The organism is Pseudomonas sp. MEJ108, from assembly GCF_030208985.1.
In the GTDB taxonomy this organism is placed as follows: domain Bacteria; phylum Pseudomonadota; class Gammaproteobacteria; order Pseudomonadales; family Pseudomonadaceae; genus Aquipseudomonas; species Aquipseudomonas fragariae.
This window is the reverse complement of sequence record NZ_JARVSW010000006.1, coordinates 113,317-212,609: the sequence shown is the minus strand read 5'-3', so window position 1 is coordinate 212,609 and position 99,293 is coordinate 113,317. Positions and strand designations below refer to the sequence as shown.

Here is a 99,293-nt window from a genome sequence, read left to right as displayed (position 1 = left end):
ACCATCGTACCCATGCTCCGCGTGGGTATGCCGTTCTGGACGCTCTGCGTCCTCTACTGATTATGTTACGTAGAGCGTCACACGACGCTGGAGCGTGAGGAACGATAGTGCTCTCAAGAACACCATCGCGCCTGGGCTCCGCGTAGGTATGTTTTGGTTTCTAGCGTGCTTCGATCCGCGCCAGTTCAGGCAGATCCCCCGACAAACCCAGTGCCTCGCGGACGAACAGCGCCTTGGCTTCGGGCATGCGGTTGACCATTTTCAGGCCGGTGTTGCGCAACCAGCGCAAGGGCAGCGGGTCGGCCTGGAACAGGCGTTCGAAGCCTTCCATCGCCGCCATCAGTGCAAGGTTGTGCGGCATGCGGCGGCGCTCGTAGCGGCCCAGCACACGCAGGTCAGACCAGCGCTCGCCGCGCCTTGCGGCATGGGTCAGGACTTCCGCCAGCACTGCGGCGTCGAGAAAACCGAGGTTCACGCCCTGCCCGGCCAGCGGGTGAATGGTGTGGGCCGCATCACCAATCAGTGCCAATCCTCCGGCAACGTAACGCTTGGCGTGACGCTGACGCAGCGGCACACACAGGCGGCTATCGGCAGACAGCACCTGGCCCAGTCGTCCTTCGAATGCCTGCTCCAGTTCGCGGCAGAACAGGTCATCTTCCAGCACCATCAGGCGCTCGGCTTCGGCAGGTGTGACTGACCAGACGATGGAACACCAGTGCTCGCCCTCACGCTCCAGTGGCAGAAAGGCCAGCGGCCCGTCATCGGTGAAACGCTGCCAGGCGGTTTTCCTGTGGGGATCGGCGGTGCGCACGCTGGTGACGATCGCGTGATGCAGGTAATCCCATTCACGCGTCGGCGTTTCAGTCAGGCGGCGCACGGCGGAATTGGCACCGTCGGCAGCCACCACCAGCGGTGCGCGCAGCTGACGGCCATCAGCCAGGGTCAGCAGCCAGTCATCGCCGGAGTGACGCATCTGTTCAAGCCGCGCATTGGCCAGCAGGCCGATGTCGCTGGCATGCAGACGGTCGAGCAACGCGTCCTGCACCACACGATTCTCGATGATGTGACCGAGCACGTCGGCATGCACGCTGGAGGCCGAGAAGTGAATCTGCCCGGTGCCGCTGCCGTCCCAGACCTGCATATGCGCATACGGGCTGATGCGCCGGGCTGCGATGCCTTCCCACACGCCCAGCCGCTGGAGGATTCGCTGGCTGGCCGCCGACAAGGCGCTGACCCGCGGCTCGAAGCTCGACTGCTGATCAAACGGTTCGACGCTCAGCGGTCCACCGTCGACCACCAGCACATCAAGGCCGCTGTCCTGCAATGCCAAGGCAAGGGCACTGCCGACCATTCCGGCTCCGACAATCAGCACATCTGCGCGCGTTTCCATGGTCAAACCGTTCTCGCTTGCGGCCGAAGCCCTGTGTTTAAAGTGGGTGATTCACACATCGGATCGAGTCCCCAACCCCATGGCCTGGCGGGCAAACCAGCGCTTGGCGGCAGGCAGCAGGTCCAGGCCGAGCAACCCGACGTTACGCCCGGTGGCAACCGCCGACCGGGAGCTGCCGAACAGGCGCGTCACCTTGTCGGAAAAGCCCACGGTCAATTGCTGATCCTGGCGCTGGCGCTCACGGTAGAGCTGCAGCGTCGGCAGCGCACCGGGCGGCGCGTCGCTGTCCAGCAGCGTCTCGGCCAGTGCATCGGCGTCGCGCAAGGACAGATTGAACCCCTGCCCGGCGACCGGATGCAGACTGTGCGCCGCGTTGCCCAGGATCACCAGATGCGAGCGCACCTGCTCTTCGGCTTCGATCAGTGCCAAGGGGTAGACATGCCGGGCACCTACCTGACGCAGCGTGCCCAGGCGATAGCCAAACACGCCCTGCAGCTCTTCCAGAAAACTGCGGTCGTCCAGCTCGGCCAGACGCTGGGTATCGTTGCCCGGACGTGTCCAGACCAACGCACAGCGGTTATCCGGCAATGGCAGCAGCGCCATCGGCCCGTCTTCGGTAAAACGTTCAAACGCCTGCCCGCAGTGAGCTTCGCTCGGCGTGATATTGGCAATCAGCGCATGCTGGTCGTAAGGCCGTTGCCGCACCCCGATACCCAACTGTTCGCGCAGACTGGAACGGCCACCGTCGGCCAGCACGGCCAGGTCGCAGTCCAGTTCGCTGTCGTCACTGAGGCTCAGGCGATAACCATCGGCCAATGGCTGCATGTGTTTGACCTCGGCCGGCACACGCCAACTGACCACATCACGGTCCAGCCCGGCCCACAGAGCCTGACCGAGCCAGGCGTTTTCGACTACATAGCCAAGCGCCGGAACGCCCTCTTCGATCGCAGACAGGCGAGTGGCGCCGAAGCGACCCCGGTCCGACACCTGGATTTGCAGGATCGGCTCGGCGCGTCGGGAAATCTGCTGCCAGAGGCCAAGCCGTTCATAGATGCGTCGCGAGCCGAACGACAGTGCCGAAGAACGCGCATCGTAGCTGGGCTGCCAGGCCTCACCCGGCGCGAAGGGCTCGATGAGCACGATTTTCCAGCCGCGCGCCTTGGCACCGGCCTGCAGCGACAGTGCAAGGCTTGCACCGACCAATCCGCCGCCGACGATGGCGATATTGAAGCGGCTCATACCACCTGTTCCTGTGCAGCCGCCATCAGCGCCTCGATCTCGGCGACGGTCTTGGGCACGCCGCCGGACAGAATTTCACACCCCTGCCTGGTCACAACCACGTCATCCTCGATTCGCACACCAATACCTCGCCATTTCTTCGCGACGTCCAGGTTGTCGGGGGATATGTAAATCCCGGGTTCAACGGTCAGCGTCATGCCAGCCTCCAGTACGCGCCACTCGCCGCCGACCTTGTATTCGCCGACGTCATGCACATCCATGCCCAGCCAGTGCCCGGCACGGTGCATGTAAAACATCTTGTAGGCCTCGCTTTCGATCAGCTCGCGGACATCGCCGCGTAGCAGGCCCAGCTCGACCAGCCCGGCGGTAATCACCTTGACCGTCGCCTCGTGTGCCTGGTTCCAGTGTTTGTCAGGCCCGATGGCCGCGAAGGCCGCCTGCTGGGACTTGAGCACCAGCTCGTAGATGGCTTTCTGTTCGGGGGAAAACCTGCCGTTCACCGGGAAGGTACGGGTGATGTCGCTGGCATAGCAGTCGATTTCGCAGCCCGCGTCGATCAACACCAGATCACCGTCCCTGAGCACCGCGTCGTTCTGCTGGTAATGCAGGATGCAACCGTTGCGACCCGAGGCGACGATCGAGCCATAGGCAGGCATCTTCGAACCGCCCTTGCGGAACTCGTAGTCCAGTTCGGCTTCCAGACTGAACTCATGCAACCCCGCGCGGCAGGCCTGCATCGCCCGCACATGGGCCCGCGCGGAAATATCCGCCGCGCAACGCATGACTTTGATTTCCGCGGCGGACTTGTACAGGCGCATGTCGTGCAACAGATGGTCCAGCGCCACGAACTCCTTGGGCGGCTGGGCACCGAGGTGCGCCTTGGAGCGAATCACGTTGATCCAGTCCATCAGGTGTCGGTCGAATTCAGGATTGCTGCCCATCGCCGAATACACCCGATCCCGGCCTTCGATCAGGCCGGGCAGGATTTCATCGATGTCATTGATGGGGAACGCGTCGTCCGCACCGTACTCGCGGATCGCGCCTTCCTGCCCCGCGCGAAGGCCTTCCCACAGCTCGCGCTCGGGGTTGCGCTCGCGGCAGAACAATACGTACTCACCGTATTCACGACCGGGGATCAGCACCACCACCGCTTCGGGCTCGGGAAAGCCGCTCAGGTACTGAAAGTCGCTGTCCTGCCGATAGACGTGCTCGACATCACGATTGCGAATGGCAACCGCAGCGGCGGGCAGGATGGCAATGCTGTCCGGCTCCATCTGAGCCATCAGAGCCTTGCGGCGGCGGGCGTACTCGGACTTCGGGATCTGAATCATGGGCAGCGGGCGTCCTGATGGAGTCCACCGGCTCGCGCTGTGGCAAGCGCTGGCCGGTGTCGCAGTGATCGGCTATCAGTGCAGGGAAGGCTTGGGTTGCGGCGCGGACGGCTCGTTGAATTCAGTGAACAGCAGCAGCGGCGCTACACGCATGTACTCCATGACTTCCATGTAGTCGGTTTCGCCGTCTTCGGACTCTTCCAGCGCGTCCTGAACCTGGGCAATCGCCGCCAGATCCTCCAGAACAGCCTTGGCCTCGGTGCCCAGCGGCTTGTCACCAATGTTCAGACCGAAGCCCATCAAAAATCCCTGACACCATTGGCCCAGCGCAGCAGCACGCTCGGTCAGCGGTTCATCGTCGCCCGGCAGCAACAGCACGACGGTCATGTCGTCGCCGGTGAGCTCGCCCTTGACCATCTCTTGCAGGCCGATGAGGGCCTGACGGATATTGTCTTGCGGCTCGGTTTCCAGCAGTTGCGACGCGTCGGCGAACCAGCCTTCGTTGTCGAAACCGGCAGCTGCGCAACTGCGCCCCAGCAACAGGCCATGCAGCTCGGCAGGAGATACCTGGTGACCGCCACTGTTGAGCAGAGTGGCGAACGCTTTGTACGGAGAATTCTGAATGGGCATGGGTAGCTAGTCGCCAAACGGCGCAATGTCTAGAATGAAGGCCTTGTATCCTAGACTATCCGCGCGACAAGATCACCCGGACGGCGGTTCGAGCTTGAGCACAAGCATCGCTCCCCCTGCCATTCATCAGAAAGTATTCAGTGGAAAACAATGGAAGACACCGACCTGCAAGCGCTGATGAAACGTGTGGAGCTGCTCCTGAAGTATGCCGAGCAACTTAAAGGCCAAAACGCACTCTTATTAGCTCAGGAAAAGACCTGGCGCGAGGAACGTGCCCAACTGATTGAAAAAAACGAAATCGCCCGGCAGAAGGTCGAGTCAATGATTTCGCGCCTTAAAGCCCTGGAGCAAGACTCATGAGCAATGGCAACAGCGTTACCGTTCAGATCCTGGACAAGGAATATTCGATCATCTGCCCTCAGGAAGAGCGCACCAACCTGGTCAGCGCCGCCCGCTATCTGGATGGCAAGATGCGTGAGATCCGCAGCAGCGGCAAAGTCATCGGTGCGGATCGCATCGCCGTGATGGCTGCCCTGAACATCACTCACGACCTGCTGCACAAGGAACATCTGCCTGACGTACAGACCAGCGGTTCGACCCGCGAACAGGTCCGCGATCTGCTCGACAAGGTCGATCTGGTGCTGGCGACAGACACGCCCGGCGCACCGGATTCAACTCGGGGCTGATTATTGCGGGGCATTTCTGTATACTCGCGCTGCTCCCTGGAGTGCTTGCCAGTCGGTCATGTCCCTGAGCCGATACGCACAACCACGGGGGTTGCACGTTGGGGTTGGTGTGCATGTCCGCTCGACGGAAAGCCTTAAAACCTCCTGCAATCTCCACCTTGAACTTTCGGGTTCAAGGGCTAAACCGACAGCGGTTCGTCGGGGAGTCCATATTCAGTTCGTTGCCAGCCCTGTTGTCTGGCAACGACGACCCCGCTCCGGCTTCAACCTCCTTTCCGGATCAGCCTGCATGACCTCCTGCTCATGATCAGCGCCCAATCACTCACACGTCCACAATTGCGCCGCCAGCTACGCAAGGCACGCAAAGCCTTGAGTCAAAGCCAGCAACGCGCAGCCGCACGGGATATTTACCGTCAACTGGCGCAGCACCCGCTGTTTCGGCGTGCCCGACATGTTTCGCTGTACCTGCCGATGGATGGCGAGATCGACCCGCGGCTGTTGCTGCGCGAAGCACAGCGCCGCGGCAAGGCAACCTATCTGCCGGTGCTCAATGCCTGGCCGCGCACCCGCATGGTTTTTCAGCGTGTGCGTCCCGGCGAGACATTCATCCCCAACCGTTTCCGCATCCCCGAGCCGCACATCGACCGGGCAAGGCAACGCCCTGTCTGGGCGCTCGATCTGATCCTGATGCCGTTGGTAGGTTTCGATGACGAAGGCGGTCGCCTGGGCATGGGCGGAGGTTTCTACGACCGCAGCCTGGCGTACCTGGCGCGCAGAAAGACCTGGCGCAAACCGCTGTTACTCGGGCTGGCTCATGAATGTCAGAAAGTGGATCGACTGGCGCAGGCCAGTTGGGATGTACCGCTGCACGGCACGCTATCGGATAAAGGCTGGTATGTGACGCAGACTCTCTGATCGTTCAGCCAACAAGGCCATCAACGATCAGAGTACAGGCAGGGCTCAATGCCTGCCGGGGACTTTTTGCTGCTGCTGTGTGATCTCGACGGGAGCGTCGTCCTTGGTGGACCACAAGCTCTGTGCATAACCGGTTGTCACGACACCCAAGCCAAACAGAATAACCAGAATCCAGAGTAAATCAGGCTTGCGTTTCATTGACTGCCCTCCTTAGGCAAATCAATACGATGTCAGCATCGGTTTTGTGTAGGCCGTGCAACAGCGTGGAACTTTGAAGGGCGGCATTTTGCGGTAACGTGAACCAGTACGCAAATAGTGGCGCGAACCGATTGTCGGTTTGTCATCAAACTGTTCGAAACACCGTAAACCTTTTGTCTGTGGAGTGAGCACAATGGCCTATTGGCTGATGAAGTCCGAGCCTGATGAATTCTCGATCAGCGACCTGCAACGACTGGGCAAAGCGCGCTGGGACGGAGTGCGCAACTATCAGGCGCGCAATTTTCTGAGAACCATGGCAGAGGGCGACAAGTTCTTTTTCTATCACTCCAGTTGCCCCGAACCGGGCATCGCCGGTATCGGCAAAGTCGCCAGGTCAGCTTATCCGGACCCCACCGCGCTGGACCCCCAGAGCCACTATCACGACGCCAAGGCCACGGAGGAAAAGAATCCGTGGAGTGCCATCGACGTCGAGTTCGTGGATATCTTCAAACACGTGCTGGGGCTGGGTTATCTCAAGCAACAAAGCCAGCTGGAGCAACTGCCTCTGGTACAAAAAGGCAGCCGGCTCTCGGTCATGCCGGTGACCGCCGAACAATGGGCGGCGATCCTGGCATTGCGCTGACGGCCGTTATTGAACGATGAAGTTATTGAACAGCAAGTCTTCGACAATCGGCTTGCCTTCTTCATCGTTCATGACGCGCTGAACCTGCTTGAGGGCTTCCTGACGAATGTTTTCCTTCGCTTCGGCGCTGCTCATGGAATCGACGGTCTGCTGAGTGAACAGCGACACCAGTTGATTGCGGATCAGTGCGTCATTGCGCTTCACGGCGGCCTCGGCGTCGGCACCGGTTACACGCAAGGCAATGTCAGCCTTGTAGACACGCAGCTTGGGGCCGCCATCGAGTGCGTAGTTACCCACGAACGGAGGCGTCAGCGAGACATACGCCGCTTTTGGCGGGCCGCCTTCTTCCTTGGCTTCCTCTTGCGCCATGACAGGCAATGACAAGGCCAGCAACATCAGAATCCACGCTTTCACAGTCCACTCCTTAATACGGTTTGCCACGTAGCTTACAGCTTATGTGTGCTTATCAGGCAGGGCCATGCTTGTTGACCCGGGAACCCGCTTAACTGACTTTATCGGCCATTACCGGAAAAGGAATAGCCCGATGAAAGCCCTGTTATGCAAAGCCTTCGGTCCTGCCAGCACACTGGTACTCGAAGACGTGCCCGGCCCCGCGATCAAAAAGAACGAAATTCTGCTCGACGTTCACGCCGCCGGGGTCAACTTTCCCGACACCTTGATCATCGAGGGTAAATACCAGTTCAAACCACCCTTCCCGTTCTCACCGGGTGGCGAGGCCGCAGGCGTGATAGCCGCCGTCGGGGAAAACGTCAGCCACCTGAAACCTGGCGACCGCGTCATGGCGCTCACCGGCTGGGGCAGCTTTGCCGAGCAGGTCGCCGTTCCCCACTACAACGTGCTGCCGATTCCACTGGGCATGGACTTCACCACGGCGGCCGCATTCAGCATGACCTACGGCACCTCCATGCACGCCCTCACACAACGCGCCCGCCTGCAACCCGGCGAAACCCTGCTGGTACTCGGTGCATCCGGCGGCGTCGGCCTGGCCGCCGTGGAAATCGGCAAAGCCCTCGGCGCCCGCGTCATCGCCGCCGCCAGCAGCGCAGAAAAACTCGAAGTCGCCAGAAACGCAGGCGCCGACGAACTGATCAACTACAGCGAAACCAGCCTCAAGGACGAAGTCAAACGCCTCACCCATGGCAACGGCGCCGACGTGATCTACGACCCGGTCGGCGGCGACCTCTTCGACCTGGCCATCCGCAGCATCGCCTGGAACGGCCGCCTGCTGGTCGTCGGCTTCGCCAGCGGCCGCATCCCCGACCTGCCCGTCAACCTGACCCTGCTCAAGGGCGCTTCGGTGGTCGGCGTGTTCTGGGGCTCGTTTGCGCAGCGACAACCGCAAGACAACGCGGCGAACTTCAAGCAGTTGTTTGCGTGGTTTGAAGAAGGGAAATTGACGCCGCTGGTGTCGACGGTTTATCCGCTGGAAAGGGCTGGGGAGGCGATTGATTTGTTGGGGGGACGCAGGGCTGTGGGGAAGGTGGTGGTGTTGGTTGCGAAGAGTGCCTGATCCTACTCGTCAGCAGGGGAACGGGAACAGACCCTAGTAGATATGAGAGTAGGCAACTGCCTCTATTGGAGAGATTATGCAAGCGCACCATTTTCGGTGCTAAGAGAGGTGTGAAATGTCCCAGAGCTTATATATAGATATAATTAAAACAGCTATCTATGCTCCAATTGCAAACACACCTGGTCTAGATCCTAAAACCGCCTCCAGAATTATGACCGAAATAAGAACTGAAATAAGCAGTGAAACTAAATTCTCTGATCTAACCCGAAAGTACAAGAACATAAGTAAAATAGGCCTAGCCTACGCATCATTTGAAATCATGAGGCAGGACGACATTAAAATCCCTGAAAAACTTAAAGAGAACTATACTAAAGAATGGAACGACAACGACTATACTTACGCCTCCTTAAACCACATCAAACTTAATAGCACACTAGAAGACGAAATCGAAAAAACCAGCACCATTGGTGAGCTTGCCAAATTTCTAGAGTAACATGGAAAAATCAACGCAGTGGGTAAGATACATCTAAAGCCATCTTACTCACTTATATTTACTAACCTCAAAAATATCAGGACCTTTATATAGACATTAAACCCTTAATAGCTTCTACTGAAACTTCAATCAGAAATACCTAAGCTTTACCGACCAACTTACCGCGCATTGACGGATAGCCGGACTTTTCCCGAAATGAGCTAATTTTTTGAAAAACCCATGGGGAATTTATTTTTTTTCGCATCATCTTCCCTATCAAACGCGCGCAATTCACCAATGCCCATCAGTGTTTCCGTGCCGTCCACAGATTCGACAACGCGAACAGCGCGGTCAACTGAGCCATGTCTTTCATCACCCCACGGAAGCGCACTTTAAAACAACCTGATACAGAGCACCTGGCGCAAACGGCCGCCCCGAAATAAAAAACACTAAAACCATCGGCGAACTTGCCGACCTTCTAAAGTAAATTTTATAAACCAATGCAGCGAGTGATGATGAACATATTAGTTCATCTTCGCCCGCGTCATCGCCGCCGCTAGTGTGCTGTTCGCGAAATAATTTTCTGTGCATTTCGTCTACACTTCAAACGTTATCCCTGCCTTGGAGAGCTTGCCATGAGCGCTCTGGACATCACACTTAGCCCTGAAGAAAAGACCGAGCTGAAACGACGGGTGCGCTCTGCCACCATTCCTCAGCGAGAAGGCCGGCGAGCACGGATTATTCTACTGGCTGCCGAAGGCGAAACCCGAGACAGCATTGCGCGATTGACCGGTTTTTCCTGCCCGACGATCACCGACTGGTGCCAGCGTTTCCAAGCACATCAGCTTGATGGACTGATCGACAAACCGGGACGCGGACGCAAGTCGCCTTTGCCTGCCGAGACAGTTCGCCGTGTCCTGGAACAGATCACCCGTCCTCGCATCGGAGAACCACGCTGGAGCTGTCGGAGCATGGCAAAGGCGGCGGGTATTTCCTCGACTACCGTCCATAAACTGTGGGCTGCCAATGATTTAAAGCCCCACCTGACGCGCACATTCAAGTTGTCCAACGATCCGCAGTTTGAGGAGAAATTCTGGGATGTGATCGGGCTTTATCTGGCCCCACCGGACAAGGCTTTGGTGTTGTGCTGCAATGAGAAAAGTCAGGTTCAGGCATTGGAGCGAACACAGCCGGGTTTACCTTTGGGCATCGGTCATATCCAGACTAGATCGCACGATTACACCCGCCATGGCACGGTCACGTTATTCGCCGCACTGGATTACCTCCAAGGAAAATTGATCAGCAGCATCGAGCGTCAGCACCGGCATCAAGAGTGGTTGGATTTTCTCAAGAAGATCAATAAAGAAACGCCCAAACACCTCCAGCTTCACCTGATCGTCGATAACTATGCGACCCACAAGCATGCTGCTGTGAAAGCGTGGCTGGCGAAACATCCTCGCTTTCATATTCATTTCACGCCAACCTCCAGCTCTTGGATGAACATGGTTGAACGCTTCTTTCGAGACACCACGGTGTATCTTCGCGAAGGCAGTTTTGCCTCGGTTCGCGAGCTGGAGAGCTCCATTACAGCGTTCATGGCGTTACGTAATGCTCAGCCGACCCGATACGTTTGGAACGCAAAGGGAGAGGAGATTTTGAACAAAATTCAACGGGCGCGTGAAGCACTTGAAACCGCAGGTAAAAAGCAAATTATTTCGAAAACAGCACACTAGGCTAGTAAAACTTGGTCGCCAACACGCAGAGCGCCTTGCCCAGGAAGCCGCACAACGCCAAGCCGAAGAAGCAGCGCGCGTAAGAGCCGACTCGCGGAAGAACAGGCTGCGCAGCAGCGAGCCATAGAGGCAGCGTTCCAGCTTGCACAGCGTCAGGTCGAAGAAGCCGAGCACGCATTGGCCCTACGCAACGCCGAGGAAGCTCGCGCTAAAGAGGCCGAATCCAACCGAGCGATAGAGATGACGTTCGGGCCTGAGGCGTCGCGAGAAATCGATAATGCGATCAAGGTGCTGATAGGCACTATCGAAATCGCGATCACCGACTTCTCGAATACGATCAGCGCTCACGGAGCGCTTGACATGAGTCAGCTTGAAGCGATTCAAAATATGAGCGCTGTTCACTGATCATTTCGCTGGAGGTGCCGGGTCAAGTCAGCACTGCTTTGACACCGGCACCACACGATAGATCTGACATTCTCCGGCAAATAATCCACCTGCCTGAAGGTCGGATCATTTGGTAACTGACGACGATATCCGGTTCAGACCTCCAGACTGAAACTCACTCAAAAGCAGGAGGATTACCTGAACTGTGGGAGCGAGCTTGCTCGCGAAGGCGTATTCACAAGGCAACAAACATTTTCGTTGCCATGCCCGCTCATGCTTTTCTGGAGACTTTACGTCCAATCTTGAATGTGGCTCATGGAGCGAATGGTGACGCGGAGCCTTAAGAAAGGCGCTCCCGCTGACGCGTGCGAAACGAGAGATATCCGTCGGCTGTACCGGCCCCTTCGTGAGCAAGCTCACTCCCACAAGTACGCGGCGCTCACGATGTCCGTAATCAATACCGCTCAACCCTTACAACGCCTTCCTCACATTCTCCGGCAAATAATCAACATACCTGCGCATCGGATTTTTTTGGCATTGAGCGACGATGCCCGGCGTCGCTTCCAGCAGCTCAAGAACCAGGGCCTGACGCTCGTCCGGTGTGAGAAACTGCTCTATGACCGGACTGCTCGACAGGTACAGTTCTGTCCGCATCAGCGCATCCGGCTTGACGTCCTTGCGCCATTTGCGTCCCTCGAACATTTCCGTATTCAGCTGCCAGCACAACACCTGCTTCAGCTCGACATTGGCTGCCAGCGGCGGGTTGGTATGTGGCCGCCCCGTGAAATTGAACGTGACCGTAACTGCTTCGCCCTCGGGATGAGAAGCAGACGGCTGCCAGGGTTCGAAGACCCACTGTTCGACAGCACTTCGGGTCAGGCTGATGAGCCTAGGATCGGGCGCGCCCAGCACTTCGAGGAAGCGCACGCCTCCATCGGCCTGAATGAAAACCCTGATACTGACACTGCGTTTTACGGAGGAACCAAGCATCGATGTCGGATAGCCCGGCTCAGGCATGTGCAAGGGCACAGGATAAGACGGCAACGCCTGTGCTCCCCCCGCCGAAAGCAACCCCGTAAGCATCATACAACCCAGCACGCAGCTCATTCGCTGCCCTCCGCTTGCTCGGCCAGCCCGACGATCAACGCCTTGATCGGCGCTGGCAGATAATCGCCGTACAGACGATCGGGATTGCTTCGGCAATTGCTGACCATCATCGGTATCGCGGCGCCCAGTTGCTCAAGCAGGACCTGGCGTTGGGGCTCGCTGCGCAGGTGGGCTACATGGCTGCCGAACAGCGCCTGCCCGGTGTACCAGAACACGTCGACCTTACTCAGTGGTTCCTTGGGATAGTCCTGGCGGGCGGATTTCACTTCGTGGTTCAGGTAGCCGCAGCGGATGTTTCCCAGGCCCACGGTCACTTCGGTGTTGAAGCGCCGATAGCCGTAGGAACCAAAAATGACGGGCACGGTGATCGTGGTCATGGGCGGCGCGCCGACTGTTCCGACCCAGGGTTTATAGCGCCATTGGCGGAGTGCTACCTCCACTGCTGCGGCGAGCTGCGGATGCCCGCTCTCGACGGCCCGGACTTCACGAACCTGCCCATCGGACTTGATCCACAACTGGGCGCGGACTTTGCCCGCATAGCGGGTCTTGACCAGCTCAGGTGGAAAAACCGGTGTCGGCGTGTATATCGGCACCAGAAATGGCTCTGCAGCGCCGACGTGAGGGGCCAGTGCTGCGGTAATCATGAACGCGGTCATTCTCATTGTTGTAGGGGCTCATCGTCGTGGTGCACCTCCAGGGCGCAGTGATGACGATGGTATGAACCTGCCGACACATCAGTCAGCACACGACTTCCGATACACCTGTAGGACCCATCCCAAATACTTGAAACACCTGTAAACATTTACGCAATGTTCGTAAAACAACAGCTGATTGCCTGCAATTCCTACAAAGAATCAGCCCGAAGGCACTGCTTTTTTCTGTAATGAAAATGTAATATTCGCATTCGCAAAAACAACAATAATCAGGAGCTTTTCCATGTTTGGGTTTTTCCGCCCTGCCAGGCATCAGGCACCCCTTCCCGAAGAAAAGGTCGACAGCACCTATCGCCGTCTGCGCTGGCAGATCTTCGCAGGCATCTTTATCGGCTATGCGGGTTACTACCTGCTGCGCAAGAATTTCTCGCTGGCGATGCCGTATCTGATCGACGAAGGCTATACGCGTGGCCAGCTGGGCGTGGCGATGTCTGCCATTGCCATTGCCTACGGCTTGTCGAAATTCCTCATGGGCATCGTTTCGGATCGCTCCAACCCGCGTTACTTCCTGCCGTTCGGCCTGCTGGTCTCTGCCGGGATCATGTTCATCTTCGGCTTCGCGCCGTGGGCGACGTCCAGTGTCACGATCATGTTCGTGCTGCTGTTCATCAATGGCTGGGCACAGGGCATGGGCTGGCCGCCGAGCGGGCGGACAATGGTTCACTGGTGGTCGCAGAAAGAGCGCGGCGGTGTGGTGTCGGTGTGGAACGTGGCGCACAACGTCGGCGGCGGCCTGATCGGCCCGCTGTTCCTGCTCGGCATGGGCTGGACCAACGACTGGCATGCGGCGTTCTACGTGCCGGCGGCGGTTGCGTTGCTGGTCGCGGTGTTCGCCTTCGCGACCATGCGTGACACCCCGCAATCGGTCGGCCTGCCGCCTATCGAGCACTACAAGAACGATTACCCGGAAGGCTACGATGCCAGCCACGAGGAAGAATTCAGCGCCCGGGAGATCTTCGTCAAGTACGTGCTGCGCAACAAGTTCCTGTGGTACATCGCCATGGCCAACGTGTTCGTTTACCTGCTGCGCTACGGCGTGCTGGACTGGGCACCGACCTATCTGAAAGAAGCCAAACACTTCACGGTCGACAAGACTTCCTGGGCGTATTTCCTCTACGAGTGGGCGGGCATTCCGGGCACGCTGCTGTGCGGCTGGATGTCGGACAAGATCTTCAAGGGCAATCGCGGCCTGACCGGCATGGTGTTCATGTTTCTGGTGACCATCGCCACGCTGGTGTACTGGCTGAACCCTGAAGGCAATCCGACCGTCGACATGATCGCGCTGGTGTCCATCGGTTTCCTGATCTACGGACCGGTGATGCTGATCGGCCTGCAGGCTCTGGAACTGGCACCGAAGAAGGCAGCAGGCACGGCCGCCGGCTTTACCGGGCTGTTCGGCTATCTGGGCGGGTCGGTCGCGGCCAGCGCAGCGATGGGCTACACGGTTGACCACTTCGGCTGGGATGGCGGCTTCGTGCTGTTGATCGGCGCGTGCATTCTGGCGATGGTGTTCCTTGCGCCGACGCTGCGGCACAAACAGGTCGCCAGCACATCTCGCGACACCAAAGGCTGATCAGGCAGTCTCTGACTTGCAGCGCTTGAGCCGCGCCTCCAGATTCAGGTCTGGCATGGCGTGGCTACGCAGGGCCTTGGCGGTCTGCTCGACGTACTCGCGGGTGGTTCCATAGCGCCCTCTGGCGCTGGCGAGCACCTGGCTCAGCACGCTGTCCGGCAAGTTGCCTGCGTAGCTGGGCAGATGCCGCTCCAGCACAAAGCCCAGGGCCTGTACCTTCCGGCCATCTTCAAGGCGGCAATTGAGCCAGTGCGGGCGATACGAGGGGTACGGCATCTCGCGCTCCCACAAGGCCAGCAGTGATTTTTCCAGGCATTCATCCGGCAGACGATACGCGAAGCCGGTGCATGAACCGCCACGGTCCAGACCGAATACCAGCCCCGGCACTTCCGGCGTGCCACGGTGTTCGTGCGACCAGAGGTAAAGTCCGCGGTGATAACCGTGCACTCGGGCGCGCTGGCTCTCCACGGCGGTGCACTCGGGACGCCAGATCAGTGAACCATAGGCGAACAACCAGACCGGGCCGCCCTTGTGACGACGCATGGTGGCGTTCATGGATGCGAGCAGTTGCTCGCGGGTAAGCTGTGGGCCCATATCGATAACGGGCGGATACGTCAGGCCAAGACCGTCGTGCACTGCAGCGGCCAACTCGTTGATTGGATTCTCCATTTGCCTCCCTGACAGTCTGACTGCCAGTTTTTACCGAGCCCCGCCGACTCGCTCGTGGTTGAGCGGCATCAGGGTGTCGTGGTTCGGTTGTTGCCACAGGCCAAGGGCCTGCCTCTACTAAAAGTTGCCTGGCGACGAACAGGCATCGCCATCGGTTGTAATCAGTTAAAGCAATTTACACTCCACTCCTGCAGCCGTCAGTCCGGCATTACGGACGCGGTGCGTAGGCGAATACGTCTGCGCGCATCTGATGTGCATCCATTCCGGCGTCAACCAGGGCGTCCAGGGTTCCGTAGATCATCGCAGGCGAGCCGCTGGCGTAGACGTGAACGGCCGACAGGTCCTTGATATCCTCGCAAACCGCCTCGTGCAGCAGACCGCAACGCCCCTCCCAACCGCACAGGTCGCTGACGACCTTGTGCAGGAACAGGTTCGGCAGTTTCGCCCACTCATCCCAATGGCTGACCTGGTAGAAATCCTCGGGACGCCGCACGCCCCAATACAGGTGCACAGGATGACTGAAGCCTGTGGAGCGACAGTGTTCCAACAAACTGTTCATTTGCGCCATGCCCGTACCGGCCGCGATCAGCACCAGCGGCCCGTCTGGCAGCTCGGCAAGGTGGGTGTCGCCAAAGGGCAGCTCGACCCGTGCCATGCGATTGCGTTGCATCTGCTCGATCAGGCTGCGCGCACTGTCTTCACGAGCCAGCACGTGCAGCTCCAGGTCGCGACCGCTGTGCGGCGCCGATGCGATGGAAAACGCCGACTTCTCGCCGTTCTCGCGCTCGATCATCAGGTACTGCCCGGCATGATAACGCGGCGGCTTGCCGGCCGGGGCGCGCAGGCCGACCCGCCAGACATCGCCACCCACCTCGACGCATTCGCTCAATTGGCAGGCAAAACTGCGCACCGGCAGTTCACCCTTGGCCAACACGCCATCCCACAGCACCAAGCACTCTGTCAGCGGCTCGGCCACACAGGTATGAATTTCGCCGTGATCAAGCGTCTGCCCTGACTGCATTACCCGGCCTTCGACCAGCAGGGCTGAGCAGACATGGCAGTTGCCATTACGACAGCTCTGCGGGCACTCGTAGCCCAGACGCTGTGCCGCATCGAGTATCCGCTCGCCCGGCAGGGTTTCCAGCACCGCACCTGATGGCTGCAAGGTTACGCGCATCAGTCTATTCCCAACTGAGTCCAGATTTCGTCCACCCGGCGTGTGGTGGCTTCGTCCTTGACGATCGCCCTGCCCCACTCGCGGCTGGTCTCACCTGGCCATTTGTTCGTGGCATCCAACCCCATTTTCGAACCCAGGCCGGACACCGGCGAGGCGAAATCGAGGTAATCGATGGGCGTGTTGTCGATCATGACCGTGTCGCGCTTGGGGTCCATGCGCGTGGTGATGGCCCAGATCACGTCGTTCCAGTCCCGCGCATTGATATCGTCGTCGGTGACGATCACGAACTTGGTGTACATGAACTGGCGCAAGAACGACCAGACACCCAGCATCACGCGCTTGGCATGGCCGGGATACTGTTTCTTGATGGTCACCACCGCCATGCGGTACGAGCAACCCTCGGGCGGCAGGTAGAAATCGACGATCTCCGGAAACTGCTTTTGCAGAATCGGCACGAACACTTCGTTCAGCGCGACGCCCAGAATCGCCGGCTCATCAGGTGGACGACCGGTGTAGGTGCTGTGGTAGATCGGCTTGATACGGTGGGTGATACGCTCGACGGTCAGCACCGGAAAGCTGTCGACTTCGTTGTAATAGCCGGTGTGGTCCCCGTAAGGCCCCTCGTCGGCCATCTCGCCCGGATGAATCACACCCTCAAGCACGATCTCGGCGCTGGCCGGAACTTGCAGATTGCTGCCACGGCATTTGATCAGTTCGGTGCGCGAGCCACGCAGCAGCCCGGCAAAGGCATATTCGGACAGACTGTCCGGTACCGGCGTCACGGCACCGAGGATGGTCGCCGGGTCCGCGCCCAGTGCGACGGCCACCGGATAAGGCTCGCCGGGATGCTTGACGCACCAGTCGCGGAAGTCCAGCGCGCCACCGCGATGGCTGAGCCAGCGCATGATGATCTTGTTGCGACCAATGACCTGCTGGCGATAGATGCCGAGGTTCTGACGCTCCTTGTTCGGGCCTTTGGTGACCGTCAGGCCCCAGGTGATCAGCGGCGCGACATCGCCCGGCCAGCAGGTCTGTACAGGCAGCATGCCGAGGTCGACGTCATCGCCTTCGATGACGACCTCCTGGCATGGCGCATCCTTGACGACCTTCGGCGCCATGGCGATGACCTTGCGGAAGATCGGCAGCTTGGACCACGCGTCCTTCAAGCCCTTGGGTGGCTCAGGCTCTTTGAGGAACGCCAGCAGCTTGCCGATTTCACGTAGCTCACTGACCGCTTCGGCACCCATGCCCATGGCGACGCGCTCTGGCGTGCCGAACAGGTTGCCCAGCACCGGGATATCAAAGCCGACCGGTTTTTCGAATAACAGCGCCGGGCCCTTGGCACGCAAGGTACGGTCACAGATTTCAGTCATTTCCAGCACAGGCGAGATCGGCATCTGAATGCGTTTCAACTCTCCGCGCTGCTCAAGCTGCTGCACGAAATCCCTAAGATCTTTGAATTTCATTAACCCGGCCATTTATCCAATAGACGCACATCGTACCTGCTCCAGCCCGTCAAGGCAGCTAATCGGCGGCATGCAGGCAAAAAAAATGGTGCCCCGAAGGACACCATTTTTTGTTTCAGCCTGCCAGTTACTTGCGTTTCATGGACAGGAAGAACTCGTCGTTGGTCTTGGTCTGCTTAAGCTTGTCGATGAGGAACTCGATAGCCGCGACTTCGTCCATCGGGTGCAGCAGCTTGCGCAGGATCCACATGCGCTGCAGCTCGTCATCAGCGGTCAACAGCTCTTCACGGCGTGTGCCGGAGCGGTTGATGTTGATGGCCGGGAACACGCGCTTCTCTGCGATCTTGCGATCCAGAGGCAGTTCCATGTTGCCGGTACCCTTGAACTCTTCGTAGATCACTTCATCCATCTTCGAACCGGTTTCAACCAGTGCGGTGGCGATGATGGTCAACGAGCCGCCTTCTTCGATGTTACGCGCAGCACCGAAGAAACGCTTTGGCTTCTCGAGTGCGTGAGCGTCGACACCACCGGTCAATACCTTGCCGGAGCTCGGGATGACGGTGTTGTAGGCACGGGCCAGACGGGTGATGGAGTCGAGCAGGATAACGACGTCTTTCTTGTGCTCGACCAGGCGCTTGGCCTTCTCGATCACCATTTCGGCAACCTGTACGTGACGGGTTGGCGGCTCGTCGAACGTCGAGGCGACCACTTCGCCGCGAACGGTGCGCTGCATCTCGGTCACTTCTTCCGGGCGCTCGTCGATCAGCAGAACGATCAGATGCACTTCCGGGTTGTTACGCGTGATGTTCGACGCGATGTTCTGCAGCATGATGGTCTTGCCCGCCTTCGGCGGAGCAACGATCAGACCACGCTGGCCCTTACCGATCGGTGCGCACAGATCGATCACACGACCGGTCAGGTCTTCGGTGGAACCGTTACCGGCTTCCATCTTCATGCGAATCGTCGGGAACAACGGCGTCAGGTTTTCGAACAGAATCTTGTTCTTGGCGTTTTCCGGACGGTCGTAGTTGATCGTGTCGACCTTGAGCAGAGCGAAATAACGCTCGCCTTCCTTGGGTGGACGGATCTTGCCAACGATGGTATCGCCGGTACGCAGGTTGAAGCGGCGGATCTGGCTGGGGGAGACATAGATGTCATCCGGGCCGGCCAGGTAGGAAGCATCTGCAGAGCGCAGGAAACCGAAGCCGTCCTGGAGAATCTCCAGCACGCCATCACCGGATATTTCCTCGCCACTTTTGGCGTGCCGTTTGAGCAGGGAGAAAATGACGTCCTGCTTGCGCGAACGGGCCATATTCTCGATGCCAGCCTGTTCGGCCATTTCGAGCAATTCGGTAATCGGCTTTTGCTTGAGTTCAGTCAGGTTCATATGGGGAATGACGTAATCATGTATGGAGGGGGAAATTAAGCTTTTGGCTTAATGAGGCCGCGCCGCAGAAAAGGCGACAGGATCGCGTACTAAATCGAAAGGAGAGCGTCGGCGACGGCTAGCAGGGGGCAACGGAGAAGCCGTTGCGGGGCCGAATGTACCACCTGATTTTCCAGGCGTCTAGTACGACACCCGAAAAAAACCCCGCATTTTGCGGGGCTTTGAAACGTCTCAAACAGGTTTAGGAAGGTCGATACCGTTTCCTTCGAGAAACGCAGTCAGCTGCGACTTCGACAGCGCACCAACTTTGGTCGCTTCCACATTGCCGCCCTTGAACAGCATCAGCGTAGGAATACCACGAACACCATGCTTGGCAGGAGTGTCCGGGTTTTGATCGATGTTCAACTTCGCAACCGTCAGCCTGCCTTTGTAGGTGCTGGCGATTTCGTCCAGAACCGGGGCAATCATTTTGCAAGGGCCACACCATTCAGCCCAATAGTCAACAAGCACAGGACCCTGAGCCTCGAGTACTTCGGCGTCAAAGGTGCCGTCGGTGACGTGTTTGATAAGGTCGCTACTCATGGAAGTCTCCGAGGTCATAGGCTAAAAACGACGCTCATCATAGCGGTCCTTATGCTATTCAGGAAGCGAAGCTTCATTGAGTCTTGCTATCGTAGAACATGACTGAGGTTATGGCAGTAGCTCAGTTCGCGGGCGAAACGAAGACGATGCCGGTGCGCAGTGCCGCGCCACGAATATGGTCCTGCATGGCCTTTTGCGCAGGCCCTGACGCATGTCGGGCCAGCGCGCGAAGGATCTTGCGGTGCTCCTGCCAGGTCTCCATGACCCTGGCCGCCCGGATGAACGGCATCTTCTGGCTTTCCAGGAAGATGTCGGCCCCGGCAGTCACGATCCCGAGCATCGCCTGATTGCCGCTGGCGGCCAGAATGTGCCGATGAAACTCGAAGTCCAGCCGCGCCGCAGCCTCGAAGTCACCGGCCCGCAATTCCAGGCGCATGGCTTCGACGTTGTCCTCCAGTACATCGCGCTCGTCGGCGGTCAGGGTCACGGCGGCCATGCCTGCAGCGAAACCTTCCAGTGCATAGCGCAACTGAAAAGTGTCGGCCGGGGAAACCTGAGCTTCATAAGGCCAGGAAAAACCACCCGTGCGCTGTTCTGGTTCAGAAATCGACTGCACGAAGACGCCTTTGCCGGGCTGGACACTGACCACTCCGAGTGCGCTGAGCGACGACAAGGCTTCACGCAAGGACGCACGACTGACCCCCAGCAATACCGCCAGATCGCGTTGCGACGGCAGGCTTTCGCCGGGCTTGTACCCTTGCTCGGCGATCAATTTGCGAATGGCCCGGAGGGCTGATTCGGGTACTGCGAGTGAAGTGTGCGGCATCACTGTTCAGGCCAGTCAGTCCAGTAAAAATCCCTTTTATCCCCATCTCGAACATTCGGCAAGCGACGCCCAGCCCTGGGGCGGCAAGGCTTTAAAGCGCGCCAAAGCAGGGCGCGGCGCCGCTCAACTGGTCAGACCAGTAAGACCATAAACACGCTGCAAACCCTTATTCATGGCAGCTCAAGAGCGAATGGCATGCGCTGTGCACTGGAGACAGGCCAACACCTTTCGTTTCGCCCGGAGACTTCATATGACCAAGCGTTACAGCGCCCTGCTTACTGCATTGTTTGCCAGTCTGATGCTGAGCCAGACACCCGCCCACGCCAACGGCCTGGACGACGTTGTAGCGCGCGGCACCCTCAAGGTAGCCGTTCCGCAGGACTTCCCGCCATTCGGCTCGGTCGGCCCGGACATGAAGCCGCGCGGCCTGGACATCGATACTGCACAGCTGCTGGCTGACAAGCTGAAGGTCAAGCTGGAGCTGACCCCGGTCAACAGCACCAACCGCATTCCGTTCCTGACCACCGGCAAGGTCGACCTGGTGATCTCCAGCCTGGGCAAGAACCCGGATCGCGAGAAAGTCATCGACTTCTCGCGCGCCTACGCACCTTTCTATCTGGCGGTATTCGGCCCACCTGATTCGCCGGTCAAGGACATCGCTGACCTGAAAGGCAAGACTATCAGCGTGACCCGTGGCGCGATCGAGGATATCGAGCTGTCGAACGTTGCTCCCGAGGGCGCGACCATCAAGCGCTTTGAAGACAACAACTCGACCATCGCGGCCTATCTCGCTGGCCAGACTGACCTGATCGCCAGCGGCAACGTGGTGATGGTCGCCATCAGTGAGCGCAATCCCAAGCGCATTCCGGCGATGAAAGTGAAACTCAAGGACTCGCCGGTGTACGTTGGCGTGAACAAAGGTCAGCCGGAACTGCTGGGCAAGGTCAACGAGATTCTGAACGCTGCCAAGGCTGACGGTACGCTGGAAAAAGCGTCACAGAAATGGCTGAAGGACCCGCTACCCGCCGATCTCTGATCACTGCTTTTTTCGGTCACAGGATTCACCCATGGCTTATCACTTCGACTTCACACCGGTCCTGCAGAACCTCGACGTGCTGTTGCGTGGGGCTCTGTTCACGCTGGAACTGACCGCTATAGGCACCTTGCTCGGTGTCAGCCTTGGCATTGTCGGTGCCGTCGTGAGGGCCTGGAAGATCCAGCCCTTTGCGACGATCTTCGCCATCTATGTCGAGCTGATCCGCAATACACCGTTTCTGGTCCAGCTGTTCTTCATTTTCTTCGGTCTGCCGTCGCTGGGCGTGCAGATCACGGAATGGCAGGCAGCGGTGCTGGCGATGGTTATCAACCTGGGTGCCTACTCGACCGAAATCGTGCGGGCGGGTATCCAGGCAATTCCCAAGGGCCAGCTTGAAGCATCGGCTGCGCTGGCGATGAGTCGCTACGAAGCCTTTCGCCACGTGGTGCTGGTTCCGGCGCTGGGCAAGGTCTGGCCGGCACTGAGCAGCCAGATCATCATCGTCATGCTCGGCTCGGCAGTCTGCTCGCAGATTGCCACTGAAGAGTTGAGCTTCTTTGCCAACTTCATTCAGTCACGCAACTTCCGCTCGTTCGAAACCTACATCGTGACCACGCTGATCTACCTGGCCATGGCGCTGTTGATCCGGCAACTGCTGGCCTGGATCGGACGTCGCTACATCTCGAGGAACCGCTGATGGATTTCACCCTCTGGGACATCGTGCGCAATCTGCTGATCGGCCTGCAATGGACCGTGGCCTTGTCGCTGGTGGCCTTCATCGGCGGCGGGCTGATCGGCTTGCTGATCATGGGCATGCGCACCTCGGAAAAATCCGGCCCGCGCGTGACCGCGAAACTCTATATAGAACTGTTTCAGGGCACGCCGCTGTTGATGCAGCTGTTTCTGGTGTTCTTCGGTGTCGCCCTGATGGGCCTGAACATTTCGCCCTGGGCGGCGGCGGCACTGGCCTTGACGCTGTTTACCAGCGCTTACCTTGCGGAGATCTGGCGTGGCTGCGTCGAATCAATCTCCAAGGGCCAGTGGGAAGCATCCGCGAGCCTGGCGCTGACCCCGTTCGAGCAGATGCGCTATGTGATTCTGCCGCAGGCGCTGCGCATCGCGGTCGCGCCGACGGTCGGCTTTTCCGTGCAAGTGGTCAAAGGCACAGCGGTGACGTCGATCATCGGCTTCACCGAACTGACCAAGACCGGCAGCATGCTGGCCAACGCTACGTTCGAACCTTTCATGGTCTATGGCTTCGTTGCTCTGGGCTACTTCATCCTGTGTTACCCCTTGTCGCTGTGCGCGCGCCATCTGGAAAGGAGACTGCATGCCTCTGCTTAGAATTTCCGCCCTGCATAAATACTATGGCGATCATCACGTGCTCAAAGGCATCGATCTATCGGTCGAAGAAGGCCAGGTCGTGGCGATCATCGGTCGCAGCGGCTCGGGCAAAAGCACCCTGTTGCGCACGCTCAACGGTCTGGAGTCGATCAATGACGGCGTGATCGAGGTCGATGGCGAATACCTGGACGCCGCACGCGCCGACCTGCGCACGCTGCGCCAGAAGGTCGGCATGGTGTTCCAGCAGTTCAACCTGTTCCCGCACCTGAGCGTGGGCGAGAACGTCATGCTGGCGCCGCAGGTCGTGCAGAAAGTACCGAAGGCCGAGGCCGCCAAACTGGCGAGGAAGATGCTCGAACGCGTCGGCCTGGGCGAGAAGTTCGACGCCTTCCCGGATCGCCTGTCCGGTGGTCAGCAGCAACGCGTGGCGATTGCCCGCGCGCTGGCGATGTCGCCCAAGGTACTGCTGTGCGACGAAATCACCTCGGCGCTGGACCCGGAACTGGTCAACGAAGTGCTCAGCGTGGTCCGCCAGCTGGCAGCCGATGGCATGACCCTGATCATGGTCACCCACGAAATGCGTTTCGCGCGTGAAGTGGGCGACAAGCTGGTGTTCATGCACCAGGGCAAGGTGCACGAAGTGGGCGACCCGAAAGAACTCTTTGCCAACCCGAAAACCCCGGAACTGGCGAACTTCATCGGCACAGTGGAGCACGCCTGACGCTGAACGCAGAGCGTCCGGAACAGCATGTCCACGCGAAGCGATCAGCGTTATACACAAACCCCGAAGAGCCTGGAAAAGGGCTGAAGCGGCAGTGTCTGGCTGGACAGAAATCTTTGTGGGAGTGAGCTTGCTCACGAAGGCGTTGGTCCAAACACCATATCTCTGGGGGCTGCACCGGCCTCTTCGCGAGCAAGCTCGCTCCCACGAAGACTGTGTATTACGCTGAGCGCGGAGCATGTTGCGGGCACTTATCGTTCCTCACGCTCCGCGTGGAAATGCATTTCGTGACGCTCCGCGTCACAGCTACATGCTGTATCGGGCTGGACAGAAATCCTGGTGGGAGTGAGCTTGCTCACGAAGACTTTGGTCCAAACGCCATATTTCCGGGGGCTGCACCGGCCTCTTCGCGAGCAAGCTCGCTCCCACGAAGACTGTGTATTACGCTGAGCGCGGAGCATGTTGCGGGCACTTATCGTTCCTCACGCTCCGCGTGGAAATGCATTTCGTGACGCTCCGCGTCACAGCTACATGCTGTATCGGGCTGGACAGAAATCCTGGTGGGAGTGAGCTTGCTCACGAAGGCGTTGCTCCAAACACCATATCTCCGGGGGCTGCACCGGCCTCTTCGCGAGCAAGCTCGCTCCCACGAAGACTGTGTATTACGCTGAGCGCGGCGCATAGACAAGATGGCGTTCTTAGGGATACCTCTCGTTCCGCACGCTTTAGCGTGGCAATGCATTTTGGTAACGCTCTGCGTCACATGGCATTGATAGCCATACGCCACGCGCGCGAGTAATACCGGGTATTTCCGGTGCCTGAACAGCTTCGCGTTGGCGGCAGGCATGGATCGTGGCACGATGGTCCGGTTATCGAACCGGATTTCCTGACCATGCCGCACTCAACACCCAAGAATTTTTCACTGATCGCCGCTATCGACCTGGGCTCCAACAGCTTTCATATGGTTGTGGCAAAAGCCAATCAGGGCGAGATTCGCATTCTTGAGCGCCTGGGCGAGAAGGTGCAGTTGGCCGCTGGCATCGACGAAGAGCGCCAGCTGACCGAAGAATCCATGCAGCGCGGTCTCGACTGCCTGAAACGTTTCGCCCAGTTGATCAACGGGCTGCCGCCCGGTGCGGTGCGCATCGTGGGCACCAATGCCCTGCGCGAGGCGCGTAACCGCAACGACTTCATTCACCGCGCCGAAGAAATTCTCGGCCACCCGGTGGAAGTGATTTCCGGTCGCGAGGAAGCGCGCCTCATTTACCTGGGCGTCTCCCACACGCTGGCCGACACCCCGGGCAAACGTCTGGTCGCCGACATCGGCGGCGGCAGTACCGAATTCATCATCGGCCAGCGCTTCGAGCCGCTGCTGCGTGAAAGCCTGCAGATGGGCTGCGTGAGTTTTACCCAGCGCTACTTCCGCGACGGCAAGGTGACACCGGCCCGTTACGCTCAGGCGTACACCGCTGCGCGCCTGGAAATCATGAGCATTGAACACGCGCTGCATCGCCTCAAGTGGGATGAAGCGATCGGCTCGTCAGGCACCATTCGTGCTATCGGTCTGGCGCTCAAGGCCAATGGTTACGGCGCTGGCGAGGTCAACGCCGAAGGGCTGGCCTGGCTCAAGCGCAAGCTGTTCAAGCTGGGTGACGTGGACAAGATCGACTTCGATGGCATCAAGCCCGACCGTCGCGCCATTTTTCCCGCAGGCCTGGCGATTCTGGAAGCCATCTTCGACGCCCTCGAACTCAAGCGCATGGATCACTGCGAAGGTGCCCTGCGTGAAGGCGTGCTGTACGACCTGATGGGCCGCCATCATCATGAAGACGTACGTGAACGCACACTCAGCTCGTTGATGGAGCGTTATCACGTCGATCTGGAACAGGCTGCACGCGTCGAAGCCAAGGCGCTGCATGCGCTGGAGCAGGTTGCCGAGAGCTGGGAATTGCAGCACGAGAGTTATGCCGAACTGCTGAGCTGGGCGGCCAAGGTGCACGAGATCGGCCTGGACATCGCCCACTATCACTACCACAAGCACGGCGCGTACCTGATCGAGCACTCGGACCTTGCCGGCTTCTCACGCGAAGACCAGCAAATGCTCGCACTGCTGGTGCGCGGTCATCGCCGTAATATTCCCAAGGACAAGTTCGCCGATTTCGGCGCTGAAGGCATCAAGCTGATTCGCCTGTGCGTGCTGTTGCGCTTTGCGATTCTGTTTCACCACATTCGCGGCACCCAGGAGATGCCGCGTGTGACGTTGCGTGCCGACGGCCCGAATCTGGACGCCGAATTCCCGAAAGGCTGGCTGGAAAACAATCAGCTGACTCAGGCCGACTTCGCCCTGGAAGCGGAGTGGCTGACCCGAGTCGGCATCGTCTTCAGCGTACGCTGAGGACCGGGTTGCTCAGGCGCTCCAGAAGGGTCGCCTGGGCGCTTCGCGGGTTCTGATTACCGGTCGGCGTGCTGCGCACGTAACGCCCGTCCGACTGCAACAGCCAGCTGTGGGTGTTGTCGGTCAGGTAGCTTTCCAGCTCCTTCTTCACACGCAGAATCAACTTCTTGCCTTCCACCGGGAAGCAGGTCTCGACGCGCTTGTCGAGGTTGCGCTCCATCCAGTCGGCACTCGACAGGAACATCTGCTCGTCGCCGCCATTGAGGAAGTAGAACACCCGCGTGTGCTCCAGGAAGCGGCCGATGATCGAGCGCACATGGATATTGTGCGAAACCCCGGCGATGCCCGGACGCAGGCAGCACATGCCGCGCACCACCAGATCGATGCGCACACCGGACTGGCTGGCCTTGTACAACGCCCGGATGATCTTCGGATCGGTCAGCGAGTTGAACTTGGCGATGATGTGCGCAGGTTTGCCATCGAGCGCAAATTGCGTCTCGCGGGCGATCATGTCGAGCATGCCTTTCTTGAGCGTGAACGGCGCGTGCAGCAGCTTCTTCATGCGCAGCGTCTTACCCATGCCGATCAACTGGCTGAACAGTTTGCCGACGTCTTCGCACAAGGCGTCATCGGAGGTCAGCAAGCTGTAGTCGGTATACAGACGTGCGTTACCGGCGTGGTAGTTGCCGGTCCCGAGATGCGCATAACGTACGATCTCGCCGGCTTCGCGACGCAGGATCAGCATCATCTTGGCGTGGGTCTTGAAGCCGACCACGCCGTAGATCACCACCGCACCGGCGGCCTGCAGGCGGCTGGCCAGTTGCAGGTTGGACTCTTCGTCGAAACGCGCACGCAACTCGATCACCGCAGTGACTTCCTTGCCGTTACGCGCGGCATCGACCAGTGCATCGACGATTTCCGAGTTCGCGCCGCTGCGATACAGCGTCTGGCGTACCGCCAGCACGTGCGGATCTTTTGCCGCCTGGCGCAGCAGGTCGACCACCGGCGTGAACGACTCGAAAGGGTGCAGCAACAGGATGTCCTGCTTGCTGACCACGCTGAAAACGTTTTCGCTGTTCTGCAGCAGCTTGGGGATGGCTGGCGTGAACGGCGGGTATTGCAATTCGGGGTGGCTGTCCAGGCCGGTGATGCTGAACAGACGCGTCAGGTTGACCGGGCCATTCACCTGATACAGCTCGGACTCGTGCAGGTTGAACTGCTTGAGCAGGTAGTCCGACAGGTGTTTCGGGCAGGTGTCCGCCACTTCCAGACGTACCGCATCACCATAGCGACGCGAGAACAGCTCGCCACGCAGTGCGCGCGCCAGGTCTTCCACATCTTCGGAGTCCAGCGCCAGGTCGGCGTTGCGGGTCAGGCGGAACTGGTAGCAGCCCTTGACCTTCATGCCCTGAAACAGATCGTCAGCGTGGGCGTGGATCATCGACGACAGGAACACGAAGTTATCGCCAGGCCCGCAGACCTCTTCCGGCACCTTGATCACACGCGGCAGCAGACGCGGCGCGGGAATGATCGCAAGACCGGAGTCGCGCCCGAAGGCATCGATACCTTCAAGCTCGACGATGAAGTTCAGGCTCTTGTTGACCAGCAACGGGAACGGGTGCGTCGGGTCGAGACCGATCGGGGTGATGATCGGCGCGATCTCGTCGCGGAAGTAGCGTCGTACCCAGGCCTTGAGCTTGGCCGTCCAGTGACGGCGACGAATGAAGCGGACCTGATGTTTCTCCAGCTCCGGCAGCAGAATGTCGTTGAGGATCGCGTACTGACGATCCACATGACCGTGGACCAGCTCGCTGATCCTGGCCAGCGCCTGATGCGGCTGCAGACCGTCGGCGCCCGCCTGTTCACGGGCAAAGGTGATCTGCTTCTTCAGGCCTGCAACACGAATCTCGAAGAACTCATCGAGGTTGCTGGAGAAGATCAGCAGAAACTTCAGCCGCTCCAGCAACGGGTAGGACTCATCGAGCGCCTGTTCCAGAACCCGGATATTGAACTGCAGTTGCGACAGTTCACGGTGGATATACAGGCTGCTGTCGTCCAGGTTGGGCGCGACGATAGCGGGCACCAGAGCGGCGGGTGCCTCGATGGCCGGGATTACTTCGATGTCAGGTTCGACCACGGGCGTTGCCTCCGGGACATCGACTTGAACAGCGGCTTCGATGAGTGCTTCGGTATTCATGAATGTTCCTGTGAGGCTATTGCCCCTTCAACAGTTGAGCGGCGCGAACAGCAAAGTAGGTAAGGATGCCGTCGGCGCCGGCGCGTTTGAAGGCAGTGAGGGATTCGAGAATCACCCCTTCACTCAGCCAACCGTTCTGGATTGCGGCCATGTGCATCGCGTATTCACCGCTGACCTGATAAACAAAGGTCGGCACTTTGAACTCATCCTTGACCCTGTACAGAATGTCCAGATAAGGCATGCCTGGCTTGACCATGACCATGTCGGCGCCTTCGGCAAGGTCGGCCGCCACTTCGTGCAGGGCCTCGTTGCTGTTGGCCGGGTCCATCTGATAGGAGGCCTTGTTGGCCTTGCCCAGATTCAGGGAGGAACCCACCGCATCACGGAACGGGCCGTAGTAGGCACTGGCGTACTTGGCCGAATAGGCCATGATCCTGACATTGACATGCCCGGCCAGCTCCAGAGACTCGCGGATGGCCTGAATACGACCGTCCATCATGTCCGACGGAGCGATCACCTGAGCACCGGCATCGGCGTGCGACAGCGCCTGCTTCACCAGCGCGTCGACAGTGATGTCGTTCTGAACATAGCCCTCTTCGTCGAGGATGCCGTCCTGACCATGCGTGGTGAACGGGTCCAGCGCCACATCAGTGATGACGCCCAGCTCCGGGAAACGGTCACGCAGGGCGCGGGTCGCGCGCTGGGCGATGCCGTCCGGGTTCCAGGCTTCGGCGCCGTCGAGGGATTTCTTTTCCGGCGGTGTCACCGGGAACAGCGCCAGCGCAGGGATACCCAGCGCGACCCAGTGCTCGGCTTCCTTGAGCAACAGATCCACGCTCAAGCGCTCGACGCCAGGCATCGAGGCGATGGACTCACGACGGTTTTCACCATCGAGTACAAATACCGGAAGAATCAGATCGTCGACAGTGACAACGTTTTCACGCACCAGCCGACGGGAAAAGTCGTCGCGGCGATTACGGCGCAGACGAGTGAGAGGAAACAGGCGGTTAGCGGGGGTAAAGCTCACGGCGAGACTCCTGAGCCCGCTTACGCGGGCAAGCGCGACAGTTATAAGCCGCCATTATGACCAATGTGTGACAGTCATGGTTCGACCTGCGACTGCACGTCGCGGTCACGGCCTTTGAAGGGATAGGACCATTGTGGTTGCAAGAATCTTTAACGTCGAGACACATATGGACACTTTCATGATTGCCTTGGGCGCGTTAGGCTGCGCGTTCATTTCGCCAGCATCCAGACAATGCTCCAGAATTTCTTGAACGAATTCGGCTACTTCGCCCTGTTCCTCGGCACCTTTTTTGAAGGCGAGACCATTCTGGTTCTTGCCGGATTTCTGGCGTTTCGCGGATACATGGACCTCAACATCGTCATCCTCGTAGCCTTTTTTGGCAGTTATGCGGGTGACCAGTTGTGGTATTTCATGGGGCGCAAGCATGGCCGCAAGCTCCTGGCGCGCAAACCTCGCTGGCAACTCATGGGCGACAAGGCGCTGCGGCTGGTCCGCAAGCACCCGGACATCTGGGTGTTGGGCTTCCGCTTCGTGTACGGCCTGCGAACGGTCATGCCTGTGGCCATCGGCCTGTCGGGCTATCCCCCCGGGCGTTATCTCCTGCTGAACGGTATCGGCGCGGCTGTCTGGGCCGCAGCGCTGGGTTCAGCTGCCTACCATTTCGGCGCGGTGCTCGAAGGCTTGCTGGGCAACGTCAAGAAATATGAACTCTGGGTGCTGGGCGCACTGATACTGCTGGGGCTGGCCCTGTGGATACGCCGACGCATCAAGAACGCCCGTATCGCCCGTGAAGAGCGTGAAGAAAGGAGCCGCTTCTGCGCATCGGCAGCGGCCTCCGACCTGGAGGAGCCGATCACCGTGCCCGTCGACCTGACGAAAAAATCCGACGAATAAACGCTCAGTCCCCCTCCCGAGCGCAGGCTGACAGGCCTCGCTCGGCGACAGCGCGACCACCGCCCTCCCCATGCACCTTTGCACAACCAGCAATGCCTGAACTGAACACTCGGCCCGTTAAGCGATCAACTGAACAGACAAATTAAAACAAGCCTCAGGTTGATCGAGCAAAAGGAGCCGAAATCGATGCAGAAAAAAGTGGCTGTAATCCTCTCCGGCTGTGGCGTCTACGACGGTGCCGAGATTCACGAAAGCGTCCTCACCCTGCTGCGTCTGGATCAGCGCGGTGCGCAGGTTCAGTGCTTTGCGCCCGACATCACTCAGCATCATGTGGTCAATCACCTGACCGGTGAGGAAATGCCCGAGTCGCGCAATGTGCTGGTCGAGTCTGCGCGCATTGCACGCGGCGAAGTGAAGGACATCCGCGAAGCAAATGCCGAAGACTTTGACGCCCTGATCATCCCGGGCGGTTTTGGCTCGGCAAAGAATCTTTCCGACCTTGCCCTGCAAGGCCCGGCCTGCCAGGTCGAAGCCGGACTGCTGGAGCTCGCCGAGGCGTTTGCCGAAGCCGGCAAACCGGTCGGGCTGATCTGCATCACCCCGGCACTCGCGGCCAAGATCTATGGCCCCGGCGTTACCTGCACCATCGGCAACGACCCTGAAACCGCTGCGGCCATCACCAAAATGGGCGGCAGCCATGCGGAATGCGCCGTCGATGATATCGTCGAGGACGAAGCCCGAAAACTGGTCAGCACACCTGCCTACATGGTCGCCAAGAGCATCAGCGAGGCGGCCTCGGGCATCAACAAGCTGGTTGACCGCGTGCTGGAACTGACCCACGAGGGCGATGCCTGATCGTCTTCCTGCCTGCCCAAGGCACCGCCCGTCAGGCGGGCGGTGTTTTGCAGGCCGGCCATGGTGATTCATCCAGGCTTTATACTGTACTGTATGCATGAACAGTATAAGAGTAATGCCCGATGTCCAGCCCCTATCCGGTTCGTGGCCGAGGTACTGCCAGCAATCCGCATAACCGCTTCGCACCCAGTCAGTCGGTGGCCGAAGATGATGGCTGGTATCAGGAAGTGCCGCTTACGCAAGGCACCCAGGTCACCAGCGAAACAGCCAAAAGCATCATTACCCGCAACAGCTCGCCGGATATCCCCTTTGACAGGTCGATCAACCCTTACCGGGGCTGCGAGCACGGCTGCATCTATTGTTTCGCCAGACCCAGCCACGCCTACTGGGACATGTCGCCCGGCCTGGACTTCGAGACCAGGCTGATCGCCAAGACCAACGCGGCGGCGCTGCTCGAGCAGCAGCTGTCCAAGCCCGGCTACCGCTGCGCGCCCATTACCCTCGGGGCCAACACCGACCCCTACCAGCCAATCGAGCGTGAGTACCGCATCACCCGGGCGACGCTTGAGGTGTTACTGCGCTATCGGCATCCGGTCAGCATCATTACCAAAGGCTCGCTGATCCTGCGCGATCTGGATCTGCTGGCAGAGATGGCCAGGCTACGGCTGGTGTCGGTGTTCATCAGCCTGACCACACTGGATGACGAACTCAAATGCATCCTCGAACCCAGGGCTGCGGCGCCCAAGGCCCGCCTGCGGGCCATTCGGGTATTGCGCCAGGCGGGTGTCCCGGTCGGTGTGCTGTGTGCGCCGATGATCCCGATGATTAATGACAGCGAGCTGGAGGCACTGCTGAGCGAAGCGAAGGCTGCAGGCGCCCTTAGCGCCAGCTACGTGATGCTGCGCCTGCCGCTGGAAGTCGCGCCACTGTTCGACGAGTGGCTGAAGACGCATTACCCGCAACGCGCCGAGCATGTCATGAGTCTGATTCGTCAAAGTCGCGGCGGAGCCGTGTACGACAGCACGTTTGGTTCTCGAATGCGTGGCGAAGGACCGTTTGCCGACCTGCTGGCTCAACGCTATGCCCTGGCGATCAAACGGCTCGGATTGAACAAACGGGGTGGATTTGCACTCGATTGCGATGCGTTTTGTCCGCCGGGAGGGCAAATGTCGCTGCTGTGACGAACTTGGTACTATCGTGCAAACCCGCGTCCCAGAGCCATCGCATTCAGTTTCGTTTAAGCTTCGGCGATTAGTCTGTTACTCGGAGTGTCATCAGCGATAGCGCTCAAGGGATTTGTTCGTGATGCCCTTCAGAGAGGGATCACATCCGGCTCTGGTCAAACAGGCATGAAGAATCCACATCAATTCGTCAGAGAGGATGAAGACATGACAGACATCGGTAAACAGCATTCGGCTACGTCGTCCAGCACATCAAGCCATTCAGACAGCGCCGACGTAGCGTTGAAACATATCGTCGATGGCTTTGTGCATTTCCGTAAAGAGGTCTTCCCCCAGCAGGAAGAGCTGTTCAAGAAGCTGGCGACCGCTCAGTCGCCACGGGCCATGTTCATCACCTGCGCCGACTCGCGCATCGTGCCCGAATTGATTACCCAAAGCTCCCCGGGCGACCTGTTCGTGACGCGTAACGTCGGCAACGTCGTACCGCCGTATGGCCAGATGAACGGCGGCGTGTCCACCGCTCTGGAATACGCAGTGGTTGCACTGGGCGTGCAGCACATCATCGTTTGCGGACACTCTGACTGCGGCGCCATGCGCGCAGTGCTCAACCCTGACAGCCTGGACAAGATGCCTACGGTAAAAGCCTGGTTGCGCCATGCCGAGGTTGCCCGCACGGTGGTCGAGCAGAACTGCAGCTGCAGCGGCGAACTGGAAACCATGCAGGTCCTGACTCAGGAAAACGTGATTTCCCAGTTGCAACACCTGCGCACCCACCCTTCGGTCGCAGCGAAAATGGCCAGCGGCCAATTGTTCATTCACGGCTGGGTCTACAGCATCGAAACCAGCGAGATCCTGGCTTATGACGCCGAGCTCGATCGTTTCATACCGCTCGACGGTACGGGACCGACGCCGATGGCTTCACCGAAAGCACGCTTTTCAGCCGACTGATCACCAGTCCGACTGACGGCAAGCCCTTCTTTATCAGCTGATGGCGGCTGCGCAGGATGCGCGTCGCCCGTCTTGCCTCGTCTGAAGAATCCCGGAGAAGCGTCATGGGTATTACAGCATTGAAAACCGCTTTACCACGGGAGCTGCTCGCTTCCGTGGTCGTGTTCCTGGTCGCCCTGCCGCTGTGCATGGGGATCGCCATTGCATCCGGCATGCCTCCGGCCAAGGGTCTGATCACCGGCATCGTGGGCGGGCTGATAGTCGGCTGGATAGCCGGTTCGCCGTTGCAGGTCAGCGGTCCCGCAGCCGGTCTGGCAGTACTGGTTTTTGAAGTGGTACGCGAGCACGGCATGGCCATGCTGGGTCCTATCCTGGTACTCGCCGGATTGCTTCAGCTGCTGGCAGGTCGATTCAAGCTTGGTTGCTGGTTCCGGGTCACGGCACCTGCGGTGGTCTATGGCATGCTCGCCGGTATCGGCGTGTTGATCGTACTGTCACAGGCACACGTGATGTTCGACAGCGGTCCCAAACCCTCCGGGCTGGACAATCTGATCGCCTTCCCGTCCACACTGATCCAGGCCTTCGGGCCAGGCACCGGCATGCAGGCCGGTATGCTCGGTCTGGGCACCATGCTGATCATGTGGGGCTGGGAAAAACTCCGTCCGCAGTCTTTGCGCTTCGTACCCGGCGCACTGCTGGGCGTGGGTATCGCAACCGGTATCAGTCTGTTCATGGCCTTGCAGGTCAAGCGTGTCGAAGTGCCTGACAACCTGGCCGACGCCATCGACTGGCTTCGCCCGGCTGACCTGATGAACCTGGCCGATCCGGCCATTCTGGTTGCCGCTATCGTCGTAGCGTTCATCGCCAGTGCCGAGACGCTGCTTTCTGCGTCGGCAGTCGACCGCATGCACAGTGGCCAGCGTTCGGACTTCGACAAGGAGCTCAGCGCTCAAGGTGTGGGCAATATGCTCTGCGGCGTGCTCGGTGCATTGCCGATGACCGGCGTTATCGTGCGCAGTTCGGCCAACGTCCAGGCCGGTGCTACCACGCGCTTCTCGACGATCTTCCACGGCCTGTGGCTGCTGGCGTTCGTATTGCTGCTGTCGAGCGTGCTGCAAAGCATTCCGGTCGCGAGTCTGGCTGGCGTGCTGGTCTACACCGGTCTGAAGCTGGTCGATCTGAAGGCATTTCGTGGTCTGGGCCGCTATGGCCGGATGCCGATGTTCACGTATGCGGCGACTGCCGTGGCGATCATCTTCACCGACCTGCTGACCGGTGTACTGGTCGGTTTCGGCCTGACCCTGGTGAAGCTGGCGTTCAAGGCTTCGCGTCTGAAGATCAATGTGGTCGAACTGGCGGGCGAGAAGGAATTCGAGCTGCGTCTGGTCGGTGCCGCAACCTTCCTCAAGGTACCGGCGCTGACTCAGGCACTGGGCACTATCCCACAGGGCAGCACGGTGCATGTGCCGTTGGGCAATCTGTCCTACATCGACCACTCGTGTCTGGAACTGCTGGAAGAATGGGGTCGTTCCAATGCCGCTCATGGCACCCGGTTGCTTATCGAACCGCGGGGCTTGAAGCGTCGTCTTGAAGGGCGGATCTACACCACAACGGGGATCGGCTCGGGCGCAGCCTGATAGTCGCCACCCTGTTATCACAGCTCTGGAAACATGGGAGCCGGATGGGTCTTCGCGTAGCAGCGGAGCGATATCCGGCTCCTTCCATTGCCGGCGAAGACAGTGATTCGGGCCTCTGAATCAGACCGCGGAGCGCTCCAGCTCCAGGCCGACGCCCAATTGCCGTGACAGGCTTGGCCAGCGCTGCCAGGCCGCTCCTGTTTCAGGGCTGATCAGCTTCTCGCGGTAGGCCTCGACCGAGTCCAGCGCGAAACTCTCTTCATCAAGCAACTCGTCGACGGCATGGTGAACCGCTTCGTCCAGCTGGTTGGCAAATTGCTCGCCGATCAACTGGTGGGCAATCACGCTGGCAACCGTGGTATTTGACGGTATCAGCGGCTGACCGAAATGCTTGATGTACAGGTCATTCACTTCCTCGACCAACCGGTGGGCCAGATAAGCCTCGTCCAGCAGGCTTTCCAGGCCTTCATGCCCATCCATGATGGAAGGTGGGGCCGCGAAAAAATGCTCGGCGATTTTCAGCACCGGCTTTATCTGACCTTCGATCCCGGCTTCCAGCGCGACCTCATGAGCTGCGTCCAGCAGATCGGGTACCAGATCGATGTAGGCCGTGACGAAGCGCGCCAGAACATCTTTCGCATCGACTTCCGGCAGGTGGATGGCAGGATGGAGATGTGGGAGCTTTTGTGCCAACTGTTGCAGCAAGTGGCCGGTCCGGGCCTCATGTTGATGGGCTAGTTGTATCTGCTCGCGCAATGCGGCGGTATTCATGGCTGCTGGGACTCCTGGAGGCGTCAGGCCCCGTGGTTGGTTGATGGAAAGTCATACGTTAGCTTGCTTAACTAAATGCCTAAGACGGTTTTGCTATATGTGACTCACATTTAGATACATTGGCTATATACGGCTGCCGTGCCCGGCCATGAGGGCGCGCTGCAGCTCGCGTTTTGAATAAGCAGGCTACTCTGAAGTCGCCCGCAGCTCTTTCGACACGCTGTCCGACATAAAAAAGTGAGCCACGCATGAGCCAGCCTCTTTTGTCCAAACGGCTCGTCCTGCGTTTGACGTGCTTAATAGTGATCATGCTGATAGGTGGATTGGCATTGCCGTCGCTCTATGGCGTGCTGACCGGACATGACAATGCCCTACCGGGTGAGGACGCTTCGCGCCAGGTCAAGGTGCAGTTCACCGCCAGCAACGTTGCCGGAATGACCTGGGCCTTTTATCCACAAGCCAGCCAGATGCAGGTCCATCCCGGCACGGTCAACGAGATGATCTTCATCGCGCAGAACCCGACCGACAGACCGATGAAAGCCCAGGCCGTCCCGGGTATTTCGCCCGGAAAAGCGGCAGCGTGGTTTCACAAGACCGAATGTTTCTGCTTCACGCAACAGACATTGCAGCCGGGCGAGCGCATCGAGATGCCGGTGCGCTTCATCATCGACCGGGACATGCCCGACGATGTAAAACACCTGACGCTGGCCTATACGCTGTTCGATGTCACCACGCCCTAGACCTAGGCTCGGCGCGCAATATAGGCCATCATCCCCGGCCGCACGCCGATCACTACTCGCACTGACACCATGACCCGTACTCAGAAAAGCGTTTTCATTGCTGCCGCCATCGTCGCCCTGATTCTGGGTGTGATTCTCAGTCAGGTGCTGCCTGGCCGCAGCTCACAGGATCAGGCGGCGCTCAACGACGCCGGTATTGTCCTGCTCCCCAAAAGCCGCCAATTGCCGGCCTTGAGCATGACCGACCAGAACGGCGCGGCCGTGCCCCTTGATGGCTTGAAAGACCAATGGACGCTGATGTTCTTCGGCTACACCTTCTGCCCGGACATCTGCCCCACGACCCTGGCGCAGATCAAGCAGATCAGGTCCGAGCTGCCCGAAGAGACAGTCAAGCGCATGCGGGTAGTGCTGGTCAGCGTCGACCCGAACCGCGACACACCGCAGCAGCTCAAGCAATACCTGGGCTACTTCGACCCGCAGTACATCGGCCTGACGGCACCTGTCGCTGATATCCAGACACTGGCCAATGCCGTGAGCATCCCGTTCATTCCGGCCGATACCGGTAAACCGAACTACTTCGTCGACCACAGCGGTAACCTGGCCCTGATCGGCCCGGACGGCACGCAGCGCGGCTTTATCCGCGCACCGCTGAACAACAGGAAGCTGGTGAAGCAATTGCCGGGGTTGCTGGGAAGGGATTAGACCAGCTCAACCGCCGTGAGGCTTCCAGAGAATGGCATAAGGCAGCTCATTATCGATACTCGTAGGCGACCGAAAATAATAAACAGCCGATGAGCTTTCCAAACTCTTATGAACAAAGGCACCATCAGACATTACACGATAAGATGCGTATTCCATAAATTTCTGAGAGCCTTTGAAGTCTAAAGCTTCTCTTATCTGGCTGTAAGTACTGCCCGCACCAACCGGAAGCAATTCAGGCGGAGGCATACCTTCAGCGTTATCATCACCTTCAACATCTTTATAATAAGCTCTTCGAAATGCACGCTCACTGGCAGCCCAGTAAAAAGACAGCAAACAAAGTTTGCCATCTGTATCATCACTTGAGGCATCAACCAATAAATATTGCTCCTCTGAAACTTTATATGCATCGTCCTCCATCGGTAGAACGGATGCCTCCCGCACGTCGATAATTTCTCCGGCTTTCATCCTGCACAACGATACCCAATTTTGCATTCTCTTATGCCTCACACTTATTGCGGCCATTTTAATAGACGACCTTCAACCCTGCCAGCCTTAAGCGCTTTTTCTGCAGCTACTTTAGCTTGGCCCTCGGGCATGTTTCTGACAGAACTTATGATTTCTGCCTGCCACGCCTGTAACTTTGAAGGTGGTAAAGAAGCTGGATAGCTTCCGCCTGGAGCACGGTATTTTGCATCCCAAACAATCACTGAACGTGATGCTGGATCGTAGGTAATGTAATCTGCGCCTGGTAACGATGCTTTGCCTGGTGCTGATATAGGTATTTGTCCTGACTCAATCACTTGAGCCCAACCACGTGCCTCTCCGATTGCACCGTTCAATTCAGAATACGGACTGCGGCCGCTATTAACTTTTGCAAGGACTTCCGGTTCAGCTTGATTCATCGCATTGGCATTTGCTCCAGGGCGATCAGCTACCTGCTGCAGAGAGGATTCCGGTATATCAAACGGGCCTCGGCGCGGCTCCGGCTTTTGCAAATCATGACGTTTCTTGAGCGCGTCCTCGTGCTCCAGCATCCACTGGGCCAGTCGTTCTCCTTTGGGGCTGGCTCGCATTTCCTGTGCGAGGAGACCTGCGTTGCCTCGGCCACGTGTCAGGTATTCAACCACCGCCCCCAGCAACAGCATCACTACTTCCACGTGGCCTTTTGCAATGTCTTGAGTTGCGCTGTTCTGGGCGTACGGATCGTCACTCATGAACGGGTTATGTCCTCGCTCGCGAGGTCCTCGCCATGCTGTTTTAATGCCGCTCAAGTAATAGCCGATGATGCGCGGGAAGCCATCGACGACGTATTCGGCGATGGACTTAAGACCCAGCACTCCCAAAATGAACGTACTGGCCTGTAATCCCAGCGCAGTACCAAGAGCACCACCGGGATAAGCACCTATCCCGAAGAAAGCCGAGCCAACGCCTGCGCCGATCAAGCCTCCCGTAAACGCACTGCCCACTACAATCATGGCCATTTGCGCAACGACGTCGATCAAGTCCTTGATAATGATGGAGATGTCGAGGTCAGAGAAACGCCTTACCAATACGCGACCAGCCTCCCACTCGGCAAGGACAAACGCCCTTCTGACGCAGTCAAAACGACGAATGATCAGTGATCGCGAAGGTGCAGGTTCGTTAAGATGATTCCGAAAATGGCCGCCGGGCTGATACCCCATGTCGTGGTCCAGCCTCTGTCGCAATTCACTCCACGAAGGCAGCATACGGAAAAAGAACATTCAGCGTCTCCCTGACAACTCTTGATACAGCTAATGCGCAAGCAACCTAACAGAAGAAGTGCAAAAAAATCCGAGGGCCACGTGAAATCCGCAAAACTCGGAAAATTCTTACATTAGCTTGGGTTAATCAAAGGCCTACCTGTGCCCGGGCCTACGCAAGGCGTGCGGTGCAGGGATGAAGGGCACCTTAATCACCGTCCCCGCCTTACGTGCTCATTGTCATACTTGGATCAGAAAAGGCACGAAAAACGGCTTATGCCTGGGGGCGTGGGAGATTCAGGAGATAACGACAGCTGCAACGGGCTGCGAAGCGACTATAAGACCTGCTTCGGATTTGCCTGTCTTCCATCTTGCGAGGTCACGGCATGCAACTCCGCCTGCTCGTGCGGCCCGAGGCAGGCGTAATGGCTGCAATGTGACGCGGAGCGTCCCGAAGGGCGCTACCACGCAGAGCGTAGGAGCGATAGAGCGCTCCAGAATGCACCCGACGCTCTGCGTCGCAAGGGACGCAGAGCACTGGCGCGAGAACCGCAAGGTGCGATCAGATCAGAACGCCGGCAACACCGCGCCTTTGTACTTCTCGGCCAGGAAGGTTTTCACTTCCGGGCTCTGCAAGGCGGCTACCAGCTTCTTCATCGCGTCAGAATCCTTGTTGTCCGGGCGGGCGACGAGAATGTTCGCGTAGGGCGAATCGGCACCTTCGAGGATCAGCGCGTCCTTGGTCGGGTCAAGCTTGGCGCTCAGGGCGTAGTTGGTGTTGATCAGCGCCAGATCGACCTGAGTCAGCACGCGGGGCAGCGTGGCCGCTTCCAGTTCACGGAATTTCAGGTTTTTCGGGTTATTCACCACATCCGAAGGCTTGGACAGGATGTTGCCCGGTTCCTTCAGAGTGATCAGGCCTGCCTTGGCCAGCAGCAGCAAGGCGCGGCCTTCGTTGGTGGCATCGTTGGGCAGGGCGACATTGGCATCATTGGGCAGCTCTGCCAGCGTCTTGAACTTCTCCGAGTAAGCGCCGAAAGGCTCGATGTGAACCTTGGCCACAGCCACCAGATCAGTGCCTTTGCCCTTGTTGAACTCATCCAGGTACGGCTGGTGCTGGAAGAAGTTCGCGTCCATACGGTTCTGCGACACCTGCACGTTAGGCTGGATGTAGTCATTGAACACCTTGATGTTCAGGTCCACGCCTTCTTTGGCCAGGGTCGGTTTGACGAACTCGAGGATCTCGGCGTGCGGCACGGCAGAGGCCGCGACGGTCAGGGTTTCGTTGGCCTGCGCGGACAAGGCGGTGACAGCGGCGAATATGGCCAATAGTTTTTTCATGCAACAACTCCTTTGGGCCCGCACAGGCGGGCCAATACCAACGGATTCGATCAACGATGTGTGAAATGCGCGACCAGTCTGTCGCCGATGGTCTGCAGAATCTGCACCAGCACCAGCAACAATACGACCGTCACGAACATCACATCGTTCTGGAATCGTTGATAACCATAACGGATCGCCAGGTCGCCCAGCCCGCCAGCGCCCACGGCACCGGCCATGGCCGTGAACGACACCAGCGCAATGGCGGTCACCGTGATCGCCGCCAGAATGCCGGGGCGCGCCTCGGGCAACAGCGCCTTGACGATGATCTGCCGAGTCGTCGCGCCCATGGCCTGCGTGGCTTCGATGATGCCGCGATCCACTTCGCGCAGTGCGGTCTCTACCAGACGCGCAAAGAACGGCGTGGCGCCGGCGATCAGCGGCGGCAAGGTGCCGAGGATACCCAGTGACGTACCGGTAATGATCTCGGTCAACGGCATCATCACGATCAGCAGGATGATGAACGGCAGCGCGCGCAGCATGTTGACGATCACCCCGACCGTCGCATACAGCTGCTTGTGCTCCAGCAACTGACGCGGCGAGGTGAGAAACATCAGCACGCCCAGCGGCAGGCCGAGCAGGATGGTGAAACCGAGCGATACACCGAGCATGATCAGCGTGTCGCCAGTGGCCACCCAGATCTCGTACCAGTCGACATTGGAAAACAGGTTCAGAAAAGCGTCCATCAGCGCAGCACCTCCATATGAACATCAGCGGCGGTGAAGCGCGCGAAGGCAGCGTCCATGTCGCCGCCGGTGACGGCCAGCGTCAACTGCCCGTAAGGGGTGTCCTTGATGCGGTCGATACGACCGGCAAGGATGCTGTAATCGACGCCGGTTTCCCGCGCTACCGTGCCGAGCAACGGCGCGTAGGTGGCCTCGCCCTGAAACGTCAGACGCACGATACGGCCTTGAACGTGAGCGAAGTCGTCACGCTGCTCGTTTTCGTCGATCTGCTCGTCTTCCTGCACAAAGCGCCTGGTCGTGGCGTGCTGCGGATGCAGAAACACATCAGCGACCTTGCCATGCTCGACAATCACCCCGGCGTCCATGACGGCCACCTGATCGCAGACGCGACGAATCACGTCCATTTCATGGGTAATGAGCACGATGGTCAGCTTCAGCTCGCGATTGATCTCGGCCAGCAGTTGCAGAACCGACGCAGTGGTCTGCGGGTCCAGCGCGCTGGTGGCTTCATCGCAGAGCAGGATTTTGGGCTTGGTAGCCAGTGCGCGGGCGATGCCGACGCGCTGCTTCTGGCCGCCCGACAGTTGTGCCGGGTACTTCTTGGCGTGATCGGACAACCCGACCCGTTCCAGCAATTCGGCCACGCGCTGGTCGATCTGCTTGCGCGGCATATCGCCTGCCAGGGTCAGCGGCATGGCGACGTTGTCGGCCACGGTTCTGGACGCCAGCAGATTGAAGTGCTGGAAGATCATCCCGACCTGTTGGCGGAAGCGGCGCAGGCCGTTGGCATCGAGCGCAGTGACGTCTTCGCCATCGACCACGATCTGTCCGCCACTGGGGGTTTCCAGGCGGTTGATCAGGCGCAGCAGGGTACTTTTGCCCGCGCCGGAGTGGCCGATGATGCCGAACACCTGGCCGCTGTCGACGCGCAGGCTGGTGGGGTGCAGGGCCGGTATTTCCTTGCCTGCCACCCGATAGGTTTTGTGGACGTTATGAAACTCGATCACGGAGCGAACCTTGTGGGGCGCGTTAAAAAATCAGCGCAGTGGCTAGAGCACCACCTGCTTCGTTACCTCGGCCGGATAAAGCCGGGCGCGCATTTTAGCCTGTCCGGCCCGCTGTGCTTAGCATTTATTTACCAGCTGTCCTGCGCAACGGGCATAACACGACCGTTGGTGATCGTATGCTGAAAATAAAAGGAACGGCTGTTTTTTGCTCCGGTCACTTCATGGATACCGTGATTTCCCGCTTACGCCAGGGAAGTCGTATTCAGCGAACCCAACTCAATGATTGGGGCGAGATAAGGAGTCTCTGATGGCTAGCAAGAACGCACCACCTGTAACCGAAACGCCCAAGAGCGAAATGGCAGGTACCGACACCCTGGACCGTGGCAACACCAACGAAAAGCTGGAAAGTCTCGAGCAGTTTCGCTCGGACGCGACCCAGCAGGCCCTGCGCACCAACCACGGCGTCAAGATTTCCGATAACCAGAACACCCTGAAAGTCGGCAGCCGCGGCCCATCGCTGCTCGAAGACTTCATCATGCGTGAAAAGATCACGCACTTTGACCATGAGCGTATTCCGGAGCGTATCGTCCACGCCCGCGGTACTGCAGCACATGGTTATTTCCAGACTTACGAAGACCATGGCGCCCTGAGTAAAGCGGGCTTCCTGCGTGATCCGGGCAAGAAGACCCCGGTGTTCGTGCGTTTCTCCACCGTTCAGGGCCCACGTGGCTCGGGCGACACCGTGCGTGACGTGCGTGGCTTTGCCGTCAAGCTCTACACCGACGAAGGCAACTTCGACCTGGTGGGCAACAACATGCCGGTGTTCTTCATTCAGGACGCGATCAAGTTTCCTGACTTCGTGCACGCGGTGAAACCCGAGCCGCACAACGAAATCCCGACTGGCGGCTCGGCTCACGACACCTTCTGGGACTTCGTGTCGCTGGTGCCGGAATCCGCGCACATGGTGCTGTGGACCATGTCCGACCGTGCGATCCCGAAAAGCCTGCGCACCATGCAGGGCTTTGGCATCCACACCTTCCGCTTTATCAACACCGAAGGTAAGTCGAGCTTCGTGAAGTTCCACTGGAAGCCCAAGTTCGGCGTGTGCTCGCTGGTCTGGGACGAAGCGCAGAAGCTGGCCGGCAAGGACACCGATTTCCACCGCCGCGACCTGTGGGAGTCCATCGAGATGGGCGACTACCCGGAATGGGAACTGGGTGTACAGATCGTTGCCGAGGAAGACGAGCACAAGTTCGACTTCGACCTGCTCGATCCGACCAAGATCATCCCGGAAGAACTGGTACCGGTTACCCCACTGGGCAAGATGGTCCTGAACCGTAACCCGGACAACTATTTTGCCGAGACCGAGCAGGTTGCCTTCTGCCCGGGCCACATCGTGCCGGGTATCGATTTCTCCAACGATCCGCTGCTGCAAGGTCGCCTGTTCTCCTACACCGACACGCAGATCAGCCGTCTGGGTGGGCCGAACTTCCACGAAATCCCGATCAACCGTCCGATTGCGCCGAACCACAACGGTCAGCGTGACGCACAGCATCGCACCACTATCGACAAGGGCCGCGCGTCCTACGAGCCGAACTCGATCGATGGCGGCTGGCCGAAGGAAACCCCTGCCGGCCCGGTAGATGGCGGCTTCGAGACCTACCCTGAGCGTGTTGAAGCGCACAAGGTGCGTGAGCGCAGCGAGTCGTTCGGCGATCATTTCTCGCAGGCCACCCTGTTCTTCCAGAGCATGAGCCACCACGAGAAAGAGCACATCATCGCGGCCTACAGCTTCGAGTTGGGCAAGGTCGAGCGCGAATACATTCGTGCCCGTCAGGTCAACGAGATTCTGGCTAACATCGATATGGATCTGGCCAAGCGTGTAGCCGCCAACCTCGGCTTGCCAGCACCGGCTGCCGGTACCGTACCTGCGCGTCAGACTTCGGTAAAAGAGTCGCCGGCGCTGAGCCAGGTCAACCTGCTGTCTGGCGATATCGTTTCGCGCAAGGTTGCCATTCTCGTGGCTGACGGCGTTGACGGCAAAGCGGTCGAAGCCATGAAAGCCGCGCTGACTGCCGAGGGCGCACACGCCAAGGTATTGGGCCCGACCTCCGCACCGGTCAAGACGGCTGACGGCAAGAGCCTGCCAGTGGACGCATCGGCTGAAGGCCTGCCTTCGGTCGCGTTCGACGCAGTCTTCGTGCCGGGTGGCAAGGCTTCGATCGAAGCGCTGAAAGGCGACGGCGTGGCATTGCACTTCATCCTCGAAGCCTACAAGCACCTCAAGGCCATCTCCTTTGCCGGAGAAGCCAAAGAGCTGCTGAGTCTGCTACGCCTGGAAGAAGATGCGGGCCTGCTGGAGGTATCCGATAGCACATCGTTCAAGCCGTTCTTCCACGCGATTGCTCAGCACCGTGTGTGGGATCGTGAAGCGAAAGCCAAGGCTGTTCCGGCTTGATCTGACGCTGCTACATCGCTCCCACGCTCCGGCGTGGGAGCGCCTTTCCGGACGCTCTCTCCGCCCGCTTATACTCCCGAACACTTGTCGTTCCTCACGCTCCGCGTGGGAATGCAGTTCTGGACGCTCTGCGTCCGCCTTCAAGGATCGACTCAGGACTTCGCTGGCGTGAGGATGATTTGAGCTTTTTCATTGCGCTCGATCTGTCGACGCAATTGCAGTTCGAAATCCGGATTGGCCTTGACCACCCGCTTGGTCAGCAACGTAGCCAGCCACGGATAGTCTTCGGTACGCGGCACCACCATCAGCACTTCACAGCTGAACGCTACGGTATCGGCTGCGATATCGTCGAGTTGACGACGCAATGCAGGCATATCGCCGATCTTGAGCTCAACCGTCGTGCTTTCTGCTGATGGATCAATCAGCTTGGCAACCCTTCTGGCCTCGGCCGCCTTCAAATCCGCTTCGGCTTTTTCCAGCTCGGCCTTGCGCGCATGGGCGATGGCGCCGTTGACGCCACTGGTCAGCGCCGGTGCCTTGGGCATCAGGGCGCGTGCACGGCTCAGCGCAGAGGCCGCCGCGTTCATGTCGCCCTTCTGCAGGCTTATCTGACTGCGGCTCAGATAGGCTTCGGCCAGACGACGCTGAAAAGGCTCCAGACGGATGTCGGCAGGATTGGCAGCCTGCAACGCCGCCAATTGGTCCTCGGCCGTTGCCAACTCATTGCCGGCGATGTTCTGCTCAAGCTGAGCGAATGCATCAGGCTGGGCCTCGGAGGCAGGCGTCTCGACAGTGGGCGCACTCTGGCAGGCACCCAGCAGGATGGAAAATGCGACAAGCAGCAGATAGCGTGGGGCGAACGGCTTCATTCCTGCGATTCTCTAGTTTGCGCAAAAAACGAGCAAGTCTACACCGCTCGCCTGGGTAGAACAAAGCTGAGCAAGAACAACGCCGCAGCCGATACCACTATAGACGGTCCGGCAGGGGTGTCCTTGAACCAGGACAATGATAGCCCGGCACACACGGCTATCACGCCCAACAGGCTCGCGCCCAGCGCCATTTGCTCCGGCGAACGGGCGTGACGCTGTGCCGCAGCTGCCGGGATGATCAACAGCGACGTAATCAGCAAAACACCGACGATTTTCATCGCAACCGCGATCACCACGGCGATCAGCAGCATCAAGGTCATGCGCAGTGTAGCAACAGGCAGGCCTTCGACCCGCGCCAGCTCTTCATGCACGGTCATTGCCAGCAGTGGGCGCCACAGCGCGACGATCAGCACCAGCACCAACGTGCTGCCGCCCAGAATCCAGCCCAGATCAGCCGGGCTGATGGCCAGCAGATCGCCGAACAGGTAGGCCATCAGGTCGATGCGCACTTCGTGCATGAAACTGAGCACCACCAGCCCCAGCGACAAAGTGCTTGGCGCGAGAATCCCCAGCAGCGTGTCCGACGCCAGCGGTTGGCGCTGTTGCAACGTGACCAGCAACACCGCCAGCAGCAGGCAGCCGACTGTCACCGCGATGGTCGGGCTGATATCCAGCAGGAAGCCCAGCGCGACGCCGAGCAGCGCGGCGTGGGAAAGTGTGTCGCCGAAATACGCCATACGCCGCCAGACCACGAATGATCCCAGCGGGCCAGCGACCACGGCCAGAGCAACGCCTGCGAGCAAGGCATACAGTAGAAAATCAGCCATGCTTGCAGCTGTCTCCGTGAACGTGAGTGTGAGAGGTCGCAGCGTCATTCACCACCGCGCCATGCAGATCGTGGGCGTGATCGTGATGGTGGTGATAAATCGCCAGGCTCTGTGCGTTCTTGCCGAACAGTTCGACGAACGCCGGGTCATGGCTGACCTGCTCGGGATGCCCGGAACAGCAGACATGGCGGTTCAGGCACACCACCTGATCGGTGGTGCTCATGACCAGATGCAGATCGTGGGAAACCATCAGCACGCCGCACCGGTGGCGGTCGCGCAGCCGGGTAATCAGGCTGTACAGCTCGGCCTGTCCCGCTACATCGACCCCCTGCACCGGTTCGTCGAGGACCAGCAACTCAGGCTTGCGCAACAACGCACGCGCCAGCAGAACACGCTGCATCTCGCCACCGGAAATGCCCTGAATCGGGCTGTCGATGACTTTCCCGGCGCCGACTTCTTCCAGCGCCGACGCTGCGGCCGTGCGATCCACACCGGGAACCAGACGCAGGAAACGCAGCACCGACAGCGGCAGCGTCTGGTCCACATGCAGCTTTTGCGGCATGTAGCCGACACGCAGTTTCGGCTTGCGCCAGACGGTCCCGGAGTCAGGCTTGAGCAGCCCCAGCACCGCACGCACCAGCGTGGTCTTGCCGGCACCGTTGGGGCCGATCAGGGTGACGATCTCGCCGGGTTTGACGCTCAACTGGATATCATCCAGGACGTTTTGTCCGGAAAGCGTAACGGCAACCTTGTCCAGACGTATCAATGCATCCGACATCAGGCGGCCTTGCAACCAGCGCATACGCCGACGATCTCGACCGTCTGGCCTTCGACCGCGAAGCCGACGCCTGCGGCGGCATCGACCACGGCATTGCTGATGGCCGGGTGCTGCAGCTCGATCGCCGCATGACACAGGCGGCAGATCAGGAACTGGCCCTGATGCGCATGAGTGGGGTGGTTGCAGCCCGTGAAGGCGTTGAGCGAGGCAATCCGGTGCACCAGACCGTTTTCCAGGAGGAAATCCAGCGCACGGTAAACCGTTGGCGGGGCCGCACGGCGACCGTCTTCATCACTCAGCACCGCAAGGATGTCGTAGGCACCCAGCGGCTTGTGGCTTTGCCAGACCAGTTCCAGCACACGACGGCGCAAGGTGGTCAGGCGCAGACCCTGTTTGGCGCACAGCGCATCGGCTTCGGCGAGGGCCGAATGCACGCAGTGAGAGTGGTCATGGGGGCGACTGGCCAGGGGAGTATTGGGCATGAGCAGCGACGATATTGGCTAGAGACGTTATTATGTTACCCGTTCCTGGCTGATATGAGTGATTCGAGTGCGCCGTCTTTTAAATCTTGCTGCTGTTTTCTGGGTCAGCCTGCTGATCATCTCCCCTGCTCAGGCCGAGGTCCGAGTGCTGACCAGCATCAAGCCTCTGCAGCTGATTGCGGCGGCTGTACAGGATGGCGTCGGTACACCGGAAGTGCTTCTGCCACCGGGCGCCTCACCGCATAACTACGCGCTGCGCCCGTCCGACGTACGGCGTGTACAGGAAGTCGAGTTGCTCTACTGGATCGGCCCGGACATGGAAACCTTCCTGCCGCGCGTCATTCAGGGCCGCAAACTGCCTGCGGTTGCCGTACAGACACTGCCGGGCATGCACTTGCGGCACTTTGGCGAAGACAACGCCTCGCATGATGACCACGAGCATGATCACGACAACGACGCAGACGAACATGACCACGACCACCGCCCCGGCAGTCTCGATTCGCACCTGTGGCTGTCGACCGTCAACGCGCGGGTGATCGCCGCAAAAATGGCCACTGACCTGAGCGCTGCCGACCCCGCCAACGCAGCCCGCTACGCCAGCAACGCCGAGGCGTTCAGCAAACGCCTCGATGCACTGGACGCCCGTATCAAGCAGCGTGTCAGCACAGTGGCAGGCAAGCCTTACTTCGTATTCCACGAAGCCTTCGATTATTTCGAAGAGGCCTATGGGCTCAAGCACGCCGGGGTATTCGCCATCGCCGCCGAGATCCAGCCCGGCGCCCAGCACGTCGCCGCCATGCGCGAACGCCTGAAAGCTGCAGGCAAGACCTGCGTATTCAGCGAACCACCCCTGCGCCCGCGCCTGGCCGAAACCCTGAGCGCCGGCCTGCCGGTCAAACTGGCCGAACTGGATGCACTGGGCGGCTACACCCCGGCCACCGCGCAGGGTTACGAGCAAGTACTGCAAAAGCTGGCTGATGATTTGGCAGGTTGCCTGAGCAGTCTCTGACTGCCACCGCCCACATAGCAGCACTGCTGTGTGACGCGGAGCGTCACGAACTGCATTCCCACGCTGGAGCGTGAGGAACGATAGTCGTCAGGGATAACACTATCGTGCCCATGCTCCGCGTGGGCATGCCGGTCTGGACGCTCCGCGTCCTCTTGCGACGCGGAGCGTCACGAACTGCATTCCCACGCGGAGCATGGGAAAGAGAGTCAACCGGCCGACTAGTTCAGACTCGCGAAGACAGGTCTGGTCTCAGAGCGCAAACGGCAACGCAATATGCGCTTCCTGGCGCTCGGCCAGGCGGCGCTCGAACTCCGCAGGATCATGAATCAGCACATCCTGCCCGGCGAAGGTTTCGGCGGCGATCAAACGTGACAGCCAGAAACGCACACAAGCGATACGCAACATGGTCGCCCAGAGCTTCGACTCCGCAGCCGTGAACGGTCGCAAGCCCGCATAGGCCCCCAGCAAGGCGCGCGCGCGGACAGCATCGAGCTGACCGTTTTCGCGGGAACACCAGTCGTTGAGGGTAATCGCCAGGTCGTACAACATCGGACCCGAGCAGGCATTGTAGAAATCGATCAACCCGGTCAGGTGCGTCCCTTCGAACAGTACGTTGTCGCGGAACAGATCGGCATGCAGATTAGCGCGCGGCAGCGCCATGATCTGCGGTTTGCACGCCTCGATCTCCTGAAGGCTCTTTTCAAGCAGCGCTCGCTGCGTCTCGCCCAGGTGCGACAGAAAATTGCGCCCCTCGCTCAGCATCCAGTCCAGACCGCGATCAGTCTTGCGCTCGACGATCTGCCCGCGGGTCGCCAGATGCAGGTTGGCCAGCAACTCGCCAATCTGCACGCAGTGCTGGGTGTTCGGCTCACTGATGTGCTTGCCCGGCAGACGCGGCTGCAAAAGCGCCGGCTTGTCTGCCAGCTCGCGCAGCGCCTGACCGTCGGTGGTGCGCAGCGCATAAGGCACCGGCAGATCGGCTTCATGCAGCACGTCGAGCAGCTCGATGAAGAACGGCATCTCCTGAACCGGGCCGCGCTCGACCAAAGTCAGCACGAACTCGCCCTGCTCCAGACTGATGAAGTAATTGGTGTTTTCACTACCGGCAGCGATGCCCTGATAGTCAAGCAGACGGCCGAGCCCGTAAGGGGCGAGAAATGTTTCCAGCTCGGGCCGAGCCAGTGGGGTAAAAACGGACATATCAGGACTGCCAACGATTGAAGTGAATGTAGGGTGCTACCAGCTGAATATTTCCCACTGCGGGATCAGCATGTCCGGTTGGTCCGAACGAATGAAATTGGGGCTTGTACCATCGGCGCGCACCAGAAAATAGGGTTTGCCGTGTTTCGGGGTGATTTTAACCGCATACAAAAAGCCATTCTGGCGGTATTCCTGAATGGTTCTGTCACCGTCAGTGCGAATAGTAACGTCCGGCGCCGCTGAAGGTGGATCTTCTGCTGCAACAGCGAGCAAAGGGCAAAATGCCAACAGGCCGGTCAATATCAGTCGATTTACCTTGCACATGATAACCTTGTCCCTTTGTCGTCAATGGTCCGCGCATTCTAGCGCCGACCCCGCCGAAAAGGTTGATTCTGCTCATGACCCAAGCGCCACTCGTCCTGGTAGACGGTTCCTCCTACCTCTACCGCGCCTTCCACGCACTGCCACCACTGGCCACCTCCAAAGGATTGCCGACCGGTGCCGTCAAGGGCGTGCTCAACATGCTCAAAAGCCTGCGGCGCCAGTACCCGGACAGCCCGCTCGCCGTGGTGTTCGACGCCAAGGGCGGGACGTTCCGTGATGCGCTGTACAACGATTACAAAGCCAACCGGCCGAGCATGCCGGACGATCTGCGCGTGCAGGTCGACCTGCTGCATGCCTGCGTCAAAGGCATGGGCTACCCGTTTCTGTGCGTCGAAGGCGTCGAAGCCGATGATGTGATCGGCACGCTGGCACGCAGCAGCGCGGCGGCCGATCGTCCAGTGGTGATCTCCACCGGCGACAAGGACATGGCGCAACTGGTCGACGGCCACATTACTCTGGTCAACACCATGACTGGCAGCGTGCTGGATGTGGCGGGCGTGAAAGAGAAATTCGGCGTCGGTCCGGAGCACATCATCGATTACCTGGCGCTGATGGGCGACAAGGTCGACAACATTCCCGGCGTGCCCGGCGTTGGCGAGAAAACCGCGGTCGGTCTGCTGGTCGGCATCGGCGGTGGCATCAAGGAGCTTTACGAGAACCTCGACAAGGTCGCTTCCCTGCCGATCCGTGGCGCCAAGACCCTGGCCGCCAAACTCGAAGAACATCGTGAGATGGCCTTTTTGTCTTACGAACTGGCGACCATCAAGATCGACGTCCCGCTGGACATCGAGCTGGATCAATTGCATTGCGGCGAGCCTGACCGTGACACATTGATGGAGCTGTACGCCGAGCTGGAATTCAAGAGCTGGATCGAAGACCTGCAACGCGACGCCAAGCGCGCCGGCCAGGAGCTGACCATCGAAGAGCCGACCGCCGAAGCCAGGGAAGCCGCCTATGAAGTCATTCTTGAACAGGGCCAGTTCGATGCCTGGCTGAAGAAGCTGCAGGCCGCGCCGCTGTTTGCCTTCGTCACCCAGAGCAACGGCACTGATGCCCAGCGTGCGCAACTGGTCGGCCTGTCCTTCGCCATTCAGACCCACGAAGCCGCTTACATTCCGCTGACCCACTCCTACATGGGCGTGCCGCAGCAACTGGACCGCGACACGGTGCTCAAAGCGCTCAAGCCGCTGCTGGAAGACCCGGACAAAATCAAGGTCGGCCAGCACGCCAAGTTCGCCATCAACCTGCTTGCCAATTGCGCGATCGACGGCGATCAGGCTCAAGGCATCGACCTGCAGGGCGTCCGCTTCGACACCATTCTGGAATCCTACGTACTGGACTCCACCGCCACCCGCCACGACCGCGACAGCCTGGTGGCCAAGTACCTGACGCACACGCCGATCAATTTCCAGGAGATTGCCGGCAAAGGCGCCAAACAGCTGAGCTTTGACCAGATTGCCCTGGAACAGGCGGGTAATTACGCCGCCGAAGAAGCGGACCTGACCCTGCGCCTGCATGAAGTCTTCGACGCACGGCTGGCCGCGATTCCGACCCTGCAGCCGGTATTGAACGATATCGAGATGCCGCTGGTGCCTGTGCTGGCGCGTATCGAGCGCCAGGGCGCGCTGGTCGATGCCAACCTGCTGGGCATCCAGAGCGTCGAACTGGGCGACAAGATGACCGCGCTGGAGCGCGAAGCCTTCGCCATTGCCGGCGAAGAGTTCAACCTCGGTTCGCCCAAGCAGCTGGGCGTGATTCTCTACGAAAAACTCGGCATGCCGATTCTCAGCAAGACCGCCACCGGCCAGGCATCGACTGCCGAAGCGGTGCTTGCCGAACTCGCGGAGCAGGATTTCCCGCTGCCCAAGGTGCTGATGCAATACCGCTCGATGAGCAAGCTCAAGAGCACCTACACCGACCGCCTGCCGGAGCAGATCAACCCGCGCACCGGACGTATTCACACCTCCTATCATCAGGCGGTGGCCGTTACCGGGCGCTTGTCCTCCAGCGATCCGAACCTGCAGAACATCCCGATTCGTACCGCTGAAGGGCGGCGCATCCGTCAGGCATTCGTGGCGCCGAAGGGCTACAAGCTGCTGGCCGCCGACTATTCGCAGATCGAACTGCGCATCATGGCGCATCTGGCCCAGGACGAAGGCTTGCTGCATGCATTCCGCAATGACCTGGACGTTCACCGCGCCACGGCGGCGGAAGTCTTCGGCGTCGAGCTGGAAAACGTCACCACTGACATGCGTCGCAGCGCCAAGGCGATCAACTTCGGCCTGATCTACGGCATGAGCGCGTTCGGCCTGGCCAAGCAGATTGGCGTGGACCGCAAGCAGTCACAGGCGTACGTCGACCGCTACTTCGCCCGCTACCCCGGCGTGCTGAACTACATGGAACGCACCCGCGCCCAGGCTGCCGAGCAAGGTTTCGTCGAGACCATCTTCGGTCGTCGCCTGTACCTGCCGGACATCAACGCCAAGAACCAGTCACTGCGCAAAGGCGCGGAACGCATGGCGATCAACGCGCCGATGCAGGGCACCGCTGCGGATATCATCAAGAAAGCCATGGTGGCGGTGAACGGCTGGCTGGACGAGTCCGGCCTGGATGCACGGGTAATCCTGCAGGTACACGATGAACTGGTGCTTGAAGTGCGCGAGGACCTGGTCGATCAGATCAGTGAACAGATCCGTCCGCACATGAGCGGCGCAGCAGAATTGGCCGTGCCGTTGCTGGTAGAAGTGGGGGTTGGCAACAATTGGGACGAGGCTCACTGAGCCTGAAATGGCGAACCTGTACGCAGGTTCGTCAAATATTGTAGGAAATGTGAACTTTTCTTCACTGCTGGAACTTAACCGTTTGGACAGGAGTCAGACGTGTCGATTGGTTGAAAAATCGATCGTGCTCCTAGTTGTGTTAAGTGTTGGCAGTTATCCAGATCCCACCCTAAGGTCTGGACCTTAAGCCCCGGAACTTCCCCCTCCCCATGCGAAGTCCGGGGTCTTTTTTGCCTGCGATTTACTCCGCAGGTGCCTTGTCTTCCAGTTCCATCCAGTCGGCCAGCACGGTGTAGGCCTCTTCCAGCCCCATGCGCTTGGGGGCCGAGAACAACTGGATGCTCACTGCATCGCCCCAGCCTTTGCGAATCTCGGCCTGAACCTTGAGCAGCGTGTTCTTGGCCGCGCCGTAGGTCAGCTTGTCGGCCTTGGTCAACAGAATGTGCATCGGCATGTTGCTGGCGATGGCCCAGTCCAGCATCAACACGTCGAAGTCGGTCATTGGATGACGGATATCCATCATCAGGATCAGCCCCTTCAGGCTTTCGCGGCTGCCCAGATAGGCTTCCAGGTGACGCTGCCAGTGCAGTTTGAGCGGGATGGGCACCTTGGCGTAGCCATAACCGGGCAGGTCGACCAGACGCCGATCTTCGTCCAGACCGAAAAAGTTCAGCAACTGGGTACGCCCCGGGGTCTTCGATGTACGCGCCAGGCTGGCGTGGGTCAGGGTGTTCAGCGCGCTCGATTTGCCCGCGTTGGAGCGACCGGCAAATGCGACCTCAAAACCTTCGTCGTCGGGGCATTGGTCGACCTTGGCGGCGCTGAGCATGAACGTGGCCTGTTGGCACAGACCGAGGATGGGGTTTTTGAGTTGCATGTGATTTCCGGTGAAGACCTGCCTGCAAGGGGTGCGGCAGGAGGTGTCGGTTTCGTTTGGATGCGTGCGCATATAATGACACACCTGTCCCCCGGCCCACACTCACACCGTATCAGCCCGCCCTGACGGACGTGCTGGAACATTCAGACATGACCTGCTTCACTGCTTATGCAAAAAGGCCGTCCTCGGTCGCCCATTTTTACAACCTCAGCGTTACACTAACGAACTCAGGCTTTCGCGTCCGGTCGAAACACCGTCGCTTGAAGGCGATTCAATCTGCTCAGGAGTAAAGCATGCGTAATCTGATCATCAGCGCCGCTCTGGTTGCCGCCAGTCTGTTCGGTATGTCCGCCCAGGCCGCCACGCCCATCGAGGCCGGCAAGCAATACGTCGAGCTGGCAAGCGCTGTGCCTGTTGCCGAGCCAGGCAAGATCGAAGTCGTCGAGCTGTTCTGGTATGGCTGCCCGCATTGCTACGCATTCGAGCCAACCATCAATCCGTGGGTTGAAAAACTGCCGTCCGACGTGAAGTTCGTACGCATCCCTGCCATGTTCGGCGGCCCTTGGGACGCTCACGGCCAGCTGTTCATCACCCTGGACACCATGGGCGTCGAACACAAGGTTCACGCAGCCGTATTCGAAGCCATCCAGAAAGGCGGCAAGCGTCTGACCGACAAGAATGACATGGCTGATTTCGTCGCCACACAGGGCGTGAACAAGGAAGACTTCCTGAAGACGTTCGACTCTTTCGCAGTCAAGGGCAAGATCGCCCAGTACAAGGAACTGGCCAAGAAGTACGAAGTGACCGGCGTTCCGACCATGATCGTCAATGGCAAGTACCGCTTTGACCTGGGTTCTGCCGGTGGTCCGGAAAAGACCCTGGAAGTTGCCGACCAGTTGATTGCCAAAGAGCGAGCGGCTGCCGCAGCCGCCAAGTAAGCGCACATCATGCGCCGCTGGGGCAAAGGCAGTACCCGTATCGTTGGCCTGCATGATCCGCAGGTCAACGAACATCATCTGCTGCAAAACGGCCTGCCGCAAGACGGCAGGCTGCGTTTGCTCAGTTTCAATATCCAGGTGGGTATCAGTACCCAGCGCTACCATCATTACCTGACGCGCAGCTGGCAGCACTTGCTGCCGCATGGCGGCAGGGCTGGCAACCTGCAGAAGATCGGCGACCTGATCAACGATTTCGATCTGGTGGCACTTCAGGAAGTCGACGGTGGCAGCATGCGCTCCGGCTTCGTCAATCAGGTCGAGCATCTCGCCCAGTTGGGTGGCTTTCCGTACTGGTATCAACAACTCAATCGCAATCTCGGGCGCCTGGCGCAGCACAGCAACGGTGTATTGAGCCGTCTGCGCCCGACCAAGATCGAGGATCACCCGCTGCCAGGCCCGGCCGGGCGCGGGGCGATTCTCGTGCGTTTCGGTGAAGGCGAGGATGCCCTGGTCGTGGTCATGATGCACCTGGCGCTGGGGACCCGAACCCGAACCCGGCAGCTGGCGTACATTCGCGAACTGATCGGCGGTTATCGCCATCAGGTGCTGATGGGCGACATGAACACCCACGCCAATGACCTGCTGGAACACTCGCCGCTAAGGGATCTGGGCCTTTTGGCGCCGCAGATAGAAGCGACCTTTCCGAGCTGGCGGCCACAACGCTGCCTCGATCACATTTTGCTCAGCCCGACCCTGACGCTCGAGCGCGTGCAGGTACTGGCGCAACCCATTTCCGATCACCTGCCTGTCGCTGTCGAGATTCGCCTGCCAGACTCATTGCGTGGGGACTCACTGCCTGTGCCCTCTGGTGGAAGCCTTGCATGAGCGACGACGCGGAGCGTTGGAAAGAGAAATACCTCAAAGGGATCGAGCAACAGGACACGCTCGAAAAGCGCTGGGATGCGCGGCTCGATTTGTTGCGACGCGGTCTGGTGCGCAGCAGTCTGGCGGCAGAAGGCTCTGACCGCGCCGTCGATGAATGCATGAAGGAAATGCGCGAAATCGTCCGCAAGGACGATATGGACGCGGGCCTGGCAGCCCTGATCCCGCGCCTCGAAAAAGCCGTACTGGACTCTGAACAACGCCGTGAAGTCAGGGCCGCGCAAATCAGCTCGGCGCTGACCGCACTGGTTGCACAGCTGCAGTCACTGCCGCTGCCACGCGACGTACGCAAGCCGCTCAAGCGCTTTGCCAAGGAGCTTGAAGAGCGCGCCTCCCAGGCCCGTGAGCTGCCCCTGCTGCTTGGCGAGTTGAGCAATTTGCAGGGCCAGGCCCTGACCCAGATTGAAAAACCTGAAGAAGGTCCCCGTCAGGGGCTGCTGCAACGCCTGTTCGGTTCGCGCGAGGGTCACGGCCACGAGCCTCATCCTGAGGCGGCTCATCCCGAAGACGCCGCCTCCTCGGCGCCGGAATCGCATGAACCCGACGTCGCGCCGCAAGCAGCGAATACTTACGCCCCGCCAGACGCGTCTCCTGTCGAAGCCGAGGCCGTTGATTCCACTGCCGCAGCCGCCGTTGCCGCAGACAGCACGCCGCCAACGCCGGCCCCGGAAACCGATGCGCCTGCCGCAGTGATACCCGCCGTTGCGACGCCTGAAGAACCTGCGCCATCGACCACCGCTGCGGACATTGCTCCAGCACCAACAGAGGCCGTCGCCGAACCTGCACCGATCACTGTCGAACCCATCGATTTCGCGGATCTCCTGGCGCCTGTCCCATCAGTGCCCTACCAACAGCGGCCCGCGCCAATCGACGTGCCAGTTGACGAACCCGACGCAGAGGCCGAGCAGCAGCGCGAGTCGGCAGAAGGCGAAGAAGGTTACGCGCTACCCTCCTCACCAGAGCCCAGCTATAGCTCGGTGGCGGCACACATTGAACAGACCCTGCTGGGCCTGCTGGACGACCTGACGCTCTCCGAGCACTTTCGCCCGCAGGTCGAGGACATGCAGTTACGCTTGAAACATGGGCTTAACTGGTACGAATTGCTGCCGATCCTCGACGATCTGGCGGTGCTGATGCTGGCGATCAACAACGGCGGCCAACAGGAGTTCGGCACTTACCTCAAGCAGCTCAATGAACGGCTCGAATCATTTCAGAGCCACCTGCAGGCCGCCAGTGAAGATCACGCCGAGGACCAGTCCACCGCGCGCGACCTGAACGACCAGTTGCGCGAACAGGTGGGCGGCCTGCAAAGCAGTGTTCAGGACGCCTCCGATCTGCCCAGCCTCAAGCGGGTGCTCGACAATCGGCTTGAGGCCCTGCTCGGCACCATGGATCACTACCAGCTCAAGCGCGATGCCCGCGAGCGCGAAGTGGCCTCGCGCCTGCAAGGTCTGGCGGCCCGCGTCGCGAGCATGGAGCAGGAGGCCCTGGGTTTCAGGACTCACCTGGAGGAACAGCGTCAAAAGGCCCTGATCGACCCGCTTACCGGACTGCCCAATCGTGCCGCCTGGGGCGAGCGCCTCGAACGGGAGATGGCCCGCTGGCACGAAGAAAAAAACAGCCTGCTGGTGTGCATTCTGGACCTGGACCATTTCAAACGCATCAACGATGGTTACGGGCACCTTGCGGGCGACAAGGTATTGAAGATCGTCGCCAATGTCCTCAGCAAACGCCTGCGCGCCGATGACTTCGTGGCACGGTTTGGCGGCGAAGAATTTGTCATGCTGCTGCCTGCGACACCTCCTGCCACCGGGCTGAAACTGCTCGATGAACTGCGCGCCGCCGTCGAGTCATGCCCTTTCCACTTCAAGGGCGAACGAGTCACCATCACTGTATCCATCGGCATGACGGCCTTTCGTCCGTCAGAGCGGAGCGACACCGCCATCAAACGTGCCGACCAGGCGCTTTACAAGGCCAAGGAGAACGGTCGCAACCGCATCGAACAGGGCTGACTGAAACATTTTGACCTGAACAAATGGCTGGTGCCCCATGCTATTTGTATACATTTTGTTATGATGTTTCATTTCCTGCCGACGCTGCCGACCTCATGAAGCTGTATTTATCCGCCTTTCTCATGCTCCTCCTCACTGCCTGTGCCAGCGGCCCAAGGCTGGACACCAGCCATCCTTCGGTAAATTTCGATGGCCGTGCTCAGTACGTGGTGATGCATTACACCTCGACGTCGCTGGAACACTCGCTGCAATTACTGACGCATGGCGAGGTCAGCGCCCACTACCTGATCGGTGACGACAGCAAAGCCACCATCTACAAGCTGGTCGATGAAAACGCGCGTGCCTGGCATGCCGGCGAAAGCGAGTGGGAAGGCCGCACCTGGCTCAACTCCAGCTCGATCGGCATCGAGATCGTCAATTCGGGTTTCAAGGAAACGCCGACAGGGCGCCTGTGGTATCCGTATACCGAAGCGCAGACCCAGTCGATCATTGTCCTGCTCAAGGACATCGTCAAACGCAACAGGATCGACCCCAAACACATCATCGGTCATAGCGACATCGCCCCATTGCGCAAGCAGGACCCGGGGCCATTGTTCCCGTGGAAACGCCTCGCTGCCGAAGGTCTGGGGAACTGGCCGGATGAACGCCAGGTTGCCCAGCGTCAGGCACTGCTGGCAAATAACCTGCCGAGCATCACCTGGTTCCAGCAGCAGTTGGCGCGCCTGGGCTACAGCACCCCGCAGACCGGTGAGCTGGATGTCGCGACACGTCAGGTACTGGCCGCCTTCCAGATGCACTATCGCCCGGCACGCTTCGACGGCGAGCCGGACGCACAGAGCGCGGCCATCCTGCAGGTGCTCAATCACTCGAATTGAAACGTATGAAGGCTGATACTCAGTCAACCGATGAGGGCCTGGTGCTCAAGCCCTCAGAGCGGTAACGCCATATAGAACTGCGTGCCCTGCCCCGGCCGTGAATAAACGCCCATGCGTCCGCCGTGCAGCTGGACAATCTCCTTGCACAGCGCCAGCCCGAGCCCGGCGCCGCCTTTCTTGCGGCCGACCTGGACGAAGGGCTCGAAGATCCGCCCCTGCTGCCCATAGGCAATGCCCTCGCCGTTGTCTTCGACACTGATGATCGCCCGCTCGCCGTGGCGCCTGGCCTGCAAGCGAATCAGGCCGTTCGGCGGCGTGTGCCGCAACGCGTTGTCCAGCAGATTGTCCAGTACCCGCTCCAGCTGAGACTGATCGGCATGCAGGCGCGGCATCGGCTCCTGCATATCCAGCATCAGCACAATATCCTGCTCCTGGGCCTGATCCTCGAAGCGCGCCTTGGCTTCCTGCAGCAACGTTTCGATGGAGCACGGCGCGAGTTTGAGCTTCTGCAGACCGTTCTGGTAACGCGAGAAATTCAGCAGGTCATTGATGAGCTGCATCAGGCGCTGCATTTCTTCGGTGACCGTATTGAGCAGGTCGGCCTCGCGGGACTCGGGAGCGAAATGCAAACGCTCCTGAAGAAGGCCAAACGCCATGTGCATGCCCGTGACCGGGGTGCGCAACTCATGCGACGCGCGCAGGACGAACTCGCTGCGTACCCGCTCGAAAGCACGCTGCTCGGTCACGTCGTGCAGCACCATCACCGCACCCAGGATGTGGCCCTTGGTGTGGCTGACCGGTGTCATGCTGTAGGTCAGCAGTCGCGACTCGCCGTCGATCTCGATGGCCAGGTCTTCCGGCGCGCGCTCCAGCGTTCCGCCCCGCAGCACCAGATGCAATTGCTCATCCAGCTCGGGACGGCCCAACGCCTCACCGAGACTGTGCCCGAGGCGACTCTCGTCCCATCCGAGCTGGCGCTGCGCAACAGGGTTGAGGTGCTCCAGGTGGCCCTGGCGATCAATCATCAACAGGCCATCGTCGATACTGTCGAGGACCGCTTGCAGACGCTGCTGGCCTGCCAGAAGCTCATCAACGTTGGTCGCCTGATGCTGACGCAGGGCTTCGGCCATGATGCCGAAGCGCCGGGTCAGCAGGTTCATTTCGGCGGCCGAGGAAATGGGCAGCGTGACCTCGTAATCACCCTCACCGATGCGATCGGCAGCCTTGGCCAGCGCCTCGATCGGCGCACCGAAACGGCGGGCGATGCCGTGCGCGGTGACAAAGCCGATGCACAGCACCGCCAGCCCGACCAGGCCCAGCAAGCCGGCGATCCACAATGCTCGATCCCTGGAATTGATCTCGGCGTTGCTGATGTTCTCCAACGCCTTGCGATGCACATCCATCAGACCGTTACGCAGCGTGTCGAAACTTTCGCTCAATTGCGAGTTGCCGCGTATGCCTCGCGGATCATTGCCGTATTGCTGCCAGGTGGCGATGAATCGCTGATAATCGCCTCGGGTCTTTTCAAAACCGTTGCGCACATTTTGCTGGGTGTCCTGCGCCGATCCTTCCTCCAGCAGCTCTTCAAACTGCTTCTGCATTCTTTGCAGCTCAGGCTCATTGCGACTGGAACCGGTCATCAACACCAACTGATCGCCCATGTTCTGGCGCAGCTTCAAGCCCAGATCGAGGATGGCGAAGTTATGCTGAATCAACGACTCCTGAGTACGAGCCATCTGCATGACACTGACGAGCCCCAGCAGCAATCCAAGCAAAGCGACCGTGATAAGCGCCGAAATGCTCAGAAAGAGGCGGGTGCGCAACTTCATGGCCAGCTTCATTTGAGGTATTTCATAGGTTGTACTGTTTTCGTTTGCGGTAAAGCGTCGAAGCATCGATACCCAGCGTCTTGGCGGCCTGATCAAGGGTTTCACTGGTTGCCAGTACGGCCCCGATGTGTGCCTTTTCAAGCTCGTCCAGACTCAAGGCTGCCCCCACCCGCGGTGCGTTGTTGGTCGGTTGCTCAGCCATGCCCAGATGACTGACCTCTACGCGTTCCTGTGGACAGATGATGCTGGCACGCTCGATCACGTTGCGCAGCTCACGAATGTTGCCCGGCCAGCGGTAATTGAGCAGCGCCGCGCGGGCCTCCTCGCTGAAGCCGCGAGCCGGACGAGCGTACTCCTTGACGAAGCGCGCCAGAAAGCGATCCGCCAGGGTCAGAATGTCTTCGCTGCGCTCACGCAGGGCGGGCAGATTCAGGGTGATCACGTTCAGGCGGTACAGCAGATCCTCACGGAAACGTCCGCTGCGCACCATGTCTTCAAGATTGAGGTTGGTGGCGGCCAGGATGCGCACGTCGGCACGTCGGGTCACCGGATCACCGACACGCTCGTATTCCTTGTCCTGAATGAAGCGCAGCAGCTTGGGCTGAAGCGTCAGCGGGAAGTCACCGATTTCGTCGAGGAACAGGGTGCCGCCATCGGCCTGATTGACGCGACCCAGCGTGCTTTCACTGGCACCGGTAAAGGCACCGCGGCTGTGGCCGAACAGCTCGCTTTCCATCAGTTCTGCGGTCAGCGACGGGCAGTTGATCGTGACGCAGGACTTCTTGGCCCGCTTGCTCCAGCCATGAATCGCCCTGGCCAGCTCGCCCTTACCGGTACCCGACTCACCCAGAATCAGGATGTTGGCATCGGTTACAGCAACCTGACGAGCCGTTTCCAGAATGGCCATCATCGAAGGGCTGTGGGAATCCAGACCATCCTTGGGCTTGCGAACCTCGCCTTCCAGTGCTTCAAGACGTGCAGACAGTTGCCTGACTTCAAGCTGCTTGGCCGTCGCAAGACGCAACTGGTCAGGACTGCACGGCTTGACCAGATAATCGGCTGCGCCAGCCTGAATGGCATCCACAGCCGTGTCCACCGCCGAATGGGCAGTCACGATCACCACACGCATCCACGGCGCCTGAATCCGCATCTGCGCCAGCACGTCCAGGCCGTTGTCTTCGCCCAGACGCAAATCGAGAAAGCACAGATCGAATACTTGACGCTGCATGAGCGTGTCGGCCTGGGCTGCGCTGTTGGCAGTGGCGACACTGTAGCCTTCGTCTTCCAGACAGTACCGGAAAGTGCGGAGGATGGCGGACTCGTCGTCCACAAGCAGAATACGGCCCTGATTCTCAGTGGCTGCTTCCATTTTTCCTACGCTCCTTAATGAATTGTCTCAGTTAGTCTCGGAATCATCGGGCAAGTTGCATGGTCAATTCTGATTGATTCTTCGGCATGCATGGTAGCTTTCTGATCAGCTAATGGCGAACAGCCTGATTAATCCGCGTTTATGCCGTTAAAACCGTCTATTCGGAGACGAAATCTCACCGCAAAAGGAACGCTTCTATGTTTTCACTGAAAAAGATTGCTCTGATCACGGCCGCCGCTGCGCTGCTGGGCAGCGGCCCGGTACTCGCCCAGCCTGACCTGCCTGCTCAGCTCACCGAGGCGCGTCAGGAAGGTTCGATCTGGACAGCTTTCGCGCTGAACAAGCATCTGAGCCCGTTCAAGATCGATGTGGGTGTCGAACAAGGCACTGCGACACTCAAGGGCAAGGTTGAAAACAAGGTGGACCGCGAACTGGCCGAGCGCATCGCGCTGGATACCAAAGGCATCGAGAAGGTCGACAATCAGCTGGAGGTGGACCCTTCTGTCGCCAGCGAGCCTGGCACCCGGACCAACATGGCTCAGCGGTTCGAAGATGCGACGCTGGTCGCGACGGTGAAATCCAAGCTGCTGTGGAGCAGCGTGACCGAAGCGCTGAATATCGAAGTCGACAGCAAGGACGGCGTCATCACCCTCAAGGGCCGAGCGCAAAGCCCCGAAGCGAAGGAGCTGGCCGGTAGCCTGGCCAGCAACACCGATGGCGTGGTCAGCGTCAACAACCTGATCAGCCTCAGCGCGGCCGACTCGATTGCCGCCAAGACCCAGCCACAGTCTCTGACCCCGACCGAGGAAATGAGTGACGCCTGGATCACCAGCAAGGTCAAGGCAAGCCTGATCTACAGCCGGACGCTGGATGGGCTGAACATCAAAGTGGATACCAAGGCCGGTGTTGTCAGCCTGAATGGCGTGGTTGCCAACTTCGCCGAGAAAGAACTGGCGGTGGAAATCGCGAAAAATATTCGTGGCGTCAAAGGCGTCAACGGCGACGCGTTGAAGGTCATGGCGCGCAGCGCAGGCTGACGGTTCAGAGCAAAGCGTCTAACGCTTCGTGCAGAACGCACGATTACAAAGGGGTAATCGTGCAGCTTGCTGGTAACATGCCCTTACCAAACTTATTAAGCCATTGATTTTAAAGGAATTTATATCGATTAAAAAACTGGCATGCAGTCTGCAATAACCCATTCAACAAAGGTCGGTACACAACGACCCATCAGATTGAATGCCCACTCAGGCCAGGGGATTTTGCAGATGAACAGCCAGCGTATTGCACAATTGCGTATCTCTCCCCTGCACATTCAGCAAGGTCTTTTTCTGCTCCTTGCCTTGCTCGTCACTCTGATCGCCATTCAGCAGTTCCAGCGTTGGAATCAAGCCAACGAGGCAGCTCAACCGAAACAGCAATTCATCCAGACCAGCAGCATCTCCTACCGCGGTGTTAGTGCACCAGCGGTCAATGACATGTCCTCAAGCCTGCGTAATGTCGACGGCCTGGTTTCTGTAGATGAAGTCGCTCCACAGCAAAAATGGGTTTTCTGACCCGACCTTAAAAGCAGCACCCCTTATTAAAACGGCATCAAAAGGAGTATCACCATGTTGAGTTGGGCAATCACGTTTCTGATCATCGCTATCGTCGCTGCAGTACTGGGCTTCGGTGGTATCGCGGGCACGGCTACCGGTATCGCCAAGATCCTGTTCGTCGTCTTCCTGGTGATGTTCGTTGTGTCGTTCTTCTTCGGTCGTCGCGGTCGAGGCTGATAATGCACACGTCATTTCGCACACTGGCCGCCGCCCTGTTGATGGGCGGTAGCGCCATGGTCATGGCAGCCAATGATGGACAGTCTCGGGTCAATGAGCTTCTGAGCTCCGCGCCCGAGTACCGCACCACCTGGGCGAAGGTCGTCAAGAAGGAAGAGCGTTTGCCGGATTGGGTGATCAACCTGTCCGGTGCTTCCGGGCAGCAGATGACAGCGGCCACTGAAGACGGTGACAACTATCTGGTTGGACCGCTTTGCGAAACGGCCGATACGTGCAAAAGCAAGCGCCTGATCGTGGCTTTCAGCCTCGACAAGGAAGATGCTTACGCCATGTTGGTTGAGGTGCCTGCCGGTCTTCCTGCAGACAAATCGCCAACACGTCACGCGACTTACCGTTACCTGGGTAAGCCTGACGAGGGTATGCAAAAGCTCTTGAATGAAGAGCTGCGCAAAGACCCGAACTGGTATTGATCCAGAAGAAAGGTGTCGGCTTCAGGAGTCGACACCTTTCGGCTTTGTGCGGCCTGAGGAAGGTACGCGCATGACCAGGGGGCCGGGACGCGTTGATCAAGTGGATCGGCGTGACCTAGGGGTACAGGGAGTACCTCCGCCAAGGGCCGGGTCAGGCAAGCCGCCGTGCAGGTTCACGAGAATGCGTCGACCTTTCGAACGCCTCCCGCGACCCTGTACGGCGCTTTATATTTACCCTCTCGCTTCGCCCTCGCCTTAAATTGCATCTCTCGGCAGCATCAGCCCCAGCGGCAGCCTTACGCGTGCTTCCAGTCCGCCTCCCGAACGATTTCTCAACTCGACGTTGCCGCCGTGCATGGCAGCGATACGCTTGACGATGGCCAGGCCGAGGCCGGTGCCCTTGCCACTGCGTGCGCGATCACCGCGAATGAACGGGTTGAAGATGGTGTCCAGCTCGGACGGATCGATGCCCGCCCCCCTGTCCAGCACGCTCAACACCACGTAGGGCGCGTTTCGGTCGCCGGATACGTAGGCGGCGACTTCGATACCGTTACCGGCATGGTGCTTGGCATTGCCAATCAGGTTGGTCAGCAGGCGCTTCATCGACACGCGGCGTAGCGGGAAGGGCGGAATGGGCTCCAGGCACAGACGGATGCTGTCTTCGTCGTCATTGAAGGGGGCGACCACATCGCGCACCAGGTGCCCCAGATCGACCTCTTCGATCTCTTCGTCGCGCCCATCGCGGATGAAGGCCAGGAACTGATCGAGAATGGCGTCCATGTCTTCGATATCGCGCACCATGCCTTCGGAGAACTCATTGTCGTTCATCAGCTCCAGAGACAGGCGCAGGCGCGTCAGCGGCGTGCGCAAGTCGTGGGAAACACCGGCCAGCATCAACTCGCGTTCCTGCCCGGCCTGCTCGACGTCTTCGGCCATCTGATTGAAGGCCCGGTAGACTTCGGTCATCTCGCTCGGCGTGTCACTCACCGGCAGCCGTACGCTGCGCCCCTGCCCCAACTGGCGCGCCGCAAACACCAGACGCTTGAGCGGCTGATTCAACTGGCGTACGAAAATCCAGGCTGATGCCGTGGAGAGCAATCCGATGGCCAGGAACCAGCCCAGCACGTTCCAGATTTTCTGACCGCGCAACGGGTGCGGATACAGCGGCACTTTCAGCCAGCCGTCACCCAGGCTCGGCGCTCGCACCCACAGCGCGGGCGGCGCGTGTACGCGCAGACGCACTTCCGTATCGGCACCCAGCTCGGCCTGCATCTGTCGCTGATAGATCTCACTGTAAGGCCAGTGCTGCTCGCCTTCCGGCACGCCACCGCCCACTACCCGAATCAGGCCCGCCGCCTCGGCAATCGCCTCGCGATCGTTTTCACCGGCGGCCCAGTACGCGCGCAGGGTCAGAGCAACACCGTGGCTGTATTGCCTGTCGACCAGCACGTCTTCGTTCATCAGCAGATAAACCAGCGTCAGCGCCTTGGAAAACAGCACGACGATGAGCACCAGCCAGAGCGTGCGGGAGAAAAAGCTTTGCGGGAACCAGAGCGGAGTCTTCATAACTGCAGCCATACACTTTGCAGGGCGAGCGAGGCTCGCAGGTTTGCCGAACGCGGGCCGGACCCGATGGACGAACGCAAAAAACCAGTACGTCGATAAACCTGTAAAAGATTATCGACGTAACTGGCAGCAATGACGGATGTCTGTGCCGACAACCGGGTTATCAGCGACTTCCGGCACCGTCCGGAACGAATACATAGCCCACGCCCCAGACCGTCTGGATATAACGGGGCTTGGAAGGGTCCGGTTCGATCAGGCGACGCAGACGGGAAATCTGTACGTCGATGGATCGTTCCAGCGCATCCCACTCCCGGCCACGCGCCAGGTTCATCAGTTTGTCGCGGGTCAGCGGCTCGCGAGCGTGCATGACCAGCGCTTTCAGTACCGCGAATTCCCCGGTAGTGAGCATGTGCACTTCTTCACCGCGCTTGAGCTCGCGGGTTGCCAGAGACAGCACGTAGTCACCGAAACTGACCGACTCGTCTTCGCTGCCGGGTGCGCCGGGCACCGGTGCCGCCTGACGACGTAACACCGCCTTGACCCGCGCCATCAGCTCGTCCGGGTTGAACGGCTTGGCCAGATAATCATCAGCACCCAGTTCGAGCCCCTTGATGCGGCTCAGCTCATCGCCCTTGGCGGTCAGCATGATAATCGGCACCTGATTGTTCGCGGCACGCAGACGACGACAGGCTGAAAGGCCGTCTTCGCCGGGCAGCATCAGGTCCAGCACCACGAGGTTGAAAACCTCACGGGCCAGCAGCCGGTCCATTTGTTCCACATTTGCCACGGCGCGGGCACGATAGCCCTTGCTGGTGAAAAAACGTTCCAGGAGACTGCTCAGCCCCGGATCGTCATCGACAATAAGGATTTTTTCGCCTTCGGCATTTTGTGCGGTGCTGCTCATCGGATGCTCCTCTGATCTCGGGGCGCATTATGGCGTAGCTGCGGTGATGCGCACCTTGTGCATTGTTAGCAGATTTTACTGGAGGCGACACTTGTGCCTGCTTTTTCGCCGAAAAAACACCACATTTGTCGGCCGATCCCCTAATCCGGCTTCGCTGGGTATAATGCGCCGCCCTCGAAGTCAGGCAACGCCGGACTCATGGCGGTTCGCCAGCCCTGAAAATAAATGCTGGCGCACGATACCCAGGCAAGGCAATTCGTACATAGCCCAGTTTTTTGCTCACAACTCCAGGTGGTTTTATGGACAGCATCAACAGCCGCATCGCCGAAGAACTCGGCGTACGCCCACAACAGGTCGCAGCGGCCGTAGCACTACTGGATGAAGGCTCGACCGTGCCCTTCATTTCCCGCTACCGCAAGGAAGTGACCGGCAGTCTTGATGACACGCAACTGCGCCATCTGGAAGAGCGCCTGCGTTATCTGCGTGAACTGGACGAGCGGCGCGTCAGCATTCTTGCCAGCATCGAAGAGCAAGGCAAGCTGACCCCGGAGCTGGCGCGCGATATCAAGCTGGCCGACACCAAGACCCGCCTCGAAGACTTGTACCTGCCTTATAAGCAGAAACGCCGTACCAAGGGCCAGATCGCTCTTGAAGCCGGGTTGGGCGAACTGGCCGACGGCCTGTTCAATGACCCGAGTCTGGCTCCTGAAGCAGAAGCAGCCCGCTTCGTCGACGCGGATAAAGGCGTGGCTGATATAAAGGCTGCGCTGGAAGGCGCCAAGTACATTCTGATGGAGCGCTTTGCCGAAGATGCCTCGCTGCTGGACAAGCTGCGCAGCTTCCTCAAGCAGGAAGCGGTGATCAGCGCACGCGTGGTGCCGGGCAAGGAAGAGGAAGGCGCCAAGTTCCGCGACTACTTCGAACACGACGAACCGCTCAAGAGCATGCCGTCGCACCGTGCGCTGGCGATTTTCCGCGGTCGCAACGAAGGCTTCCTGAGCTCGGCGCTGAAAGTCGGTGAAGAATTGCCGGGCGCCATGCACCCGTGCGAGCTGATGATCGGTGAGCGCTTCGGTATCCAGAACCAGAACCGCCCGGCAGACAAATGGCTGGCCGAAGTGGTGCGCTGGACCTGGAAGGTCAAGCTGTACAGCCACCTGGAAACCGATCTGCTGGGCGAGCTGCGTGACGGCGCGGAAACCGAAGCGATCAATGTCTTCGCCCACAACCTGCACGACCTGCTGCTCGCCGCCCCGGCCGGCCAGCGCGCCACGCTGGGGCTCGATCCTGGCCTGCGTACCGGCTGCAAGGTCGCCGTAGTCGATGCCACCGGCAAACTGCTCGACTACGCCACCGTCTATCCGCACGTTCCGAAGAACCAGTGGGACCAGACCATCGCCGTACTGGCCGCACTGTGCGCCAAGCATTCGGTCGACCTGATTGCCATCGGCAACGGCACCGCCAGCCGCGAAACCGACAAGCTGGCTGCCGACCTGATCAAAAAATACCCAGACCTGAAAATGACCAAGGTCATGGTCTCCGAAGCAGGCGCTTCGGTGTACTCGGCATCGGAACTGGCCGCCAAGGAATTCCCAGACCTCGACGTGTCGATCCGTGGCGCGGTGTCCATCGCCCGTCGCTTGCAGGACCCGCTCGCCGAACTGGTGAAGATTGATCCGAAATCCATCGGGGTCGGCCAGTATCAGCACGACGTTTCGCAGCTCAAGCTGGCGCGCGGCCTGGATGCAGTGGTGGAAGACTGCGTGAACGCCGTGGGCGTGGACGTGAACACCGCCTCCGTGGCGCTGCTGGCACGCATTTCCGGCCTCAACACCACGCTGGCGCAGAACATCGTTGCGCATCGTGATGAAAACGGCGCGTTCAAGACCCGCGCGGCGCTGAAGAAAGTCAGCCGCCTGGGCGAAAAGACCTTTGAACAGGCCGCCGGCTTCCTGCGCGTCATGACCGGTGACAACCCGCTGGACGCGTCCGCCGTTCACCCGGAAGCCTACCCGCTGGTGCAGCGCATCGCGGCTGAAACCGACCGCGATATTCGCTCGCTGATCGGCGACGCCAGCTTTCTCAAGCGTCTGGACCCGAAGAAATTCACCGACGAGACCTTTGGTCTGCCGACCGTGACCGACATCCTTCAGGAGCTCGAAAAGCCGGGCCGCGATCCGCGTCCGGAGTTCAAGACCGCAGAGTTCCAGGACGGGGTCGAAGACCTCAAGGACCTGCAACTGGGGATGATCCTCGAGGGCGTGGTCACCAACGTCACCAACTTCGGTGCGTTCGTCGATATCGGCGTGCATCAGGACGGGCTGGTGCACATCTCGGCGTTGTCCGAGAAGTTCATCAAGGACCCGCGTGAAGCAGTCAAGGCCGGTGATGTGGTGAAAGTGAAGGTCATGGAAGTCGATATCCCGCGCAAACGCGTCGGCCTGTCGATGCGCATGAGCGACACGCCCGGCGAGAAAATCGATGGCGCGCGCGGTGCCCGTCCGGGTTCTTCGCCTCGCCAGAACAACGCCCCGCGCAAGGAAACCAATGCACCAGCGCCCGCCAACAATGCCATGGCATCGCTGTTCGCCAATGCCAAGCAACTGAAGAAGCGCTGATGGACATTCCTGAAGATCTGACCCACAGCGCCTACTTCAAGATGCTCGGCTGTGAGCTGCGGCGTCTGGACGAGGGCGTTGCCGAAGTTGCGTTGCCGCTGGAGGCGCACCTGCGCAATCGCGGCAACGTGATGCACGGCGGTGCAATCTTCAGCCTGGTCGATATCGCCATGGGCCTGGCCTGTTCCAGCGTTCACGGTTTCGACCAGCGCAGCGTGACCATCGAGTGCAAGATCAACTACGTGCGTGGAGTCTCCGAAGGCGAAGTCCTGTGCATCGCCAGGGTCCTGCACGCGGGTCGCCGCACGCTGGTGGTCGAGGCCGAAGTCGTTCAGGGCGACAAGCTCGTTGCCAAAGCCCAGGGCACATTTGCGGTCATCTAGACCCGAAAAGAGGCGATGAACACAATCACTGCAAACTGAACCTAGCCGTATCGACATCATTTGGGTTAATTTCGGCACCATTAGCGTGGTGCCGAGTCCATTTGGGTAGTACGACAAAGAGCAGTGATTGTGAACGGGCGTTACCGACCAACCAGGCGACTACGCCAGTTCCTTTCTTCACCCTTGTAGACCGTCAAGTCCACCCCCATATCGGGGCGACCGATGCGTGAAGGATTACACCTTGAGCGAATTTTTGAACCGCCGTCTTGCCTTGCTCGGCGAGCGCAACAACCTCTCTTTGCTGGAGCAATGCCTGCACGGTATAGAGCGTGAGTGTCTGCGCGTTACTGCAACGGCAGAACTGGCCTGCACGCCTCATCCGCAAGCTCTGGGTGCCGCACTGACCAATGGCCAGGTCACGACCGATTATTCCGAATCGCTGCTGGAGTTCATCACACCAGCCTTGAAGAACCCGGCCGAGACCATCGACAACCTGGACCGTATCCATCGCTTCGTTTACAGCAAGCTGGGCGACGAGCTGCTGTGGAGCCCGTCGATGCCCTGCCCGTTGCCCGACGAAGAGCACATCCCGATCGCGTATTACGGCACGTCGAACATCGGCAAGCTCAAGTATGTCTATCGCAAGGGTCTGGCGCTGCGTTATGGCAAGACCATGCAGTGCATTGCCGGCATTCACTACAACTTCTCGTTGCCGGAAGACGCCTGGGCGCTGCTCAAGCAGACCGAAGACTTTGCAGGCGATGCGCGCGACTACCAGTCGCATTCCTACATCGCGCTGATTCGTAATTTCCGCCGCTACAGCTGGCTGTTGATGTACCTGTTCGGTGCTTCACCGGCACTCGACGCGGGGTTCCTGCGCGGCCGCAAGCATCAGCTGGAGCAACACTTCGACGCCGACACCCTGTATCTGCCGTACGCCACCAGTCTGCGCATGAGCGACCTGGGTTATCAGAGTGACGCCCAGGCCGACCTGACCCCTTGCTACAACGATCTGGTCAGCTACACCGACAGCCTGCGCAAGGCCGTGGCCACGCCGTACAAGCCTTACGTCGAGGTCGGCACTCATGACCAGAACGGCGAGTGGGTGCAGCTCAACACCAACGTGCTGCAGATCGAGAACGAGTACTACTCCAACATTCGCCCCAAGCGCGTGACCTATAGCGGCGAACGCCCCATTCAGGCGCTGGTGGCCCGTGGTGTGCAGTACGTCGAAGTGCGCTGCCTGGACATCAACCCGTTCCTGCCGACCGGCATCAGCCTGGAGCAGTCGCGCTTCATCGATGCGTTCGTGCTGTATTGCGCCCTCGAGGAAAGCCAGCAACTGGCCCGCCACGAGTGCTCCAACGCAAGCTCGAACTTCCTGTCAGTGGTCAAGGAAGGGCGTCGCCCGGGCCTGAGCCTGATGCGTGACAACCGCCCTGTCGATCTCAAGACCTGGGCAACCGAGCTGATGGAGAAGATCACACCGATTGCCCGCTTGCTCGATCAGGCGCAGGGCACCGATGAGCACCTCAAGTCGATTGCCGTGCAACAGGCCAAGATCGACGATACCGCGCTCACACCGTCTGCTCAGGTGCTGGCCAGCATGGAAGCGCATAACGAGGGCTTTACCGCGTTCTCCCTGCGCCAGAGTCAGGTCCACGCCGAATACTTCCGCACTCACCCGCTGAGCGCTGAGGAACAGGCAGACTTCGAAGCCCAGGCCAAAACCTCGATTGAGGAACAGGCCGAGCTGGAAGCGACCGAGGAAGTGGTGGATTTCGACACGTTCGTGGGTTCGTATCAGGCGAGCATTCTGTCGATCAGTAACTGATCGTGCAATTACTGTGGGGAGATTGCTCACGAAGGTGCCGGTGCAGGCGCGACTATCGTGCGGCGCTCTGCGTCGCATGCCTTTCTGGACGCTCCGCGTCCTCTTGACGACGCAGAGCGTCGAGAACTGCGTTCCCACGCTGGAGCGTGAGGAACGATCATCTCAACTATCGTGCCCAATGCTCTGCGCTTCTGCCCGAAGGGCGTGGGTGAGCTTGCTCACGAAAGGGACGGTTCAAACGCCCCTTTCTGGGGGCTTGTTCCAGCCTCTTCGTGAGCAAGCTCACTCCCACAAAATATAGTCCGCCCCCAGGCTTATATCGCCTTTTCGAAGATCTTCGAATTACGCTGGTAGTTGTACAGCGAGGCGCGGGCGCTTGGCAGGCGGTCGACGCTGCTGGGTTCGAAACCGCGCTCGCGGAACCAGTGTGCGGTGCGGGTGGTGAGGACGAACAGGGTCTTGATACCCAAAGCCCGGGCGCGGTTTTCAATGCGCTCCAGCAGTTCATCGCCACGGCCACCGTGCCGGTATTCCGGGTTGACCGCCAGACACGCCAGCTCGCCCGACTCCGAATCGGCAATCGGATACAGCGCAGCACAGGCGATGATCAGCCCTTCGCGCTCGACCACGCTGAACTGGGTGATCTCGCGTTCCAGCACCTCGCGGGAACGACGCACCAGAATGCCCTGCTCTTCCAGCGGCGTGATCAGGTCCATCAAACCGCCGACATCCTCGATAGCCGCTTCGCGCACCAGTTCGAACTGTTCCTGCGCGACCAGCGTGCCGCCGCCGTCACGGGTAAACAGCTCGGTGAGCAGCGCGCCGTTCTCGGCATAACTGACGATATGGCTGCGCGCCACACCGCCACGGCAGGCCTCGGCCGCAGCGTCCAGCAATTCCGCCTGATAGTTGGCACCCAGACGCTGCAGGTGCGCGGGCACCTGTTGCGGACGCAGTTCGCGCACCAACCGGCCCTGCTCGTCCAGCAAGCCGGTTTCGGCGCCGAACAGCAGCAGTTTGTCAGCAGCCAGATCGATGGCCGCGCGGGTGGCGACGTCTTCACAGGCCAGGTTGAAAATCTCGCCGGTCGGCGAATAACCCAGTGGCGACAGCAGCACGATATGGCGCTCGTCCAGCAGGCGATTGATGCCCTTGCGGTCGACGCGGCGCACTTCGCCGGTGTGCTGATAATCGACCCCCTCAAGCACGCCGATAGGCCGTGCGGTGACGACATTGCCGCTGGTCACTCGCAAGCGCGAGCCCTGCATGGGCGAGGCGGCCATGTCCATCGACAGACGCGCCTCGATCGAAATACGCAACTGACCCACGGCATCGATCACGCACTCCAGCGTTTCGGTATCGGTGATCCGCAGGTCGCGGTGGTAACGCGGCGTAATCCCGCGCTGGGCCAGACGGCTCTCGATCTGCGGACGCGAGCCGTGCACCAGCACCAGACGCACACCCAGGCTGTGCAGCAGCACCAGGTCGTGGACGATATTGCCGAAATTGGGGTGCGCAACGCCGTCGCCGGGCAGCATGACGACGAAGGTGCAATCGCGGTGAGCATTGATGTACGGAGACGCGTGGCGAAGCCAGTTGACGTATTCGGGCATGACAACAAGAGCCTGTAGAAAAAATGGACGAAGAAAAGAAGCACGCACAACGGTGTGGTGGTTATCGTCGGAACAGGCTTGGCAGCACGCGCAGTCTCCTTTTACTCAAGATGCTTTGATTAACAAACACGGGGTATGCCTGACTCACTGGGGCGTCAGGCAGTAATGTTCGATCAGTTGACGTAACAGACGCACTGTAGGGTCAAGACGTGACATTTCGAGGTATTCCCCCGGCTGATGCGCACAGGCGATGTCGCCCGGGCCGAGCACCAGTGTCTCGCAGCCGAGGCGCTGAAGATAAGGCGCTTCGGTGCCGAATGCTACTGCGGCAGCGGTATGACCGGTCAGACGTTCAGCGACACGCACAAGTTCAGCGTCAGCGATCTGCTCGAACGGCGCACATTCGGGGAACAGCGGTGCGTAGTCGATCTGTACCTGGTGCAGCTCGGCCAGCGGCTGCAGCTTCTGCCGAATCGCCGAGCGCAGCATCTCCGGGTCCATGCCCGGCAGCGGACGCAGGTCGAACTCCAGCGAGCACTGGCCACAAATCCGGTTCGGGTTGTCGCCGCCATGAATACAGCCCAGGTTCAGCGTCGGCTGCGGCACAGTGAATTGCGGGTTGCGGTACTTCGCCTGCCACTGCGTGCGCAGGCCCTTGAGTTCGCTGATGGCGTCGTGCATGGCTTCGAGTGCGCTGTGCCCGAGGCTCGGGTCGGAGGAATGACCGCTGCGCCCGAGAATATCGATGCGCTCCATCATCACGCCCTTATGCAGGCGGATCGGCTTGAGCCCGGTCGGCTCGCCAATCACTGCCGCACGACCCAGCGGGCGTCCGGCGTCGGCCAGCGCGCGGGCACCGGCCATCGAGCTTTCCTCGTCGCAGGTGGCGAGGATCAGCAGCGGCTGCTTGAACGGCTGGTCAAGAAGGCCACGCACCGCTTCGATGACCAGCGCAAAGAAGCCCTTCATGTCACAACTGCCCAGCCCGACCCAGCGGCCATCCACCTCGGTCAGCTTCAAGGGGTCGGTTTTCCACAGTGCCTCGTCGAACGGCACGGTATCGCTGTGCCCCGCCAGTACCAGGCCGCCCGGGCCTGTACCGTAGGTCGCCAGCAGATTGAACTTGCCGGGGGAAACTTGCTGGATGTCGCAGGCAAACCCCAGATCGCCGAGCCATCCGGCCAGCAGATCGATGACGGGGCGGTTGCTCTGGTCCAGGGAAGGCTGAGTGCAGCTCACCGAGGGTACGGCGATCAGCGCGGCGAACTGGTCTTTCATGGACGGCAACGGCATGGACGCTTCCTGTAATCGAGACGGAACACGGCCCATCATAGGGCCATAACAACCCAGGAATAAACCGTTTCGGGCCATGTCCTGTACACTGACGGCCTCGGCAGCCGTTCAATCATGGGCTGCGCTCCCGTTTATCCGTATCAGCGTTTGGATTCCCCCGGCCATGCAAAAAGAAACAGAAATCAAACTCCGCGTCAGCCGCGAGACCCTCGCTGCACTGCGTGAACACCCGTTGCTCAAGAAGCGCAACAAGAGTGGCTGGGAGCGCCTGGAACTGTCGAACCAGTATTTCGATACCCCCGAAGGTGAGCTGGCGCAGGCCAAAGTCGCCCTGCGCATCCGCCGCGACGGCGATCAGATCATCCAGACCATGAAAACTCGCGGGCAAAGCGTGGCCGGCCTGTCCGAGCGCAATGAGTACAACTGGGACCTGAGCAAGGCCAAGCTGGACCTGAAGAAGCTCGAAGGCGATTGCTGGCCTGAGCAACTGGCCGATCTGGACAAGAAAACCATCAAACCGCTGTTCACCACCGATTTCGTGCGTGAGAAAGCCGAGATTGCCTGGGGCCGTGGCAAGGCCAAAGTGGTGATCGAAGCCGCACTGGACCTGGGCCAGGTGGTTGCGGGCAAGCAGAAGGAAGAAATCTGCGAGCTGGAACTCGAGCTGCGTGAAGGCGAGCCTGCCGCGCTGCTGGAACTCGCCGCCGAGCTGGCTGCAACGCTGCCGCTGATGCCGTGCGATATCAGCAAGGCCGAGCGCGGCTACCGTCTGCTCGATGCCAGCAGCTACTCGCTGAGCCTGCACGCGCCCGCCCTGAATGCTGAAACGCCGCTGGACGACGCTTATTCCGCGCTGGCCTGGCATCTGTTGGGCAGCAGCCAGCGTCTGGCCGAGCAATACCGTTTCAACGGCCACTGGCGCCTGCTGCAGGACTGGGTCGAGATGCTCGCCGAACTGCGTGCTCTGACCAGCAGCCTCGGTCAGGCCGCGCCACGCACTTCGACCGCACAACTGCGTACTGCGCTCGACGCCTTGCTGGAAGACTGGCGACCGCTGGTTCAGGCCGGGCAGGACGATGCCGATGTACGCGGTGCCGCCCACGAGCAATTCCTCGAAGAATTGCAGGACACGCGCTGGGGCGAGTTCTCGCTGAATACCTCACGCTGGTTGCTGGCCCGCAACTGGACCACCGAACGCAACACCCGCGGCAATCGTCAGGGCGCCGCGCTGTTGAGCAGCTGGCTGCCACGCCTGCTGGGCGAAGAAGCCACGTCCCTGCAACTGAGCCGTTATCAGCAGCAGCCGGAAGACCTGGCCGAGCAACTGCCGCGCATCGAGCGCATCCAGTCCTGGCTGCACCGGGCACGCGGCGCGCTGGACCTGCCGGAGCTGGACCGTCTGTACGGCGAACTGCGCAAGCTGGAAGAACTGGCGCACCTGGACATCAGCGACGAAGTCCTCGATGCCCGCGTGCAACAGGCAATCACCGTCTTCCAGAGCCGTGCCTGGAAAACCCTGCTGCGCTTGTAAGGCTGGATCAGAAGGCCGTAGAAGCCTGAAACGTTTTAGGGCCGCTTCGCAGCCCATCGCGGACAAGTCCGCTCCTACGCCCTCCGGGCAGAAGCACTGCTGCAGGCCAGATCATTCAGCGTCATACGCAAGTCCGCTTTTGATTCTGCCCGAAGGGCGTGGGAGCAGACCGGGCGACGCTGCGCTTGTACATGATCTCCCGTTTTTTGTAGGAGCGGACTTGTCCGCGAACTGCCGGAAACCGGCAGCAAAACCAGCCACCTCGGTGCACGAGGCACAACCGAGGCGGGCGCAACTCCGGGCACCAGCCCCGTCAGCGCAACAGCGGCAGGCTGGTCGTGGATTTGATCTCGGAGAGGGCCACTGTCGAGTTCACTTCCTGAATACCGGGTACCAGCGACAGTTTTTCGAAAAAGAACCGCTCGTACGCCTCGATATCCGGGGTCACGATGCGCAGCAGAAAATCCACCGATCCCATCAGCACATAGCACTCCAGCACCTCCGGGAAGCCACGAATCGCGTCGGTGAACTCGGTGAAGTTGGAGCGCCCGTGGGCGTTGAGTTTCACCTCGGCGAATATCTGCGTGTTCAGACCGATTTTCTTGCGGTCCAGCAACGCCACCTGACGGCGAATCACCCCTTCATCCTTGAGCCGCTGTATGCGGCGCCAGCAGGGTGATTGCGACAGACCGACCTGCTCGGCAATCTGCGCACTGGAAAGCGAAGCATCTTCCTGCAGCAGCGCCAGAATCCTGCGATCGTAACTGTCCAGCTCGATTTGCATAATTAATTTTCCGAAATAGCCTGCAGCGCATTAACAAGTCTTATAAAGACTAATCCACCCAATGATGGACCAGAAATTTCTTTTCACGCATGCAAAGATTTCCAGCATCCTTGTGGAGTATCAGCATGCCCAATCTCGAAGCCGTCACCCTCCCTTCGCAGCGTCCAGATAGCTGGTCGTCCAGCAATGCGCAGTGCTGCGCACGCTACCGTGTCTGCGCCGAAGCCGAGCCTGCCTTGCTCTGTCAGGTGTTGAACCTGTTTGCCATGCAGTACCTGATTCCCGACCAATTGAGTGCTGTGCAACAAGAGAGCCTGCTGCTCATCGACCTTCAGGTTTCCAGATTGAGCTGGCATCGAGCACAGGTGATTGGCGAAAAAATGCGCAACCTGATCGACGTCTGCTCAGTGGAAGTCGAGCAGGTCGACGCCCGGAACACCGCGCAATCCCGTGCCGCCCTGGCGACGGGCTGAATCAATTCGCCTGCTCCGGCAATTCCCGGTCGCATAGAACCCATAACGCTGTCACGCTTGGCGTCTACTCTTGTTCATCGTCCAATGACGAATTGCCTCAAGGAGCGCACATGGCAGCCCTGGCCCCCTCTTCACAGGATCGCTGGCTCGATCTGAATGATGTGTTGCGTGATCTGGTTGCCGAAGGCTATCTCGGCCAGGACGACGCGGAAACGGCACTCACCCAACGTCGCAGTGCGGTGAACATTCAGCTGCACCCCCTCGAGTTTCTCGCTTCGCTGCAGTTTGACGATCTCAAGCGGCCGGGCAAGAAGCTGGACGTGGAAACCCTGACCGCCTGGCTGGCCAAAGCCTGTGGCCAGCCTTACATGCGTATCGACCCGCTGAAGATCAACGTCGCGGCGGTCACGCCACTGATGTCCTACGCCTTTGCCCAGCGCCACAAGATTCTCGCCGTGGCGGTCGATCGCGAATCGGTGACCATCGCCAGCGCGCAGCCGTATGTGCGCTCATGGGAAGCCGACCTGGCGCATGTGCTCAAACTGCAGATCAAACGTGTGGTCGCCAACCCGGCAGACATCCAGCGCATGGCGATGGAGTTTTTCAGGCTGGCCAAGTCGGTCAGCGGCGCCAGCGCCTCCGAGCAAAAAATGAGCAACATGGGCAACTTCGAACAGTTGCTCAAGCTCGGTGCCAGCGATCAGGAGCCTGACGCCAACGACGCGCACATCGTCAATATCGTCGACTGGCTGTTCCAGTACGCCTTCCAGCAACGCGCCAGTGATATTCACATCGAGCCGCGCCGCGAACAGGGCACCGTGCGCTTTCGCATCGACGGGGTGCTGCACAACGTTTACCAGTTTCCGGCGCAGGTGATCATGGCGATTGTCAGCCGACTGAAAAGCCTGGGCCGGATGAACGTCGCCGAAAAACGCAAACCACAGGACGGGCGGGTCAAGACCACCACGCCTGAGAATCGCGAAGTGGAGTTGCGCCTGTCGACCCTGCCGACCGCGTTCGGCGAAAAAATGGTCATGCGGATCTTCGACCCCGAGGTATTGCTCAAGGACTTCGACCAACTGGGCTTTTCCAGTGACGACCTGCGGCGCTGGCAGGAAATGACCCGCCAGCCCAACGGCATTATTCTGGTTACCGGTCCGACCGGTTCAGGCAAGACCACCACGCTGTACACCACCCTCAAGAAGCTGGCGACCTCCGAGGTCAACCTGTGCACCATCGAAGATCCCATCGAGATGGTCGAACCGGCCTTCAACCAGATGCAGGTTCAACACAACATCGACCTGAGCTTTGCCGCCGGCGTGCGCGCGCTGATGCGCCAGGACCCGGATATCATCATGATCGGCGAGATTCGTGACCTGGAGACCGCCGAAATGGCGATTCAGGCGGCACTCACCGGCCACCTGGTGCTGTCGACGCTACACACCAACGATGCGCCCAGCGCAATCAGCCGGATGCTCGAACTGGGTGTACCGCATTACCTGCTCAAGGCGACCATCCTCGGCGTCATGGCACAGCGTCTGGTGCGCACCCTGTGCCCACACTGCAAGGCGCCCATCAACCTCAACGAGACCGACTGGCAAACCCTGACCCGCCCCTGGCAGGCACCGGTGCCGCCTGGCGCGCATCAGGCGGTCGGCTGCGTGGAGTGTCGCGATACCGGCTACCGGGGCCGGGCGGGTGTTTACGAGATCATGGTCATGTCCGACAACATCAAGGCATTGATCTCGGCGGACCTGGACCTGACTGCCATGCGTCGTCAGGCATTCAAGGAAGGAACGCGCAGCCTGCGTCTGTCCGGCGCGCAGAAAGTCTCGGCAGGCCTGACTACACTCGAGGAAGTGCTGCGAGTGACACCGCAGAGCGAACAACGCTGATCAGGGTTGAGAGCGTCGTTCCAGAAGGCCTGGCGGCATGCCGAGCCAGCTAAAGTGAACTGCGCGGTACACCTTGATTGAACTAGTTCATGCCTTTAGCTATCCAACCCCTCAGAACAACCACAGCTGGAGTAATTCATCATGCGTCTCAAGTTCGCTGTCGCCACCGTAGCCTTGCTTTCCATCCCAATGGGTTCAGCGATGGCTGACACCTTCTGGCGTAATGTGCTGTCTTCCGGTGCAACCACCGGCTCGACTTACCTGACCTTCAAGGATCACAAACTGATCGTCGCCGCCCAGGACGACGCAGGCAGCTTCGTCGCCAGCGACGGTGGCATCCGCGGTCCATTCCTGGAAGCAGCCATCGAGCAGGTGCGCAAAGACAATCCAGGCCTGAAAGCCACCGACATGGAACTGGCCAACGCGATCCTGGATAAGAATCTGGTCGCTGAAAACCAGTAAGCGTCATAAATAAAAAATGCTGCTTGATGAGCCTGATACCGCTCGCTCAAGCGAAGCAGCATCGCGGCTTATTATAGAAATATTCACCGTCCTTGGCCTTTAAGGCCTGGACGGTGATTCATTAACACCCCTCCCGTCTCTGCATTGAGCAAAATATCGTCCTGTCGACGACATCGGCTGTTCGGTCCGTGTCTAAAAGTGGCGACATGCCAAACCTTCATCAGAGATGTTCAGCCGTGTGGGTGCCTTGCAAATCATTACTAAACAAGGCCATGCAGCACAGGAATCAATGTAGCTCGTCAGCGGTATACGAGGTCGGCCAACGGTTGCCCGACTGGAGACACACACCGCACGAGCGACATCCTCTACAAGACTGTTATTAATAAAGGTGCTCAGGCCTTGGCGACTGAAATCTCATTGAGAACGCGCCCAAAACTCATATAAAACGACAAACTTTCAAGCGTATTTAAAACTCAGAATTCGGCCATAACGCACTACTCTTAAAGCTCCAAAACCATATAAAAAATGTCAATACTATCAGTAGATAACCTCTCATCCGCCTGACAAAATAAAAAGACTGACAAATAATTTCAAGGAGAATTACATGAATACGGATGTCGAAAAATCCTTCACCGCGAAGTTGGCCTACAACGACAAGAAGAACGACGGAAGCAGTATTTTAATAAATATTGATTTTTGTTCTCTTGCTTCAACACAGAAGGCAGGTAACGTATCCCCCCTTCATTATGAGAGGATCTCCACTGGCTCTGAGATTGTACCTGGGGAGTATTTGTGCGCTAACGCTAAAGCGGCCACCTCGGTTGAGCTTTATTTTCGCTATGACAGCGGTCGGGGTGCCTACCGAATCTGGGTGAGAGACGGCAATTGTAAAGGAGGGCTTCTTGCCGACTCAAATAATGGCTATATATACGCCAGTAGAAACTATGATCGCCCCCACCTTTTTTGGTTATATCAACCAGACGAAAATGGCACCTGGAGAACCATAACCATTGACCAATATGCTCCCTCAACACCCTTTCGCATACAACAAGCTGATACGCAAACAAATATCGGCGTTTACTCGAAAAACATCCCCTTTTCAGGCGAACCGTCAATATGGTGGGCCTATATAACCACCGGTTCCGAGAGTGATAAGTTTGTATTAAACGCCATTAAAAAGGGCGTTGATTACGCACGAACAGATGTCTGGGGCGTGGGTAAAGCCTAAGCTGCTCGGCCATCAATCTACTTTGATGGCCGAGTCTTTGACGCCTTCGAATGCTCTCGAAAACCTTTCCCAGGCTTTAACATTCTGTTAATCCATCCCAGAAGGCCGTGAGGTGGTTCTACTTAAGTGAACCACCTTACCCCCCATCAACAGCACTCTCGTGCATTGATTATTCGCCGATGACGCCCTCGTATCCATTGGCATCCAGCAGCTTGGCCAGATCACCGCTGGCGTCGCTTGGCTTGAGCTTGAAGATCCAGGCACCGTACGGATCACTGTTGAGCGACTCGGGGGCATCGCCCAACGCTGTGTTGACTTCGATCACCTCGCCCGCAACCGGCGAGTAGATATCCGAAGCGGCCTTGACCGACTCGACAACACCGGCGGTGTCACCGGCAGCGAACGCTGTGCCGATTTCCGGCAGTTCGACGAAGACCACATCGCCCAGTGCTTCCTGTGCATGGTCCGAGATGCCGACGGTCACGGTACCGTCTGACTCCAGACGTGCCCATTCATGACTTTCGGCGAAACGCAGCTCGGCGGGAATATTGCTCATTTAGTCATCCTCAACATCGGGTCAGCGGAAAACCCGCCATAGGTTAGATCAAGGTTTTGCCATGGCGCACGAACGCAGGCTGCACCACCCGCACCGGGTACCATTTGCCGCGGATTTCCACCTCGGCCCGGTCAGCGGTCGCCATCGGAACGCGAGCCAGTGCAATGGATTTGCTCAACGTAGGAGAGAAACTACCACTGGTGATCTCTCCTTCGCCAATTTCTGCGACACGTACCACCTGATGCGCTCGCAAGACACCGCGCTCTTCGAGCACCAATCCGACGAGCTTGAAGGCAGTTCCTTCAGCCCGTTCGCTCTCCAGCGCCTTGCGACCGATAAAATCACGGTCGGCAGGCTCCCAGGCGATGCTCCAGGCCATATTCGAGGCCAAGGGCGAGACATGCTCGCCGATGTCCTGGCCATACAGGTTCATACCGGCCTCAAGGCGCAGCGTGTCGCGAGCGCCAAGGCCGATCGGGGAAATACCCGCGCCAACCAATTCATTGAAAAAGCTTTGGGCCTCTTCGGCAGGCAGCATGATCTCCAGGCCGTCCTCACCGGTGTAGCCGGTACGCGCGATAAACCAGTCGCCATCATCGAGCCCTTCGAACGGCTTGAGCTGGTGAATCAGTTCGGCGCGTGCGCTTGAAACCAGCTCGGCAATACGGGCTCTGGCCTTGGGGCCTTGAATGGCGAGCATGGCCATTTCACTGCGCTCGACCAGTTGCACGTCGAAGTCACCCAGTTGCGCCTGCATCCAGGCAAGATCCTTGACGCCGGTCGCCGCGTTGACGACCAGCCGATAACCTTCAGGCGTGAGGTAGACGATCATGTCATCGATCACCCCGCCGCTCTCGTCCAGCATGGCGCTGTACAAGGCACGACCGGGGGTTTTGAGCTTGTCTACATCATTGGCCAGCAGACGACGCAGCCAGACTCGGGCCTGAGGGCCGAGCACATCGATCACGTTCATGTGAGAGACATCGAAGACCCCACAGTCGCGACGCACCTGATGGTGTTCCTCGACCTGCGATCCGTAATGCAACGGCATGTCCCAGCCACCAAAATCGACCATTTTCGCGCCAAGGGCGAGGTGCAGGTCGAACAGGGGGGTACGCTGTCCCATGGGTTTCTCCTTCCGGGCGTGGCGAAGGTGCGGGCAGACGAGATCGGCAAGCCCCCCATGAACCGGAGTTTGCAGCACGTAACAGCTGACCGAATTATCTGACAGACCGCACCAATTGCGGCGCATTGTAGCCGCAAGGTGAGGCCCCCGCACCTAGCCAATCTGACGGGCAGAGCGACGAATCAGCCCAATGACGGGTAATAATCCTACAAGCACCAGCGACAAAGCTGGCAACGCAGCCCGCGCCCACTCGCCCTCGCTGGTCATTTCGAAGATGCGAACCGCCAGCGTATCCCAGCCAAACGGGCGCATCAGCAGGGTTGCCGGCATTTCCTTGAGCACATCGACGAACACCAGCAGCGCCGCGCTCAGCGCCCCTGGCACCAGCAACGGCAGATACACGTTGAGAAACAACTTTGGCCCGCTGACCCCCAGACTGCGCGCCGCTTCAGGCAATGACGGGCGGATGCGCGACAGGCTGTGCTCCAGCGGACCGAAGGCGACGGCGATGAAGCGCACCAGATACGCCAGTAGCAAGGCCGAGAGACTGCCGAGCAGCAAAGGCTTGCCTGCGCCGCCCAGCCAGCCGGACAGTGGAATGACCAGTTCGCGGTCCAGGTAACTGAACGCCAGCATGATTGAAACGGCCAGTACCGAGCCTGGCAATGCGTAGCCGAGGTTGGCGAGACTGACGCCGGAGCGGATCGCGGGCGTGGGCGCCATACGTCGGGCAAACGCCAGAATCAGCGCCACGCTGACAGTGATCAACGCCGCCATGCCACCCAGATAGAGTGTGTGCAGAATCAGACCGGTGTAGCGCTCATCCAGATCGAAGCGACCACGCTGCCAGACCCAGACGATCAATTGCAGCATCGGCACCACGAAGGCACAGAGAAACACCAGCCCACACCAGAAGCTCGCGGCCCATGCCTTGATGCCGCGTAACCGGTAAAGCGCAGCGCCACGCGGACGCTCGTTGGCCGGTCGACTTGCCCCCCGGGCGCGGCGTTCACCGTACAGCAGCACCAACACGGCCAACAGCAACAGGCTGGCCAGTTGCGCGGCGCTGGACAGGCTGAAGAAGCCGTACCAGGTCTTGTAGATGGCAGTGGTGAACGTGTCGAAGTTGAACACCGACACGGCACCAAAATCGGCCAGGGTCTCCATCAGCGCCAGCGCCACCCCCGCGCCGATGGCCGGACGCGCCATTGGCAGCGCCACACGCCAGAACGCCTGCAGGGGCGTATTGCCCAGCACTCGCGCCGCTTCCATCAGGCCCTTGCCCTGCGCCAGAAACGCCGTGCGCGCCAACAGGTAGACGTAGGGGTAAAAAACCAGCACCAGGACGATGATCACCCCACCAGTGGAGCGCACCCGAGGCAGGCGCAGACCGGAGCCGAACCATTCGCGCATCAGGGTCTGCACCGGGCCGGAAAAATCCAGCAGCCCGACGAACACGAACGCCAGCACGTAGGCGGGGATCGCGAACGGCAGCATCAGCGCCCAGTCCAGCCAGCGGCGGCCGGGGAATTCACACAGGCTGGTCAGCCACGCCAGGCTCACCCCCAGCAGGGTCACGCCCACGCCGACACCCAGCACCAGGATCAGCGTATTGCCCAGCAGACGCGCCATCTGGGTTTCGAGCAGGTGCGACCATATCTGCTGGTCAACCGTCTCCCACGACAGCAGCAGAACGCTCAGCGGCAGCACGACCAGTGCAGCGATGGCGAAAACCAGGGGGTACCAGCGGCGTTGCACAGGATGGGCCACGGAGGTTCTCGACATGAGGGGGTTCAAGAGGGTAAGCAGAGCGTGCGCACAGGTCTGCTTCTGATTCTGGCTGAAAGCCGTAGGAGCGGACTTGTCCGCGAAAAGGCCGGTACATTCTCAGAAAATGCACTATCTGAACTGACGGCTTCGCGGACAAGTCCGCTCCTACGCCCTGCGGGCAGAAGCCTGAAAACCACGCTTTTCGGGCTATTTCAAGATTTGTGTAATGAGCGCGAAGCGTATCAACGAGAGTCAGGCACTGGGTATTAAATCAATTCCAGCCCGCGCGATCCATCATGCGTATCGCTTCTGCCTGACGCTTGCCTGCCACTTCGACCGGGAGGGTGTCGGCCTTGAACGGCCCCCAGCTGGCCACTTCTTCTGAAGGCGCCACGTTCGGGTTGGCCGGGAACTCCTGATTGACGCTGGAGAAAATCTTCTGCGCCTCGGGGCCGGTCATCCACTCGACCAGCGCCTTGGCGGCTTCAGGATGCGGGGCGTACTTGGTCAGACCGATACCCGACAGGTTGACGTGCACACCGCGATCAGCCTGGTTCGGCCAGAACAGCTTCACCGCCAGGTCCGGTTTTTCCTTGTGCAGGCGACCGTAGTAATAGGAATTGACGATACCCACGTCGCACTGCCCGGCATTGATCGCCTCAAGCACCGCGATGTCATCGGAGAACACGTCGGTGGACAGGTTGTTGACCCAGCCCTTGAGGATTTTCTCCGACGCTTCGGCACCGTGGGTTTCGATCAGCGTAGCGGTCAGCGACTGGTTGTAGACCTTCTTCGCGGTACGCAGGCACAGACGGCCTTCCCAGTTCTTGTCGGCCAGCGCCTCGTAGGTGCTCAGCTCGGCAGGCTTCACCCGGTCGGTGGAATAGGCGATGGTGCGCGCGCGAAGGCTCAGGCCGGTCCAGCCGTGGCTCGACGAGCGATACTGCGGTGGAATGTTGGCTTCGATCACCGGGGAGGTAAACGGCTGCAGGATACCCATCTGCTCGGCCTGCCAGAGGTTGCCCGCGTCGACCGTCAGCAACAGGTCGGCGGTGGCATTCTCGCCCTCGGCCTTGATGCGCTGCATCAGCGACGCTTCCTTGTCGGTGATGAATTTGATCTTCACCCCGGTACTGGCCGTGTACGCATCGAATACCGGCTTGATCAGTTCGTCGATCCGGGACGAATACACCACCACTTCATCGGCAGCCTGAGCGGTGCTGCCCAGTAAAGTCAGTGTCAGAGCAGCCAGAAGACGCTTGCTTGCCTGCATCGGGGTATCTCGCGTTCGCAAAGGAGGCGAAATGGTAGTGAATCCCATTTGCTATCTCAATCGAAGCGACAGCGGAGCCGTTACCGGATGTGTCCAGGCCCGATCATGACCGGTGATCAGCACACAGCCCTGGCTCTGGAAAAGTTCGCGACCCTGCGCAGCCTGTCCACATCGAACACCTCCAGGTGTCCCTCTCCCAGGCGCACGATCCTGCGCTCATGCAGGTCCTGGAGTACCTCCAGCAAGGCCGGCGAGGCAAGCGCAAGACGCTCCGCCGCCTGAATGTCATCCAGCGCAATCAGGCGGCGTGCGTGGCTCAACGGGCCATACCCCTCGCTGAGCATCAACAGCCGCCAGGCGACCCGCGCCCGCGGCGGCAGCTGACGCATTTTCTCGGGGCTCTGCAGTGGCAAGCCGACCTTCTGACTGAGCAGTGCGGCAAACCAGCGCCAGTACTCGGGGTGCCTGTCGAGCAGCCGGGCCAGGAATGGCTGGGGGATGTGCAGGAAGATGCTCTGCTCAAGCGAGCAGACTTCGAAACGGCGCGGCAGCCCGTCAAACAGCGAGACTTCGCCAAACCAGCACGGCGCGCTTGCAGGTTCCACGTTCGTCAGCAGCCGCTGCTCGTGGGCGGCGCCGATCCGCACGCTGCCCTCCAGCAGCACATAAACACCGCAGGGCAGATCGCCCTTCTCGAACAGCCGCCTGCCGGGCGTCTTGCGGCGCTGGTGGGAAGCGTCCAGCAGGCTATCCTGCAGATCGGCAGGCAGATGGGAAAACCAGTAATCGGATAGCAATCGTGACCGCCACGACACTCCATTTGTCATTTTTGCTCCCTTCTCTTTCAGCCATGCATGTTGTACAAGAAATCAGGCTCACGCCGGCCATCGTCTCAGGCAGGAATAATAATGAAAACCCTTGTCGATCATCTCAGCCAATACGCGGCTTATCACCGTGATTCACGCAATATCGTGACGCACTTCGTGGGTATTCCACTGATCGTGCTGGCCGTGGCGGTGCTTCTCTCGCGACCGGGCTGGACTGTCAGCGGGCTGTGGCTTTCACCTGCGGCGCTGCTGGCGCTGGGCTCGACGGTGTTTTACCTGCGACTCGATCGCGCCCTCGGCATGGTCATGGCGGTGTTACTGGCGCTGTGTATCTGGGCCGGGGCCAACCTTGCGCAGCAGGCAACCATGGTCTGGCTGAGTGCGGGCGTCGGGCTGTTTGTGATTGGCTGGATCATCCAGTTCGTCGGCCATTACTACGAGGGGCGCAAACCGGCCTTCATCGATGACCTGACCGGGCTGATCATCGGCCCGCTGTTTGTGGTCGCGGAGCTGGCGTTCCTGATGGGCCAGCGCAAAGCTCTGCAGCACGCCATCGAAGAGCGCGCGGGCCCGGTGGGGCGTGCGACCCGCAAGGCAACGACCTAGACGCCGGAAACCGATCCTCGCCAACGGCAACGATCAGTGCCCGCGTCTTAACCGGCAAGCCCGGTGCTGTTCTGCAACCCGGCCAGCAACAGCCGCTGATACAACTCTTCGCGCAAGCCCTGCGGCGCGTCGAGCTGCATGCGCTGCAAGTGCGCGAGGAAGGCTTCGGGGTCGGGAGCGTCGAGGGTCGCCTTGCCCAGCTCGAGGATTTCAGTGAGCTTGAGCTTGCTCTTCAGCCAGTTCAAGGCTCTCAGCAGGTCGCGCTCCTCGGCGGTAAAGTCGCAACCCAGCGGGTATTCGGTAAACAGTGACGGGTAGCGTGATGCGGTGTCCTTGAGGCGCTCGGGTGTGTTGTCAGTGAAGCGCGGATCGAGACGGAAGTCCTTGGGTAGCTTGCCAGCCTTTTGCGCCTGCTCGATCAGGCCCGATTGAAACCGCGAGTCGGTGATGTTCAGAATCCGCTCGATCACCGTCGCATCGGTCTGCCCACGCAGATCGGCGATGCCGTATTCGGTCACGACAATGTCGCGCAAGTGTCGGGGAATGGTGGTGTGGCCGTACTGCCAGACGATGTTGGAGCTGACCTCGCCGCCCGACTCGCGCCAGCTGCGCAGCATCAGAATCGAGCGGGCGCCTTCCAGTGCATGGGCCTGCGCCACGAAGTTGTACTGACCGCCCACGCCACTGAGCACCCGGCCGTCTTCCAGCTGATCAGCCACTGCCGCGCCCATCAGGGTGACGGTAAACGCGCTGTTGATGAAGCGCGCATCGCGGCGTTGCAGGCGCTTGAGTTCTTCCTGGCCGTAAAGCTCGTTGATGTAGCTGATGGCGGTCATGTTGAACTGTGCCAGCCGCTCGGCGGGCAGCTCGCGCAGCCGCGCGTAAAAACTGCGCGGGCCGAGGAAAAAGCCGCCATGCACGACAACGCCACCGGGATGGGCATCCTCATCCAGCGTGCCCATGTTGGCCAGCCGTTGCAGTTCTGCATCGGCATACACCTTGCGCCGCACGACGCCCGCGTCGGCGAGTACCAGCAGGCCGTTGACGAACATTTCGCTGCAACCGTAAAGGCCGCTGGCGAACGGCTGAACGCCACCTTCCCGATCTATCAGGGTCTGCCAGTTACTCATGTTCAACTCGGCCAGCAGGCCGCGCCAGGTTTCGTTATCGGCCTGGCGAGCCAGCAGCGCGCCAGTCAGTGCATCGCCCATCGAGCCGATGCCGATCTGTAACGTGCCGCCGTCACGCACCAGCGTGCTGGCGTGCAGGCCGATCAGGTGGTCCTGATAGCCCACCGGCATATTGGGAGTGGAAAACAGCGTACTGCGCTCGTCTTCGTCAATCAGCACATCGAAGGCGTCGACATCCAGTTCCGAATCGCCCGGCATGTAAGGCAGGTCGGCGTGCACCTGGCCGAGCATCAGAATGGTCTCCCCGGCGGCCCGGCGCTTGGCGATCATGGGCAACAGGTCGAGGGTCACGTCCGGGTTACAGCTCAGGCTCAACGTGCCTGGGCGCTGTTCGTCACGCGCCACCAGTTGCGCGACCAGATTCAGGCCATTGGCATTGATGTCGCGGGCGGCATGGCTGTAATTGCTGCTGACGTAGTCTTGCTGGGCTGAATGGCTGTTGAGCAGACTGCCCGGCTGCATGAAGAATTGCTGCACACGGATATTGGCAGGGAGTTTGTCGCGGCGCAGTGCAGCGAGGAAATCGAGCTCCGGATAGTCAGCGAAGACGCGCTCCAGAAACGGTTCGAGAAACCGCGCCTGCAAACCCTCCCCCGGCGTCGGCCGCCCGAGTGTCAGCGCGGTGTAGATCGTCAGCCGTCGTTCGGGCAACTCGCTGATGCGCTGGTACAACGCGTTGACGAACCGGTTGGGCTTGCCCAGACCCAGCGGCATCCCCAGGTGGATATGCTCGGGTAGCTGCGCCAGAACGTGATCGACGGCATGCTCGATGGAACAGGAATACGGCATCCCAGCTCTCCTGAATTGTTATTGGGTGCAGGTTGGACAGGCGACAACGTCAAAGTGCTGCATGCTCGCCACGCAGAGCATCATCGTTATACACAATCCCTGGAACGCCCGGAACAAAAGGCTTCCAGGCTTCTGCCCAAAGGGCGTAGGAGCGAACTTGTTCGCGAAAAGGGCGTGTAATATCGCCAAAAATGCATCGATCTAAACATCATCTTCGCGAGCAAGCGAAGCGTCGCCCGGCTCGCTCCCACAAAACGTATGCACAGCGCCGGGCGCTCAGGCACGGGAACGAGGGTGCACCTCACTTCAGCCCGGACATGCTCTGGATGGCGCTCTTCAGTTCATCGTTTGTGCAATCGCCGCAGGTGCCTTTCGGGGGCATGATGCCGAGGCCTTTGATGGTGCTGGCCAGCAGTCCATCGAGGCCGCCTTTTTGCTGGGCGCGCTGTTCCCAGGCCGCCGTGTCACCGATCTTCGGCGCGTTGAGCAGACCGACGCTGTGACAGGCAACACAATGCGCCGCGATGATGTCGTCAGGCGCTCGGGCGCTATCGGCGGCTTGCGCATTGAGCGCCCACAACGTCAGAACGCCTGCGCTGCTCAGAATCTTCCAGGTCAGTTTCACGCGTCACTCATCGCAAGGGGGCGGGTCAGAAATTGGCCGGGGTGGCCGCACTGATCAATCGTGCCGGGACGTCGAACGGGTTACGAAAGCGATGCGGCCGGGTGCTTTCGAAATAATAGCTGTCACCCGCTTCGAGCACGTAGGTATCCAGCCCGACCACCAGTTCCAGCCGCCCCTCGACGAGGATGCCGGTCTCTTCGCCTTCGTGGACGAGCATCTCTTCGCCGGTATCGGCACCCGGTGGATAGGTTTCGGTGAGAAAGGCGATGGCACGGCCCTGATGCGATTTGCCGACCAGCTTCATGGTCACGGCACCGTCCGATATATCAATCAGCTCGCTGGCCTTGTAGACCACTTGAGCCGCGTTTTCGGGCACGGACTCTTCCGAGAAAAATTCGACCATGGACATGGGGATGCCGCCGAGCACCTTGCGCAGCGAACTGATCGAAGGGCTGACGCTGTTTTTTTCGATCATGGAGATGGTGCTGTTGGTCACACCTGCGCGCTTGGCGAGTTCACGCTGGGACAAGCCTTTGAGCTTGCGAATCGATTGCAGTCGTTCACCCACGTCCAATGCGATATTCCCCCAGGTTTTGTCAGGTCTAGTCGATGTGAACGCCATCATGGCAACAGCGTTCGATATTTACAACACTTCGACAGACACCTGACCCACCGCGGCCTGGAGCACAGAGGGCTGAATCAGTCCTCGGAATAGATGCGCGGAACGCGACGCAGATTGCAGAAGATTTCGTAGGGAATGGTTTCTGCGCGCTGGGCCACTTCACTGGCGAGCACCTGCTTGCCCCACAGCTCGACGCGGCTGCCGAGCCCGGCCTGCGGCACCTCGGTGAGGTCCACGCAGAGCATGTCCATGGACACGCGTCCGAGCAGCCTGGATGGCTGGCCATCGATCTGCACGGGCGTGCCGGTCGGCGCGTGACGCGGATAGCCGTCGGCGTACCCCATCGCCACTACACCGATACGCAACGGCCGGTCACAGACAAATGTCGCGCCATAGCCCACGGGCTCACCAACGGGCAGTTCACGCACGCTGATGATCTTCGATTCCAGGGTCATCACCGGTTGCAGGCGATCCGCCAGCGGGTGCACCTGATCAAACGGCGTAGCACCGTAGAGCATGATGCCCGGGCGCGACCAGTCACTCGGAATCTGTGGCCAGCCCAGCACCGCCGGGGAGTTTTTCAGACTGGTTTCTGCTGCCAGCCCCTTGCGAAAGGTCTCGAATACGGCGAGCTGCTCATCACTGCAGCCGCTGTTCAGCTCATCGGCGCGGGAGAAGTGGCTCATCAGCACGATCCTGGCCACTTTGCCGGTTGCCAGCAGACGCTGATAACCCGCCTGGTACTCGTGAGGATGCAGGCCGACCCGGTGCATGCCGGTGTCGAGCTTGAGCCAGACGGTTATCGGCTTGCCCAGGCGCGCCTGCTCGATAGCTTCCAGTTGCCAGGTCGCGTGTACAACGGTCCACAGGTCATGCTCGACAATCAGCGCCAGCTCGTCGGCCTCGAAAAAACCTTCGAGCAGCAGGACCGGCGCACGGATACCTGCCGCACGCAGCTCTAGCGCCTCTTCGATGCAAGCCACTGCAAAACCGTCGGCCTGCGCTTCCAGTGCCTGCGCGACGCGCACCGCGCCGTGACCGTAGGCATCGGCCTTGACGACGGCGAGCGCTTTGCCGCCGCTGCTTTCACGGGCCAATTGGTAGTTGTGACGCAGTGCCTGAAGATCGATAAAGGCGCGGGCTGGACGCATGATGACGTTTACTTGCCTGAAAGGATGGAAGGGGAAGATCAACCCGACGCAGGGACGCGCCGGGCAAAAGGGAGTCAGGGCAGCGCGGCAACCACCGACAGTTCAACGAGGATTTCCGGCTCGCACAGCTTGGCCTCTACCGTTGCGCGTGCAGGCGCGAAACCCTTGGGCAGCCATTTGTCCCAGACGCTGTTCATGCTGGCGAAGTCGGCGTCGATGTCTTTCAGGTAAATGGTGACCGACAGAATACGCGTCTTGTCGGTGCCGGCCAGGTCGAGCAGGCGCTCGATGCTGTTCAGAACCTCTCGGGTCTGCTGCTCGACACCGGCGGTCATGTCATTGCCGACCTGGCCCGACAGATAGACGGTGCCATTGTGGACAACGACCTGACTCATGCGCTCATTGGTGAGCTGCCGCTGGATGGACATGCTGTGCATTCTCCTGGGTATTGCCGTAACGAGAGATATCAAGGCCTTCAGCACTGATACGAGGTGTCTTGCGGGCGATGAGGTCTGCCAGCAAACGACCGGAACCACACGCCATCGTCCAGCCCAGGGTGCCATGGCCGGTATTGAGGAACAGGTTACGGAACGGTGTCGCACCCACAATCGGTGTACCGTCGGGCGTGGTCGGACGCAACCCGGTCCAGAAATCGGCCTGGGTCAGGTCGCCGCCTTGAGGATAGAGGTCACCGACGATCATCTCCAGTGTTTCGCGTCGACGCGGATTGAGCGACAGGTCAAAACCGGCGATTTCCGCCATGCCGCCGACGCGGATCCGATTGTCGAAACGGGTGATCGCGACTTTATAGGTTTCATCGAGAATGGTCGAAGTCGGTGCCATGTCCGGGTTGGTGATCGGCACGGTCAGCGAATAGCCTTTCAGCGGATAGACCGGTGCCTTGATGCCCAGCGGCTTGAGCAACTGCGGCGAGTAACTGCCCAGCGCCAGTACGTAACGATCGGCGGTCTCCAGCTTGCCGTCGATCCACACGCCATTGATGCGGTCGCCAGCGTGATCGAGGCGTTCGATGTTCTGCCCGTAGCGGAACTCGACACCCAGCGCGACGGCCATTTCCGCCAGGCGCGTGGTGAACAGCTGACAGTCACCGGTCTGGTCGTTGGGCAGGCGCAAGGCGCCGCTGAGGATGCCGGTCACGCCTGCCAGCGCGGGCTCGACACGGGCAATGCCGTCGCGATCGAGCAGTTCATAGGGCACACCGGACTGCTCGAGCACAGCGATGTCCTTGGCAGCGTTATCCAGCTGGGCCTGGGTACGGAACAACTGCGTGGTGCCCAGGCTGCGTCCTTCGTAGGCAATGCCGGTCTCGAGGCGCAGTTCATCCAGGCAATCGCGGCTGTATTCGGACAGGCGTACCATGCGCTCTTTATTGATGGCATAGCGGCTGGCCGTGCAGTTGCGCAGCATTTGCGCCATCCACAGGTACTGATCGATATCTGCCGTTGCCTTGATCGCCAATGGCGCATGACGCTGCAGCAGCCATTTGAGGGCTTTGAGCGGAACACCCGGCGCAGCCCATGGCGACGCATAGCCCGGAGAAACCTGGCCGGCATTGGCAAAACTGGTTTCCATGGCAGCAGCAGGCTGACGGTCAACGACAGTCACCTGGAAACCGGCACGCGCCAGATAATAAGCACTGGTTGTACCGATGACGCCACTACCCAGGACCAGAACGCGCATGTCGATGACCTCATCGCGGATATCCGCTGACAATTCGAAGTTTTAAGCAAGAATGTGCGCAGTATATTGAGCAATGAGCAGTGCTTCTCACTGTATAAAGATTTATATTCAGTGTTTATTCGCGGCGATAAACGCTTTGCTAGAGGGGAAATGACCCGTGCGCACTCAACACCAGTCAAATCGTGAACTGGACAAGATAGATCGCAACATTCTGCGCATCCTGCAGGCCGACGGGCGCATCTCGTTCACCGAGCTTGGCGAGCGGGTCGGCCTGTCTACCACGCCCTGTACCGAACGGGTGCGCAGGCTGGAACGCGAAGGGATCATCATGGGCTACACCGCCCGACTGAACCCGCAAAGCCTCAAGGCCAGCCTGCTGGTATTCGTCGAGATCAGCCTGGACTACAAGTCTGGCGACACCTTCGAAGAATTCCGCCGTGCCGTGCTGAAGCTGCCCCATGTGCTGGAGTGCCATCTGGTGTCCGGCGACTTCGACTACCTGGTCAAGGCGCGGATTTCCGAAATGGCCTCCTACCGCAAACTGCTGGGCGATATCCTGCTCAAACTGCCGCATGTGCGTGAGTCCAAGAGCTACATCGTCATGGAGGAAGTCAAAGAGAGCCTGAATCTGCCGATTCCCGACTGATTGCCTGCTATACGAGTACCTGACGGGTCGAGGCCATATATTCGTGTATCTGCTTTTCGACCCGTGGATGAATCAGTTCGACCGGGCGACGGCCATTCGGGCAGGGCAGGCTTGCGGTGGTGCCGAACAGGCGGCAGATCAGCGGGCGCTCGTCATACACGGTGCAGCCTTGCGGCCCAAGGTGAACGCAATTGAGTTCATCCAGCGCAGCTTCCTGCTCGGCAGCCGTCTTGCGCGGCAGACGCGACATTTCTTCGGGCGAGGTGGTCACCGGCCCGCAGCAGTCGTGGCAGCCGGGCACACATTCGAACGAAGGAATCTGGCGACGCAGATCCGCTATTTTCTGACGGTTGCAGCTCATTGACTCGACCACTCATGCACAAGGCCGAGAGTTTGCCTCAGTTGGCAGGCTCATGACAGCGGCTTATCCTCCCGACACGCCATCCGCCACCAACAGGACACGCTCATGAACGCCCGCGTTCAGAACACGCCCCGTCAAGATCAGCACGTTGCCTCCTATTACGCCGCCAGCAGTCATGCACAAGCGGATCATCCTGCGCTGCAAGGTGAGGTGAAGGTCGATGTGTGCGTGGTCGGCGGTGGATTCTCCGGCCTCAATACCGCCATCGAACTGGCCGAGCGCGGGTTCAGCGTTGCGTTGCTCGAAGCGCGCAAGATCGGTTGGGGGGCCAGCGGGCGCAATGGCGGCCAGTTGATTCGCGGGGTCGGTCATGGTGTCGAACAGTTCGCCAATGTCATCGGCAGCGAAGGCGTGCGGCAGCTCAAACTGCTGGGCATCGAGGCCGTCGAGATCGTGCGTCAGCGCATCGAGCGGTACGCTATCGATTGCGACCTGAAGTGGGGTTATTGCGATCTGGCCAACAAGCCCCGCGACCTGCACAGCCTTGCTGAAGATGCAGAAGAGTTGCGCAGCCTGGGTTATCGCCATGCACTGCAGTTGCTGCAACCGGAAGAGATGCACAGCGTGGTGGGCTCCTCGCGCTATGTCGGCGGCCTGATCGACATGGGCTCGGGGCATTTGCATCCGTTGAACCTTGCCTTGGGCGAAGCGGCGGTAGCGCAGTCGCTCGGCGTTCAGTTGTTCGAGCATTCAGCGGTGACGAACATTGATTATGGCCCGCAGGTCAGAGTGCATACGGCTGCCGGTTCGGTGCAGGCGCAGACCCTGGTGCTGGGTTGCAACGCCTACCTCAATGACTTGAATCCGGAAATCAGCGGCAAGGTGTTGCCTGCCGGCAGCTACATCATCGCCACCGAGCCGTTGAGCGAAGCGCAGGCCCGTGAAGTGTTGCCGCAGGACATGGCGGTGTGTGATCAGCGGGTGACGGTGGATTACTACAGGCTGTCTGCCGACCGCCGCTTGCTGTTCGGCGGTGCCTGCCATTACTCGGGGCGTGACCCTCAGGACATCGCCGCGTACATGCGGCCGAAGATGCTCGATGTGTTCCCGCAACTGGCCGCCGTGAAGATCGATTACCAGTGGGGCGGGATGATCGGCATCGGCGCCAATCGCCTGCCGCAGATAGGCCGGCTCAAGCAGCACCCCAACGTGTTTTATGCGCAGGCCTACTCGGGCCACGGTCTGAATGCCACGCATCTCGCGGGCCGGCTGCTGGCCGAAGCCATCGCCGGGCAACACAGCGATGGTTTCGAGTTGTTCGCCAAAGTGCCGCACATGACCTTTCCCGGCGGCAAGCACTTGCGCTCGCCTCTGCTGGCATTGGGCATGCTCTGGCACCGTCTCAAAGAGCTGCGCTAGGCTCAGGGCCTCCAGAACGGCTTCATGGCCTCGACCCGCGCCTGGCGGAAATCCAGGCCAATGTCGCGCAACTGGTCGTCGGTCAGTGTCAGCAAGCTGCGGCGCGACGCCCAGCGATGGCGATACAGTGCCCAGCGCCCCATGCCTGCCAACAGATCGGCCTTGTTCGAGCGAACGGTTCTGACCGTCGCTGGCCGATATTCATTCAGTTCCTGGCTGTGAAGCGCAAGGCGCACATCGCTGAACCCGTTCATGTCCTGTTCCCTCATCCTGGGTGGCTGTGGGTTCATGATGAAGCGAACGGCAAAACCAATACAGATTCAAAAGCCTCTTATATTTTCCATACAGATGATTCAAAAACGCCACTGAATGCTATATTTCCGGCCAATCTGTATTGCTTTACCGCATTCGAATTCCTGAGAGTACGCCATGACGCTCTACGTCAACCTCGCCGAACTGCTCGGCTCGCGCATCGAAAACGGCTTCTACCGCCCCGGCGACCGCCTGCCCTCGGTACGCGCGTTGAGCGTCGAGCATGGCGTCAGTCTTAGCACCGTGCAGCAAGCGTATCGGGTGCTGGAAGACCATGGCCTGGCCGCGCCGAAACCCAAATCCGGCTACTTCGTCTCGGTCAGCCGAAAAGCCCCTGCGCTGCCAGCGGTCGGCAGGCCTGTGCAGCGGCCTGTGGATATCTCTCAATGGGATCAGGTGCTGGACCTGATTCGCGTGGCGCCCCTTGAAGCCGTCACGCAACTGGGGCGCGGCATGCCGGATGTCACCAGCCCGACCCTGAAACCTTTGATGCGCGCGCTGAGTCAGTTGAGTCGCCATCAGGACATGCCGGGGCTGTATTACGACAACATCTACGGCGTGCGCAGGCTGCGCGAACAGATTGCCCGGCTGATGCTCGACTCGGGCTGCAGCCTGACCGCCAATGACCTGATCGTCACCAATGGCTGTCATGAAGCGCTATCAGCCAGTGTCCGGGCCATCTGCTCGCCGGGGGACATCGTGGCGGTGGACTCGCCAAGCTTCTTCGGCGCCATGCAGACGCTCAAGGGCGTGGGCATGAAAGCCATGGAAATCCCTACCGACCCGTTGACCGGCATCAGCCTCGAAGCGCTGGAACTGGCGCTGGAGCAATGGCCGATCAAGGTCATTCAGCTGACGCCCAACTGCAACAACCCGCTGGGTTATGTCATGCCCGAAGCGCGCAAGCGGGCGCTGCTGACCCTGGCACAGCGCTTCGACGTGGCGATCATCGAAGATGATGTGTATGGCGACCTGGCCTACAACTACCCTCGCCCGCGCACCATCAAATCCTTCGACGAAGACGGTCGCGTGCTGTTGTGCAGTTCGTTTTCCAAGACCTTGGCACCGGGGCTGCGAATCGGCTGGGTAGCGCCGGGCCGTTATCTGGAGCAGGTGCTGCACATGAAATACATCGGCACCGGCTCCACCGCCCCGCAGCCACAATTGGCCATCGCCGATTTCATCGAAGGCGGCCATTACGAGCCCCACGTGCGACGCATGCGTAGCCAATACCAGCGCAGTCGCGACCAGATGATCGACTGGGTGATGCGCTATTTCCCCGAGGGCACACGCGCCAGCCGGCCGCAAGGCGGTTTCATGCTGTGGGTGGAGCTGGCCGAAGGCTTCGACACCCTGCGCCTGAACCGCGCCTTGCTGGGCAAGGGTGTGCAGATTGCGGTGGGCAGTATCTTTTCGGCATCGGGCAAGTATCGCAACTGCATGCGCATGAACTTCGCGACCAAACCCAGCCGCGAAATCGAAAGCGCGGTGCGTATCGTCGGCGAGACAATTGCGCTACTGAATGCGCAAACTGACTGATGCGGGCAAATCTTTCCCGGTTTTGCGGGTCATATCGCCAAGTCGAGCCATGTCCAGACGCGGAAGATCAATTTGAATAACTCATGGGCCTTGCCCTTTTGCTTGCTGGTTGCGTTGTGCGTCAGCGGTTGCGCGCATCAACAGGTCACCAGTGAGCCAAGCCAGGCCATGCCGTCTTCAGGTTCCGCGTTCGGCCGTTCGATCCAGGCCATGGCCGTGCCGCATGAGGGACGTTCTGGCTTCCGCCTGCTGCCTGACAGCAGTGACGCGTTCAAGGCTCGCGCCGAACTGATCCGCAACGCCAAAAGCAGCCTTGATCTGCAGTATTACATCGTCCACGACGGCCTGAGTACGCGCGCCCTGATCGACGAACTGCTCAAGGCGGCTGACCGTGGCGTTCGTGTGCGCATCCTGCTGGACGACACCACCAGCGACGGTCTGGATCAGGCCATCGCCACCCTCGCCGCTCACCCAAACATCCAGATTCGCCTGTTCAATCCGCAAAACCTGGGGCGCGAGACCGGCATCACCCGCAGCCTCGGGCGCCTGATGAACCTGTCGCGCCAGCACCGGCGCATGCACAACAAGCTGTGGCTGGCCGACAGCAGTGTGGCCATCGTCGGCGGGCGCAACCTGGGCGATGAATACTTCGATGCCGAGCCGAACCTGAACTTCACCGATATCGATATGCTCAGCGTAGGACCGGTGGCCGAGCAGCTCGGCCACAGCTTCGACCAGTACTGGAACAGCACGCTCAGCAAGCCCATCGATGAGTTCATGTACTTCCTGCCCGACGGCGAGGATCTGGCCGAGGCCCGGCGCAAGCTGGACGATTCTCTGGAGCAGGCGCACCAGCAACATAAGGCGCTGTATGAGCGACTGATGGCCTACAAGACCCAGCCGCGCATGAAAACCTGGCTCAACGAGCTGGTCTGGGCATACAACCAGGCGCTGTGGGACGCACCGACCAAGGTACTGGCGCAGGGCGAGCCTGACCCGCACCTGCTGCTGACCACGCAACTGGCGCCTGAACTGCTGAACACTCACAAGGAACTGATGCTGATCTCGGCCTACTTTGTACCGGGCCCGGAAGGCTTGCTGTACCTCACCGGCCGCGCCGATGCCGGCGTCAATGTCAGCCTGCTGACCAATTCCCTGGAAGCCACCGACGTTCCTGCCGTACATGGCGGCTACGCACCGTACCGCAAGGCACTGCTGGAGCATGGCGTGAAGCTGTTCGAGCTGCGCCGACAGCCTGGCGATACCGAGACGATGCGCGGCAGCGGCCCGCATCTGTTCAAGAAAAGCCATTCCCTGGTCAGTTCCGAATCAAGCTTGCACAGCAAGGCGATGATCTTTGATCGGCAGAAGGTCTTTGTCGGCTCATTCAACTTCGACCCGCGCTCTGTGCTGTGGAATACCGAAGTCGGCGTGCTGGTCGACAGCCCGCAACTGGCTGAAGAATTGCGCGAACTGACCTTGCAGGGCATGGCCCCGTCGCTCACCTATGAAGCGCGGCTGGAGGACGGCAAAGTGGTGTGGGTGACCGAAGACAACGGCCAGATCCACACTCTGCATACCGAACCGGGCGACTGGTGGCGGCGTTTCAACGCGTGGATGAGCCGCGCCATCGGCCTGGAAAGAATGCTTTAAGCGGGCACAGCCTGGGCATCGCCGAACGCGCCACGTCGCCGGATCAGTATCAGCAGGCCCAGAGCCCCAGCAGCCATCATCAACGGCAAGGCCTCGCCACTGACCCACTGGCTGCCCGCGCCGGCTATCAACGGGCCGAGCAGACAGCCGATGCCCCACAGTTGCGCCACATGTGCGTTGGCGCGGACCAGCGAATCATCGCGATAGCGTTCGCCGATCAGAATCAGCGACAGGGTAAACAGCCCGCCGGCACTGGCACCGAAGACGGTCCACAGTGGCCAGATCAGAACGGTGTCGATCAGCAATGGCACCAGCAGGCTCGACGCCAGTAGCAAGGCGGCGCAGCCGGTGAACATCGCGCGACGTGAAATGCGGTCGGCGAGCATGCCGATCGGCAGTTGCAGCAGCGCATCACCCACCACCACAACGCTGACCATGATCAGGGCGATTTCCGGGGTGAAGCCGTGGCGTATGCAGTAAAGCGGCAACAGGGTGAGGATCAGCGCTTCGAACGCAGCAAACAGGGCGACCGCCCAGGCGATCGCAGGCATGCCGCGACAGAAGCCGGACAGATCGGCAAACGTCACGTTGCAGGATTCGGTCGACGGCGCGCCGGTACGCCCCAGCAGCAGAAACGGTGAGCCGACCAGCAGCGCTACGCCAATCCAGAAACCATAGTCGGCCTGGGTGCCGATCACGCCCAGCAGCAGCGGACCTGCCAGTTGACTCAATGCGTAGGTGCTGCCATACAGCGCCACCAGACGCCCGCGCAGGCGCT

The 99,293-nt window shown here is 59.8% G+C and carries 94 protein-coding genes, 1 other RNA gene and 1 pseudogene (1 of these 96 running past the window's edge); 46 read left to right on the top strand and 50 right to left on the bottom strand.

Annotated elements, in window-relative coordinates; genetic code table 11:
- Positions 1–160: 160 nt before the first annotated feature.
- The 4 genes from QRN50_RS04320 to QRN50_RS04305 form a co-directional block, all read right to left on the bottom strand.
- Entirely contained in the window at positions 161–1,390 is a 1,230-nt protein-coding gene (locus tag QRN50_RS04320) for a 2-octaprenyl-3-methyl-6-methoxy-1,4-benzoquinol hydroxylase (RefSeq protein ID WP_011266320.1), read from the bottom strand.
- A 51-nt stretch (positions 1,391–1,441) separates the two neighbouring features.
- Positions 1,442–2,629 carry a 2-octaprenyl-6-methoxyphenyl hydroxylase gene (gene ubiH, locus QRN50_RS04315; protein ID WP_011266319.1) on the bottom strand — a complete coding sequence of 396 codons (1,188 nt, stop codon included), beginning with the start codon at positions 2,627–2,629 and terminating at the stop codon, positions 1,442–1,444.
- A complete protein-coding gene (gene pepP / locus QRN50_RS04310) occupies positions 2,626–3,960 on the bottom strand; it encodes a Xaa-Pro aminopeptidase (RefSeq protein ID WP_058823247.1) in 1,335 nt (444 codons plus the stop codon). The genes ubiH and pepP overlap by 4 nt, the downstream gene beginning before the upstream one ends.
- 75 nt (positions 3,961–4,035) lie before the next feature.
- Entirely contained in the window at positions 4,036–4,590 is a 555-nt protein-coding gene (locus QRN50_RS04305) for a YecA/YgfB family protein (RefSeq protein ID WP_003403224.1), read from the bottom strand.
- Positions 4,591–4,740: 150 nt separating this feature from the next.
- Here QRN50_RS04305 and QRN50_RS04300 point away from each other — a divergent pair, with 150 nt between their 5' ends.
- The 4 genes from QRN50_RS04300 (at position 4,741) to QRN50_RS04285 (ending at position 6,191) form a co-directional block, all read left to right on the top strand.
- Positions 4,741–4,950, top strand: coding sequence for a TIGR02449 family protein (locus tag QRN50_RS04300; RefSeq protein WP_002551573.1), 210 nt, complete (start codon positions 4,741–4,743; stop codon positions 4,948–4,950).
- The gene (locus tag QRN50_RS04295; protein WP_096127434.1) at positions 4,947–5,276 is read left to right on the top strand and encodes a cell division protein ZapA; all 330 of its coding nucleotides are present in this window, start codon (positions 4,947–4,949) and stop codon (positions 5,274–5,276) included. The genes QRN50_RS04300 and QRN50_RS04295 overlap by 4 nt, the downstream gene beginning before the upstream one ends.
- 30 nt (positions 5,277–5,306) lie before the next feature.
- Positions 5,307–5,485, top strand: a non-coding RNA gene (ssrS, locus tag QRN50_RS04290) — 6S RNA.
- A gap of 94 nt (positions 5,486–5,579) precedes the next feature.
- Positions 5,580–6,191, top strand: coding sequence for a 5-formyltetrahydrofolate cyclo-ligase (locus QRN50_RS04285; protein WP_096127433.1), 612 nt, complete (start codon positions 5,580–5,582; stop codon positions 6,189–6,191).
- A gap of 45 nt (positions 6,192–6,236) precedes the next feature.
- On the opposite strand, the gene QRN50_RS04280 is transcribed toward QRN50_RS04285, so the two are convergent.
- A complete protein-coding gene (locus QRN50_RS04280) occupies positions 6,237–6,389 on the bottom strand; it encodes a hypothetical protein (RefSeq protein WP_003317333.1) in 153 nt (50 codons plus the stop codon).
- A 193-nt stretch (positions 6,390–6,582) separates the two neighbouring features.
- Here QRN50_RS04280 and QRN50_RS04275 point away from each other — a divergent pair, with 193 nt between their 5' ends.
- Entirely contained in the window at positions 6,583–7,032 is a 450-nt protein-coding gene (locus QRN50_RS04275) for an EVE domain-containing protein (protein WP_011266315.1), read from the top strand.
- Between the two features lie 6 nt (positions 7,033–7,038).
- Here the strand turns inward: QRN50_RS04275 and QRN50_RS04270 are convergent, their stop codons facing one another.
- Positions 7,039–7,446, bottom strand: a complete 408-nt coding sequence (locus tag QRN50_RS04270) for a flagellar basal body-associated protein FliL (protein WP_003403230.1) — start codon at positions 7,444–7,446, stop codon at positions 7,039–7,041.
- A 130-nt stretch (positions 7,447–7,576) separates the two neighbouring features.
- On the opposite strand from QRN50_RS04270, the gene QRN50_RS04265 reads away from it, so the two are divergent.
- From QRN50_RS04265 to QRN50_RS04250, 4 genes and pseudogenes are all read left to right on the top strand, one after another.
- Positions 7,577–8,563 carry an NADPH:quinone oxidoreductase family protein gene (locus tag QRN50_RS04265; protein ID WP_096127432.1) on the top strand — a complete coding sequence of 329 codons (987 nt, stop codon included), beginning with the start codon at positions 7,577–7,579 and terminating at the stop codon, positions 8,561–8,563.
- A gap of 115 nt (positions 8,564–8,678) precedes the next feature.
- Entirely contained in the window at positions 8,679–9,056 is a 378-nt protein-coding gene (locus QRN50_RS04260) for a hypothetical protein (RefSeq protein WP_058823249.1), read from the top strand.
- 614 nt (positions 9,057–9,670) lie between these two features.
- On the top strand, positions 9,671–10,768 hold the full coding sequence (locus tag QRN50_RS04255; RefSeq protein WP_058399333.1) for an IS630 family transposase: 1,098 nt from the start codon (positions 9,671–9,673) through the stop codon (positions 10,766–10,768).
- A pseudogene (locus QRN50_RS04250) lies at positions 10,767–11,173 on the top strand (hypothetical protein); the annotation flags it as partial. The gene QRN50_RS04255 and the pseudogene QRN50_RS04250, both read left to right, overlap by 2 nt.
- Before the next feature lie 450 nt (positions 11,174–11,623).
- Here the strand turns inward: QRN50_RS04250 and QRN50_RS04245 are convergent.
- Positions 11,624–12,259 (bottom strand): hypothetical protein, encoded by a 636-nt coding sequence (locus QRN50_RS04245; RefSeq protein WP_032655409.1) that lies wholly within the window; start codon positions 12,257–12,259, stop codon positions 11,624–11,626.
- On the bottom strand, positions 12,256–12,921 hold the full coding sequence (locus QRN50_RS04240) for an energy transducer TonB (protein ID WP_349344914.1): 666 nt from the start codon (positions 12,919–12,921) through the stop codon (positions 12,256–12,258). The genes QRN50_RS04245 and QRN50_RS04240 overlap by 4 nt, the downstream gene beginning before the upstream one ends.
- 274 nt (positions 12,922–13,195) lie before the next feature.
- On the opposite strand from QRN50_RS04240, the gene glpT reads away from it, so the two are divergent.
- Positions 13,196–14,545, top strand: a complete 1,350-nt coding sequence (gene glpT / locus QRN50_RS04235) for a glycerol-3-phosphate transporter (RefSeq protein WP_003403247.1) — start codon at positions 13,196–13,198, stop codon at positions 14,543–14,545.
- On the opposite strand, the gene QRN50_RS04230 is transcribed toward glpT, so the two are convergent.
- The 6 genes from QRN50_RS04230 to QRN50_RS04205 form a co-directional block, all read right to left on the bottom strand.
- Positions 14,546–15,214: a gamma-glutamylcyclotransferase gene (locus QRN50_RS04230; protein ID WP_003403249.1), complete on the bottom strand. Its 669-nt coding sequence runs from the start codon at positions 15,212–15,214 to the stop codon at positions 14,546–14,548.
- A 208-nt stretch (positions 15,215–15,422) separates the two neighbouring features.
- Positions 15,423–16,391, bottom strand: coding sequence for a CDP-6-deoxy-delta-3,4-glucoseen reductase (locus tag QRN50_RS04225; RefSeq protein WP_024643078.1), 969 nt, complete (start codon positions 16,389–16,391; stop codon positions 15,423–15,425).
- A complete protein-coding gene (ubiD, locus tag QRN50_RS04220; RefSeq protein WP_003317344.1) occupies positions 16,391–17,857 on the bottom strand; it encodes a 4-hydroxy-3-polyprenylbenzoate decarboxylase in 1,467 nt (488 codons plus the stop codon). Before ubiD ends, QRN50_RS04225 begins: the two co-directional genes overlap by 1 nt.
- Before the next feature lie 127 nt (positions 17,858–17,984).
- A complete protein-coding gene (rho, locus tag QRN50_RS04215) occupies positions 17,985–19,244 on the bottom strand; it encodes a transcription termination factor Rho (protein ID WP_002551560.1) in 1,260 nt (419 codons plus the stop codon).
- A 231-nt stretch (positions 19,245–19,475) separates the two neighbouring features.
- Complete coding sequence (gene trxA / locus QRN50_RS04210) at positions 19,476–19,826, bottom strand: thioredoxin TrxA (RefSeq protein ID WP_003403255.1); 351 nt, start codon at positions 19,824–19,826, stop codon at positions 19,476–19,478.
- Positions 19,827–19,947: 121 nt separating this feature from the next.
- Entirely contained in the window at positions 19,948–20,652 is a 705-nt protein-coding gene (locus QRN50_RS04205; protein WP_024643077.1) for a FadR/GntR family transcriptional regulator, read from the bottom strand.
- 250 nt (positions 20,653–20,902) lie between these two features.
- On the opposite strand from QRN50_RS04205, the gene QRN50_RS04200 reads away from it, so the two are divergent.
- The 5 genes from QRN50_RS04200 to ppx all read left to right on the top strand — a co-directional run bounded on the left by QRN50_RS04200 (position 20,903) and on the right by ppx (position 26,148).
- Complete coding sequence (locus QRN50_RS04200; protein ID WP_011266305.1) at positions 20,903–21,688, top strand: transporter substrate-binding domain-containing protein; 786 nt, start codon at positions 20,903–20,905, stop codon at positions 21,686–21,688.
- Between the two features lie 31 nt (positions 21,689–21,719).
- Positions 21,720–22,385, top strand: a complete 666-nt coding sequence (locus tag QRN50_RS04195) for an amino acid ABC transporter permease (RefSeq protein ID WP_003403260.1) — start codon at positions 21,720–21,722, stop codon at positions 22,383–22,385.
- Positions 22,382–23,032: an amino acid ABC transporter permease gene (locus QRN50_RS04190; protein WP_032608017.1), complete on the top strand. Its 651-nt coding sequence runs from the start codon at positions 22,382–22,384 to the stop codon at positions 23,030–23,032. Before QRN50_RS04195 ends, QRN50_RS04190 begins: the two co-directional genes overlap by 4 nt.
- Positions 23,019–23,753: an amino acid ABC transporter ATP-binding protein gene (locus tag QRN50_RS04185; RefSeq protein WP_003432251.1), complete on the top strand. Its 735-nt coding sequence runs from the start codon at positions 23,019–23,021 to the stop codon at positions 23,751–23,753. Before QRN50_RS04190 ends, QRN50_RS04185 begins: the two co-directional genes overlap by 14 nt.
- Positions 23,754–24,645: 892 nt before the next feature.
- Positions 24,646–26,148: an exopolyphosphatase gene (gene ppx / locus QRN50_RS04180; RefSeq protein WP_003403846.1), complete on the top strand. Its 1,503-nt coding sequence runs from the start codon at positions 24,646–24,648 to the stop codon at positions 26,146–26,148.
- On the opposite strand, the gene ppk1 is transcribed toward ppx, so the two are convergent.
- Together ppk1 and hemB are read right to left on the bottom strand one after the other, a co-directional pair.
- A complete protein-coding gene (ppk1, locus tag QRN50_RS04175) occupies positions 26,135–28,345 on the bottom strand; it encodes a polyphosphate kinase 1 (RefSeq protein ID WP_024643076.1) in 2,211 nt (736 codons plus the stop codon). The genes ppx and ppk1 overlap by 14 nt on opposite strands.
- 16 nt (positions 28,346–28,361) lie before the next feature.
- The gene (hemB, locus tag QRN50_RS04170) at positions 28,362–29,372 is read right to left on the bottom strand and encodes a porphobilinogen synthase (protein WP_003403849.1); all 1,011 of its coding nucleotides are present in this window, start codon (positions 29,370–29,372) and stop codon (positions 28,362–28,364) included.
- Positions 29,373–29,603: 231 nt separating this feature from the next.
- On the opposite strand from hemB, the gene QRN50_RS04165 reads away from it, so the two are divergent.
- From QRN50_RS04165 to QRN50_RS04145, 5 genes are all read left to right on the top strand, one after another.
- On the top strand, positions 29,604–30,266 hold the full coding sequence (locus QRN50_RS04165; protein WP_011266302.1) for a DedA family protein: 663 nt from the start codon (positions 29,604–29,606) through the stop codon (positions 30,264–30,266).
- Between the two features lie 186 nt (positions 30,267–30,452).
- A complete protein-coding gene (elbB, locus tag QRN50_RS04160; RefSeq protein WP_003403852.1) occupies positions 30,453–31,121 on the top strand; it encodes an isoprenoid biosynthesis glyoxalase ElbB in 669 nt (222 codons plus the stop codon).
- A 122-nt stretch (positions 31,122–31,243) separates the two neighbouring features.
- Positions 31,244–32,302 (top strand): PA0069 family radical SAM protein, encoded by a 1,059-nt coding sequence (locus tag QRN50_RS04155; protein ID WP_024652631.1) that lies wholly within the window; start codon positions 31,244–31,246, stop codon positions 32,300–32,302.
- A 207-nt stretch (positions 32,303–32,509) separates the two neighbouring features.
- Positions 32,510–33,250 carry a carbonic anhydrase gene (locus QRN50_RS04150; RefSeq protein WP_003414103.1) on the top strand — a complete coding sequence of 247 codons (741 nt, stop codon included), beginning with the start codon at positions 32,510–32,512 and terminating at the stop codon, positions 33,248–33,250.
- A gap of 104 nt (positions 33,251–33,354) precedes the next feature.
- The gene (locus QRN50_RS04145; protein ID WP_003403858.1) at positions 33,355–34,887 is read left to right on the top strand and encodes a SulP family inorganic anion transporter; all 1,533 of its coding nucleotides are present in this window, start codon (positions 33,355–33,357) and stop codon (positions 34,885–34,887) included.
- Positions 34,888–35,007: 120 nt separating this feature from the next.
- On the opposite strand, the gene QRN50_RS04140 is transcribed toward QRN50_RS04145, so the two are convergent.
- Positions 35,008–35,658 carry a hypothetical protein gene (locus tag QRN50_RS04140; RefSeq protein ID WP_011266299.1) on the bottom strand — a complete coding sequence of 217 codons (651 nt, stop codon included), beginning with the start codon at positions 35,656–35,658 and terminating at the stop codon, positions 35,008–35,010.
- A gap of 248 nt (positions 35,659–35,906) precedes the next feature.
- Between QRN50_RS04140 and QRN50_RS04135 the strand changes: the two genes are divergently transcribed.
- A complete protein-coding gene (locus QRN50_RS04135; RefSeq protein WP_024659404.1) occupies positions 35,907–36,398 on the top strand; it encodes a cytochrome c oxidase assembly protein in 492 nt (163 codons plus the stop codon).
- A gap of 69 nt (positions 36,399–36,467) precedes the next feature.
- Positions 36,468–37,100, top strand: a complete 633-nt coding sequence (locus QRN50_RS04130) for an SCO family protein (RefSeq protein WP_011266297.1) — start codon at positions 36,468–36,470, stop codon at positions 37,098–37,100.
- Positions 37,101–37,106: 6 nt separating this feature from the next.
- Here QRN50_RS04130 and QRN50_RS04125 read toward each other — a convergent pair whose 3' ends face one another.
- The 5 genes from QRN50_RS04125 to QRN50_RS04105 form a co-directional block, all read right to left on the bottom strand.
- Positions 37,107–37,592, bottom strand: coding sequence for a hypothetical protein (locus QRN50_RS04125; RefSeq protein WP_080267181.1), 486 nt, complete (start codon positions 37,590–37,592; stop codon positions 37,107–37,109).
- 17 nt (positions 37,593–37,609) lie between these two features.
- Entirely contained in the window at positions 37,610–38,842 is a 1,233-nt protein-coding gene (locus tag QRN50_RS04120; RefSeq protein WP_225650663.1) for a DUF6861 domain-containing protein, read from the bottom strand.
- 546 nt (positions 38,843–39,388) lie between these two features.
- The gene (locus tag QRN50_RS04115) at positions 39,389–40,162 is read right to left on the bottom strand and encodes a MetQ/NlpA family ABC transporter substrate-binding protein (protein ID WP_003403866.1); all 774 of its coding nucleotides are present in this window, start codon (positions 40,160–40,162) and stop codon (positions 39,389–39,391) included.
- 50 nt (positions 40,163–40,212) lie between these two features.
- Positions 40,213–40,887 (bottom strand): methionine ABC transporter permease, encoded by a 675-nt coding sequence (locus QRN50_RS04110; protein WP_003317371.1) that lies wholly within the window; start codon positions 40,885–40,887, stop codon positions 40,213–40,215.
- On the bottom strand, positions 40,887–41,894 hold the full coding sequence (locus QRN50_RS04105; RefSeq protein WP_011266296.1) for a methionine ABC transporter ATP-binding protein: 1,008 nt from the start codon (positions 41,892–41,894) through the stop codon (positions 40,887–40,889). Before QRN50_RS04105 ends, QRN50_RS04110 begins: the two co-directional genes overlap by 1 nt.
- Positions 41,895–42,201: 307 nt before the next feature.
- On the opposite strand from QRN50_RS04105, the gene katE reads away from it, so the two are divergent.
- Positions 42,202–44,352, top strand: a complete 2,151-nt coding sequence (gene katE / locus QRN50_RS04100; protein ID WP_011266295.1) for a catalase HPII — start codon at positions 42,202–42,204, stop codon at positions 44,350–44,352.
- A 152-nt stretch (positions 44,353–44,504) separates the two neighbouring features.
- On the opposite strand, the gene QRN50_RS04095 is transcribed toward katE, so the two are convergent.
- Genes QRN50_RS04095 through QRN50_RS04080 form a run of 4 tightly spaced genes read right to left on the bottom strand, consistent with a single transcriptional unit; the run spans position 44,505 to position 47,308 of the window.
- Entirely contained in the window at positions 44,505–45,221 is a 717-nt protein-coding gene (locus QRN50_RS04095) for a PA5502 family lipoprotein (RefSeq protein ID WP_096127431.1), read from the bottom strand.
- A gap of 38 nt (positions 45,222–45,259) precedes the next feature.
- Positions 45,260–46,048 carry a zinc ABC transporter permease subunit ZnuB gene (gene znuB / locus QRN50_RS04090; protein ID WP_003341611.1) on the bottom strand — a complete coding sequence of 263 codons (789 nt, stop codon included), beginning with the start codon at positions 46,046–46,048 and terminating at the stop codon, positions 45,260–45,262.
- Complete coding sequence (znuC, locus tag QRN50_RS04085; RefSeq protein ID WP_024640283.1) at positions 46,041–46,826, bottom strand: zinc ABC transporter ATP-binding protein ZnuC; 786 nt, start codon at positions 46,824–46,826, stop codon at positions 46,041–46,043. The genes znuB and znuC overlap by 8 nt, the downstream gene beginning before the upstream one ends.
- The gene (locus QRN50_RS04080) at positions 46,826–47,308 is read right to left on the bottom strand and encodes a Fur family transcriptional regulator (RefSeq protein WP_003425978.1); all 483 of its coding nucleotides are present in this window, start codon (positions 47,306–47,308) and stop codon (positions 46,826–46,828) included. Before QRN50_RS04080 ends, znuC begins: the two co-directional genes overlap by 1 nt.
- 67 nt (positions 47,309–47,375) lie before the next feature.
- Here QRN50_RS04080 and znuA point away from each other — a divergent pair, with 67 nt between their 5' ends.
- A complete protein-coding gene (znuA, locus tag QRN50_RS04075; RefSeq protein WP_024643072.1) occupies positions 47,376–48,317 on the top strand; it encodes a zinc ABC transporter substrate-binding protein ZnuA in 942 nt (313 codons plus the stop codon).
- A 249-nt stretch (positions 48,318–48,566) separates the two neighbouring features.
- On the opposite strand, the gene QRN50_RS04070 is transcribed toward znuA, so the two are convergent.
- Both QRN50_RS04070 and QRN50_RS04065 read right to left on the bottom strand, forming a co-directional pair.
- On the bottom strand, positions 48,567–49,517 hold the full coding sequence (locus QRN50_RS04070) for a homoserine kinase (RefSeq protein ID WP_011266290.1): 951 nt from the start codon (positions 49,515–49,517) through the stop codon (positions 48,567–48,569).
- 36 nt (positions 49,518–49,553) lie between these two features.
- Positions 49,554–49,841: a DUF2782 domain-containing protein gene (locus QRN50_RS04065; RefSeq protein WP_003397794.1), complete on the bottom strand. Its 288-nt coding sequence runs from the start codon at positions 49,839–49,841 to the stop codon at positions 49,554–49,556.
- A 74-nt stretch (positions 49,842–49,915) separates the two neighbouring features.
- Here QRN50_RS04065 and polA point away from each other — a divergent pair, with 74 nt between their 5' ends.
- A complete protein-coding gene (gene polA / locus QRN50_RS04060; protein WP_011266289.1) occupies positions 49,916–52,681 on the top strand; it encodes a DNA polymerase I in 2,766 nt (921 codons plus the stop codon).
- Positions 52,682–52,922: 241 nt separating this feature from the next.
- Here the strand turns inward: polA and yihA are convergent, their stop codons facing one another.
- Positions 52,923–53,558: a ribosome biogenesis GTP-binding protein YihA/YsxC gene (gene yihA / locus QRN50_RS04055; RefSeq protein ID WP_003341625.1), complete on the bottom strand. Its 636-nt coding sequence runs from the start codon at positions 53,556–53,558 to the stop codon at positions 52,923–52,925.
- 293 nt (positions 53,559–53,851) lie between these two features.
- On the opposite strand from yihA, the gene QRN50_RS04050 reads away from it, so the two are divergent.
- The 4 genes from QRN50_RS04050 to QRN50_RS04035 all read left to right on the top strand — a co-directional run bounded on the left by QRN50_RS04050 (position 53,852) and on the right by QRN50_RS04035 (position 58,325).
- The gene (locus QRN50_RS04050; RefSeq protein ID WP_003403888.1) at positions 53,852–54,496 is read left to right on the top strand and encodes a thiol:disulfide interchange protein DsbA/DsbL; all 645 of its coding nucleotides are present in this window, start codon (positions 53,852–53,854) and stop codon (positions 54,494–54,496) included.
- A gap of 9 nt (positions 54,497–54,505) precedes the next feature.
- A complete protein-coding gene (locus QRN50_RS04045) occupies positions 54,506–55,381 on the top strand; it encodes an endonuclease/exonuclease/phosphatase family protein (RefSeq protein WP_011266288.1) in 876 nt (291 codons plus the stop codon).
- Positions 55,378–57,450, top strand: a complete 2,073-nt coding sequence (locus tag QRN50_RS04040; RefSeq protein ID WP_024661192.1) for a GGDEF domain-containing protein — start codon at positions 55,378–55,380, stop codon at positions 57,448–57,450. The genes QRN50_RS04045 and QRN50_RS04040 overlap by 4 nt, the downstream gene beginning before the upstream one ends.
- Before the next feature lie 95 nt (positions 57,451–57,545).
- Entirely contained in the window at positions 57,546–58,325 is a 780-nt protein-coding gene (locus QRN50_RS04035) for an N-acetylmuramoyl-L-alanine amidase (RefSeq protein ID WP_096127430.1), read from the top strand.
- Between the two features lie 53 nt (positions 58,326–58,378).
- Here QRN50_RS04035 and QRN50_RS04030 read toward each other — a convergent pair whose 3' ends face one another.
- Together QRN50_RS04030 and algB are read right to left on the bottom strand one after the other, a co-directional pair.
- Positions 58,379–60,166 carry a KinB sensor domain-containing domain gene (locus QRN50_RS04030; protein WP_011266285.1) on the bottom strand — a complete coding sequence of 596 codons (1,788 nt, stop codon included), beginning with the start codon at positions 60,164–60,166 and terminating at the stop codon, positions 58,379–58,381.
- Between the two features lie 10 nt (positions 60,167–60,176).
- Positions 60,177–61,523, bottom strand: a complete 1,347-nt coding sequence (algB, locus tag QRN50_RS04025) for a sigma-54-dependent response regulator transcription factor AlgB (protein ID WP_003318895.1) — start codon at positions 61,521–61,523, stop codon at positions 60,177–60,179.
- 197 nt (positions 61,524–61,720) lie between these two features.
- On the opposite strand from algB, the gene QRN50_RS04020 reads away from it, so the two are divergent.
- The 4 genes from QRN50_RS04020 (at position 61,721) to QRN50_RS04005 (ending at position 63,765) form a co-directional block, all read left to right on the top strand.
- Entirely contained in the window at positions 61,721–62,560 is an 840-nt protein-coding gene (locus QRN50_RS04020; RefSeq protein ID WP_096127429.1) for a BON domain-containing protein, read from the top strand.
- A gap of 228 nt (positions 62,561–62,788) precedes the next feature.
- Entirely contained in the window at positions 62,789–63,076 is a 288-nt protein-coding gene (locus tag QRN50_RS04015; protein WP_003403905.1) for a hypothetical protein, read from the top strand.
- Positions 63,077–63,130: 54 nt separating this feature from the next.
- The gene (locus tag QRN50_RS04010) at positions 63,131–63,295 is read left to right on the top strand and encodes a DUF1328 domain-containing protein (RefSeq protein ID WP_002555679.1); all 165 of its coding nucleotides are present in this window, start codon (positions 63,131–63,133) and stop codon (positions 63,293–63,295) included.
- A 2-nt stretch (positions 63,296–63,297) separates the two neighbouring features.
- Entirely contained in the window at positions 63,298–63,765 is a 468-nt protein-coding gene (locus QRN50_RS04005; protein WP_011266282.1) for an inhibitor of vertebrate lysozyme family protein, read from the top strand.
- Positions 63,766–64,020: 255 nt separating this feature from the next.
- Here the strand turns inward: QRN50_RS04005 and QRN50_RS04000 are convergent, their stop codons facing one another.
- Both QRN50_RS04000 and ompR read right to left on the bottom strand, forming a co-directional pair.
- Positions 64,021–65,331: an ATP-binding protein gene (locus tag QRN50_RS04000; protein ID WP_003403907.1), complete on the bottom strand. Its 1,311-nt coding sequence runs from the start codon at positions 65,329–65,331 to the stop codon at positions 64,021–64,023.
- A 163-nt stretch (positions 65,332–65,494) separates the two neighbouring features.
- Positions 65,495–66,235: an osmolarity response regulator transcription factor OmpR gene (ompR, locus tag QRN50_RS03995; RefSeq protein WP_003318889.1), complete on the bottom strand. Its 741-nt coding sequence runs from the start codon at positions 66,233–66,235 to the stop codon at positions 65,495–65,497.
- A 299-nt stretch (positions 66,236–66,534) separates the two neighbouring features.
- Between ompR and QRN50_RS03990 the strand changes: the two genes are divergently transcribed.
- The 3 genes from QRN50_RS03990 to gshA all read left to right on the top strand — a co-directional run bounded on the left by QRN50_RS03990 (position 66,535) and on the right by gshA (position 71,070).
- Positions 66,535–68,853 carry a Tex family protein gene (locus tag QRN50_RS03990; protein ID WP_096127428.1) on the top strand — a complete coding sequence of 773 codons (2,319 nt, stop codon included), beginning with the start codon at positions 66,535–66,537 and terminating at the stop codon, positions 68,851–68,853.
- Positions 68,853–69,236 (top strand): PaaI family thioesterase, encoded by a 384-nt coding sequence (locus tag QRN50_RS03985; RefSeq protein ID WP_003403909.1) that lies wholly within the window; start codon positions 68,853–68,855, stop codon positions 69,234–69,236. The genes QRN50_RS03990 and QRN50_RS03985 overlap by 1 nt, the downstream gene beginning before the upstream one ends.
- Positions 69,237–69,477: 241 nt before the next feature.
- Positions 69,478–71,070 carry a glutamate--cysteine ligase gene (gene gshA, locus QRN50_RS03980; protein WP_024652525.1) on the top strand — a complete coding sequence of 531 codons (1,593 nt, stop codon included), beginning with the start codon at positions 69,478–69,480 and terminating at the stop codon, positions 71,068–71,070.
- A 314-nt stretch (positions 71,071–71,384) separates the two neighbouring features.
- Here the strand turns inward: gshA and argA are convergent, their stop codons facing one another.
- Positions 71,385–72,683, bottom strand: a complete 1,299-nt coding sequence (gene argA, locus QRN50_RS03975) for an amino-acid N-acetyltransferase (RefSeq protein WP_003403912.1) — start codon at positions 72,681–72,683, stop codon at positions 71,385–71,387.
- A 144-nt stretch (positions 72,684–72,827) separates the two neighbouring features.
- Positions 72,828–73,976: an acetylornithine deacetylase gene (gene argE, locus QRN50_RS03970; RefSeq protein WP_003403914.1), complete on the bottom strand. Its 1,149-nt coding sequence runs from the start codon at positions 73,974–73,976 to the stop codon at positions 72,828–72,830.
- 163 nt (positions 73,977–74,139) lie between these two features.
- On the opposite strand from argE, the gene QRN50_RS03965 reads away from it, so the two are divergent.
- Entirely contained in the window at positions 74,140–75,507 is a 1,368-nt protein-coding gene (locus QRN50_RS03965) for a CYTH domain-containing protein (protein ID WP_162885268.1), read from the top strand.
- Positions 75,508–75,820: 313 nt separating this feature from the next.
- Here QRN50_RS03965 and QRN50_RS03960 read toward each other — a convergent pair whose 3' ends face one another.
- Positions 75,821–76,291 (bottom strand): Lrp/AsnC family transcriptional regulator, encoded by a 471-nt coding sequence (locus tag QRN50_RS03960; protein WP_003305413.1) that lies wholly within the window; start codon positions 76,289–76,291, stop codon positions 75,821–75,823.
- 125 nt (positions 76,292–76,416) lie between these two features.
- Here QRN50_RS03960 and QRN50_RS03955 point away from each other — a divergent pair, with 125 nt between their 5' ends.
- The 4 genes from QRN50_RS03955 (at position 76,417) to QRN50_RS03940 (ending at position 80,349) form a co-directional block, all read left to right on the top strand.
- Positions 76,417–76,764: an ACT-like domain-containing protein gene (locus QRN50_RS03955; protein ID WP_003403920.1), complete on the top strand. Its 348-nt coding sequence runs from the start codon at positions 76,417–76,419 to the stop codon at positions 76,762–76,764.
- A gap of 110 nt (positions 76,765–76,874) precedes the next feature.
- A complete protein-coding gene (gene tfpB, locus QRN50_RS03950) occupies positions 76,875–78,659 on the top strand; it encodes a type IV pilus assembly ATPase TfpB (protein ID WP_004408973.1) in 1,785 nt (594 codons plus the stop codon).
- A gap of 141 nt (positions 78,660–78,800) precedes the next feature.
- Positions 78,801–79,121: a DUF2388 domain-containing protein gene (locus tag QRN50_RS03945; protein ID WP_002551535.1), complete on the top strand. Its 321-nt coding sequence runs from the start codon at positions 78,801–78,803 to the stop codon at positions 79,119–79,121.
- A 604-nt stretch (positions 79,122–79,725) separates the two neighbouring features.
- Positions 79,726–80,349, top strand: a complete 624-nt coding sequence (locus QRN50_RS03940) for a hypothetical protein (protein WP_024641190.1) — start codon at positions 79,726–79,728, stop codon at positions 80,347–80,349.
- A gap of 169 nt (positions 80,350–80,518) precedes the next feature.
- Here the strand turns inward: QRN50_RS03940 and gcvH are convergent, their stop codons facing one another.
- The 5 genes from gcvH to QRN50_RS03915 form a co-directional block, all read right to left on the bottom strand.
- On the bottom strand, positions 80,519–80,905 hold the full coding sequence (gene gcvH / locus QRN50_RS03935; protein WP_060409709.1) for a glycine cleavage system protein GcvH: 387 nt from the start codon (positions 80,903–80,905) through the stop codon (positions 80,519–80,521).
- Positions 80,906–80,948: 43 nt separating this feature from the next.
- A complete protein-coding gene (gene gcvT / locus QRN50_RS03930; RefSeq protein WP_003403927.1) occupies positions 80,949–82,031 on the bottom strand; it encodes a glycine cleavage system aminomethyltransferase GcvT in 1,083 nt (360 codons plus the stop codon).
- A gap of 153 nt (positions 82,032–82,184) precedes the next feature.
- Complete coding sequence (locus tag QRN50_RS03925; RefSeq protein WP_024652141.1) at positions 82,185–83,801, bottom strand: ABC transporter permease; 1,617 nt, start codon at positions 83,799–83,801, stop codon at positions 82,185–82,187.
- A 271-nt stretch (positions 83,802–84,072) separates the two neighbouring features.
- Entirely contained in the window at positions 84,073–85,074 is a 1,002-nt protein-coding gene (locus QRN50_RS03920) for an extracellular solute-binding protein (RefSeq protein ID WP_096103959.1), read from the bottom strand.
- A 116-nt stretch (positions 85,075–85,190) separates the two neighbouring features.
- Positions 85,191–85,901: a Crp/Fnr family transcriptional regulator gene (locus QRN50_RS03915; RefSeq protein ID WP_024660280.1), complete on the bottom strand. Its 711-nt coding sequence runs from the start codon at positions 85,899–85,901 to the stop codon at positions 85,191–85,193.
- Between the two features lie 81 nt (positions 85,902–85,982).
- Here QRN50_RS03915 and QRN50_RS03910 point away from each other — a divergent pair, with 81 nt between their 5' ends.
- Entirely contained in the window at positions 85,983–86,507 is a 525-nt protein-coding gene (locus QRN50_RS03910) for an Mpo1 family 2-hydroxy fatty acid dioxygenase (protein ID WP_003403937.1), read from the top strand.
- A 47-nt stretch (positions 86,508–86,554) separates the two neighbouring features.
- Here QRN50_RS03910 and QRN50_RS03905 read toward each other — a convergent pair whose 3' ends face one another.
- From QRN50_RS03905 to dadA, 6 genes are all read right to left on the bottom strand, one after another.
- Positions 86,555–88,486 carry an acetyl-CoA hydrolase/transferase C-terminal domain-containing protein gene (locus QRN50_RS03905; RefSeq protein WP_003403940.1) on the bottom strand — a complete coding sequence of 644 codons (1,932 nt, stop codon included), beginning with the start codon at positions 88,484–88,486 and terminating at the stop codon, positions 86,555–86,557.
- A 301-nt stretch (positions 88,487–88,787) separates the two neighbouring features.
- Positions 88,788–89,111 carry a c-type cytochrome gene (locus tag QRN50_RS03900; protein ID WP_011266266.1) on the bottom strand — a complete coding sequence of 108 codons (324 nt, stop codon included), beginning with the start codon at positions 89,109–89,111 and terminating at the stop codon, positions 88,788–88,790.
- Positions 89,112–89,136: 25 nt separating this feature from the next.
- Positions 89,137–89,685 (bottom strand): cupin domain-containing protein, encoded by a 549-nt coding sequence (locus QRN50_RS03895; RefSeq protein ID WP_003314015.1) that lies wholly within the window; start codon positions 89,683–89,685, stop codon positions 89,137–89,139.
- 125 nt (positions 89,686–89,810) lie between these two features.
- Positions 89,811–90,884, bottom strand: a complete 1,074-nt coding sequence (gene alr / locus QRN50_RS03890) for an alanine racemase (protein WP_003403944.1) — start codon at positions 90,882–90,884, stop codon at positions 89,811–89,813.
- 74 nt (positions 90,885–90,958) lie between these two features.
- A complete protein-coding gene (locus QRN50_RS03885) occupies positions 90,959–91,312 on the bottom strand; it encodes a RidA family protein (RefSeq protein WP_058822805.1) in 354 nt (117 codons plus the stop codon).
- Positions 91,284–92,585: a D-amino acid dehydrogenase gene (gene dadA, locus QRN50_RS03880; RefSeq protein ID WP_096127219.1), complete on the bottom strand. Its 1,302-nt coding sequence runs from the start codon at positions 92,583–92,585 to the stop codon at positions 91,284–91,286. Before dadA ends, QRN50_RS03885 begins: the two co-directional genes overlap by 29 nt.
- Before the next feature lie 157 nt (positions 92,586–92,742).
- Between dadA and dadR the strand changes: the two genes are divergently transcribed.
- Positions 92,743–93,231, top strand: a complete 489-nt coding sequence (dadR, locus tag QRN50_RS03875; RefSeq protein WP_003314011.1) for a transcriptional regulator DadR — start codon at positions 92,743–92,745, stop codon at positions 93,229–93,231.
- Positions 93,232–93,238: 7 nt separating this feature from the next.
- On the opposite strand, the gene QRN50_RS03870 is transcribed toward dadR, so the two are convergent.
- Positions 93,239–93,592, bottom strand: coding sequence for a YkgJ family cysteine cluster protein (locus QRN50_RS03870; protein ID WP_003403950.1), 354 nt, complete (start codon positions 93,590–93,592; stop codon positions 93,239–93,241).
- 105 nt (positions 93,593–93,697) lie between these two features.
- Between QRN50_RS03870 and QRN50_RS03865 the strand changes: the two genes are divergently transcribed.
- Positions 93,698–95,011: an NAD(P)/FAD-dependent oxidoreductase gene (locus tag QRN50_RS03865; RefSeq protein ID WP_003403953.1), complete on the top strand. Its 1,314-nt coding sequence runs from the start codon at positions 93,698–93,700 to the stop codon at positions 95,009–95,011.
- A 2-nt stretch (positions 95,012–95,013) separates the two neighbouring features.
- On the opposite strand, the gene QRN50_RS03860 is transcribed toward QRN50_RS03865, so the two are convergent.
- Entirely contained in the window at positions 95,014–95,265 is a 252-nt protein-coding gene (locus QRN50_RS03860; protein WP_003403956.1) for a DUF1127 domain-containing protein, read from the bottom strand.
- A gap of 175 nt (positions 95,266–95,440) precedes the next feature.
- Here QRN50_RS03860 and QRN50_RS03855 point away from each other — a divergent pair, with 175 nt between their 5' ends.
- Complete coding sequence (locus QRN50_RS03855) at positions 95,441–96,862, top strand: aminotransferase-like domain-containing protein (protein WP_011266263.1); 1,422 nt, start codon at positions 95,441–95,443, stop codon at positions 96,860–96,862.
- A 72-nt stretch (positions 96,863–96,934) separates the two neighbouring features.
- Positions 96,935–98,515: a phospholipase D family protein gene (locus QRN50_RS03850; protein ID WP_096127220.1), complete on the top strand. Its 1,581-nt coding sequence runs from the start codon at positions 96,935–96,937 to the stop codon at positions 98,513–98,515.
- On the opposite strand, the gene QRN50_RS03845 is transcribed toward QRN50_RS03850, so the two are convergent.
- Positions 98,512–99,293 carry the 3' portion of an MFS transporter gene (locus tag QRN50_RS03845; protein ID WP_058822803.1) on the bottom strand. It continues 367 nt past the right edge of the window, so the window shows 782 of its 1,149 coding nt (coding positions 368–1,149); its start codon lies off the right edge, out of view — the gene reads right to left on this strand; its stop codon occupies positions 98,512–98,514. The genes QRN50_RS03850 and QRN50_RS03845 overlap by 4 nt on opposite strands.

What these genes read in the sequence shown, in the direction of transcription:
- QRN50_RS04320 (WP_011266320.1), bottom strand. Translation starts at nt 1,390, where the DNA reads ATGGAAACGCGCGCAGATGTGCTGATTGTCGGAGCCGGAATGGTCGGC.
- ubiH (WP_011266319.1), bottom strand. Translation starts at nt 2,629, where the DNA reads ATGAGCCGCTTCAATATCGCCATCGTCGGCGGCGGATTGGTCGGTGCA.
- pepP (WP_058823247.1), bottom strand. Translation starts at nt 3,960, where the DNA reads ATGATTCAGATCCCGAAGTCCGAGTACGCCCGCCGCCGCAAGGCTCTG.
- QRN50_RS04305 (WP_003403224.1), bottom strand. Translation starts at nt 4,590, where the DNA reads ATGCCCATTCAGAATTCTCCGTACAAAGCGTTCGCCACTCTGCTCAAC.
- QRN50_RS04300 (WP_002551573.1), top strand. Translation starts at nt 4,741, where the DNA reads ATGGAAGACACCGACCTGCAAGCGCTGATGAAACGTGTGGAGCTGCTC.
- QRN50_RS04295 (WP_096127434.1), top strand. Translation starts at nt 4,947, where the DNA reads ATGAGCAATGGCAACAGCGTTACCGTTCAGATCCTGGACAAGGAATAT.
- QRN50_RS04285 (WP_096127433.1), top strand. Translation starts at nt 5,580, where the DNA reads ATGATCAGCGCCCAATCACTCACACGTCCACAATTGCGCCGCCAGCTA.
- QRN50_RS04280 (WP_003317333.1), bottom strand. Translation starts at nt 6,389, where the DNA reads ATGAAACGCAAGCCTGATTTACTCTGGATTCTGGTTATTCTGTTTGGC.
- QRN50_RS04275 (WP_011266315.1), top strand. Translation starts at nt 6,583, where the DNA reads ATGGCCTATTGGCTGATGAAGTCCGAGCCTGATGAATTCTCGATCAGC.
- QRN50_RS04265 (WP_096127432.1), top strand. Translation starts at nt 7,577, where the DNA reads ATGAAAGCCCTGTTATGCAAAGCCTTCGGTCCTGCCAGCACACTGGTA.
- QRN50_RS04260 (WP_058823249.1), top strand. Translation starts at nt 8,679, where the DNA reads ATGTCCCAGAGCTTATATATAGATATAATTAAAACAGCTATCTATGCT.
- QRN50_RS04255 (WP_058399333.1), top strand. Translation starts at nt 9,671, where the DNA reads ATGAGCGCTCTGGACATCACACTTAGCCCTGAAGAAAAGACCGAGCTG.
- QRN50_RS04245 (WP_032655409.1), bottom strand. Translation starts at nt 12,259, where the DNA reads ATGAGCTGCGTGCTGGGTTGTATGATGCTTACGGGGTTGCTTTCGGCG.
- QRN50_RS04240 (WP_349344914.1), bottom strand. Translation starts at nt 12,921, where the DNA reads ATGAGAATGACCGCGTTCATGATTACCGCAGCACTGGCCCCTCACGTC.
- glpT (WP_003403247.1), top strand. Translation starts at nt 13,196, where the DNA reads ATGTTTGGGTTTTTCCGCCCTGCCAGGCATCAGGCACCCCTTCCCGAA.
- QRN50_RS04230 (WP_003403249.1), bottom strand. Translation starts at nt 15,214, where the DNA reads ATGGAGAATCCAATCAACGAGTTGGCCGCTGCAGTGCACGACGGTCTT.
- QRN50_RS04225 (WP_024643078.1), bottom strand. Translation starts at nt 16,391, where the DNA reads ATGCGCGTAACCTTGCAGCCATCAGGTGCGGTGCTGGAAACCCTGCCG.
- ubiD (WP_003317344.1), bottom strand. Translation starts at nt 17,857, where the DNA reads ATGAAATTCAAAGATCTTAGGGATTTCGTGCAGCAGCTTGAGCAGCGC.
- rho (WP_002551560.1), bottom strand. Translation starts at nt 19,244, where the DNA reads ATGAACCTGACTGAACTCAAGCAAAAGCCGATTACCGAATTGCTCGAA.
- trxA (WP_003403255.1), bottom strand. Translation starts at nt 19,826, where the DNA reads ATGAGTAGCGACCTTATCAAACACGTCACCGACGGCACCTTTGACGCC.
- QRN50_RS04205 (WP_024643077.1), bottom strand. Translation starts at nt 20,652, where the DNA reads ATGCCGCACACTTCACTCGCAGTACCCGAATCAGCCCTCCGGGCCATT.
- QRN50_RS04200 (WP_011266305.1), top strand. Translation starts at nt 20,903, where the DNA reads ATGACCAAGCGTTACAGCGCCCTGCTTACTGCATTGTTTGCCAGTCTG.
- QRN50_RS04195 (WP_003403260.1), top strand. Translation starts at nt 21,720, where the DNA reads ATGGCTTATCACTTCGACTTCACACCGGTCCTGCAGAACCTCGACGTG.
- QRN50_RS04185 (WP_003432251.1), top strand. Translation starts at nt 23,019, where the DNA reads ATGCCTCTGCTTAGAATTTCCGCCCTGCATAAATACTATGGCGATCAT.
- ppx (WP_003403846.1), top strand. Translation starts at nt 24,646, where the DNA reads ATGCCGCACTCAACACCCAAGAATTTTTCACTGATCGCCGCTATCGAC.
- ppk1 (WP_024643076.1), bottom strand. Translation starts at nt 28,345, where the DNA reads ATGAATACCGAAGCACTCATCGAAGCCGCTGTTCAAGTCGATGTCCCG.
- QRN50_RS04165 (WP_011266302.1), top strand. Translation starts at nt 29,604, where the DNA reads ATGCTCCAGAATTTCTTGAACGAATTCGGCTACTTCGCCCTGTTCCTC.
- elbB (WP_003403852.1), top strand. Translation starts at nt 30,453, where the DNA reads ATGCAGAAAAAAGTGGCTGTAATCCTCTCCGGCTGTGGCGTCTACGAC.
- QRN50_RS04155 (WP_024652631.1), top strand. Translation starts at nt 31,244, where the DNA reads ATGTCCAGCCCCTATCCGGTTCGTGGCCGAGGTACTGCCAGCAATCCG.
- QRN50_RS04150 (WP_003414103.1), top strand. Translation starts at nt 32,510, where the DNA reads ATGACAGACATCGGTAAACAGCATTCGGCTACGTCGTCCAGCACATCA.
- QRN50_RS04145 (WP_003403858.1), top strand. Translation starts at nt 33,355, where the DNA reads ATGGGTATTACAGCATTGAAAACCGCTTTACCACGGGAGCTGCTCGCT.
- QRN50_RS04140 (WP_011266299.1), bottom strand. Translation starts at nt 35,658, where the DNA reads ATGAATACCGCCGCATTGCGCGAGCAGATACAACTAGCCCATCAACAT.
- QRN50_RS04135 (WP_024659404.1), top strand. Translation starts at nt 35,907, where the DNA reads ATGAGCCAGCCTCTTTTGTCCAAACGGCTCGTCCTGCGTTTGACGTGC.
- QRN50_RS04130 (WP_011266297.1), top strand. Translation starts at nt 36,468, where the DNA reads ATGACCCGTACTCAGAAAAGCGTTTTCATTGCTGCCGCCATCGTCGCC.
- QRN50_RS04125 (WP_080267181.1), bottom strand. Translation starts at nt 37,592, where the DNA reads ATGCAAAATTGGGTATCGTTGTGCAGGATGAAAGCCGGAGAAATTATC.
- QRN50_RS04120 (WP_225650663.1), bottom strand. Translation starts at nt 38,842, where the DNA reads ATGTTCTTTTTCCGTATGCTGCCTTCGTGGAGTGAATTGCGACAGAGG.
- QRN50_RS04115 (WP_003403866.1), bottom strand. Translation starts at nt 40,162, where the DNA reads ATGAAAAAACTATTGGCCATATTCGCCGCTGTCACCGCCTTGTCCGCG.
- QRN50_RS04110 (WP_003317371.1), bottom strand. Translation starts at nt 40,887, where the DNA reads ATGGACGCTTTTCTGAACCTGTTTTCCAATGTCGACTGGTACGAGATC.
- katE (WP_011266295.1), top strand. Translation starts at nt 42,202, where the DNA reads ATGGCTAGCAAGAACGCACCACCTGTAACCGAAACGCCCAAGAGCGAA.
- QRN50_RS04095 (WP_096127431.1), bottom strand. Translation starts at nt 45,221, where the DNA reads ATGAAGCCGTTCGCCCCACGCTATCTGCTGCTTGTCGCATTTTCCATC.
- znuB (WP_003341611.1), bottom strand. Translation starts at nt 46,048, where the DNA reads ATGGCTGATTTTCTACTGTATGCCTTGCTCGCAGGCGTTGCTCTGGCC.
- znuC (WP_024640283.1), bottom strand. Translation starts at nt 46,826, where the DNA reads ATGTCGGATGCATTGATACGTCTGGACAAGGTTGCCGTTACGCTTTCC.
- QRN50_RS04080 (WP_003425978.1), bottom strand. Translation starts at nt 47,308, where the DNA reads ATGCCCAATACTCCCCTGGCCAGTCGCCCCCATGACCACTCTCACTGC.
- QRN50_RS04070 (WP_011266290.1), bottom strand. Translation starts at nt 49,517, where the DNA reads ATGTCCGTTTTTACCCCACTGGCTCGGCCCGAGCTGGAAACATTTCTC.
- QRN50_RS04065 (WP_003397794.1), bottom strand. Translation starts at nt 49,841, where the DNA reads ATGTGCAAGGTAAATCGACTGATATTGACCGGCCTGTTGGCATTTTGC.
- polA (WP_011266289.1), top strand. Translation starts at nt 49,916, where the DNA reads ATGACCCAAGCGCCACTCGTCCTGGTAGACGGTTCCTCCTACCTCTAC.
- yihA (WP_003341625.1), bottom strand. Translation starts at nt 53,558, where the DNA reads ATGCAACTCAAAAACCCCATCCTCGGTCTGTGCCAACAGGCCACGTTC.
- QRN50_RS04050 (WP_003403888.1), top strand. Translation starts at nt 53,852, where the DNA reads ATGCGTAATCTGATCATCAGCGCCGCTCTGGTTGCCGCCAGTCTGTTC.
- QRN50_RS04045 (WP_011266288.1), top strand. Translation starts at nt 54,506, where the DNA reads ATGCGCCGCTGGGGCAAAGGCAGTACCCGTATCGTTGGCCTGCATGAT.
- QRN50_RS04040 (WP_024661192.1), top strand. Translation starts at nt 55,378, where the DNA reads ATGAGCGACGACGCGGAGCGTTGGAAAGAGAAATACCTCAAAGGGATC.
- QRN50_RS04035 (WP_096127430.1), top strand. Translation starts at nt 57,546, where the DNA reads ATGAAGCTGTATTTATCCGCCTTTCTCATGCTCCTCCTCACTGCCTGT.
- QRN50_RS04030 (WP_011266285.1), bottom strand. Translation starts at nt 60,166, where the DNA reads ATGAAGCTGGCCATGAAGTTGCGCACCCGCCTCTTTCTGAGCATTTCG.
- algB (WP_003318895.1), bottom strand. Translation starts at nt 61,523, where the DNA reads ATGGAAGCAGCCACTGAGAATCAGGGCCGTATTCTGCTTGTGGACGAC.
- QRN50_RS04020 (WP_096127429.1), top strand. Translation starts at nt 61,721, where the DNA reads ATGTTTTCACTGAAAAAGATTGCTCTGATCACGGCCGCCGCTGCGCTG.
- QRN50_RS04015 (WP_003403905.1), top strand. Translation starts at nt 62,789, where the DNA reads ATGAACAGCCAGCGTATTGCACAATTGCGTATCTCTCCCCTGCACATT.
- QRN50_RS04010 (WP_002555679.1), top strand. Translation starts at nt 63,131, where the DNA reads ATGTTGAGTTGGGCAATCACGTTTCTGATCATCGCTATCGTCGCTGCA.
- QRN50_RS04005 (WP_011266282.1), top strand. Translation starts at nt 63,298, where the DNA reads ATGCACACGTCATTTCGCACACTGGCCGCCGCCCTGTTGATGGGCGGT.
- QRN50_RS04000 (WP_003403907.1), bottom strand. Translation starts at nt 65,331, where the DNA reads ATGAAGACTCCGCTCTGGTTCCCGCAAAGCTTTTTCTCCCGCACGCTC.
- ompR (WP_003318889.1), bottom strand. Translation starts at nt 66,235, where the DNA reads ATGAGCAGCACCGCACAAAATGCCGAAGGCGAAAAAATCCTTATTGTC.
- QRN50_RS03990 (WP_096127428.1), top strand. Translation starts at nt 66,535, where the DNA reads ATGGACAGCATCAACAGCCGCATCGCCGAAGAACTCGGCGTACGCCCA.
- QRN50_RS03985 (WP_003403909.1), top strand. Translation starts at nt 68,853, where the DNA reads ATGGACATTCCTGAAGATCTGACCCACAGCGCCTACTTCAAGATGCTC.
- argA (WP_003403912.1), bottom strand. Translation starts at nt 72,683, where the DNA reads ATGCCCGAATACGTCAACTGGCTTCGCCACGCGTCTCCGTACATCAAT.
- argE (WP_003403914.1), bottom strand. Translation starts at nt 73,976, where the DNA reads ATGCCGTTGCCGTCCATGAAAGACCAGTTCGCCGCGCTGATCGCCGTA.
- QRN50_RS03965 (WP_162885268.1), top strand. Translation starts at nt 74,140, where the DNA reads ATGCAAAAAGAAACAGAAATCAAACTCCGCGTCAGCCGCGAGACCCTC.
- QRN50_RS03960 (WP_003305413.1), bottom strand. Translation starts at nt 76,291, where the DNA reads ATGCAAATCGAGCTGGACAGTTACGATCGCAGGATTCTGGCGCTGCTG.
- QRN50_RS03955 (WP_003403920.1), top strand. Translation starts at nt 76,417, where the DNA reads ATGCCCAATCTCGAAGCCGTCACCCTCCCTTCGCAGCGTCCAGATAGC.
- tfpB (WP_004408973.1), top strand. Translation starts at nt 76,875, where the DNA reads ATGGCAGCCCTGGCCCCCTCTTCACAGGATCGCTGGCTCGATCTGAAT.
- QRN50_RS03945 (WP_002551535.1), top strand. Translation starts at nt 78,801, where the DNA reads ATGCGTCTCAAGTTCGCTGTCGCCACCGTAGCCTTGCTTTCCATCCCA.
- QRN50_RS03940 (WP_024641190.1), top strand. Translation starts at nt 79,726, where the DNA reads ATGAATACGGATGTCGAAAAATCCTTCACCGCGAAGTTGGCCTACAAC.
- gcvH (WP_060409709.1), bottom strand. Translation starts at nt 80,905, where the DNA reads ATGAGCAATATTCCCGCCGAGCTGCGTTTCGCCGAAAGTCATGAATGG.
- gcvT (WP_003403927.1), bottom strand. Translation starts at nt 82,031, where the DNA reads ATGGGACAGCGTACCCCCCTGTTCGACCTGCACCTCGCCCTTGGCGCG.
- QRN50_RS03920 (WP_096103959.1), bottom strand. Translation starts at nt 85,074, where the DNA reads ATGCAGGCAAGCAAGCGTCTTCTGGCTGCTCTGACACTGACTTTACTG.
- QRN50_RS03915 (WP_024660280.1), bottom strand. Translation starts at nt 85,901, where the DNA reads ATGACAAATGGAGTGTCGTGGCGGTCACGATTGCTATCCGATTACTGG.
- QRN50_RS03910 (WP_003403937.1), top strand. Translation starts at nt 85,983, where the DNA reads ATGAAAACCCTTGTCGATCATCTCAGCCAATACGCGGCTTATCACCGT.
- QRN50_RS03905 (WP_003403940.1), bottom strand. Translation starts at nt 88,486, where the DNA reads ATGCCGTATTCCTGTTCCATCGAGCATGCCGTCGATCACGTTCTGGCG.
- alr (WP_003403944.1), bottom strand. Translation starts at nt 90,884, where the DNA reads ATGCGTCCAGCCCGCGCCTTTATCGATCTTCAGGCACTGCGTCACAAC.
- QRN50_RS03885 (WP_058822805.1), bottom strand. Translation starts at nt 91,312, where the DNA reads ATGTCCATCCAGCGGCAGCTCACCAATGAGCGCATGAGTCAGGTCGTT.
- dadA (WP_096127219.1), bottom strand. Translation starts at nt 92,585, where the DNA reads ATGCGCGTTCTGGTCCTGGGTAGTGGCGTCATCGGTACAACCAGTGCT.
- QRN50_RS03870 (WP_003403950.1), bottom strand. Translation starts at nt 93,592, where the DNA reads ATGAGCTGCAACCGTCAGAAAATAGCGGATCTGCGTCGCCAGATTCCT.
- QRN50_RS03865 (WP_003403953.1), top strand. Translation starts at nt 93,698, where the DNA reads ATGAACGCCCGCGTTCAGAACACGCCCCGTCAAGATCAGCACGTTGCC.
- QRN50_RS03860 (WP_003403956.1), bottom strand. Translation starts at nt 95,265, where the DNA reads ATGAACGGGTTCAGCGATGTGCGCCTTGCGCTTCACAGCCAGGAACTG.
- QRN50_RS03855 (WP_011266263.1), top strand. Translation starts at nt 95,441, where the DNA reads ATGACGCTCTACGTCAACCTCGCCGAACTGCTCGGCTCGCGCATCGAA.